General features: G+C 62.0%; 105 protein-coding genes and 2 pseudogenes (2 of these 107 cut by a window edge). 49 read left to right on the forward strand and 58 right to left on the reverse strand.

All coding sequences use genetic code 11. The features are described from left to right. On the forward strand, positions 1–490 hold the 3' portion of the coding sequence (locus tag HKK54_RS11100) for a M23 family metallopeptidase (RefSeq protein WP_169386808.1). It extends 161 nt beyond the left edge of the window; the window shows 490 of its 651 coding nt (coding positions 162–651); its start codon lies off the left edge, out of view; it ends in the stop codon at positions 488–490. A 116-nt stretch (positions 491–606) separates the two neighbouring features. Here HKK54_RS11100 and HKK54_RS11105 read toward each other — a convergent pair whose 3' ends face one another. The 3 genes from HKK54_RS11105 to phoB all read right to left on the reverse strand — a co-directional run bounded on the left by HKK54_RS11105 (position 607) and on the right by phoB (position 4,127). After that, the gene (locus tag HKK54_RS11105) at positions 607–1,947 is read right to left on the reverse strand and encodes a hemolysin family protein (RefSeq protein ID WP_003213385.1); all 1,341 of its coding nucleotides are present in this window, start codon (positions 1,945–1,947) and stop codon (positions 607–609) included. Between the two features lie 124 nt (positions 1,948–2,071). Next, positions 2,072–3,394: a phosphate regulon sensor histidine kinase PhoR gene (gene phoR / locus HKK54_RS11110; RefSeq protein WP_010168316.1), complete on the reverse strand. Its 1,323-nt coding sequence runs from the start codon at positions 3,392–3,394 to the stop codon at positions 2,072–2,074. 43 nt (positions 3,395–3,437) lie between these two features. Then, a complete protein-coding gene (gene phoB / locus HKK54_RS11115; protein ID WP_003176964.1) occupies positions 3,438–4,127 on the reverse strand; it encodes a phosphate regulon transcriptional regulator PhoB in 690 nt (229 codons plus the stop codon). Positions 4,128–4,279: 152 nt separating this feature from the next. On the opposite strand from phoB, the gene HKK54_RS11120 reads away from it, so the two are divergent. Then, complete coding sequence (locus HKK54_RS11120) at positions 4,280–4,660, forward strand: COG4315 family predicted lipoprotein (RefSeq protein WP_010168314.1); 381 nt, start codon at positions 4,280–4,282, stop codon at positions 4,658–4,660. Between the two features lie 38 nt (positions 4,661–4,698). Here HKK54_RS11120 and ubiA read toward each other — a convergent pair whose 3' ends face one another. Together ubiA and HKK54_RS11130 are read right to left on the reverse strand one after the other, a co-directional pair. Next, a complete protein-coding gene (gene ubiA / locus HKK54_RS11125) occupies positions 4,699–5,589 on the reverse strand; it encodes a 4-hydroxybenzoate octaprenyltransferase (RefSeq protein WP_010168311.1) in 891 nt (296 codons plus the stop codon). After that, entirely contained in the window at positions 5,589–6,152 is a 564-nt protein-coding gene (locus tag HKK54_RS11130; protein WP_169386809.1) for a chorismate--pyruvate lyase family protein, read from the reverse strand. Before HKK54_RS11130 ends, ubiA begins: the two co-directional genes overlap by 1 nt. A 195-nt stretch (positions 6,153–6,347) precedes the next feature. Between HKK54_RS11130 and HKK54_RS11135 the strand changes: the two genes are divergently transcribed. From HKK54_RS11135 to HKK54_RS11145, 3 genes are all read left to right on the forward strand, one after another. Continuing rightward, positions 6,348–6,515, forward strand: a complete 168-nt coding sequence (locus tag HKK54_RS11135; RefSeq protein ID WP_003213373.1) for a rubredoxin — start codon at positions 6,348–6,350, stop codon at positions 6,513–6,515. A gap of 29 nt (positions 6,516–6,544) precedes the next feature. Continuing rightward, positions 6,545–7,693 (forward strand): NAD(P)/FAD-dependent oxidoreductase, encoded by a 1,149-nt coding sequence (locus HKK54_RS11140; RefSeq protein WP_169386810.1) that lies wholly within the window; start codon positions 6,545–6,547, stop codon positions 7,691–7,693. Between the two features lie 191 nt (positions 7,694–7,884). After that, positions 7,885–8,160, forward strand: a complete 276-nt coding sequence (locus HKK54_RS11145; protein WP_003213368.1) for an HU family DNA-binding protein — start codon at positions 7,885–7,887, stop codon at positions 8,158–8,160. A gap of 182 nt (positions 8,161–8,342) precedes the next feature. Here HKK54_RS11145 and HKK54_RS11150 read toward each other — a convergent pair whose 3' ends face one another. The 12 genes from HKK54_RS11150 to tssA form a co-directional block, all read right to left on the reverse strand. Beyond that, on the reverse strand, positions 8,343–9,104 hold the full coding sequence (locus HKK54_RS11150) for a pentapeptide repeat-containing protein (protein WP_169386811.1): 762 nt from the start codon (positions 9,102–9,104) through the stop codon (positions 8,343–8,345). After that, on the reverse strand, positions 9,101–13,483 hold the full coding sequence (locus HKK54_RS11155) for an RHS repeat-associated core domain-containing protein (RefSeq protein WP_169386812.1): 4,383 nt from the start codon (positions 13,481–13,483) through the stop codon (positions 9,101–9,103). The genes HKK54_RS11150 and HKK54_RS11155 overlap by 4 nt, the downstream gene beginning before the upstream one ends. Positions 13,484–13,497: 14 nt before the next feature. Further along, entirely contained in the window at positions 13,498–13,932 is a 435-nt protein-coding gene (locus tag HKK54_RS11160) for a DcrB-related protein (RefSeq protein ID WP_169386813.1), read from the reverse strand. Positions 13,933–13,947: 15 nt separating this feature from the next. Continuing rightward, entirely contained in the window at positions 13,948–15,894 is a 1,947-nt protein-coding gene (locus HKK54_RS11165; RefSeq protein ID WP_010168280.1) for a type VI secretion system Vgr family protein, read from the reverse strand. A gap of 3 nt (positions 15,895–15,897) precedes the next feature. Continuing rightward, positions 15,898–18,576 (reverse strand): type VI secretion system ATPase TssH, encoded by a 2,679-nt coding sequence (gene tssH, locus HKK54_RS11170; RefSeq protein ID WP_169386814.1) that lies wholly within the window; start codon positions 18,574–18,576, stop codon positions 15,898–15,900. Next, positions 18,569–19,612, reverse strand: a complete 1,044-nt coding sequence (gene tssG / locus HKK54_RS11175) for a type VI secretion system baseplate subunit TssG (RefSeq protein ID WP_169386815.1) — start codon at positions 19,610–19,612, stop codon at positions 18,569–18,571. Before tssG ends, tssH begins: the two co-directional genes overlap by 8 nt. Continuing rightward, on the reverse strand, positions 19,576–21,435 hold the full coding sequence (gene tssF, locus HKK54_RS11180; RefSeq protein WP_010168274.1) for a type VI secretion system baseplate subunit TssF: 1,860 nt from the start codon (positions 21,433–21,435) through the stop codon (positions 19,576–19,578). Before tssF ends, tssG begins: the two co-directional genes overlap by 37 nt. Further along, positions 21,432–21,947, reverse strand: coding sequence for a type VI secretion system baseplate subunit TssE (tssE, locus tag HKK54_RS11185; protein ID WP_010168272.1), 516 nt, complete (start codon positions 21,945–21,947; stop codon positions 21,432–21,434). Before tssE ends, tssF begins: the two co-directional genes overlap by 4 nt. 78 nt (positions 21,948–22,025) lie before the next feature. After that, positions 22,026–22,514 (reverse strand): Hcp family type VI secretion system effector, encoded by a 489-nt coding sequence (locus HKK54_RS11190; RefSeq protein WP_003213345.1) that lies wholly within the window; start codon positions 22,512–22,514, stop codon positions 22,026–22,028. A 174-nt stretch (positions 22,515–22,688) separates the two neighbouring features. Then, on the reverse strand, positions 22,689–24,185 hold the full coding sequence (gene tssC, locus HKK54_RS11195; protein WP_017476732.1) for a type VI secretion system contractile sheath large subunit: 1,497 nt from the start codon (positions 24,183–24,185) through the stop codon (positions 22,689–22,691). Between the two features lie 2 nt (positions 24,186–24,187). Then, on the reverse strand, positions 24,188–24,694 hold the full coding sequence (gene tssB, locus HKK54_RS11200; RefSeq protein ID WP_010168268.1) for a type VI secretion system contractile sheath small subunit: 507 nt from the start codon (positions 24,692–24,694) through the stop codon (positions 24,188–24,190). 54 nt (positions 24,695–24,748) lie between these two features. Continuing rightward, positions 24,749–25,768, reverse strand: coding sequence for a type VI secretion system protein TssA (gene tssA / locus HKK54_RS11205; RefSeq protein ID WP_169386816.1), 1,020 nt, complete (start codon positions 25,766–25,768; stop codon positions 24,749–24,751). Between the two features lie 404 nt (positions 25,769–26,172). On the opposite strand from tssA, the gene tagH reads away from it, so the two are divergent. The 13 genes from tagH (at position 26,173) to HKK54_RS11270 (ending at position 43,676) form a co-directional block, all read left to right on the forward strand. Further along, complete coding sequence (tagH, locus tag HKK54_RS11210; RefSeq protein WP_169386817.1) at positions 26,173–27,489, forward strand: type VI secretion system-associated FHA domain protein TagH; 1,317 nt, start codon at positions 26,173–26,175, stop codon at positions 27,487–27,489. A gap of 62 nt (positions 27,490–27,551) precedes the next feature. Beyond that, complete coding sequence (tssJ, locus tag HKK54_RS11215) at positions 27,552–28,058, forward strand: type VI secretion system lipoprotein TssJ (protein WP_010168262.1); 507 nt, start codon at positions 27,552–27,554, stop codon at positions 28,056–28,058. 14 nt (positions 28,059–28,072) lie between these two features. Beyond that, positions 28,073–29,407, forward strand: coding sequence for a type VI secretion system baseplate subunit TssK (gene tssK, locus HKK54_RS11220; RefSeq protein WP_169386818.1), 1,335 nt, complete (start codon positions 28,073–28,075; stop codon positions 29,405–29,407). Positions 29,408–29,413: 6 nt separating this feature from the next. Beyond that, entirely contained in the window at positions 29,414–30,703 is a 1,290-nt protein-coding gene (locus HKK54_RS11225) for a DotU family type VI secretion system protein (RefSeq protein ID WP_010168244.1), read from the forward strand. Further along, complete coding sequence (gene tssM, locus HKK54_RS11230) at positions 30,700–34,200, forward strand: type VI secretion system membrane subunit TssM (protein WP_169386819.1); 3,501 nt, start codon at positions 30,700–30,702, stop codon at positions 34,198–34,200. Before HKK54_RS11225 ends, tssM begins: the two co-directional genes overlap by 4 nt. After that, entirely contained in the window at positions 34,197–34,850 is a 654-nt protein-coding gene (tagF, locus tag HKK54_RS11235; RefSeq protein WP_169386820.1) for a type VI secretion system-associated protein TagF, read from the forward strand. The genes tssM and tagF overlap by 4 nt, the downstream gene beginning before the upstream one ends. Further along, positions 34,851–35,570 (forward strand): PP2C family protein-serine/threonine phosphatase, encoded by a 720-nt coding sequence (locus HKK54_RS11240; RefSeq protein ID WP_010168239.1) that lies wholly within the window; start codon positions 34,851–34,853, stop codon positions 35,568–35,570. Next, a complete protein-coding gene (locus HKK54_RS11245; protein ID WP_169386821.1) occupies positions 35,567–38,569 on the forward strand; it encodes a serine/threonine-protein kinase in 3,003 nt (1,000 codons plus the stop codon). Before HKK54_RS11240 ends, HKK54_RS11245 begins: the two co-directional genes overlap by 4 nt. After that, entirely contained in the window at positions 38,569–39,273 is a 705-nt protein-coding gene (locus HKK54_RS11250; RefSeq protein ID WP_169386822.1) for an ABC transporter ATP-binding protein, read from the forward strand. The genes HKK54_RS11245 and HKK54_RS11250 overlap by 1 nt, the downstream gene beginning before the upstream one ends. Beyond that, positions 39,273–40,457, forward strand: coding sequence for an ABC transporter permease (locus HKK54_RS11255; RefSeq protein WP_169386823.1), 1,185 nt, complete (start codon positions 39,273–39,275; stop codon positions 40,455–40,457). Before HKK54_RS11250 ends, HKK54_RS11255 begins: the two co-directional genes overlap by 1 nt. After that, entirely contained in the window at positions 40,450–42,162 is a 1,713-nt protein-coding gene (locus HKK54_RS11260; RefSeq protein ID WP_169386824.1) for a formylglycine-generating enzyme family protein, read from the forward strand. Before HKK54_RS11255 ends, HKK54_RS11260 begins: the two co-directional genes overlap by 8 nt. 84 nt (positions 42,163–42,246) lie before the next feature. Continuing rightward, positions 42,247–43,170, forward strand: coding sequence for a type VI secretion system-associated lipoprotein TagQ (gene tagQ / locus HKK54_RS11265; RefSeq protein WP_010168230.1), 924 nt, complete (start codon positions 42,247–42,249; stop codon positions 43,168–43,170). Positions 43,171–43,295: 125 nt separating this feature from the next. Further along, a complete protein-coding gene (locus HKK54_RS11270; RefSeq protein WP_010168229.1) occupies positions 43,296–43,676 on the forward strand; it encodes a hypothetical protein in 381 nt (126 codons plus the stop codon). A gap of 118 nt (positions 43,677–43,794) precedes the next feature. Here the strand turns inward: HKK54_RS11270 and HKK54_RS11275 are convergent, their stop codons facing one another. The 9 genes from HKK54_RS11275 to exbB all read right to left on the reverse strand — a co-directional run bounded on the left by HKK54_RS11275 (position 43,795) and on the right by exbB (position 52,433). After that, positions 43,795–45,195: an aminoacyl-tRNA deacylase and HDOD domain-containing protein gene (locus HKK54_RS11275; protein WP_010168226.1), complete on the reverse strand. Its 1,401-nt coding sequence runs from the start codon at positions 45,193–45,195 to the stop codon at positions 43,795–43,797. Positions 45,196–45,273: 78 nt separating this feature from the next. Continuing rightward, the gene (recG, locus tag HKK54_RS11280) at positions 45,274–47,349 is read right to left on the reverse strand and encodes an ATP-dependent DNA helicase RecG (protein ID WP_169386825.1); all 2,076 of its coding nucleotides are present in this window, start codon (positions 47,347–47,349) and stop codon (positions 45,274–45,276) included. A gap of 8 nt (positions 47,350–47,357) precedes the next feature. Then, positions 47,358–48,278 carry a hydrogen peroxide-inducible genes activator gene (locus HKK54_RS11285; protein ID WP_003213305.1) on the reverse strand — a complete coding sequence of 307 codons (921 nt, stop codon included), beginning with the start codon at positions 48,276–48,278 and terminating at the stop codon, positions 47,358–47,360. A gap of 113 nt (positions 48,279–48,391) precedes the next feature. Beyond that, positions 48,392–48,922, reverse strand: a complete 531-nt coding sequence (locus tag HKK54_RS11290) for an iron transporter (protein ID WP_169386826.1) — start codon at positions 48,920–48,922, stop codon at positions 48,392–48,394. A gap of 20 nt (positions 48,923–48,942) precedes the next feature. Continuing rightward, positions 48,943–49,761, reverse strand: a complete 819-nt coding sequence (locus HKK54_RS11295) for an FTR1 family iron permease (RefSeq protein ID WP_169386827.1) — start codon at positions 49,759–49,761, stop codon at positions 48,943–48,945. Positions 49,762–49,764: 3 nt separating this feature from the next. After that, the gene (locus tag HKK54_RS11300) at positions 49,765–50,100 is read right to left on the reverse strand and encodes a cupredoxin domain-containing protein (protein WP_010168217.1); all 336 of its coding nucleotides are present in this window, start codon (positions 50,098–50,100) and stop codon (positions 49,765–49,767) included. Between the two features lie 168 nt (positions 50,101–50,268). Beyond that, complete coding sequence (locus tag HKK54_RS11305) at positions 50,269–51,018, reverse strand: TonB family protein (protein WP_003213297.1); 750 nt, start codon at positions 51,016–51,018, stop codon at positions 50,269–50,271. Beyond that, positions 51,015–51,440, reverse strand: coding sequence for a TonB system transport protein ExbD (gene exbD, locus HKK54_RS11310; RefSeq protein WP_003213296.1), 426 nt, complete (start codon positions 51,438–51,440; stop codon positions 51,015–51,017). Before exbD ends, HKK54_RS11305 begins: the two co-directional genes overlap by 4 nt. A gap of 6 nt (positions 51,441–51,446) precedes the next feature. Continuing rightward, on the reverse strand, positions 51,447–52,433 hold the full coding sequence (exbB, locus tag HKK54_RS11315) for a tonB-system energizer ExbB (RefSeq protein WP_169386828.1): 987 nt from the start codon (positions 52,431–52,433) through the stop codon (positions 51,447–51,449). 189 nt (positions 52,434–52,622) lie between these two features. Between exbB and HKK54_RS11320 the strand changes: the two genes are divergently transcribed. Then, complete coding sequence (locus tag HKK54_RS11320) at positions 52,623–53,474, forward strand: SDR family oxidoreductase (RefSeq protein ID WP_169386829.1); 852 nt, start codon at positions 52,623–52,625, stop codon at positions 53,472–53,474. Positions 53,475–53,479: 5 nt separating this feature from the next. On the opposite strand, the gene HKK54_RS11325 is transcribed toward HKK54_RS11320, so the two are convergent. The 7 genes from HKK54_RS11325 to HKK54_RS11355 all read right to left on the reverse strand — a co-directional run bounded on the left by HKK54_RS11325 (position 53,480) and on the right by HKK54_RS11355 (position 59,608). Further along, the gene (locus HKK54_RS11325; RefSeq protein ID WP_169386830.1) at positions 53,480–54,214 is read right to left on the reverse strand and encodes a hypothetical protein; all 735 of its coding nucleotides are present in this window, start codon (positions 54,212–54,214) and stop codon (positions 53,480–53,482) included. Positions 54,215–54,303: 89 nt separating this feature from the next. Further along, complete coding sequence (locus tag HKK54_RS11330; protein ID WP_169386831.1) at positions 54,304–55,047, reverse strand: hypothetical protein; 744 nt, start codon at positions 55,045–55,047, stop codon at positions 54,304–54,306. A gap of 63 nt (positions 55,048–55,110) precedes the next feature. Next, positions 55,111–55,491, reverse strand: a complete 381-nt coding sequence (locus HKK54_RS11335) for a RidA family protein (protein WP_003213288.1) — start codon at positions 55,489–55,491, stop codon at positions 55,111–55,113. Positions 55,492–55,515: 24 nt separating this feature from the next. Then, the gene (spoT, locus tag HKK54_RS11340) at positions 55,516–57,621 is read right to left on the reverse strand and encodes a bifunctional GTP diphosphokinase/guanosine-3',5'-bis pyrophosphate 3'-pyrophosphohydrolase (RefSeq protein ID WP_008439435.1); all 2,106 of its coding nucleotides are present in this window, start codon (positions 57,619–57,621) and stop codon (positions 55,516–55,518) included. A 60-nt stretch (positions 57,622–57,681) separates the two neighbouring features. Continuing rightward, positions 57,682–57,945 carry a DNA-directed RNA polymerase subunit omega gene (gene rpoZ / locus HKK54_RS11345; protein WP_003176920.1) on the reverse strand — a complete coding sequence of 88 codons (264 nt, stop codon included), beginning with the start codon at positions 57,943–57,945 and terminating at the stop codon, positions 57,682–57,684. A 167-nt stretch (positions 57,946–58,112) separates the two neighbouring features. Next, positions 58,113–58,733 (reverse strand): guanylate kinase, encoded by a 621-nt coding sequence (gene gmk / locus HKK54_RS11350; RefSeq protein WP_010168203.1) that lies wholly within the window; start codon positions 58,731–58,733, stop codon positions 58,113–58,115. Positions 58,734–58,744: 11 nt separating this feature from the next. Beyond that, the gene (locus HKK54_RS11355) at positions 58,745–59,608 is read right to left on the reverse strand and encodes a YicC/YloC family endoribonuclease (protein WP_169386832.1); all 864 of its coding nucleotides are present in this window, start codon (positions 59,606–59,608) and stop codon (positions 58,745–58,747) included. A 217-nt stretch (positions 59,609–59,825) separates the two neighbouring features. Between HKK54_RS11355 and rph the strand changes: the two genes are divergently transcribed. Both rph and HKK54_RS11365 read left to right on the forward strand, forming a co-directional pair. After that, positions 59,826–60,548 carry a ribonuclease PH gene (gene rph / locus HKK54_RS11360; RefSeq protein WP_003213280.1) on the forward strand — a complete coding sequence of 241 codons (723 nt, stop codon included), beginning with the start codon at positions 59,826–59,828 and terminating at the stop codon, positions 60,546–60,548. A 22-nt stretch (positions 60,549–60,570) separates the two neighbouring features. Beyond that, a complete protein-coding gene (locus HKK54_RS11365; protein ID WP_169386833.1) occupies positions 60,571–60,939 on the forward strand; it encodes a DUF4870 domain-containing protein in 369 nt (122 codons plus the stop codon). Between the two features lie 58 nt (positions 60,940–60,997). Here the strand turns inward: HKK54_RS11365 and HKK54_RS11370 are convergent, their stop codons facing one another. Next, entirely contained in the window at positions 60,998–61,777 is a 780-nt protein-coding gene (locus HKK54_RS11370) for an exodeoxyribonuclease III (protein ID WP_003195493.1), read from the reverse strand. Positions 61,778–61,859: 82 nt separating this feature from the next. Between HKK54_RS11370 and pyrE the strand changes: the two genes are divergently transcribed. Beyond that, the gene (gene pyrE / locus HKK54_RS11375) at positions 61,860–62,504 is read left to right on the forward strand and encodes an orotate phosphoribosyltransferase (protein WP_010168197.1); all 645 of its coding nucleotides are present in this window, start codon (positions 61,860–61,862) and stop codon (positions 62,502–62,504) included. A 143-nt stretch (positions 62,505–62,647) separates the two neighbouring features. Here pyrE and argB read toward each other — a convergent pair whose 3' ends face one another. The 4 genes and pseudogenes from argB to coaBC form a co-directional block, all read right to left on the reverse strand. Continuing rightward, complete coding sequence (gene argB, locus HKK54_RS11380; protein WP_003213275.1) at positions 62,648–63,553, reverse strand: acetylglutamate kinase; 906 nt, start codon at positions 63,551–63,553, stop codon at positions 62,648–62,650. Between the two features lie 21 nt (positions 63,554–63,574). Then, positions 63,575–64,990, reverse strand: a pseudogene (locus tag HKK54_RS11385) (phosphomannomutase/phosphoglucomutase); the annotation flags it as partial. Between the two features lie 259 nt (positions 64,991–65,249). Next, positions 65,250–65,705, reverse strand: coding sequence for a dUTP diphosphatase (dut, locus tag HKK54_RS11390; RefSeq protein ID WP_003213270.1), 456 nt, complete (start codon positions 65,703–65,705; stop codon positions 65,250–65,252). Between the two features lie 5 nt (positions 65,706–65,710). Then, on the reverse strand, positions 65,711–66,919 hold the full coding sequence (coaBC, locus tag HKK54_RS11395; RefSeq protein ID WP_010168193.1) for a bifunctional phosphopantothenoylcysteine decarboxylase/phosphopantothenate--cysteine ligase CoaBC: 1,209 nt from the start codon (positions 66,917–66,919) through the stop codon (positions 65,711–65,713). Positions 66,920–67,049: 130 nt separating this feature from the next. Between coaBC and radC the strand changes: the two genes are divergently transcribed. After that, the gene (radC, locus tag HKK54_RS11400; RefSeq protein ID WP_169386834.1) at positions 67,050–67,724 is read left to right on the forward strand and encodes a RadC family protein; all 675 of its coding nucleotides are present in this window, start codon (positions 67,050–67,052) and stop codon (positions 67,722–67,724) included. A 115-nt stretch (positions 67,725–67,839) separates the two neighbouring features. On the opposite strand, the gene HKK54_RS11405 is transcribed toward radC, so the two are convergent. Further along, complete coding sequence (locus tag HKK54_RS11405) at positions 67,840–69,432, reverse strand: ABC transporter substrate-binding protein (protein ID WP_169386835.1); 1,593 nt, start codon at positions 69,430–69,432, stop codon at positions 67,840–67,842. Between the two features lie 458 nt (positions 69,433–69,890). Here HKK54_RS11405 and rpmB point away from each other — a divergent pair, with 458 nt between their 5' ends. The 3 genes from rpmB (at position 69,891) to HKK54_RS11420 (ending at position 71,628) form a co-directional block, all read left to right on the forward strand. Further along, a complete protein-coding gene (gene rpmB / locus HKK54_RS11410; RefSeq protein WP_003213263.1) occupies positions 69,891–70,124 on the forward strand; it encodes a 50S ribosomal protein L28 in 234 nt (77 codons plus the stop codon). Positions 70,125–70,135: 11 nt separating this feature from the next. After that, positions 70,136–70,291 carry a 50S ribosomal protein L33 gene (gene rpmG, locus HKK54_RS11415; RefSeq protein WP_003176906.1) on the forward strand — a complete coding sequence of 52 codons (156 nt, stop codon included), beginning with the start codon at positions 70,136–70,138 and terminating at the stop codon, positions 70,289–70,291. A 114-nt stretch (positions 70,292–70,405) separates the two neighbouring features. Beyond that, positions 70,406–71,628, forward strand: a protein-coding gene (locus tag HKK54_RS11420) for an IS3 family transposase (protein ID WP_169386560.1) whose coding sequence is annotated in 2 segments (ribosomal slippage) — positions 70,406–70,757 and positions 70,757–71,628 — 1,224 coding nt in all. Because the reading frame shifts where the segments join, the coding sequence is not laid out codon by codon here. A 50-nt stretch (positions 71,629–71,678) separates the two neighbouring features. Here HKK54_RS11420 and HKK54_RS11425 read toward each other — a convergent pair. Then, a complete protein-coding gene (locus HKK54_RS11425; protein ID WP_003213261.1) occupies positions 71,679–72,041 on the reverse strand; it encodes a cupin domain-containing protein in 363 nt (120 codons plus the stop codon). A gap of 230 nt (positions 72,042–72,271) precedes the next feature. Between HKK54_RS11425 and HKK54_RS11430 the strand changes: the two genes are divergently transcribed. The 3 genes and pseudogenes from HKK54_RS11430 to HKK54_RS11435 all read left to right on the forward strand — a co-directional run bounded on the left by HKK54_RS11430 (position 72,272) and on the right by HKK54_RS11435 (position 75,071). Beyond that, positions 72,272–73,765 (forward strand): aldehyde dehydrogenase, encoded by a 1,494-nt coding sequence (locus tag HKK54_RS11430; protein WP_010168177.1) that lies wholly within the window; start codon positions 72,272–72,274, stop codon positions 73,763–73,765. A 31-nt stretch (positions 73,766–73,796) separates the two neighbouring features. Continuing rightward, positions 73,797–73,886: pseudogene (locus HKK54_RS33575) on the forward strand (outer membrane lipoprotein carrier protein LolA); the annotation flags it as partial. Between the two features lie 42 nt (positions 73,887–73,928). Beyond that, positions 73,929–75,071 carry an MFS transporter gene (locus HKK54_RS11435; protein WP_169386836.1) on the forward strand — a complete coding sequence of 381 codons (1,143 nt, stop codon included), beginning with the start codon at positions 73,929–73,931 and terminating at the stop codon, positions 75,069–75,071. Positions 75,072–75,196: 125 nt separating this feature from the next. Here the strand turns inward: HKK54_RS11435 and HKK54_RS11440 are convergent, their stop codons facing one another. Together HKK54_RS11440 and HKK54_RS11445 are read right to left on the reverse strand one after the other, a co-directional pair. Beyond that, entirely contained in the window at positions 75,197–76,759 is a 1,563-nt protein-coding gene (locus tag HKK54_RS11440) for a phospholipase D family protein (RefSeq protein ID WP_010168173.1), read from the reverse strand. Between the two features lie 62 nt (positions 76,760–76,821). Next, a complete protein-coding gene (locus HKK54_RS11445; RefSeq protein WP_010168170.1) occupies positions 76,822–78,246 on the reverse strand; it encodes an aminotransferase-like domain-containing protein in 1,425 nt (474 codons plus the stop codon). A gap of 165 nt (positions 78,247–78,411) precedes the next feature. Here HKK54_RS11445 and HKK54_RS11450 point away from each other — a divergent pair, with 165 nt between their 5' ends. After that, complete coding sequence (locus HKK54_RS11450; RefSeq protein WP_010168169.1) at positions 78,412–78,648, forward strand: DUF1127 domain-containing protein; 237 nt, start codon at positions 78,412–78,414, stop codon at positions 78,646–78,648. A gap of 1 nt (position 78,649) precedes the next feature. Here HKK54_RS11450 and HKK54_RS11455 read toward each other — a convergent pair whose 3' ends face one another. Then, a complete protein-coding gene (locus HKK54_RS11455) occupies positions 78,650–79,942 on the reverse strand; it encodes an NAD(P)/FAD-dependent oxidoreductase (RefSeq protein WP_010168168.1) in 1,293 nt (430 codons plus the stop codon). Between the two features lie 115 nt (positions 79,943–80,057). Between HKK54_RS11455 and HKK54_RS11460 the strand changes: the two genes are divergently transcribed. Beyond that, positions 80,058–80,411, forward strand: a complete 354-nt coding sequence (locus HKK54_RS11460; RefSeq protein WP_010168167.1) for a YkgJ family cysteine cluster protein — start codon at positions 80,058–80,060, stop codon at positions 80,409–80,411. Between the two features lie 3 nt (positions 80,412–80,414). On the opposite strand, the gene HKK54_RS11465 is transcribed toward HKK54_RS11460, so the two are convergent. Next, a complete protein-coding gene (locus HKK54_RS11465; protein ID WP_003206849.1) occupies positions 80,415–80,903 on the reverse strand; it encodes an Lrp/AsnC ligand binding domain-containing protein in 489 nt (162 codons plus the stop codon). Positions 80,904–81,059: 156 nt separating this feature from the next. Between HKK54_RS11465 and dadA the strand changes: the two genes are divergently transcribed. The 6 genes from dadA to HKK54_RS11495 all read left to right on the forward strand — a co-directional run bounded on the left by dadA (position 81,060) and on the right by HKK54_RS11495 (position 87,164). After that, on the forward strand, positions 81,060–82,361 hold the full coding sequence (dadA, locus tag HKK54_RS11470) for a D-amino acid dehydrogenase (protein WP_010168163.1): 1,302 nt from the start codon (positions 81,060–81,062) through the stop codon (positions 82,359–82,361). Next, positions 82,333–82,686: a RidA family protein gene (locus HKK54_RS11475; protein WP_003208752.1), complete on the forward strand. Its 354-nt coding sequence runs from the start codon at positions 82,333–82,335 to the stop codon at positions 82,684–82,686. The genes dadA and HKK54_RS11475 overlap by 29 nt, the downstream gene beginning before the upstream one ends. Positions 82,687–82,765: 79 nt before the next feature. Continuing rightward, positions 82,766–83,842 (forward strand): alanine racemase, encoded by a 1,077-nt coding sequence (alr, locus tag HKK54_RS11480; protein ID WP_169386837.1) that lies wholly within the window; start codon positions 82,766–82,768, stop codon positions 83,840–83,842. 116 nt (positions 83,843–83,958) lie between these two features. Further along, positions 83,959–84,507, forward strand: coding sequence for a cupin domain-containing protein (locus HKK54_RS11485; RefSeq protein WP_003208755.1), 549 nt, complete (start codon positions 83,959–83,961; stop codon positions 84,505–84,507). 182 nt (positions 84,508–84,689) lie between these two features. Then, positions 84,690–85,106: a c-type cytochrome gene (locus HKK54_RS11490; RefSeq protein ID WP_003208757.1), complete on the forward strand. Its 417-nt coding sequence runs from the start codon at positions 84,690–84,692 to the stop codon at positions 85,104–85,106. A 135-nt stretch (positions 85,107–85,241) separates the two neighbouring features. After that, positions 85,242–87,164: an acetyl-CoA hydrolase/transferase family protein gene (locus HKK54_RS11495; RefSeq protein ID WP_169386838.1), complete on the forward strand. Its 1,923-nt coding sequence runs from the start codon at positions 85,242–85,244 to the stop codon at positions 87,162–87,164. A gap of 86 nt (positions 87,165–87,250) precedes the next feature. Here HKK54_RS11495 and HKK54_RS11500 read toward each other — a convergent pair whose 3' ends face one another. Next, positions 87,251–87,823 (reverse strand): xanthine phosphoribosyltransferase, encoded by a 573-nt coding sequence (locus tag HKK54_RS11500; protein ID WP_169386839.1) that lies wholly within the window; start codon positions 87,821–87,823, stop codon positions 87,251–87,253. A 57-nt stretch (positions 87,824–87,880) separates the two neighbouring features. Further along, entirely contained in the window at positions 87,881–89,890 is a 2,010-nt protein-coding gene (rep, locus tag HKK54_RS11505) for a DNA helicase Rep (RefSeq protein ID WP_008439414.1), read from the reverse strand. A gap of 267 nt (positions 89,891–90,157) precedes the next feature. On the opposite strand from rep, the gene HKK54_RS11510 reads away from it, so the two are divergent. Next, positions 90,158–91,828 (forward strand): putative bifunctional diguanylate cyclase/phosphodiesterase, encoded by a 1,671-nt coding sequence (locus tag HKK54_RS11510; protein WP_010168151.1) that lies wholly within the window; start codon positions 90,158–90,160, stop codon positions 91,826–91,828. A 158-nt stretch (positions 91,829–91,986) separates the two neighbouring features. On the opposite strand, the gene HKK54_RS11515 is transcribed toward HKK54_RS11510, so the two are convergent. Continuing rightward, positions 91,987–93,390 (reverse strand): NorM family multidrug efflux MATE transporter, encoded by a 1,404-nt coding sequence (locus HKK54_RS11515; RefSeq protein WP_169386840.1) that lies wholly within the window; start codon positions 93,388–93,390, stop codon positions 91,987–91,989. 152 nt (positions 93,391–93,542) lie between these two features. On the opposite strand from HKK54_RS11515, the gene HKK54_RS11520 reads away from it, so the two are divergent. Continuing rightward, entirely contained in the window at positions 93,543–94,463 is a 921-nt protein-coding gene (locus tag HKK54_RS11520) for a LysR substrate-binding domain-containing protein (protein WP_010168147.1), read from the forward strand. 177 nt (positions 94,464–94,640) lie between these two features. Beyond that, positions 94,641–96,617 carry a methyl-accepting chemotaxis protein gene (locus HKK54_RS11525; RefSeq protein WP_169386841.1) on the forward strand — a complete coding sequence of 659 codons (1,977 nt, stop codon included), beginning with the start codon at positions 94,641–94,643 and terminating at the stop codon, positions 96,615–96,617. Between the two features lie 118 nt (positions 96,618–96,735). Here HKK54_RS11525 and HKK54_RS11530 read toward each other — a convergent pair whose 3' ends face one another. Then, positions 96,736–97,659 (reverse strand): ABC transporter six-transmembrane domain-containing protein, encoded by a 924-nt coding sequence (locus tag HKK54_RS11530; protein WP_178120977.1) that lies wholly within the window; start codon positions 97,657–97,659, stop codon positions 96,736–96,738. A gap of 92 nt (positions 97,660–97,751) precedes the next feature. Between HKK54_RS11530 and HKK54_RS11535 the strand changes: the two genes are divergently transcribed. Then, positions 97,752–98,336, forward strand: a complete 585-nt coding sequence (locus HKK54_RS11535; RefSeq protein WP_169386842.1) for a TetR/AcrR family transcriptional regulator — start codon at positions 97,752–97,754, stop codon at positions 98,334–98,336. Here the strand turns inward: HKK54_RS11535 and HKK54_RS11540 are convergent. Together HKK54_RS11540 and HKK54_RS11545 are read right to left on the reverse strand one after the other, a co-directional pair. Continuing rightward, positions 98,323–99,819 carry a YifB family Mg chelatase-like AAA ATPase gene (locus tag HKK54_RS11540; protein WP_169386843.1) on the reverse strand — a complete coding sequence of 499 codons (1,497 nt, stop codon included), beginning with the start codon at positions 99,817–99,819 and terminating at the stop codon, positions 98,323–98,325. The genes HKK54_RS11535 and HKK54_RS11540 overlap by 14 nt on opposite strands. Positions 99,820–99,916: 97 nt before the next feature. After that, positions 99,917–100,825 (reverse strand): LysR family transcriptional regulator, encoded by a 909-nt coding sequence (locus HKK54_RS11545; RefSeq protein WP_010168138.1) that lies wholly within the window; start codon positions 100,823–100,825, stop codon positions 99,917–99,919. Positions 100,826–101,059: 234 nt separating this feature from the next. Here HKK54_RS11545 and cfa point away from each other — a divergent pair, with 234 nt between their 5' ends. Then, the gene (gene cfa, locus HKK54_RS11550) at positions 101,060–102,172 is read left to right on the forward strand and encodes a cyclopropane fatty acyl phospholipid synthase (RefSeq protein ID WP_081480055.1); all 1,113 of its coding nucleotides are present in this window, start codon (positions 101,060–101,062) and stop codon (positions 102,170–102,172) included. 52 nt (positions 102,173–102,224) lie between these two features. Here the strand turns inward: cfa and HKK54_RS11555 are convergent, their stop codons facing one another. Beyond that, positions 102,225–102,485: an accessory factor UbiK family protein gene (locus tag HKK54_RS11555; RefSeq protein ID WP_010168136.1), complete on the reverse strand. Its 261-nt coding sequence runs from the start codon at positions 102,483–102,485 to the stop codon at positions 102,225–102,227. A gap of 422 nt (positions 102,486–102,907) precedes the next feature. On the opposite strand from HKK54_RS11555, the gene glnK reads away from it, so the two are divergent. From glnK to sutA, 4 genes are all read left to right on the forward strand, one after another. Then, positions 102,908–103,246 (forward strand): P-II family nitrogen regulator, encoded by a 339-nt coding sequence (gene glnK / locus HKK54_RS11560; RefSeq protein WP_002555808.1) that lies wholly within the window; start codon positions 102,908–102,910, stop codon positions 103,244–103,246. A gap of 34 nt (positions 103,247–103,280) precedes the next feature. Next, the gene (locus HKK54_RS11565; RefSeq protein ID WP_008439352.1) at positions 103,281–104,621 is read left to right on the forward strand and encodes an ammonium transporter; all 1,341 of its coding nucleotides are present in this window, start codon (positions 103,281–103,283) and stop codon (positions 104,619–104,621) included. A 209-nt stretch (positions 104,622–104,830) separates the two neighbouring features. Further along, positions 104,831–105,256, forward strand: a complete 426-nt coding sequence (locus HKK54_RS11570) for a secondary thiamine-phosphate synthase enzyme YjbQ (protein ID WP_003208787.1) — start codon at positions 104,831–104,833, stop codon at positions 105,254–105,256. A 103-nt stretch (positions 105,257–105,359) separates the two neighbouring features. Then, positions 105,360–105,686 carry a transcriptional regulator SutA gene (gene sutA, locus HKK54_RS11575; protein WP_003208791.1) on the forward strand — a complete coding sequence of 109 codons (327 nt, stop codon included), beginning with the start codon at positions 105,360–105,362 and terminating at the stop codon, positions 105,684–105,686. A 244-nt stretch (positions 105,687–105,930) separates the two neighbouring features. On the opposite strand, the gene HKK54_RS11580 is transcribed toward sutA, so the two are convergent. Genes HKK54_RS11580 through lptM form a run of 6 tightly spaced genes read right to left on the reverse strand, consistent with a single transcriptional unit; the run spans position 105,931 to position 110,511 of the window. Next, positions 105,931–106,629, reverse strand: a complete 699-nt coding sequence (locus tag HKK54_RS11580; protein ID WP_169386844.1) for an HAD family hydrolase — start codon at positions 106,627–106,629, stop codon at positions 105,931–105,933. Next, positions 106,626–107,525, reverse strand: a complete 900-nt coding sequence (xerC, locus tag HKK54_RS11585) for a tyrosine recombinase XerC (protein WP_010168027.1) — start codon at positions 107,523–107,525, stop codon at positions 106,626–106,628. The genes HKK54_RS11580 and xerC overlap by 4 nt, the downstream gene beginning before the upstream one ends. Before the next feature lie 2 nt (positions 107,526–107,527). Further along, positions 107,528–108,244, reverse strand: coding sequence for a DUF484 family protein (locus HKK54_RS11590; protein ID WP_010168025.1), 717 nt, complete (start codon positions 108,242–108,244; stop codon positions 107,528–107,530). A 13-nt stretch (positions 108,245–108,257) separates the two neighbouring features. Further along, the gene (gene dapF / locus HKK54_RS11595) at positions 108,258–109,088 is read right to left on the reverse strand and encodes a diaminopimelate epimerase (protein WP_169386845.1); all 831 of its coding nucleotides are present in this window, start codon (positions 109,086–109,088) and stop codon (positions 108,258–108,260) included. A 4-nt stretch (positions 109,089–109,092) separates the two neighbouring features. Continuing rightward, on the reverse strand, positions 109,093–110,340 hold the full coding sequence (lysA, locus tag HKK54_RS11600; RefSeq protein WP_169386846.1) for a diaminopimelate decarboxylase: 1,248 nt from the start codon (positions 110,338–110,340) through the stop codon (positions 109,093–109,095). Between the two features lie 9 nt (positions 110,341–110,349). Then, positions 110,350–110,511 (reverse strand): LPS translocon maturation chaperone LptM, encoded by a 162-nt coding sequence (lptM, locus tag HKK54_RS11605; RefSeq protein WP_003208801.1) that lies wholly within the window; start codon positions 110,509–110,511, stop codon positions 110,350–110,352. 239 nt (positions 110,512–110,750) lie between these two features. Here lptM and cyaY point away from each other — a divergent pair, with 239 nt between their 5' ends. The 3 genes from cyaY to rnk all read left to right on the forward strand — a co-directional run bounded on the left by cyaY (position 110,751) and on the right by rnk (position 111,846). Then, positions 110,751–111,083, forward strand: a complete 333-nt coding sequence (cyaY, locus tag HKK54_RS11610; protein WP_010168017.1) for an iron donor protein CyaY — start codon at positions 110,751–110,753, stop codon at positions 111,081–111,083. 2 nt (positions 111,084–111,085) lie between these two features. Then, positions 111,086–111,304, forward strand: coding sequence for a DUF1289 domain-containing protein (locus HKK54_RS11615; protein ID WP_169386847.1), 219 nt, complete (start codon positions 111,086–111,088; stop codon positions 111,302–111,304). 131 nt (positions 111,305–111,435) lie between these two features. Continuing rightward, a complete protein-coding gene (rnk, locus tag HKK54_RS11620) occupies positions 111,436–111,846 on the forward strand; it encodes a nucleoside diphosphate kinase regulator (protein WP_010168013.1) in 411 nt (136 codons plus the stop codon). An 11-nt stretch (positions 111,847–111,857) separates the two neighbouring features. On the opposite strand, the gene HKK54_RS11625 is transcribed toward rnk, so the two are convergent. After that, positions 111,858–112,528: the 3' end of a class I adenylate cyclase gene (locus tag HKK54_RS11625; RefSeq protein WP_169386848.1), read on the reverse strand. It continues 2,170 nt past the right edge of the window; 671 of the gene's 2,841 nt are visible here — the last part of the coding sequence; its start codon lies off the right edge, out of view — the gene reads right to left on this strand; the stop codon is at positions 111,858–111,860.

Below are 112,528 nucleotides of genomic sequence, written 5' to 3' on the forward strand. Positions count from 1 at the left end.
CAAGCCTGCATATCCTGCGCAACCTGTTTCCTATCGCTATCCATTGCCCTGGCGCGGCGGCCCGTTCCGACTCACTCAAGGCCCGAACGGCACCTTCAGCCACTCCGAGCTCAAAAGCCGCTATGCGATGGATATCGCCATGCCTGAAGGCACGCCGATCATCGCGGCGCGCGCAGGCGTGGTGCTGAAAACCGAGAACGCCCAGGCCGGGCGCGGCGGCGACCCATCGGGCAATTTCGTGCGGGTGCAGCACGATGACGGTACTCAAGGCGTGTACCTGCACCTCAAGCAAGGGTCGGTCAGCGTCAGGGAAGGGCAACGCGTGGCGGTGGGCAGCCCGTTGGCGCTGTCGGGCAATACCGGCAACAGCAGCGGGCCGCATCTGCATTTTGTGGTGCAGCGCACGACGGCGTTGGGGCTGGTGTCGATTCCGTACGAATTCAACCAGCCGGTGCAGGCGTTGCCCAACTTTGCGTTGGGCACGCGGTAAGGCTTTTTTAGGAGCGAGCTTGCTCGCGAAAAACCTGAGGGCGCTGCCGGGTGTCAGGATCCCAGCGTTATCGTTAAGTCCTTCGCGAGCAAGCTCGCTCCTGCAGGGGGCGTGCCCTAGTCGAGCAACAGCACCTTGGCCAACACGATCTTCGGCCCTTTCATCTTCTTGATGATGATCCGCAAGCCTTCGACTTCCAGCACTTCTTCCTCTTCCGGCACCCGTTTCAGGGTGTCGTAGATCAGCCCTGCCAGGGTCTCGGCTTCGATGTGGTCCAGGTCGACGCCCAGCAGGCGCTCCACCTTGAACAGCGGCGTGTCACCACGCACCAGCAGCTTGCCCGGCTGATAGGCCAGGATGCCGCGCTCGGCCTTGCGGTGTTCGTCCTGGATGTCGCCCACCAGCACTTCCAGCACGTCTTCCATGGTCAGGTAGCCGATGACCTTGCCGTCGGCTTCTTCCACCAGGGCAAAGTGCGCGCCGCCCTTGCGGAACTGCTCCAGCAGTTGTGACAGCGGCATGTGGCGCGATACGCGCTCCAGCGGGCGAGTCAGCTCGGCCAGGTTGAACGACTCGGGGATGTGGTCCAGGGCCGCCAGTTCCAGCAGCAGGTCCTTGATGTGCAGCAGGCCGACGAACTCGTTACGCACCGCGTCGTACACCGGGTAGCGGCTGAACTTGTGGCGGCGGAACAACGCCAGGATTTCCTTGAGCGGGGCGTTGAAGTCCAGGGTCACCAGGTCTTCCCGGGAGTTGGCCCAGTCCACCACTTCCAGCTCGCCCATTTCCACGGCGGAGGCCAGTACACGCATGCCCTGGTCGCTCGGGTCCTGGCCACGGCTGGAGTGCAGGATCAGTTTCAGTTCTTCACGGCTGTAATGGTGCTCGTGGTGCGGGCCGGGCTCGCCTTGGCCGGCGATGCGCAGGATGGCGTTGGCACTGGCGTTGAGCAGGTAGATCGCCGGGTACATGGCCCAGTAGAACAGGTACAGCGGCACGGCGGTCCACAGCGACAGCAGCTCGGGCTTGCGAATCGCCCAGGACTTGGGCGCCAGCTCACCGACCACGATGTGCAGGTACGAGATCACGAAGAAGGCGGCAAAGAACGACACGCCCTTGATCACTTCCGGCGATTGCACGCCGATCGCGCCCAGCAACGGTTCGAGGATGTGCGCAAAGGCCGGTTCACCGACCCAGCCCAGGCCCAGGGAGGCCAGGGTGATGCCCAACTGGCAGGCCGACAGGTAGGCGTCAAGCTGGCTGTGTACGGTGCGCAGGATCTGCCCGCGCCAGCCGTTTTTGTGGGCGATGGCCTCGACCCGGGTCGAGCGCAGTTTGACCATGGCAAATTCCGCCGCAACGAAGAAGCCGTTGAGCAGTACCAGGATCAGTGCAAAAAGAATCATGCCGAAGTCGGCGAAGAGTGTCGCGAGGGTGATGCCAGGGGAAGGGTCCATGATGGGGTTTTGCGGGTTCCGTCTAATCAAAAAGGGTGAGCAGGTGGGCCTGAAAGGCAGGCACAAGTCAGCCAATGTAGCGGCTGACGGGGCGCTTGCCTAGTGGCGGCTGCCGGGTGGAGGGTCACTCGTCCTGATGAGTAACCCGTGAACGCGTCATCTGGGTCGGCGGGAAATGACAGGTGAAGGTACTGCCATGGCCCAGCACGCTGCTGATTTCCAGCCGTGCGCGATGGCGCAGCAGCACATGTTTGACGATAGCCAGGCCGAGTCCCGTGCCGCCGGTGTTGGAGTTGCGGCTGGAGTCGACGCGGTAGAAGCGTTCGGTGAGGCGCGGCAAGTGCTTGGCGTCGATGCCCATCCCGGAGTCCTGCACGCTGAGGTGGGCGCCCTGGTCGTCGGCCCACCAGCGGATGCGGATATTGCCCTTGTCCTGGGTGTATTTGACGGCGTTGAACACCAGGTTGGAAAACGCGCTGCGTAGTTCGCCTTCACTGCCCTTGAGCAGGATCGAGGGGTCGGCTTCGAGGGTAATCTGCTGTTCCCGCTGCCCGGACAAGGCCTGGGCGTCGCTCTTGATGGTCTGCAACAGGCTTTGCACCGGTACCGGATGGTTGTCCGACGGGTAATCAGTGGCTTCCAGCTTGGCCAGCAACAGCAGGTCATTGAGCAGCGTTTGCATGCGCCCGCCTTGCTGCTGCATCTGCTGCAGGGCGCGGGTCCAGCGCGGGTTCACGTCTTCGACGTTGTCGAGCAGCGTCTCCAGGTAGCCGCAGATCACCGTCAGCGGGGTGCGCAGTTCATGGGAGACGTTGGCGACGAAGTCCTTGCGCATCTGTTCCAGCTGATGGATACGCGTGACATCGCGCACCAGCATCAAATGTTCGTTATTGCCGTAGCGCGTCAGGTACAGCTGGATGCGCACGCGGTCGTTGGTCGGTGACGGGATTTCCAGGGCTTCTTCGTAGTTGTCCTGCTCGAAGTATTCCTTGAAGCGCGGGTGACGCACCAGGTTGGTCACCGGCTGGCCGCTGTCCTGGGGCGTCTTGAGGCCCAGCAGGGTCTCTGCGGCGCGGTTCCACCATTCCAGGTTGCCGTCGCTGTCGAGCATGATCACCGCGTCTTTCAGCGCGGCCGTAGACTCCTGCACCCGGTCGATCACCGCTTGCAGGCGCCCGCGCACGCGTTGGTCGCGGCGTTGCAGGTGGTAGATGCTGTCGAACACCTCGCCCCACAGGCCGTAGCCGTCGGGTGGCGCTTCGTCGGGTTTGTGCTGGCGCAGCCACTCGTGAAGGCGCAGCAATTGCTTGAGGGTCCAGCCCAGGTAAAGGCCCAGGCCGACGGCCAGGCTCCAGCCGTAATAGCCGCTGACCAGGCCCACCAGCAGGCAGCCGGTGATCAACAGGAGCATGTGGCGGATCAGGGTGCCATGCCAGTTTTGGTTCACTTAAACACGCGTCCTTTCAGCTGTCTGGGCAGTTCGCTGCGGCTCAGCCTTTGGTTGAAAACCGGTAGCCGGTGCCGCGCACGGTTTGTACCAGATTCTCGTAAGCGTCGCCCAAGGCTTTGCGCAGGCGGCGGATATGCACGTCGACGGTACGCTCTTCCACATACACGTTGCCGCCCCAGACCTGGTCCAGCAATTGGCCGCGGGTGTAGGCGCGTTCCTGGTGGGTCATGAAAAATTGCAGCAGGCGGTATTCGGTGGGGCCCATCTCGGCAGGCTTGCCGTCGATGGTCACGCGGTGGCTGATAGGGTCCAGCAGCAGGCCGCCGACTTCGATAGGCGCTTCGCCATCGGTAGGGCCGGCGCGGCGCAGCACGGCTTTCAGACGGGCGACCAGTTCCCGTGGGGAAAAGGGCTTGGTGATGTAGTCATCGGCGCCGACTTCCAGGCCCTGGATCTTGTTGTCCTCTTCACCCTTGGCGGTGAGCATGATGATCGGGATATCCCCGGTCAGCTCATCGCGCTTCAGGCGACGGGCCAGCTCGATGCCGGAGGTGCCGGGCAGCATCCAGTCCAGCAGGATCAGGTCCGGCTTGCGGTCGACGATAATGGCATGGGCCTGCTGGGAGTTCTCCGCCTCCAGGCAGTCATAGCCGGCCATTTCCAACGCAACGGCGATCATCTCGCGAATGGGCGCTTCGTCGTCAACGATCAGAATGCTCCTGCCAACCATGCTAAATCCTCTTGTCATTTAACTGTCTTGCGCCGCATTAGATAACGGAATTATTGCAGTCGTGTGACAGTAATTTAGTCGCTCGGGCAATCGGCGCCTCTCTGGACTACGCTTTGGGTCCGAATCCTGACAACCACAAAAGGAAGGTCCCCATGACTCACAGTACTTTTTCCTGGAAAGCCCTGCTGGTAACGGCCGCGTTGACGCTGCCGGCACTGGCGGTTGCGGCGGAGCCCGGGATGGCGAAGGGCGGGATGCTGGTGGACCACAAGGGCATGACCCTTTACACCTTCGACAAAGACAAGGATGGCAAGTCCAACTGCAACGGAGACCCCTGCGAAACCAACTGGCCGCCCCTGAAGGCGGAATCCACGGATAAACCGGCCGGCAAATGGACGGTCATCACCCGTGAGGATCAGACCAGTCAGTGGGCGTATGAGGGCAAGCCGGTTTATACCTTTAAGAATGACAAAGCGGCAGGCGACAAGTCTGGAGACGGTAAAGGCGACGTCTGGCACGTCATCAAACCCTGATCACGGCTGTGGCGAGGGGACGTGCCCCTCGCCCTTGATCACTTGAAGGCGTAGTCCGCCACAATTCCGACAAAAATCGCCAACCCGGCCCAGTGGTTGTGCAAAAACGCCTTGAAGCATTTGAGCCGGTCCTTGTCCCGTGTGTACCAGAACTCCCAGGCAAAACACCCGGCCGCCGCCAGCAAGCCCAGGTGGAACCAGCCACCCAACTCAAAGCGCATCCCCGCCAGCCACAGGCAAGCCAGGGCCAGGCCCTGCAACGTCAGGATGATCACCCGGTCGGCCTCGCCAAACAGAATGGCGGTGGATTTGACCCCGATTTTCAGGTCGTCATCGCGATCGGTCATGGCGTAGTACGTGTCGTAGCCCACCGTCCACAACAGGTTGGCGATGTACAGCAGCCAGGCAGCGGCGGGCAGGCTGCCCGTCTCGGCGGTGAACGCCATCGGCATGCCCCAGGAAAACGCTGCGCCCAATACCACCTGCGGGTAATAGGTGTAGCGCTTCATGAACGGGTAGCTGGCCGCCAGCGCGAGGCCGCCCAGGGACAGCCAGATCGTCATGGAGTTGGTCAGCAGCACCAGCAGGAAACTGATGAACATCAGCACCGCGAAGAACACCAGTGCCTCTTTCGAGCTGATCTTGCCGCTCACCAGCGGGCGCTGTTCGGTGCGTTTCACATGGCCGTCGACTTTGCGGTCGGCCCAGTCATTAATCACGCAACCGCCGGCCCGGGTGAGTATCACGCCGAGCACAAAGATCAGGATATTGAGCAGCGATGGCGAACCCTTGCCGGCAATCCACAGCGCCCACAGCGTGGGCCACAGCAGCAGATAAATGCCGATGGGCTTGTCCATGCGGGTCAACTGAATGAAGTCCCAGGCCCTTGGGTTCAAGTGATTCAGGGATTTGAGCAGGCGCTGATACATCAGCAATTCTCCGGGTGGTCGTGCACGGCTTGCCACAAGGTCGGCAGGAAGATCTCGGCCACCAGCACGCTCAGCGGCCCGCGATCAAAACGCGAGCGGCGTGCCCACAGGTGATCGGCCTGGTCCGCCACGGGCAGCCATTCCCGTGGGTAACGGCATACCTCGATGGCCTGGCGCGTGAAGGCGTGGTCACAAAACAACAACTCCCCCAGCGACCGGCTACCCAACTCATCCATGTGCAAACCATCATCCTGCAACGCGCTGCGGGCCGCCACGCTGCGGGCAAACACCCAGGGCTGGCCGTGGCCGCGCAAATACACCTCGCGCACCCAGCCGATGCTGGCGGCGGGCAAGTCCAGGGTGGCGCATTCGTCGTCACGCAGTGGCTGCCAGCCTTCGAACAGCGGCGTCACGCTGAAACCATCGCTGGACAGGCGCGTCAGGCGCCGGGTCAGCGAACCTTCATCGAACAGCCAGTCGAGTGTCAGCGGCGCGGGCAGTGGGCTCAGAAGGCTCTGGGTCAGCCATCGGCAAGCATCGGGAAGGGCGTTTGAATGCGGCACGGAGGGTCATTATTGGCAGTTAATGAGGCGGCGAGCTTACCATGGCGCCCTGGACTTTTGCCGGAGCGCGCCAGGCTCATGCGTCGATCATGCTTGCATCTGCGGCTGCTGATCAGTACAAAACGCCCTGAGCCGCACGGCAAGGTTGCATCTATCGACCGTGGGCCAACGCGCCTGGACCTGAGGAAACAAGCAATGAAGAAGTGGCAATGTGTCGTCTGTGGCCTGATCTACGACGAAAAAGACGGATGGCCGGATGACGGCATCGCTCCGGGCACGCTGTGGCAGGACGTCCCGGAAGACTGGCTGTGCCCGGACTGCGGCGTGGGCAAAATGGATTTCGAAATGATCGAAATCGGCTGAAACCAGAATTTAACTACAAGGAGAAAGGAATGAACGCACCTGTCGTGATCGTCGGCACGGGCTTGGCCGGTTACAACCTGGCTCGGGAGTTTCGCAAGCTCGATAGCGAAACCCCGCTGTTGCTGATCACCGCAGATGACGGGCGCTCCTACTCCAAGCCCATGCTCTCCACGGGCTTTGGCAAGAACAAGGAAGCCGACGGCCTGAGCATGGCGGAACCGGGCGCCATGGCCGAGCAGTTGAAAGCCGAAGTGCGCACCCACACCCGCATCAGCGGCATTGACCCGGGCCACAAGCGCTTGTGGATCGGTGAGGAAGCGGTGGTCTACCGCGACCTGATCCTGGCCTGGGGCGCAGAAACCGTGCGGGTGCCGGTACAGGGTGACGCCGCTGACCTGATTTTCCCGATCAACGACCTTGAAGATTACGCGCGCTTCCGTGCGGCGGCGGCCGGTAAACGCCGGGTGCTGCTGCTGGGCGCCGGGCTGATCGGCTGCGAGTTCGCCAACGACCTGATCCTGGGCGGCTACGAGATCGACCTGGTGGCGCCGTGCGAGCAAGTCATGCCGACCCTGCTGCACCCGGCGGCGGCCGCAGCGGTGCAGGCCGGCCTGGAAGGCCTGGGAGCGCGCTTCCACCTGGGCCCGGTGCTCAATCGCCTGCAACGCAACGCTGACGGCCTGGAAGCCCATCTGTCTGACGGTGAAGTGATCCAGTGCGACCTGGTGGTGTCTGCCATCGGCCTGCGCCCGCGTGTCGACCTGGCCGCTGCGGCGGGCTTGCAGATCAACCGCGGGATCATGGTCGACCGCCACCTCAAGACCTCCCACGCCAACATCTACGCCCTGGGCGACTGTGCCGAGGTCGATGGCTTGAACCTGCTGTATATAATGCCGCTGATGAGCTGCGCCCGCGCCCTGGCCCAGACCCTCGCGGGCAACGCGACCGCCGTCAGCTACGGCCCGATGCCCGTCACGGTAAAAACCCCGATCTGCCCGCTGGTCGTCTCGCCACCGCCACGAGGCACCGAAGGCGTCTGGAGCGTCGAAGGGCAGGGCGCCGACATCAAGGCCCTGTGCCGCGACGCCAGCGGGCGCCTGCTGGGCTACGCACTGACAGGCACTGCCGTGATGGAAAAACTCGCCCTCAACAAAGAACTTCCACCGTTGCTGGCGTAAATAGCGGTCGTTCTGTCGGATTAAGCATCATTTTGACCGTAGAAAGGTCGCCGTGAGACTGGCGCAGGCCCCGATGGCATGCCATCCTCACTCCCGTCTGCCGCAGAGTAGAGCCTGCGGCGCCTTGGGCGCTGCTCCGATAGAGAGCAGCACGGACATAACAACAAAAAACCGTCAAAGAGGCTTCACTTATGCGTAAACCAGAACTCGCAGCCGCTATTGCAGAAAAAGCAGACCTGACCAAAGAACAGGCCAACCGCGTACTCAACGCCGTACTTGAAGAAATCACCGGCGCGCTGCATCGCAAGGACAGCGTCACCCTGGTGGGCTTCGGCACCTTCCTGCAGCGCCACCGCGGCGCCCGCACCGGCAAAAACCCGCAAACCGGCGAGCCGGTGAAAATCAAGGCGAGCAACACCGTTGCGTTCAAGCCAGGCAAGTCGCTTAAAGACAGCGTCAATCCGTAAGTCATGTAGAACGCGCTACGCACATGCGAGTGTGAGCGCGGGATGAAAAATGGGCACGCCGACTGGGTCGGGTGCCCATTTTTTGTTGGCGTCAAATGCCTTTTCTTACTTGGCCGGATGAGTCGTGGCTGAGTGATTGCAGCGCGTAGACGTCGATAACTTATCTTTCCCCTTTGTGTTGCCTAAGCATCCTGAAGAAGTGAAATAAATCGTGTGGTGAATTCCGCGCCTTCATAATCTTCTAGGTTGTCAGTGTTGAAAATGGCACCTCGTTGAGTTGTGAGCTTCAGCAGTCGTCGCTTTAATATTTTATTGATCTGGCTTTCAGGTTCAGAAGATATGACAGTGAGTGCTTTTTTTGCACGGGCTGCCACGTCCTTGAAAAAAATGTGCTTGGCCTCAGTGGGAGGAGTGATGTTTTCTAAGTTGCAGTTTTCAAAGGTTACATAATCGAGTTTGCAAAGTTCAAAGTCGGCAGAAAGTGGGGTGTGGGCCTGGTCTGATATGAAATTTACTTCCTGGAGTTTTCCAATGAATTTAATATTGGTGAGATTTTTTGCGTTAAACGAGTTATCAATGATTTTGCATTGAGAGAAGGTGCAGTTGGCAAAGGTGCAATCCTTCAATGACGCTTCTCGAAAGTTGCATTTCACAAACGTGCAGTTCTCAAATTTGCTATTGCTGAAACCTGACGCTTGAAAGTCCGTATTCTTGAACGAGCAATGGGTCAAGGATGTTTTATTGAAGAATCGCGAGCCGGAAAAGTCAGCTTTCTCAAAGTCGCAATTTTCCAGAACACATTGATCAAAAATCGGATCGCAGAGTTTCGCGTTTTTCAGTTTGCAACCACTGATGAGTTCGTTTTCAAAGCGTGTTTTTTTAGGCAAAACGAGTCCGTCCTGCTCAACACCGGACAGTACTTTTGATGGAATTTTTTCACTCACCATAATATTCCTTCATAACCATTGCCCCAGTCCCCGTAACGCCGCTGATGCGTGCCTCTTTTCCAGTCAGCCTTCGTCGTGAGATCCCACCAGGTTTTAGTTTTAGTTTCATACACATCGGGTAGACGTTGCCCTGATTTTGATACCTCCAAATGCCCCAATGATGGGTCATTTTTCACTCTGGTTTTGAAGTCTGCATCTATTCTCTGCCCTACATACCGACGATAGCGTGAACGTGCTTGTCCGAGATCACCTCTGTCATAGGCTCTTTTTACTGCTGCTCTTTGTTTCGGGGTCAAGGACCTTTGCGGGTTACTGTAAACGGCCTTTCTAGCGGCGTTGGCGTGTGCCTGAAGCTTGCTAGTGGTTGCGCCGCAAGGTGCCCACCCCAACGGATCGATCCATCCCGAAGGATTAGGAGAATACTGATAAAGGTTAAAACCTCCTGCCAGCCCGATAGGGTCAGGCGTTGTAAAACGCCCCACATCCGGATCATAAAACCGAAATGTATTGAAATGCAGCCCCGTCTCTCGGTCCAGGTACTGTCCCTGAAACCTTAGATTCTGCTCTTCAAGGTAGTAAGGCTCGCGAACCTCCTCCGACGTATTGCCCCACACTTGGTAGCTGGCCTGCCAGAGGGTGTGTCCATCGGTCTCTGTCAACTGCTCAGGGAGCCCGTTCAGATCATTGTGGTAGTAGCGAATTTTTTGCAGCGACCCGGTACCGTCTATTCGGGCCAGAGGCGCGTAGCTTTCCCCTTCATAAACATAAAGGCTGGTCTGGCTGTGTTTGTGTTCCTGCAATAGGCGTAAACCATCCCAGATGAAACGCGTCTGTCCCAGTGGATTGCCATTGTCGTCATGCTCTGTTTTTTCGACGCGTCGCCCCAGTGGGTCATAGCTCATCTTGACCACGCTGCCGCTCTCATTTCGCACTTCAACCAGGCGACTTTCAGCGTCGTAGGCAAAGCGCTGAAAACCCCGGATGCCACTGCGTTTTTCGATCATACGACCCAAGGTATCGTATCGATAACGCTTGTCCTGATAGGTGAGCAGCCGGTTATGCCGTACTAGGCCTCCCTGATGCGGGCTATCCAGCAGGTTGGCTGCGGCGTCATAGGCGTAGGTTTCGCTCCTTCCCACTTGGTGGCAGACAAGAATCCGGTCGGTACTGTCGTAACCCAAGTGCTCTTGACGATCATGAACACGGTCAACACGCCGACGCCCGATCAGGTTATCGCTGGGATCGTAGCTGTAGTCAGTTTCAACCAACGGCGGCAACTGCCACGGTTGATCAATACTGCGGCGCTGGCGCGAGCGAACCCTTCCACTGCGGTCATACGCGGTGTTCGTTCTGAGTTGACCTTGAGTGCGCTGCACTTCGCGATGCAGACGATCACGCTCAAAGTCGCTGATGACCTTCCCATCGAGATTCAACTGATGCAGGTGACCGCTGCCGTAGTAGAGGCGGTTCAGCCATCGACCGTCGGGCAACTGGGTCTGAATCAGGTTTCCCAATTCGTCGTAGTGATGCTGCAAGGAGCCCGCTGTGCTTTGCTCCTGCAGCAGTTGCCCCAGCGCGTCGTAGCTGAAACCCAGTCGCTGCTGCTGACCGTCAAGCGCGGTGAACGTGACGCCGAGCAGTTGATCGTTCAGATCATGTTCGTAGACGGTGGTGCCGTCGGCGGTGACTTTGCTGACCAGGCGTCCAACCGGATCTCGCTGAAACTGGTGTGACAACGGCGCTACCGGTTCGCCTTCGGTTCCCGGCAGGTAGTCGACGGCGACGACATCATCCAGCGGGTCATAGGTGTAGCAGCGCCGACTCTGGTCGAGGTCTTGCTGCTGAACCATGCGGTCGCACGCATCCCACTCAAAGCGATAGCTTTCGCCGTTCTCATTGGTAAGTTTGCGCAGTCGCCCATACGCGTCGTGATCGAACATGACTGTGCGGTTGTGCGCGTCCCAGCGTTGTTTGACCTGGCCACGCAGGTCATAGGCATAGCGCGTGGTGCTACCGGCCGGGTCGACATGGGCCGTGAGATAACCGCTGGCACTGCGTTGGAACTGCTCCACGCGACCATCCGGGAGCTGGCATTCCAGCAATAGCCCCTCGGGTCCGTACCGGTAGCGAACCGACTCACCTTCCGCATTGGTCTGCACCACCAGATTGCCGAAAGCGTCGTATTGATAACGGGTGGGATAACCCGAGCAATCCACCGCTTCGACCAGTTGGCTCCATTCGTTCCAATGCAGCGTTTTGGTTTTTTCGGTGGCATCGATGATGCGCACCGGCTGGCCGAACCCGTCATAGACATAGCGTGTGCTGTTGCCCAGTGGGTCGATTTCCTCGATACAGTTGCCACGCTGGTCGTAGCGATAATGCCAACTGTTGCCTGCCGGGTCGGTTTCCACCTGGGGCAATGCCCAATGTTCCAACCACTGTGTGCCGCTGGTTCTGGACAGTGGATCGATCACCGCGCTCAGGTTGCCGGACTCATCGTAATTGAAGCGCCACTGGCCGTTTTGTGGATCAATCGCGCCGAGCAACAGGCGATCTTCGTTCCATTCGAATTGCCAGGTATGGCCCAGGTTGTCGACGTAGCGGGTGATCTGGTACTGAGGGTTCCAATGCCGGGTGCTGACGCGCATCAGGCCGTCGGTCACCCGGGTAATGCCGGCGTCGAGATGGTAGTCGAAGCTGTATTCATCGCCTGCGTCTGTCCAGTGGCGACTCACGCGCCACTCTTCACCGTGGGGCCCGGACACTGCTGCCCATTGATAGAAGCAGCGCAGGCCACCCGGCAACTGGTGTTCGACCATTCGCCGGCCGTGGTCATAAGCAAAGCGTCGACGGGTTGTACCTTGCACGTCCAACACTTCAGCCAGGTCGCCGTTGCTGTCATAGCGGTAACTGACGAGCACATCGCTGCGCGCGTCGAAATGTTCCTGGCGCAGGTAACGCCGTTCGATGTGGCTCACGCGCCGTGGGTGTTCGGCCGAGTAGTTCAGCTCGACGTGCATCAAGTCATGGGTGTCGCGCAGGCGATGCAGCCGGCCCAGAGTGTCGTAGTCGAGAAAGATCCGCCCTTCATTGCGATCACCCAGCAGCTGCAGACGCATCTGCGCGCTGTTCAGCGGGTCGGGCTCGAACAGTCGATACAGGCCGTCGATGCTCTCGATCAATACCGCGCCGTCGGCACTGCGCCTGACCGCAAGGCCTTGGCCCGGGTCGAACGCTCCGCCGGACAACGGGATGTAGCCGATCTCCAGGCGGCGCCCTTGCTCATCGATGTAGGCCAGGTTTTCGTCTGCATCTACCTCGATCGACACTTCATACGCAACGCTCCAGCCCGCACCAAAGAGGCCGTCCTGGCGTGTGTCGAGGCTGCTGTAGAAGCGCTGCCAATCTATCGGGAGCAAGCCCGGCAGCACGAAATCCAGCTCTTCATCCCCGCCCAGAATCTTGGCCCCGGTGGCACTGTGAACCGGATTGGGCGAGCCATTCATGGCGCTCTTGAGAGCCGAAGTGACCTTGCTGGTTGCGTATGATATGGCGCCACCCACCAGCAAACCACCGACCAGGCACGGCAGCTTGGTCCAGAAGCATTTCAGGTTGCCCCGCAACGCCATCACCACGGCAATTGCCAGGCCTACGCCCGGCGTTTTTCCGCTGCGAATTTCCTGCACCACGATGGTCCCGCCGCCGATGCGCACATCCGGCGAGATCAGGCCCGGGGCTGTACCAATCTTGGCGTCGCACGTACTGCGATCGCCACTGCGCGCCGCAGGCTGGCCGTTGATGAACACCGAGCTGGAACCCTCCGCAATGAATTGCAGGGGCATCGGCGGGTGCTTGTTGCACGCCACGGTATCCAGCGGGCAAGGCTCGGTGCCGGGCGCGGGCGAGGCGACGGTCGGGCGCCACATTTGTGAGAAAAACTCCCCGGCCATGTCCAGGAAGCTGGGCGCCGGTGGCTCGCTGGGCGCGACCGGCACGGCCGTCATCTTGCCGGCGGCGCGGGCGGCCTTTTTGCCATTGATGAAGACGTCGTCCGAGCCGCTGGTGATGAAGGCGTCGATCACCGGCGGGAACACCCAGTTGGCGGCTGACTCGCACCAACTGGATATTTTCAGATCAGCCCCTGTGAGCCCCGCGGTAATGCCTACGACTGCACCCACGACCAACACCAGGGCAACGCCGCCGGTAGCGATAGTCGCACCGGTTGTGATGGCAACAGCCGCCGCCACCGCCAGGCAGCCCACAGTGGTGATCGCCGCATAGGCTGCCACTTCCAGTACACCGCCGAGAATATCGGCCATCACCGAGGTGTGCAGCAGTGCGTCGCCTTCGCGGGCAGCCCACAGGTCTTCACTCATTGCTCAGACTCGACTCAGGGCGTGGCGACGAAGTTGAGCGTGCTCTTGAGCGTCGCCCAATGTGCCGCCTCGGCAGGCCCCAGGGGCTGCGTCTTGACGTAGCTCAAGGCAATCAGGTTGCGTGTGCCGGGTATCTGCATCGCCAGCTGATATTGGTAAATAGTGTCGCTGCCTTTGTTGAAACGGTTCTGAACTTCAAAGGCGTCGATGTCCTGCGCCGTTCCTACTTTGACGGCTTGGGCCGTCGAGTAACGAAGGTCCTTGACCTGCTGTTCGAGCTTTTTCAGCTGGCCTTCGAAGTTGTCTTGCAAGGTCTCGCCATCGGCCAACGGGCTGCGGCTCACCACCAGCGTGGTGCCCAGCTTGGCGAACTTGAGAATGTTGATCGAGGTGTCCTGTACCTCTGCATCGGGCAGGGTGAATCGGGCTTCGTTGATCAGGTAATTCATGGTGGAGAAATCTCGTTATTGACCAGCACCGGGCTTGCCGGGAAATTTTGACTCGACGGCGGACTTGATCGTGCCTTGCACGCCCTGAGCGCCGGGGGAGGTGCCCTTGTCGCTGCCCAGGTTGATGTCCAGTTTGCCTTTTGTCTGGATCTTGCTGCTGCCCGAGGAAAACAGGTTGAACGAGCCACAGGTCAGATTGATGTCTCCACCGGCCTTGAGCTCAATCACACTGTCGCCACACACCAGGCGAATACTGTCGCCAGCCTCGATGGTGTAGGTCGTGGCGGCACTGTCAGACTTGGCCCCGCCCACCAGCACGGTGTCGTTGTTGCGCACGACCCGCAGGCGATTGGAGCCAATGGTCACCGTCTCGTTGTGGCCGATAGTCTTATTGCGGTCATGCCCCACCGAATGGCTTTCATCCACCTCCACCACGATGTCCTGATTCCGCTCGGCATGGATGTACAACTGTTCCAGCCCCTTCTTGTCCTCCATGCGGATTTCATTGAAGTTGGCCGGCGTACCGCCTTTGCTGGAGCGGCTTTTCATCCCGCTTTGGGTGGCATTTTCCGGCAAGTCGTAAGGCACGGTCTGCTCGGCGTTGTACACCCTCCCGGTGATGATCGGCCGGTCCGGATCGCCTTCCAGGAAGCTCACTATCACTTCCTGGCCGATCCGTGGAATCTGCATCGAGCCCCAGTTTTTCCCGGCCCAGGACTGCGACACGCGAATCCAGCACGAGCTGTTTTCGTTGGACTGGTCGTGGCGGTCCCAATAGAAGTGCACCTTCACCCGGCCATATTGGTCGGTCCAGATTTCCTCGCCCTTGGGGCCCACCACCAGTGCCGTTTGCGGGCCTTTGACGATGGGCCGGTAGGTGTTGGCCAGCGGTCGAAAGCTCTGCTGCGCATCGATGCAGGTGAGGGTGCTTTCGAACTGGGCCGAGGCCGCACCCGCGCCGCTTTCGAGGCTTTCCTGGGCGATGTAGTAGCGGGCGCCGACGATCAGGTATTCGCGGTTCTGGTCGCGGCGGCTGAAGCCGGTGAGGCTGAACAGATGGCCGGAACCCAGGCCCCGTGCGTTGCCGCTGAATTCGACTTGTTCGTGCAGGGTTTGCAGGGCTTCGATGCGGGTGCGTGCGTAGTGTTCGCCGTCTTCGCTTTTGACGTAGGTGCCGGGGTAGTCGTACAGCGGGTAGTCGCCGGCGGTGTGCGGTCGCGGCATGGCCGAGCGCACGTCGATGCTGGCGCTGGGGCGCTGGAAGTCGTAGTCGTTGAGCTCAAGGGAGCCGGGCTGTACTTCCTGCGCCAGGTGCCAGTTGTGCATATGGTCGCGCTCGCGCTGCTGCTCGTCCTTGGGGTAGTACGGCACCGAGGCGTAGCCGGGCACGTTGGCGTGGGCGCCGTAGGCGTCGGCCAGCACCAGCACGTGGCGGTCCTGCTCGTGGCGGAAGAAGTAGTAGATACCTTCCTGTTCCATCAGGCGGCTGACGAAATCGAAGCTGGTCTCGCGGTACTGCACGCAGTATTCCCACTCGCGGTACGGCCGGCTCAAGGCGTCTTCGAAGTCGGAAAAACCCAGGTCGCGAAACACCTGCTTGATGATCTGCGGGATGCTCAGGTTCTGGAAAATCCGGCAGTCGGACGTGCGGCTCAGCAGCCACAACCACGGGCGCAGGGTCACCTGGTAACTGGCGAACTGGCCCTGGTCGATGTTCTGGCTGCAGCGCGCCACGATACCGTGGAAGTGCCGCTCGCCACCGTCCGCCAGTTGCAGGTTCAGGCTCATCGGCTTGCCCAGCAACTGGTTGAGGTCGATGTTGGCGTCCAGCGAGGTCAGCTGCAATTCGAAGTTGAACAGCCGGCCCAACTCTTCGCCGCCGCCCATTTCATTGAGCAGCAGCACATCCGGCCCCAGTGGGCTGGTGATCTTGGCCAGGCGTGACGATTGGTTGAATAGCATTGTTTATGCCGCGTCGCTGAAGTCGTAGTGCAATTCGTTATCCCGTGTGCTGATGCGCACGCCTGCCAGTGCCTTGCCTTCGAGCATGCGGGTGAGGAATTCGCGGCTCATGTCCGGCAGCAGGCTGTTGGTCAGGAGGGTGTCGATCATCCGCCCGCCGCTCTCCGTCTCGGTGCAGCGGGACACGATCAGGTCTACCACATCGTCGTCGTAGTTGAAGTCGACCTTGTGGGTGTTCTCCACGCGCTTTTTGATGCGGTTGAGTTGCAGGCGGGTGATCGCTTTCAGCATCTCGTCGCTCAGCGGGTAGTACGGAATGGTCACCAGGCGGCCGAGCAGCGCCGGCGGAAAAATCTCCAGCAGCGGCTGGCGCAGGGCCTTGGCGATTTCCTCTGGCTCGGGGATGTTCGCCGGGTCCTTGCAGACCCGGGAAATCAGCTCGGTACCGGCGTTGGTGGTCAGCAGGATCAAGGTGTTCTTGAAGTCGATGACCCGGCCTTCGCCGTCTTCCATCACGCCCTTGTCGAATACCTGGAAGAAGATCTCGTGCACGTCCGGGTGGGCTTTTTCCACCTCGTCCAGCAGCACCACGCTGTAGGGTTTGCGCCGCACGGCTTCGGTCAGCACGCCGCCTTCGCCGTAGCCGATGTAACCCGGTGGCGCGCCCTTGAGGGTGGACACGGTGTGGGCTTCCTGGAACTCGCTCATGTTGATGGTGATCACGTTCTGCTCGCCGCCGTACATGGCTTCGGCCAGGGCCAGGGCGGTTTCGGTCTTGCCCACGCCGGAGGTGCCGGCGAGCATGAACACGCCAATCGGCTTGCTTGGGTTGTCGAGGCCGGCGCGGGAGGTCTGGATGCGCTTGGCGATCATCTGCAAGGCATGGTCCTGGCCGATGATGCGTTTCTTCAGGTGCTGGTCGAGGTTGAGCACCGTCTCCAATTCGTTGCGGGCCATGCGGCCCACCGGGATGCCGGTCCAGTCGGCGACCACCGAGGCCACGGCCTGGTAATCCACGGTGGGCAGGATCAGCGGGGTTTCACCTTGCAGGGTGCTGAGGCGCTGTTGCAGGTCCACCAGCTTGGCACGCAGTTCATCGCTTTCGTTGTTACCCGCATCGCTGTCCACGACACCGGCTTTTTCACGCAACGTCGCACGGGTGGCGAGCAGCTCGTCCACCAGGGTTTTCTCTTCGGCCCAGCGGGTTTCAAGCGTCGCCAGGCGCTCGCGTTCGGCGCTGAGCAGCGCTTCGCTGTTGGTCTGACGCGCACCGATGGCGATGCCGATTGCATGCTCGCGGGCGATGATTTGCAGCTCGGTCTCCAGCGCCTCGATACGCCGGCGGCTGTCGTCGACCTCCGCCGGCACCGCGTGCAGGCTGATGGCGACGCGGGCGCAGGCAGTGTCCAGCAGGCTGACGGATTTGTCCGGCAACTGGCGTGCCGGGATGTAGCGGTGGGACAGCTTCACCGAGGCTTCCAGGGCTTCATCGAGGATCTGCACCTGATGGTGTTTTTCCATGGTCGAGGCCACGCCGCGCATCATCAGCAGCGCCTTGTCTTCCGACGGCTCGGCCACTTGCACCACCTGGAAACGGCGGGTCAGGGCCGGGTCCTTTTCGATGTGCTTCTTGTACTCGGCCCAGGTGGTGGCGGCCACGGTACGCAAGGTGCCGCGGGCCAGTGCAGGCTTGAGCAGGTTGGCCGCGTCACCGGTGCCGGCGGCGCCACCGGCACCCACCAGGGTGTGGGCTTCGTCGATAAACAGGATGATCGGTTTCGGCGAGGCCTGGACGTCTTCGATGACCTGGCGCAGGCGCTGCTCGAACTCGCCTTTCATGCTGGCGCCGGCTTGCAGCAGGCCCACGTCCAGGCTGCGCAGTTCCACATCTTTCAGTGCCGGCGGTACGTCACCGGCGACGATGCGCAGGGCGAAACCTTCGACCACGGCGGTCTTGCCGACGCCGGCTTCACCGGTCAGGATCGGGTTGTTCTGGCGCCGACGCATCAGGATGTCCACCAGTTGGCGGATCTCTTCGTCACGCCCCACGATCGGGTCGAGCTTGCCGCTGCGGGCCTGTTCGGTCAGGTCGACGGTGAAGCGCTTGAGGGCTTCCTGCTTGCCCATGGCGCTGGGGGCCATGGCGCCGCTGGCTTCGCCGGGCACCGCGCCGGCGTTGAAACCGTCGCTGGCACTCAAGGCATTTTCGGGCGAGTCGCCGACGTATTCATCGAAGCGCTCGCTCAGGGCTTCGGCCTTGATCTTGTCGAACTCCCCCGACAACCCCAGGAGCGCGTGGCGCAGGCTCGGCGTCTTGAGAATCCCCAGCACCAGGTAACCGGTGCGCACCTGGCTTTCGCCAAACATCAGGCTGCCGTAGACCCAGCCACGTTCGACGGCTTCTTCCACGTGGGACGACAGGTCGGTGATCGACGTCGAGCCACGGGGCAGGCGGTCCAGGGCTTCGGTCAGGTCGCGGGCGAGGCGTGCCGGCTCGACGTTGAACTGACGAATGATGCGGTGCAGGTCCGAGTCCTGCAGTTGCAGCAACTGGTGAAACCAGTGGGCCAGTTCCACGTACGGGTTGCCCCGCAGCTTGCAGAACACGGTGGCGGCTTCGATGGCCTTGTAGGCCACGCTGTTGAGTTTGCCGAACAGTGCGGCGCGACTGATTTCACCCATGCTCTGGATTCCTTGAGGTGTTGGCGTGTTCGGCGTAATGCCGGGCCAGGATTAGGTCGTTGGCGTCGTGCCCGGGTTGGCCGAGCCAGGTGTTGAAGCCCAGACGGAACTGGCCATTGAGTTGCAGCGCCGGCACTTCGGGTTGTTGCAAAACCAGGTTCAGGTCCCAGTCCAGTTCATGGCCCAGGTATTCGGCGACCCAGGCCACCAGCTCGTTGAACGGCTGGCTGCCGGGCAACATGCCCATGTAGTCATCGAGCGTCAGTGGGCCGAGGCGGATACGGAATTTGTGCTGGCGGTCCCACACATGGCTGCCCAGGCAAAAGTCCACGCCCAACTGATTGGCGCTGACACTCACACGGCTGCGCTCGGGCAGTTCCAGCCATTGGCCGACGTACTCTTCGATCTCCACCGGCAGGCCGAAGTACTCACCGAGAATCGCCTTGAGGCCATCCGGGTAGCGGGTTTGCGCCGACAGATGGCCGCTGTAATGCAGTTTCGCCGTGTCGGGGATCAGGCCCTGGTTGAGCAGGCTCGGTGTACCGCGACCGCTCAAGGCGGCGAGGCGCGCCGACCAGTAATCATCGTCCGGGCGGTCATGGCTGACGGTGGGTCGCGCCTCGGCCCAAGCCCGATAAAACAGGGTCAGCAGACGGTGGTGGAACACATCCAGGAAGCGCTTGCTGGTGCTGTCGGCGTTGTTGCGCTGGCGCTCGCGCACGTACTCGGTAATGTGCAGCGGCAGCGGGCCGTTGGGGCCACCGAGGCCAAAAAAGAACTGCTCCAGCCGTGCCGGTTTGCCTTCAGCGCCGGGTTCGACCGACGCCAGTGTGGCCGGGGCAAAGGTGCAATCGGCCTGCTGCCCGAGGCGCAACGGATCATCTGCCAGGCGCAGGGAATGCCCCAGGCGCGGCAGGTCTTGCGATTCGCACTCGATACGGCGCAGCGCCTGGAAGAAGTCATATTCCCAGGGCTCCTGATGCATCGCATCCAGGGTACTCACAGGGTCGGACGGCGTCCGGGCTTGGCTTTCCATCGCATGATCTCGCCGCGTTCGGTGGTACGGATCACCGTCTCGGTAAAACTGTTGATCGACACGTAGCGTGCCAGGAACCGTTCAAACACCGCACCGAGCAGGAACACGCCGGTACCGCGGAACGCGTTTTCATCAAATTCCAACGTTATTTCCAGGCCCCGGCCAAACACGATCGGGCCGGGCATCGGCAGGCGGCGGGTCACCGCTTTGCTGCGGACCTCGCGCAGGCCTTCGATCTGCAGTTGCAGGGCGGCGTCGTTGCTGTCGCCATACAGGCGCAGCAGCTCGCGCAGTGCGGCGGCGCCCTGGCCTTGCTCGCTCAGCGACAAGTAGTTCAACGACAACTGGCTGATCAGGCGCCAGGCCTTGGCGTCATGGGCATGGCTGGCGCGCGGGCGGCTCGGCCCGGCGACGCAGCGCACCGCCAGCACCGGCGCGCTGTCGGCCAAGGTGAAGTCAGTTTTGCCATTGCCTACGCTCATGAACAGCGGCAAATCGCGGTTGGTGCACAGCGCAGTCACGCCGAGTTGGCGCAGGTCATGGCGGTATGGCGCTTGCTGGCTGTCCACCAGGCTGACGAAGGTTTCGCTGCCCACGTAGGTGGAGCGCGGCCCGTTGCGGCGTTGGTCGCTCGACAACACGCGGGGTTCGCGGCGTACCGTGTAGTAAGCCTGGTCACGACCGTAGCGCGACGGATCGCGCACGGCGTAGAACGGCAAAAATGGCTGCTCCGGGCCGGTGCCGTGGCCCGTGATACCGCTGAGGGAGTGAATCTCGAAATCCATCGGCCGGGTGCGGTCGGCAATCACGTGGTGTTCGTTGACCCGCTCGGACAAGTGAATCCGGTCCACCCGCTTGGGAAACAGGTTGATCGCCGGCGTGCAGAACGGCACGAATTGCGCCTTGCCGACGCTGCCTTCCAGGCTCGGATCGTGACGGTCGAACAGCACAATCAGTTCCAGCTCCTGGCCGTCGCAGCGTTTTACCGCGCGGCTCAGTTCCGCGAACTCGACGAACAAAAAACGGTGGGGCAGGGCGAAGTATTCCTGAAGCAGGCGATAGCCCTGAAAGGCGCGCGGCACCACCGGCATCGCGGCATCGGCGTCGTCAAAACCCCGGGAGCGCAAGGCATCCGGCGGCAGGCGTTCCACCCAATCACCGCCGGGCTTGCGCGCGAACACCGCACAGGCATTGCCCAGCAGTTGTTCGTAGAGGCGGAACGGTTGTTCGTCGGCACCGCTGAGGTACAGCGGCAAGTTATCCAGCGCGAGGCTGTTGAACGGTAACTCGGCGCCGGTACGCAGGGTCAGGCGCAGGCCGGCCTTGGCCTTGGGTTCACTGGCGGCCAGGCGCCCCAACACTGCGGACGGGTTGCCGAAGTATTCGGCCTGGGCGACTTGCAACGGCCATAACGTCACCGGGTGAGCGGTGCGGTACTCGCAGCAGGTCTGGGTTTCGCGGCCCAGTGCGGCGCGCAATACCGTATCGCGGGGCAGCGGAAAACCGCTGGCCAGGGAGCCTTCATCGGGATCGGCCTGCAACTGCACCACGGTCATCGACGGGGTCGGTGCCAGGTAGTGCGGGTAGGCGATTTCCAGCAGGTTGTGGGTGAAGGTCGGGTACTCGGCGTCGAGCTTGAGCTGTACCCGCGCCGTGAGATAAGCAAAACCTTCGAGCAAGCGTTCCACGTACGGGTCGGCGCAGTCCATGCCGGACAGGGTCAGCCGACTGGCGATCTTCGGGTATTCCTTGGCGAACTCTGCGGCGCTTTCGCGCACGTGGTGCAGTTCCTGGTTGTACAGCTCCAGCAGGCGCGGGTTCATGGGCGCCTCCGCTGGTCGGCGTTCACCACACGCACATGGCCGGACTCCAGGTCCAGGTCGGTTTGCAGCAACAGGCGCAACGGCACCGGCTGCGCCCACAGGTCGCCCTCTATCTCGAAACTCAGGGCGTTATGGTTCATTTCGCCATGGCCGACGCGTGCCTTGACCCGCAGGGTATGGCGCAGGATACGTGGCTCGAAGGTGGCGATAGCCTGTTGGATCAAGGCTTCCAGGGCACTCACATCGACACTGGAGACACTGTTGCCCGCCAGCGCCGGCAGCCCGTAATTGACCACCGACGTACCGGCGGGCGTGTGCAGCGTGGCATCGGCGTTGAGCAATGAAGTGGTGTTGAGCAGCCACGTCAGGTCACGCAGCACCGAGGCTTTCAATTGGCTCAGGGACAGCACGCGTTTGTCGGCGCTTTCCTTGGGATTGGTCGGGTCATCGTCGGTCAACCGGTCCAGCAGGGACGGTTGCAGGCGATCGCGGGAAGCAATTTCAGTTACCACCAAAGCAGCTCCACGGACGGGTTGCGAGAGGAACAGGGGGCTTGCAGCCGCCGCCTGGGGCGGCGGCTACAGGGGCAATCAGCGTTTGGTGTTGGAGCGAATGTTCCAGCCGAACTTGATCGCGCCGCCGTCTTTGGTGCCGTCGGCTTTCTGTGGCTGGTAGTCCACCATCACCTGGGCAAAGTTCAGGGTGACGTTTTCGGTCAGGCGATCATCGCTGCCCGAACCGCCGGTGCTCAGGGAAGTCACCAGCACTTCTTCCAGGTTGATGATCATGTACTCGACCTGGCTTTCACCGCCGGCCTTGCGCACGGTCAGGGTGACCTTGTCGATGTGCTTGCCGCTGGCGCAGTGCATCATCAGGTTCGGCGAGGCCTTGTCGACGTACTTGGTCAGCGACAGGTCCTGGATATTCACCTTGCCCGCGCCGCCGCCACCGCCCACGTGCATGTTGCCGGACTGGGCCATGCCCCAGCTCCAGTTCAGTACGTCGATTTCGTCCTTGTGGGCCTTGTCCATGGACTCGCCCTTGATGTCGCCGATCTTGATGAAAATATCAACAGCCATGTTTTCTCCCTGTGTGGTCTCAGCCACGATATTTGGTTAACCCAAGGGCGGTGCTTTTCTGTGGGAGCCGGGCTTGCCCGCGATGGCATCACTGCGGTCTGACTGACAGACCGCGTCGCCTGCATCGCGGGCAAGCCCGGCTCCCACAAAAAGCCCGATCCCGGCGGATCTTTATTACGCGCCTTTCGCCGAAGGCAGTTTCGATACCAGGCGCAGCGACACGGTCAGCCCTTCGAGCTGGTAGTGCGGGCGCAGGTAGAACCTGGAGTTGTAATACCCCGGGTTGCCTTCAACGTCTTCCACGATCACCTCGGCAGCGGCCAATGGATGCTGGGCCTTGGTGGTTTCGGTGGAGTGCGCCGGGTCGCCGTCGACGTAGTTGAGGATCCAGTCCTGCAACCAACGCTGCATCTCGTCCTTCTCTTTGAAGGAGCCGATCTTGTCGCGCACGATGCACTTCAAGTAGTGGGCGAAACGGCAGGTGGCGAACAGGTACGGCAGGCGTGCGGCCAGGTTGGCGTTGGCGGTGGCGTCCGGGTCATCGTATTCGGCCGGTTTCTGCAACGACTGGGCGCCGATGAAGGCAGCGAAGTCGGTGTTTTTCTTGTGCAGCAGCGGCATGAAGCCGTTCTTCGCCAGTTCCGCTTCACGGCGGTCGCTGATGGCGATTTCGGTCGGGCACTTCATGTCCACGCCGCCGTCATCGGTCGGGAAGGTGTGGGCTGGCAGGTTCTCGACTTCACCGCCCGACTCCACGCCACGGATGCGCGAGCACCAGCCGAAGTGTTTGAACGAACGGTTGATGTTCACCGCCATCGCGTAAGCGGCGTTGGCCCAGGTGTACTTGGAACTGTCCGCGCCGTCGGTGTTTTCTTCGAAGGCGAAGGCTTCCACCGGGTCGGTCTTGGCGCCGTACGGCAGGCGCGCCAGGAAGCGCGGCATGGTCAGGCCGATGTAGCGCGAGTCTTCCGATTCACGCAGGGAGCGCCAGCCGGCGTATTCCGGGGTGGTGAAGATCTTGGTCAGGTCGCGCGGGTTCGACAGTTCCTGCCACGAGCCCATGCCCATGACGGTGGGCGAGGCAGCGGCAATGAACGGCGCATGCATCGCGGCGCAGACTTTCGACAGTTCGCCCAGCAACTCCACGTCGGGAGGCGACTGGTCGAAGTAGTAATCGCCCACCAGGCAACCGTAAGGTTCGCCACCGAACTGGCCGTATTCTTCTTCGTACATCTTCTTGAAGATCGGGCTCTGGTCCCACGCGGTGCCCTTGAATTTCTTCAGGGTCTTGTGCAGGTCCGGCTTGGAGATATTGAGCACGCGAATCTTCAGTTGCTCATCGCTCTCGGTGTTGTTCACCAGGTAGTGCAGGCCACGCCAAGCGCTTTCCAGTTGCTGGAAATCCTGGTGATGGATGATCTGATTGACCTGGGCGGTGAGCTTGGCGTCGATGGCGGCGATGATCGACTCAATCGACTTGATGGCGTCGTTGGACACCAGGTCCGTCTGGGCCAGCGCCTGCTCGGCCAGGGTGCGCACGGCCGTTTCCACGGCTTCGCGAGCACGCTCGGTCTTGGGTTTGAATTCTTGCAGCAACAGCGAGGCGAACTCGCTGGTTTCTTCGGTAGCGCCCAGGTTCTGGGCGCCTTCGCGGGCGGTATTCTCGGTCATGATTACTGGTCCCCTGCCGGCTTCGGCGCGCTCGCAAGGGCCTGCAGCAATGCCGGGTCCTTGATTGCTTTCATGATGATTTCTTCAGCGCCGGTCTTGCCGTCCATGTAGGTCAGCAGGTTGGCCAGTTGCGTGCGGGCTTCGAGCAGCTTGTTCAGCGAGTCGACCTTGCGCGCCACGGCGGCGGGGCTGAAGTCGTCCATGCTTTCGAAGGTGATGTCCAGGCTCAGGTTGCCTTCGCCGGTCAGCTCGTTGGGCACGTGGAACGCGACGCGTGGCTGCATGGCCTTGAGGCGCGAGTCGAAGTTGTCGACGTCCACTTCAAGGAACTTGCGGTCGGCCACAGGCGCCAGAGGCTCGGCGGGCTTGCCGGCGAGGTCGGCCATCACGCCCATGACGAAGGGCAGCTGGACCTTTTTCTCGGCGCCGTAGAGCTCGACGTCGTACTCGATCTGCACCCGAGGCGCACGGTTGCGCGCGATGAATTTCTGAGAACTTTGCTTCGCCACGTTGCTGCTCCTGGTCGCTTGAGCGACGGTGTTGTAACTGCGCGATCCGTACGCTTACTCGCTGTCCGGCCCACGCAGATTTTCAAATTGGGACATGCCGTCCGGAATCAGGTTGCGCACGATGGCCGCAAAGTCGGCGTGCACCAGATTCTTCGCCCGGTTCAACAACACCGGCAGCGGGCTCGAAGGCTCATGCCGGGTGTAGTACGCAAGGATTTTGTCGAGGCTGCGCAGCACTTCATCGCGGCTGGCGATGTCGCCGCTGGGGCGTGCTGCAACGGGCGCGGCAGCGTATTCAACCGAGGGGGCATTGTCGTCACTGACAACCTCGGGCTCGCTGGCGGCGCCACTGTGCGGGGCGTATTGATTGAGTATCTGCACGGCCTGCTTGAGCAGTTGCTTCAAGGGGCCGAGGTCCACGCCCTGGGCGGAACCGACCTGGTCGCTGACGTGTTGTTCGATGGCTTCGCAGGCCGTACGGGCGGCGTTCAGCGCGTCGCGGGTGGCTTGCAGTTGCTCGGCGTCGCTGTCGAGGAAAGCCCCGTTGAGCTGTTCGGCACCGAGGTTTTCGCCGGGGAAAGGTTGCAGCCCGCTGGCATTCAGCGCGGCGCGCAGGCTGACGGGGCCGAAGGTGCGCGAGCGAGTGAGAATGGCTTCGCGCAGCAGGCGAATGTTCGCGTCGCTGGCCACGCCGCTGAGGGCGTTGATGCGCACGGTGGGGTCGTTGTCGTCATCGGCATCCAGGCGCGGATGCAGGTCGGCCCAGTATTCGCGCAGCAGCGCGTTGATCAGTGTGAGCGCGTCGGCAAGCCCCGCAATACCCTGGAGGGCGAGGGCGCTTTGCAACAGGAAATGGGTGATGCGCAGGTCTTTGCTGCGCTGCAGGAGGTCGAGGCTTTGCTGCTGGATGCTGCGCCATTCCGGAGGTTCGGCAGGCAGGATCGAGTCGCCCATGCTGCGCTCGGGTTGACCCTGTGCGGCACGCTCAAGATGCAAATAATCGGCGTCATATTCCAAGTCTTCGCCACAAGGCGAAGTCGCGGAAACGGCGGCGAGCAGCAGAGGCACATCCACTAAATTCGATCTCCCTATCAGCCCGTTAGATGGCGGGCAATTCATGCATTAGTTGCGCGAGGAACTTTGCATGTTTTCTTGGTCATATTAAGCGCTTTGACATCGTGCTGATTTCAAAGTGCCATCATTGGTGTTCAAGAAGTTGTGCATTTTTGGTGTAGTACTTATGCCTTGTCAAGGTAAGCTATTCGCCCTCTATGACAGATGTGCGGTGCTTAACATCTTGTGCGACTGATCAGTCGAAGCAGGTGCCGGGGCAGGATTTTTGTCATAGAGGCCGGTTAAGATCAGCAATTACGCGGGTTGAAGCAGGCTTTCAAGGTATTGGAAGGATCTGTCGTGGATCTCTCGGGAGCCGTTCTCCCTGGAGATGGCCGCGCGCGAAGTATCAGCAAGGAGGCAAGATGTCGCTGTGCTTGACTATCACTAGTTATCACAAGATTACCCCTGGCCAGTGCCCTGAAAAGTCCATGGAACAGGGAGTGATGGCTATTGGCCGCGGTTCCGAAAATGACTGGATACTGCCTGATCCCGAGCGCCTGGTTTCCACGCAACATTGCGTTATTCAGTACAAAGAGGGTCGTTATTATTTAACTGATAACAGCACTAATGGTGTTGAGTTAGTGCATGCCGGTATTCGTTTGCGCCGGGGAAACAGCGAGCCATTACACGACGGCGAACTGATCCGCATCGGTGATTACGAAATCCAGGCGCGCATCGATTTCAACCTGAAAGTGACAGACAACCCGGCGTTTGCCGGCGACTCATCCAACAGCTTCGAAGCCCTGATGGGCGCCGCCGTGAAGGCCCCGACGCCGCAACCGGTCATCGCGCCGCAGTTCCAGGGCGCCTCGTCGATGGACACCCTGCCGGACCTGTTCGATTTCCTCGCGCCCACCAGCGTCCCGCCGGCCACCGTGCACGATCACGTGCCGGCCGAACAACACGACTTCCGCCCACCGACGCCGCTGCCCGTGGCTGAGCCGCCGGCGCCCGTGGTCTCGGGCTCGGTGATTCCCGAAGACTGGGACCTGTTTGGCGATGCCCCGGCACCTAAGCCGGTTGCACCGCCGCCTCCACCGATCATCGAGCCCTCCAAGGTCGAGCAACCGCTCCCGGTGGCCGACGGCAACCCACCCGACTTACTGCAAGCCTTCCTGCGCGGCGCGGGCCTCGACGCATTGCGCCTGGACAAGGCTCAGGCTGAAGCCCAGATGGAAAGTATCGGTCGCAGCTACCGGCTGATGGTCGAAGGCCTGATTGACGTGTTGCGTGCTCGCGCGAGCCTCAAGGGCGAGTTCCGCATGCAGCAGACGGTGATTCAACCGGTGGAAAACAACCCGTTGAAATTCGCCCCGAATGCCGATGAAGCGTTACTGCTGCTGCTACGCCACAGCAACCAGGCGTTTATGGCGCCGGACGTGGCCGTGCGCGACAGTTTCGACGATCTGCGTGCTCACCAACTGGCCGTCATGGCCGGGGTCGAAGCCGCCATCAAACACCTGCTGACACGCTTCGAACCGGCGCAGCTCGAAGAGCGCATGGGCAAGCCCGGCGGGCTGTCGAGCCTCTTTAACGGTTCGCGCCAGGCCCAGTACTGGCAGCAGTTCACCGAGCTCTACAGCAATATTTCCCGCGAAGCCCAGGAAGATTTCCAGGACCTGTTCGGGCGTGAATTCAGCCGTGCCTACGAAGAGCACAGCACCCGACAGCGACGCTAAAAACACCGCCGCATCGCAACAATGGAATAACGGATAGCTAAGTACGTCATTGAGGACGCAGGATGATTCCCAGGTTTTTACTCGCAGTCGCCACCGCGCTTCTGCTGACGGCGTGTGCCAAGGATGCAGCCAAACCCGAGGCCCCCGAGGCTGAGGCAGACACCGCCGCCGTCGAGCTGCATTTTCACGCCATCTCCGGGCTCAACCCCGGTTCCAATGGCCAGGCAGCCCCGGTGCGGGTGCGGATTTTCGAACTGAAAAACGCCGCCACCTTCAGCCGTTCCGACTACTTCGCCCTGGCCGATCGCGCCCAGTCGACCCTCGGCCTCGACCTGCTCGACCAGGACGAAGTGGTGATCCAGCCCGGCCAGCAACTGAGCGTCCAGCGCGATCTCGACCCGTCCACGCGCCAGATCGGCCTGCTGGTGGGCTATCGCGAACTGGACCGCGCCGAGTGGCGCACCGTACTCAATGTGCCAGCGCGCCAGTACACCGAATACCAGATCAGCCTCGATGTGCATGCCGTGCGTGCCGACGTCGTGGTTCCCCCATCCAGCCCTGCCCAATAAGAATCGGAGCCCCCATGTCCTGGAACAATCGCGTGGTCTGGTCGGAAGGCATGTTCATCGGAACGCAGCACTTCCAGCAGCATGACCGTTACCTGGAAAACCTGATCGATGCGCGCAGCCGCCCGCTGTCGGCCGGGGCCTGGGGCTTCTCCGAATTGCTGATCGACCAGGGCCTGCTGGCCCAGGGCAAGCTGGCGATCGTCTCGGCGCGCGGTCTGTTGCCTGATGGCACGCCGTTCAATATCCCCCAGGATGACGTGGCGCCGAGCCCGCTGAACATCGACGACAGCCTGCGCGATGGCCTGGTGTACCTGGCGTTGCCCCTCAAGCGTGCCGGCGCCCGTGACACCGTCGACGAAGGCGAAGCCCTGGAAGCGGCGCGCTATGTCAGCCAGGTACGGGAAGTGCGCGACGACAATGCCCCCTTCGAAAACCGTGCCCCGGTGGCGGTCGGCGCCCGCGCCTTGCGCCTGTTGACCGCCCAGGATGGCATCAGCGATTACGCCGCCATCGGCCTGGTGCGCATCAAGGAAAAACGCGCCGACCGCGCCCTGGTGCTGGATGACAGCTACATCCCGCCGGTACTCGACGTGGCGGCCAGCAAACCACTGACCGCGTTTCGCAGCGAACTGCTGGGCCTGCTGCACCAGCGTGGCGAAGCGTTGGCCGGACGCGTGGTGGCCTCGGGCGCCGGTGGCGCTTCGGAGATTGCCGATTTCATGCTGCTGCAGCTGGTCAACCGCGCCCAGCCGCTGATCCAGCACCTGAGCCAGTTGAGCCCGCTGCACCCGGAGCGTTTTTTCAGCGAACTGGTGAGCCTGGCCGGCGAGTTCTCGACCTTCTCCACCACGGGCCGCCGCCCCCACGAATACCCGCACTACCAGCACGACGACCTGAGCCTGAGCTTCACCCCGGTGATGCAGGCCCTGCGCGAGGCGCTGTCGATGCTGATCGACAGCAAGGCCACGCCGATCCCGATTGTCGAGAAAGCCTACGGCGTGCACGTGGCGATGCTGGCCGACAAAACCCTGATCGACAGCGCCAGTTTCATCCTGGTGGTGCGCGCCGACGTGCCGGGCGAAACCCTGCGCGCGCGCTTCGGCCAGCAAAGCAAAGTCGGCTCGGTGGAACACATCCGCGACCTGGTCAACCTGCAACTGCCGGGCATCGGCCTGCTGCCGCTGCCGGTGGCGCCACGGCAGATTCCGTACCACGCAGGCTCCACCTATTACGAGCTGGACCGGGGCAGCGAGCACTGGCAGCAACTGAGTAATTCCGGTGGTTTTGCGTTTCACATCGCCGGCCAGTTCCCGGGGTTGAACCTGGCTTTCTGGGCCATCCGAGGGTAATCCGCGATGCATCCGAATGACGATGACCGCACCCAGTTCATGCCGCGCCCGGGTGGCCGTGCGCCGGAGCCGGTTCGTGCAGAGCCGGCGCCGCTGTCGATGCCGGCTGCGCCGATCCTGACGGGCAAGGCCCAAGGCCTGAACCCGCTGGAAAGCGCCGCCGGCCCGCTGCTGTCGCTGCTGACGCGCCTGCGCAACACGATTGCCCACCCGGCGCCGTCGAGCCTGCGCGCGCAGTTACTGGCCTACCTGCGCCAGTTCGAAGAGCGTGCCGAAGCCGCCGGTGTGGCGCGCAATGACGTGCTGCTGGCGCGTTACGCGCTGTGCACCGCCCTCGATGAAGCGGTGCTGAGCACGCCGTGGGGCAGCACCAGTGACTGGGGCAAACAGAGCCTGCTGATCACCGTGCACAACGAAGCCTGGGGCGGCGAAAAGGTTTTCCAACTGTTGGATCACTGCCTGCAAAGCCCGCGCGAACGCCTGTACCTGCTGGAGCTGTTGTACCTGTGCCTGTGCCTGGGGTTCGAAGGCCGCTACCGCGTGATGAATGACGGCCGCAGCCAGTTGGAAGCCCTGCGTGAGCGCACCGCGGCGGCGATTCGCAGTGCCCGTGGCGAGCATGAGCGCGAGCTGTCGCCCCACTGGCGTGGCGTGACCGTGGCCCGCGATCGCCTGGCGCAATTCATGCCGCCGTGGATCGCCGTGGCCATCGGCGTGGCGCTGCTGCTGGCGTTGCTGTTCGGGTTGCGGATGAAACTGGCGTCGGATGCGGAACCGGTGTTCAAGAATATTCACGCCTTGGGCGAGATCCCGGTACAAGCCATCGACCGTCCGGTAGCCCAGCCGAAAATCATCGAGCGGCCGCGCCTGGCGGGCTTCCTGGTGGAAGACATCAAGGCCGGTCGCGTCGCGGTAGAGGATGCCGTCGACCGTTCGGTGGTGACCATCCGTGGCGATGAGCTGTTCGCCTCGGCCAGCTCCAGCATCGTCGATGACTTCCAGCCGCTGATGCTGCGCATCGCCGACGCCATCCGCAAGGTCAAGGGTCAGGTGCGCGTCACCGGCCACAGCGATAACCGTCCGATTGCCACCCTGCGGTTCCCGTCCAACTGGGCGCTGTCCGAGGCGCGGGCCAAGTCGGTGCTGGAGATTCTCGCGGCCAAGACCGGCCAGCCGGAACGCTTCAGCGCCGAAGGCCGCAGCGACACCGAGCCGGTGGCGACCAACGCCACCGCCGAAGGCCGTGCGCGCAATCGCCGGGTAGAAATCACCGTATTGGCGGAGGGGGTCGAGTGAAGGCGTTTTTCAGTTTTGTGATTCGCTGGGTGATCCCGTTGCTGGGCCTGATCGCCCTGAGCCTGATCATCTGGTTTGTGGGCCCGTTGCTTGATGTGCTGGTGCCGGAAGGGCGCCGCTGGGCGCTGATCATCCTGGTGTTCGCGGTGTGGATTGCCTACCGCGTGTTCCGGATTATCCAGGCCCGCCGTCAGGCTGCTGAAGTGATGCGCAGCCTCGCCGCAGAAACCCCGCCGGACCCTGCCAGCGTCGCCACCGCCGAAGAGCTGGCGACCCTGCGCCAGCGCATGGACGAAGCCCTGGCCCTGTTGAAAAAGGCCAAGCTGGGCGGTGACGAGCGCCGCAACCTGTACGAGCTGCCGTGGTACGTGATCATCGGCCCGCCGGGTTCGGGCAAGACCACCGCGCTGGTCAATTCCGGGCTGCATTTTCCGCTGGCTGCGCAACTGGGTGCCGGTGCGGTGCGTGGCGTGGGCGGTACGCGCAATTGCGATTGGTGGTTTACCGACCAGGCCGTATTGCTCGACACCGCTGGCCGCTACACCACCCAGGACAGCAACTCCACGGTGGACAAAGCCGCCTGGCTGGGCTTCCTCGACCTGCTGAAAAAGCAGCGTTCCCGGCGCCCGATTGACGGTGCGTTTATTGCCATCAGCCTCTCGGACCTGCTGCTGGGCAGCGACGTCGAGCGCGCCGCCCATGCCGCCGCGATCCGCCTGCGTATCCAGGAGTTGTACACCCAACTGGGCGTGCGTTTCCCGATCTACCTGATGCTGACCAAGCTCGACCTGGTGCCGGGCTTCATGGAGTTCTTCGACAACCTGAGCAAGGAAGAGCGCGCCCAGGTGTGGGGCATGACGTTCGCCCTGGACGATGGCAAGAACACCGACAGCCCGCTGGCCCACCTGCAAAGCGAATTCGCCGGCCTGGAACAGCGCCTCAACGAGCGCCTGGTGGAACGCCTGCAACAGGAACGCGACCCGGCGCGCCGCGACCTGATCTACGGCTTTCCGCAGCAGTTCGGCGCGCTGAAGGATTGCCTGCAAGGTTTCCTCGAAGGAGTGTTCAAACCCAACGCCTTCGAAGAGCGCGTATTGCTGCGTGGCGTGTATTTCACCAGCGGCACCCAGGAAGGCAGCCCGATCGATCGCTTGATCGGCGCCATGGCCCAGAGCATGAACCTGGACCGCCAGCACCTGGCGCGCCAGACCGGCACCGGGCGCAGCTACTTCATCGAAAAACTGTTCACCGCCGTGGCCTTTGCCGAGCGTGGCCTGGTGGGCGTCAACCCGAAGGTGGAGCGCCGGCGCAAGTGGATTGCCCGTGGTGTGCTGGCCGCAACCGTAGCGTTGGTGCTGGTGGTGAGCACCCTGTGGTGGGTGAGTTATCGCGCCAATCAGGCCTATATCGCCCAGGTCGACCAGAAGGTCGCGCCGTTGGGCCAGACCGTACAGAACCTCAGCCCGGCACAGCGCGAAGTGCTCGCGGTATTGCCGTTGCTCAACGCCGTGAAGCACCTGGCGGGCGACTCGCCGAGCTGGTCCGAAGGCTTGGGCCTGTATCAGGGCGACATGCTCGAAGCCGAGTCCGCGAGTGTCTACCGCAAGCTGTTGATCGCCGTGTTCGCGCCCCGTTTGGTGACGCGCATCGAGGAGCAACTGCACGGCGGCGGCAATTCCGATTTCCTCTACGAAGGCTTGAAGGCCTATCTGATGCTCGCGGATAACGAGCATTACGACCCGGACTTCATCAAGGCCTGGATCGCCCTGGACTGGGACCGCAACCTGCCGCGCGACCTGCCGGCGGATCAGCGCCAGGCCTTGATCGGGCACTTGCAGGCCTTGTTCGAACGGCATCCGCCCAGCGCCCGTCTCGACCCACGCTTGATCGACGACCTGCGCCGGCAACTGCAACAACTGCCGGTGGCCCAACGTGTGTACGACCGGATCAAGCGCCAGAAACTGCCCGAAGGCGTGCCGGATTTTCGCATCAATGAGGCAGCGGGCCGCGATGCGGCGCTGGTGTTCAGTCGCAAAAGCGGCAAGCCGTTGGGCGAGCCCTTGAGCGGCTTCTTCACCGCCAAGGGCTATCGTCAGGGCTTCCTGCTGACCAGCCTGAACCAGGCCGGCACCCTCGCCGAAGAGCAATGGGTACTGGGCCACGAGCAGGCCGATCAACAGAACGTGGTCAGCCTCGCCGCCGACGTGCGTCGCCTGTATTTCCAGGACTATCAGCGCCAGTGGGACGCCTTGCTGGCGGATATCGACTTTGTGCCGATCACCAGCGTGGCCCAGGCGGCCGATGTTTTACGGGTGATCTCGGGGCCGACGTCGCCGCTGAAAAAGCTGCTGGTGGCGGTCTCCAAGGAAACCGATTTGCAGGCGGAAGAGCGTCTGCTGGCGGCCAAGGGCGCGCCGGTGGAAGGCGGCGTGGACAAGCTCAAGGAGCGCCTCGGCAGCCTGTTGGGTCAGGACCAGCCGAGCGCCAATGCACCGGCTGCCAGTGAAGACCCGGTGACGGCGCACTTCGCCGAACTCAACAGCATCGTCAGCAAGAGCGAAGGCGAACCCGCGGCCATCGACGGCCTGCTGGCGGACATGAACGCGCTGTATGTGCAGGTCAGCGCGATGGTCGGGGCCAGCGGCGATGCGCTGCTCGGCGAAGCGAAAAACCAGGCAGCGGCAGCGGCCACGCGGGTCAGCCTGAATGCCGAACGCCAGCCACCGCTGGTACAGGGCATGGTCAAGTCGGTGGTCAACTCCACCACCAACAGCATGATGGGCGGGGTGCGCAACCAACTGAATGCGGCGTGGGTCAGCGAAGTGGTGAACGTGTATCGCCAGTCCCTGGCCGGGCGTTATCCGATGTCGCCAGGCAGTGCGCGGGACGCGACCCTGGATGACTTCGGCCAGTTCTTTGGGGTGGGCGGGGTGATGGACAACTACTTCCGCAAGTACCTGCAACCTTACGTCGACACCTCCACGCAAACCTGGCGCTGGCAGCCGGGTGCGGCGCAGAAGCTCGGCATCGCGCCGGGTGTGCTGCAAACCTTCCAGCGGGCGGCGACCATTCGCGATGCGTTTTTCCGCGCCGGTGGCACTCAGCCGATCGTGCGCTTTGAACTCAAGCCGGTGGCGATGGACGCGACCATCACCCAGTTCCTGCTGGACCTCGACGGCCAACAATTGAGCTACGACCACGGCCCGAGCCGGCCGGTCGCGATGCAATGGCCCAACCCCGGCAGCATTGGCGTGGTGCGCATTTCCATCCTGCCACCCTCGGCCAGCGGGCGCTCCGGCGTGACGCTGGACGGGCCGTGGGCGTGGTTCCGGCTGCTTGAGCAGTCCGACCTGACGGCCGGCAATTCGCCGGACCGCTTCAACCTGCGGCTGCGGGTCGATGGCGCGAGCATCTCTTATGAGCTGCGGGCCAACAGCGCCTTTAACCCGTTCAAGAGTCGCGTGCTTAACGGCTTCAGCCTGCCGGAGCGGCTATGACCACGTTGGGTTTCTACGGCAAGTTGGCCAGCCGCGGCGACTTTGTCAGCCGCGCGCTGCCCCAGAGTTTTATCGGCCCTTGGGACAGTTGGCTGGCGTCCGGATTGCTTGCCAGCCAGAACCACCTTGGGGCTGGCTGGTTGAACGCTTACCTGGTCAGCCCGCTGTGGCGCTTCGTGTTGGCGCCGGGGGTGTGCGGGCCGGACGCGGCGGTGGGTGTGGTGATGCCGAGCATTGACCGGGTTGGGCGCTATTTCCCGCTGACCGTCGCTGCGCTGTTGGATCACGATACCGACCCGGCCTCCCTCGTCGCCGGCCCGGACGCCTGGTTTGAGCAGGTGGAAGAGCTGCTGCTGAGCACGCTGGATGCCGGCGCTACGTTCGAAGGGTTCAGCGAGGGCATCGACAGCCTCGGTGCGCCAGCCTTTCAGCCACGCCTGTCGGGCCGCCGTTTCGCCAGCTTGCAGCGCGTCGATGTCACTGACCCGCAAGGGCGGATGAGCGCACTCGCCGAGCTGGCCTGCGAAGGCGCGAGCCTGTGGTGGGGCCGTGGTTCGCAACAGATTTCCCCCGGTTTATTGCGGTGTCAGGGCCTGCCTGCCGCCGGCGATTTTGCGCAATTTTTGCTTGGCCAAGAAGGTGTTGTGTAGATGCGGTCCACGTTCAAATCCGCCAGCAAAAGCCACGTCGGCATGGTTCGCCAAGTCAATGAAGACGCCTGCCTCGACCTGCCGGAAAACGGCCTGTGGGTGGTGGCCGACGGCATGGGCGGGCACGCGGCGGGGGACTACGTCAGCAGCCTGATCGTCGACAGCCTGCGCAGCCTTCCCGTGGGCCGTTCCCTTGAGGAATACACGGCGGCGTTGCGCAGCGACCTGTTGCGGGTCAACGGCGCGGTGCGCGAAGAAACCGCCCACCGTGGCGTGACCCTGATGGGCAGCACCGTGGTGTTGCTCGCCACCCGGGGCTTGCGCGGCGTGTGCCTGTGGGCCGGTGACAGCCGCCTGTATCGCCTGCGGGACGGTGTGCTGGAAAGCATCTCCCGCGACCACAGCTACGTGCAGGATTTGCAGGACAGCGGCCTGCTCAGCGAAGCCGATGCCCGGGTGCATCCACGGGCGAATATCGTCACCCGCGCGATTGGCGTGGAAGCGCAGCTGGCGTTGTCGTCGGTCGACCTGTTGATCGCGCCGGGCGACAGTTACCTGCTGTGCAGCGACGGCCTGAACAAGACCGTCGAAGACCACGAGATTCGCGAAGTGCTGAGCCATGACGAGCCGGATGAAATCGTCCGCAGCCTGGTGCACCTGGGCCTCAATCGCGGCGCACCGGACAACATCACTGCCATCGTCGTGAAGGTGTCGACATGAACATCCTCATTCCCGGCTACGACATCGAAGGCGAGATTGGCGTTGGCGCCATGGCCAGCGTGTACCTGGCGACCCAGCGCTCCCTGGAGCGCAAGGTGGCGTTGAAGATCATGGCGGCGGCGCTGGCAGCCGACCCGAGCTTCTGCGAGCGCTTCCTGCGTGAAGGCAAGACCCTGGCGCGCTTGTCCCACCCGCACACCGTGACCATCCATGACATCGGCAATGTCGGTGAGCTGTACTACATGGCCATGGAATACCTGCCCAACGGCACGCTCAAGGAGCGCATTGCTGCGGGCCTGACGCCGGAGCAGGGGCTGACGTATATCCGCCAGATCGCTTCGGCGCTGGGGTATGCCCACGCCCAGGGTTTGGTACACCGCGATGTGAAACCGGCGAACATTCTGTTCCGCGCGGATGGCACGGCGGTGTTGTCGGACTTTGGTATCGCCAAGTCGCTGGATGATCGCACCCAGTTCACCCAGGCCGGGTTTGCCGTCGGCACACCGAGCTACATGAGCCCGGAACAGGCGCGGGGCCAGGAGATTGATGGCCGCGCCGACCTGTATGCGTTGGGCGTGGTGCTCTACGAAATCCTGGTGGGCAAGCTGCCGTACAACGGCACCGATGCGCTTTCCACAGCGCTGGCGCACCTGACTGAACCGCTGCCGGAATTGCCGGTGCACCACGGGCGCTATCAGGAGGTGTTGCGCAAGCTGCTGGCCAAGGACCCGGCGGGCCGCTTCCCGGATGCGGCGGCGTTGCTGACGGCACTGGACCAGCTGCCGAAAGAAACGCCGGTAGAGGCGACGTTGATTCGGCCTTTGCCGATTCCGGTCCCCGTCTCGAATGACCTGGCCGGGCTCACGCCGGTTTCCATCGAAATCCCGACCGACAAGCCGCAGCCGCAGCCGGTGCGCCAACCGGTGGTGACGCCGACGCAACACGCCGCCGTTTCCGAACAAAACCGTGGGCCGGTGCTGGCGTTGGCGGCGGTTGCCGTGGCGGTCGCGCTGGCGATTGGCGGTGCGAGTTACTGGTGGTTGAAAGATGACGCGCCAGCCGCCGCGCCGCCGGTTGTCGAGGCCGCCAAAACCGTTACGCCGCCCGCCGCGCAACCTGTGGTCGCGGAGGCCGACGGCGGTCAACGCCCGCTGCTGATGGCCGGCAAGAAAACCCTGTTCCAGCGTGTATTGAGCAAGCCTGGCGCCAAGCTTTCCCACGAAGCGGGCGGGGCGCCGGGCGAAGGCTTGCCGGCGTTTTCAGTGCTCTACGTGTATCAGCGCAAGGACATCGATGGCAGCCCGTGGCTGCGTGTTGGCGCCGCCACCGACGGGCGCAGCGACGGCTGGTTGCCGGCCACCCAAGTCAGCGACTGGAAGCAGAGCCTGGTGCTCAAGTTCACCGAGCGTTCGGGCCGGGCGCCGGTGATGTTCCTGCGCCAATCTGCGGAGGTGGAAAAGCTGCTGGCCGATCCGGCAGCGGCGAAAAACCTGCTGCTCAAGGTGCAGAAAAACAGTGAGGACAACCAGCAGGTGCTGGCGCTGGAACCGACCGCCAGCGCGGTCCCGCAGAACCAGTTTTACCTGCTGCCGATTTTTGATTCCAAAGAGAGCTTCGACGAAAACGGCCAGCCGGTGCAGTTGCTCAACGTCGCCTCCATCGACCCTGGCAGCACGCCGAACACCGTGGCCAAGGCCGTTGCGCGCGCACCCGTGGCGGATGCCGACGCCTTCCGCACTGCCGTGGTGCTGGTGGTCGACACCACCGTCTCGATGCAGCCCTATATCGACCAGGTGCGCGACGTGGTGCACGAACTGCAAACCCGCATCGCCGAACGTGGCGAGCTGGACAGCGTGAGCTTCGGCCTCGTGGGCTTTCGCAACAGCATCAAGAAAACCCCGGGCCTGGAATACGTGGCCAAGACCCTGATCACCCTCGACCAGGGCCGCGACCCGCAACGCTTCCTCGACATGGCGCGGCAGGTGAAGGCGTCCACCGTGTCCAGTCACTCGTTCAACGAGGACGCGTTCGCGGGTGTGATGCAGGCGGTGGAAGGCATGGACTGGTCGGGCTATGGCGGGCGCCTGATCCTGCTGGTGACCGACGCCGGTGCGCTGCGCAAGAATGACCCGTTCGCGGCCACCCAGATGAACGAAGCCGAAGTGCGCCAGGCGGCATTGGGCAAGCAGATCAAGATCTACGCCCTGCACTTGCGCACCGACGCCGGCAAGAAAACCCACAGCGGCGCCGAAACCCAATACCGCACCCTGACCGCCGACGCCAACCCGCAGATCGGCGATTTGTACACGCCGGTGCCCGGTGGTGATGTGCGCAAGTTCGGCGAGCGGGTCGACGAGATCGGTACGGTGTTCGCCAACCTGGTGCATCAGGTGCGCAGCAACACGCCGCAGCCGGTGCCGCTGCTCAGTACCGCGCCGACCCTGGCAGACAAGTCCGCCGCCGTCGGTTATGCGATGCACATGGATTTCCTCGGGCGCAAAAGCGCGAGCCAGGCGCCGCAACTGGTGAGTGCCTGGACCGCCGACCGCGACCTGACCAACACCGCGCTGCCGGCCTTCCAGGTGTGTGTGATGCTGACCAAGTTGCAGCTCAACGATTTGCAGCAGTCCTTGAAACTGATCGTCGACGCCGCGCGCAAAACCCAGACCTCGCCGAAGGATTTCTTCCAGGAAATTGCCAGCGCCTCGGCCTATATGAGCCGCGATCCACAGGCCTTGAAAAAAGGCGGCAACCTGGCGGACGGCGGCATCCTTGGCGAGTACCTGGAAGGCCTGCCGTACCGCAGCAAGTCGCTGAACATGACTCAGGATTTGTGGCTGTCGTTGAGCGTGGCCGAGCAGGAAGACTTTATCGACGAGCTGGATTCGAAGATCCGCCTCTACGAAACCTTTCACAACGATGTGGCCAACTGGGTCCGTTTCGGCGATGCCGAGCCGGGCGATGCGTTGTACCGCGTGCCGTTGTCGACGTTGCCGTAATGCTGAACTTGAGCGCAGTGCACAAGAGCCGGGGCGTCGGCGCCCAGCGCTACAGCCTGGTGATTCCGGGCCTGCAACTGCGTGCGGGTGAACAGTTGGCGGTGGTGGGGCCGAGTGGCTGTGGCAAGAGCACGTTGCTGGATTTGCTCGCGCTGGTGTTGGCGCCGGATCAGGTCGGGCAGTTCGACTTCAACGGTGTCGACATCGCCGGGCTTTGGCGTGGCGATCAGCAAAGTGAGCTGGCTCGATTGCGCAGCGGGCACCTGGGCTATGTGCTGCAAACCGGTGGCCTGCTGGGTTTTCTCGATGTACGCGGCAACATTGCGCTGTCGCGGCAACTGCTGGGCTTGAAGGACGACGGCAGCGTGGCGCGGCTGGCTGCGCAGTTGGAGATCACCGATCAGCTGGATAAGAAGCCGGCGGCGTTGTCCGTGGGCCAGCGTCAGCGGGTCAGTTGCGCGAGGGCTCTGGCCCATGGCCCGCAACTGTTGCTGGCGGATGAGCCCACCGCGGCGCTCGACCCGTTGAACGCCGAACGTGTGATGCAGGCGTTGCTGGCCCAGGCGCGGAACAACGGCGCGTGCTGCGTGATCGCCACCCATGACGAGCCCTTGGCCCGCGCCAGCGGCTTGCAGGTACGGCGCATCAGTTGCCGTCGCGATACCGACGGCGGCGTCACTGCGACCCTCGGGGAGGCGTGCTGATGCGTATCGCGTTGGTGGCTTCCCTGGCCTGGCAGGACTACCGCAACGACGCGTGGCTGTCGGTGTGTTCGGTGCTCGCGTTGGCGGCAGTGATCGCGCCGTTGCTGGTGTTGTTTGGCCTGAAATATGGACTGGTTGGCAGTTTGACCGAACGCTTGGAGAACGACCCCGCCACCCGGGAAATTATTCCGTTGGGCGGTGGTCGATTCAGCAGTGAATTTGTCGAGCAACTGCGCCAGCGCCGCGACGTGGCGTTTGCCTTGCCGCGAACCCGGCAGATCGCGGCGACGGCGCAGTTGGGCGCAGTGACGGTGGAGATGCTGCCGACCGCCGACAATGATCCGTTGCTGGCCGGACTGCCAATGCCCAAGGGCCTGGATCAAATCGTTTTGAGCCACACCGCTGCCGAGAAACTCGGGGCAAAGGCCGGGGATTGGCTGGAGGCGAGTTTTGGTCGCCAGGTGGCGGGTCGCGTCGAGTCGCAGCGCACGCGGGTGCACGTGCTGCAGGTGTTGCCGCTGGAAGCCTTCGCCCGGGATGGATTGTTCGCGCCCCTGGGGTTGCTGGAAGCGGCGGAAGATTATCGCGATGGCCGCGCCGTGCCGGCGTTTGGCTGGGACGGCGATGCGGTGGGCGTGAGTGAGCAGCGGGTTTACCCGGCGTTCCGTTTGTATGCGCGGCGCCTGGTGGATGTGGAGCCGCTGCGGGTGTATTTCGCGGGGCAGAACGTGTTGGTGTCGACCCAGGCACAGACCATCGCCCAGGTGCAGTCGCTGAGCCGCAACCTGTCGATCGTGTTCTGGATCATCGCCGGGCTGGCCCTGGCGGGCGCGTTTGCCGCGATCTTTGCCGGTGCGCTGGCGGCGGTTGCACGCAAGCGCCGGGAATTGTCGGTGCTGCGGCTGCTGGGGTTTTCCACGGCTGGGCTGTTGCTGTTCGTGGTGCTGCAGGCGCTGTACAGCGCCGGGTTTGCCGCGGTGTTGAGCGGGCTTTTATACGGGCTGGCAGAGTCAGGCCTGAACCAATTATTCGTGCAGGTCCCGGGCGAGTACGCCAGTCACCTGCTGGCGCGTCATTACGGCCTGGCCCTGGTTGCTGTCCTGGGCGTCAGCGCCGTGGCGGCGGCCTGTGGCGGTTGGCGTGTGGCGCGTATCCAGGCTTCTGAAGGAATCAGAGATGTATAAGTTACTGGGCGCCGCCGTGGCGCTGACCCTGGCTTCGATGGCCTGGGCCGACGAGACAAGCGACAAACTGGACAACCCCAAGCCGTTGCCGGACGACGTCAGCCTGCCGCTGCCCTGCGAAGGCGACATGGTATTCCGCTACGCCTATGTGCTGGCCCAGGGCACCCTGGATGACCGCGAGATCAGCCTCGGCTACCCGTTCAGCGAGGGCGAGGCGGGCTACCAGCAGTCGTTCATTTCCGGCTACCGCCGGGACTTTATCAACGGCCAGTTCACCCTCAAGGACCTGCCCAAGGACTGGAACAAAGTCATCGCGCCGCTGATGCCCAAGACCGACGCCAAGACCCCGCTCAAGCCGATGCTCTACTTCATCGGCAAGTACGAAGTCACCGCCCGGCAGTACGCGCAGGTCATGTCCCAGGCGCAATCCCTGGCCAGCGGCGAGCCGGCCCCGGCGTGCGACGTACCCACCGGCATGGCCGCGCGCTTGCCCAAGGTCAAGCTGTCGCGCTTTGAAGCCGAGCGTTTCTCGGCGGTGTACAGCGCCTGGCTGATGAAGTACCACCGTGAGCTGCTGCCCGTCAGTGGTCGCGGCGCTTCGGCAGACGACGGCGGCCTGGGCTTTGTGCGCCTGCCGACGGAAGTGGAGTGGGAGTTTGCCGCACGCGGTGGCCAGGCGGTCAGCCGTCAGGACCTGGAAGGCCGGCTGTTCCCACGGCGCGCCGAGGGCAGCGAAAGCGACGGCCCCCTCGCCGATTATGCGGTGTTCAACCAGGTCGCCGGCGGTACCGGCCAGGCCGCACGCTTGATGCCCATCGGCACCAAGTTGCCCAACCCGATCGGCATGTTCGATGTGATCGGCAACGCGGCGGAAATGGTTCAGGAGTCGTTCCAGCTGGTGCACGCCGGGCGTCGCCAGGGCACCTACGGCGGCTTTGTGGTCAAGGGCGGCAACTACCTGGAAGGCGAGGGCACGCTGTTCACCGGCATGCGCCGCGAGTACCCCTTGTTCGCCGCTGATGGCACCGAACAAAGCAACGAGACCACCGGCTTTCGCGTGGCGATTGGTGCGTTGTCGGCACCGCGCTCGCGCTACAAGGAGCTGTTCGCTCAATGGCAGAAAGAAGGCCGCCTGGCCTCGCTGACCGACGCCATCGACGACGCCCAGGACCCGACCAAGCGCCTGGACAGCATCATCGCCGCCAGCGTCGACCCGCGCCTGCAAGCCGAACTTGGACTGGTCAACGAAGAGCTCAAGCGCAACGTCTCGCTGATCGCCCAGCAGCGTGAAGAGGCGGCCGGCAACCTGATTCAGTCTGCGGCCCTGGTGGCCGAGACCATCAACAACTACAACATCCGCCTGATCAATTTGCAGAAGAGCCGCCAGCAGGCTATCGACGCGAAGGACGAGGCCAGTGCGCAGTTGTTCGCCACGGCGATCACCAATGGGCGCAGTGCGCTGGACGGCGCGGTGGCGATCTATATCGACAACCTGGCCACCGGCACGCGCTACACCGATGCGGTGATCCAGGCGCAGTTTCAACGGATCAAGGAAGAGTTGGATCGCAAGCCAGTGCTGGGCAAGAGCCTGGTGACGCGCGCGACGTTATTCGTTCGCCATGTGGGCAACTACCGCAAGCAACAGCGGGCCGACCCGGCGACGATTTTGAAGGAATTGCTCGCAGCGAGCGGTCAGCGGTCTTGACCGCTGGTTGTATGGCGAGCTTGGAAGGGACTCAGGCGGCGGTGGGCCGTGCTGGGCAAGTCAAACTTAACAGAGAACACACCTATGCTTTTTTCCCGTAAGGCGGTTTCCAAGCGTCATCTGCTGTTGATCGCTGCCGGTTTCAGCACTGTGCTGACCGGTTGCGCAACGTCGCCGACCTCCAAGGTCGCCTCGACCACCAAGGTCGAGTACTACCCGAACTGCTACGAGCCGGTACAACACCTGCGCGCCACCGATTCGGACCTGACCAAGTCGGTCGTCACCGGTGCTGCCATCGGCGCGGCCGGTGGTGCACTGCTGGGCGCCTTGACCGGTGACTCCGACAAGCGTGGCCGCAATGCCGCCATCGGCGCAGCGGGCGGCGCCCTGGCCGGCGGTGCAGCGGGTTACTACACCGAGCGCCAGAAGCAGATCACCGATGACAACCAGCGCATCGCTTCCTACGCCACTGACGTCAACAAGCGTGCCTCCGACATCGACCGCAGCACCGCGTACGCCAAGGCGTCCCAGCAGTGCTACCAGAGTGCGTTCACCAAGCTGGTGGCCGACCGCAAGGCCAAGACCGTCAATGACGTCGAAGGCCGCAAGCGCCTGGCAGAAATCGTCTCCGGCCTGAAAGAGTCCAATGACCTGATCGTTGCGGTCAACGGTAAAGCCAGTGAAGACCTGAACAACTACACCCAGGCGTACGAGCAGGACCTGCAACAAGTCGGCGTACAACGTGCCGACGTGGTGACCGTGGCCACCGCTGACACCACCCCGGTGGTGACGCCCGCCAAAGGCAAGAAGCCGGTAAAAGTGGCGAAAAAGCCGGTGCTGCCAACCGTGCCGAAAGAAGCGGTAGCCACCGAGAAAACCATCCAGACCGCGCAGACCAAGCAAGCTGAAAGCAAGCAGGTCGCCAGCGCCGGTAAAGCGCAGATCGAAGGCACGTGCCGTGATCCAAACCTGGCCGACTGGGCACCGGTTCCTTGCCCTAACGTCTAAGCCAAGTTGTTGCTATAAGCGTTAAACGCCAGCCGATCTCCTGCTAAAACGGGAGATCGGTAGCGTTATTTGCACAAATCGTTAAACTGCTGCGGCCACCCAATAATTACACTGAGGCCGTGTGCATGAAATTTCGTTTTCTTCTCTGGATGCTTGGCCTGTTGATGGGCAAAGCCAGCCGCACCAACCCTGCGTTCCAGCAGCAGTTGGGTGACAAGGACCTGGCGTTCCAGCTGCAGACCCTCGACGGCAAGGTTGCCCGTCACTTCATCGTCAAAGACCAGCGCATCACCAGCCGTTCGGGTGTTCATCCCGCGCCTGCGTTTGCTATTGCCTTCAAGGATGCGGCCTACGGCTTCGCCACGATGCAGGCGAAGAACAAGCAACTGGCGTTCATGACGGGGATTCAGGACAAGTCGATCCAGATCAAGGGCAACCCGGCGCTGGTGATCTGGTTCCAGGGGTTGACCAAGTATTTGAAGCCGAAGAAAAAGCCGAAGGCTTAAGACCGAGTTGAATTCATCGCAGGCAAGCCAGCTCCCACATGTACCGCGTTTCTACAGGTAGACCCCGGTCAAATGTGGGAGCTGGCTTGCCTGCGATAGCGGTATCACAGGCGCAGATTTATCCTTGGCTGAACTGCGACGCCAACTCCCGCAGCAACGTTTCCGCATCCAGCACTTTAGCCACCACATCCTCCGCCTTGTCCCGGGTCAGACCCAGGCGTTCCAGCAGTTCGTCCGGGATGTCTTCATCCGGCCCGGAACCGATGCCGCGGCTGCGCAGCAAGCGCACGGCCAGGCACACCAGGTTCGGGTATTCGGCGTATTGGCCGTCGTAGGTCGGGTCGTGCTGGAAGCGCAGGGCGGTGGACAGTTCGTCCGGCATGTCCCAATAGCGCATCAACCATGCACCAATCTGCTCACGGCTGATGCCCAGCAGGTGCTGCTCGATATAGCTGTGGCACAGGTGCGGGTTGACCTCCAGGTGCCGGCAGATCAGCGAGAAATGCGGCGGGAACACGTGGGCCAGCAACAGGTAGCCAAAGTTATGCAGCAGGCCGGCGAGGTACGTCAGGCCGGCTTCCGGGCGCTGGGCGCGGGGCATGGCACGGGTCAGGCCTTCGATCACGGCGGCGGTGTAGATCGACTGGTGCCAGTACGGCGTGGCCTGTTGCGGCTGGTCCTTGGGCAGGCTCAAGGTCTTGCCCAGGGCCAGGCCCAGCGCGAGGTTGATCACCAAATCAAAGCCCAGTACGCGGACGATGGCGTCTTCCACCGAGCGGATCTTGCCCGGCGAGGCGTAGTAGGGCGACGCCGCCCAGCTCACCACTTGGGCAGCCAGGGCCGGGTCGGTTTCCACCACGCCGGTGATGTCGTCGATGGTGGCGTTGGGGTCGACCCGCAGCTTGATAATCTTTTGTGCCGTGTCGGCCAGCGGTGGAATCTCGATGGTCGCTTCCAGACGCTGCTGGATGCGGCGGGCAGTGAACGCCTGCATCGCCTGGGTGATTTCCTCGCGGTCGTCGTTGGGGCGGTCGAGGTTCGGCCGGATGCTGCTCAACGGCTCGCCGAAATGCGCGGCGCTGGCCTTGGTCAGCATGCTCTTGAAGGCGTCGCTGGAAATCTCCAGCAGCAGCCCGGCCTCGCCCGAGTGAACCAGTACGGTGGGTTCACGCAGCAGGCTTTCTTCGTACAGGCACGGGGAACTGGTCAGCGGCGGCAGGCCGGGCAGCAGGCTCAGGCTGTGCTTGCCGAGCATGCGTTCGAGGCGCTCGGGGGACACGGCCGTGAGGCGCCGACCGGTCAGTTCGGCCAGGCGATTGAGGTCCAGCAACTGGTTCTGTGGAAACAGCACCATGAGTGCACCCACGGCATCATCGAGCAGTACTGCCTGAACCTTTTGCGCCGGGTTCAGGCCAGGACGTTCGGCAACTTCCGTGTAGCTGATGGCGAGCTTTGCAAGCAGCGTCCGAATCACCGAGGGTGCGGTCGGTGGGGCTGTGGCGAGGGCAACTTCTGACATGGCCTGAATCCAATTTCCTACAGTCATTGGAGTATAACCAGCTTGATACATCTGATGGTCGACTAAGTGAGTCAGCCGTCACACTTGGCCGTATTGCTGCCCGTGTCGAAGCCAGCGGTCCAGCAGTGGGCTGACATGTTCCGGCCAGCGCTCAATCAACGCCTGGGCCGCATCGCGCACGGCGGGCAGCAGGTCGGCGTCGCGCATCAGGTCAGCCACCTTGAATTGCAGCAAGCCGGTCTGACGGGTGCCGAGCATTTCGCCGGGGCCGCGCAGTTCGAGGTCTTTTTCGGCGATCACGAAACCGTCGTTGGTTTCGCGCATGATCCCCAGGCGCTGGCGGCCGATTTGTGACAGCGGCGGGTGGTACAGCAGCACGCAATGACTGGCGGCGCTGCCCCGGCCCACGCGGCCGCGTAACTGGTGCAGTTGCGCCAGGCCCAGGCGCTCGGGGTTTTCGATGATCATCAGGCTGGCGTTCGGTACGTCGACGCCGACTTCGATCACCGTGGTTGCCACCAGCAATTGCAAATTGCCGGCCTTGAACTCGGCCATCACCGCGGCCTTTTCCACCGGCTTCATGCGGCCGTGGATCAGCCCGACCTTGAGCTCGCCCAAGGCGCTGGTGAGGTCTTCGTAGGTGGTTTCGGCGGCCTGGCAGGTCAGCTCTTCCGACTCTTCGATCAGCGTGCACACCCAATACGCCTGGCGGCCTTCGGCGCAGGCGCCTCGTACCCGTTCGATCACTTCTACCCTGCGGGTGTCGGTGACCAGCACGGTGTTGACCGGCGTTCGGCCCGGCGGCAGTTCGTCGAGGATCGAGGTGTCGAGGTCGGCGTAGGCGCTCATGGCCAGGGTGCGCGGGATCGGCGTGGCGGTCATGATCAACTGGTGCGGGCTCATGCGCCCGCCCACGCCTTTCTGGCGCAGGGCCAGGCGCTGTTGCACGCCGAAGCGGTGCTGCTCGTCGATGATCACCAGTGCCAGGTTCTTGAATTTCACTTCGTCCTGGAACAGCGCGTGGGTGCCCACCACCATCGGGGCGCCGGCGGCGATCTGCTCCAGGGCGGCTACGCGGTTCTTGCCCTTGAGCTTGCCGGCCAGCCATGCGACTTCCAGGCCCAGTGGTTCGAGCCAGCGCTTGAAGGTTATGAAGTGTTGTTCGGCGAGAATCTCGGTGGGCGCCATCAGCGCCACCTGATAGCCGGCTTCGAGGGCTTGCAGTGCGGCGAGGGCGGCGACCACGGTTTTACCCGCGCCTACGTCGCCCTGGATCAGCCGCAGCATCGGTTCTTTCTGGCTCAGGTCGTAGGCGATTTCATTGCCGACCCGCTGCTGGGCGCCGGTCGGTGCAAACCCCAGGTTGGCCAGGTATTGCGCAGGCAGGTGCTTGGCCTTGGGCATGGCCGGCGCACGCAGCGAACGCATGCTCTCGCGCAGGCGTTGCTGGGACAGTTGGTGGGTCAGCAGTTCTTCGAACGCCAGGCGATGTTGGGCCCAGTGATGACCGAGGGCCAACTCGTCGACGTCGGCGTCGGCCGGTGGGTGATGCAGGTAGCGGATCGCATCATCCAGCGGCGCCAGTTGGTAGTCGCGCGCCAACTCCTGCGGCAGCCAGTCGGGCAGGCTTTTCGGCCCGAGCATCGTCAGGGTTTGCATGCACAGCTGGCGCAGGCGCTGCTGGGTCAGGCCTTCGGTGAGCGGGTAGATCGGTGTGAAGGTGGTGTCGACCGGTGGCGGTTCGTCGCCGGTAATCGCGCGGTATTCCGGGTGGTAGATTTCCAGCCCCGAAGCGCCGGGCCGGGCTTCGCCATAGCAGCGCACGCGGGTGCCTCGCTTGAGGCCTTCCTTCTGAGCGTTGCTGAAATGGTAGAAGCGCAGGCTCAGGCCGCCGGTGCCGTCTTGCAGGCGCACGACCAAGCTGCGGCGCTTGCCCATCACCACGTCGGCGCCGCTGACGGTGCCTTCGACCACCGCGTCCTGCCCGGGGCGCAGCTGGCCGATGGGCACCACGCGGGTGCGGTCCTGATAACGCAGGGGCAGGTGGAACAATACGTCCTGGAGATTTTCCAGGCCGACCTTGGCCAATTTCTCGGCCATGGCCTCCCCGACACCCTTGAGTGCCGTCACCGACACCTGCGACAGCTCAGTCATACCGTTACTTAGCTCGCAGCAGGCGGCTTGGCCACCGAACACAGGCGGATCGAGTCGGCGAGGATTTCAATCGCTTTCGGACGCGGGAAGCTCGCGCGCCAGGCAATCGCCACTGTCCGGAACGGCACCGGCGGCGTCAGTGGGCGCACGGCGATCACGCCCGGGGCGTAGTGATGGCTGTCGACCGCCGACAGCGGCAGGATCGAGATGCCCAGGCCGGAAGCGACCATATGGCGAATGGTTTCCAGGGAGCTGGATTCCACGGTGGTGTGCTTGGCGCCGTCGTTGCCCTTGGTCAGGGTCGGGCAGGCTTCCAGCACCTGGTCGCGGAAGCAGTGGCCTTCGCCCAGCAGCAGCAGGCTCTTGTCGTTGAGCAGGCCGGCGTCGATGGTGTCTTTCTGCGTCCATGGGTGGGATGCCGGCATCAGCACGTAGAACGGCTCATCGTAGAGCGGCAGGGTCAGCACGTCGGCCTCGTTGAACGGCAGGGCGATGATGATCGCGTCCAGCTCGCCGTTGCGCAGTTTGTCGCGCAGCACGTGGGTGAAGTTTTCTTCGATATACAGGGGCATCTGCGGCGCGACGCGGTGCAGTTGCGGAATCAAGTGCGGGAACAGGTACGGGCCGACGGTGTAGATGGCGCCGACTTTCAGCGGTGCGGTCAGCTGGTTCTTGCCGGCCTGGGCCAGCTCGCGAATGCTTTGGGCCTGTTCCAGGACCTTCTGGGCCTGGGCGACGATGCCTTCGCCGACGGGGGTGAGGCGCACGGCGCTTTTGCTGCGCTCGAAAATCAGCACACCGAGTTCGTCTTCAAGCTTCTTCACACCCACCGACAGCGTCGGCTGGCTGACGTGGCAACGCTCGGCCGCGTGGCCGAAGTGCTGCTCTTGGGCGAGGGTAACGATGTAGCGTAATTCTGTAAGAGTCATAGCGGGCGTCCATGAGGTTGCGGGCCAAGCATACCGGCTGCAATCGATAGACGCACGTTATCAGACAGCATGGGGTTTACGACACCTGGTAATCAGGTGTCGCGTTCATGCTTTCAGCTTTGCGGGTATTTGAAGGTGAAGGTCTTGGTGAAGGGGCCCCACCATTCCGGTACGCCGGTTTCCTTGTCCACATGGTGAAAGAAGCCTTTGATTTGCGGGCTTTCATAGCGCAGTACCACGGTGTAGGTGCCGGGGCCGTCCATTTTCACGTTGTTGGCGTAGTGGGCGCCGTCTTTGGCCACCATCGGCAGCAGCGTGCCGATTTCCTTGTAGTCGGGCGAACCTTGCTTGACCAGGGAGTAGGTGATGGTCAGGTAGGGCACCCACTCGCCATTGGACAGGCCGTACTTGTTGTCGGCGGTGGCATGCACATCCGTCTCGAGGTGCACCGAATCCTTGCTCATCACCATGCCCGGTGGCATGGGGGCCATTTCGATGCCCACCAGGTAGGAGGAGGCGATTTCCATGTCGTTGACCTGGACGGGCCCGCCAATCGGGTACTCGCGGGCTTGGGTCAGGGTGGAAGCGGCCAGGGCGCTGACAAGTACCAGTGCGGTGGCCAAGGGTTTGCGCAGGTGTTTCATGGTGGGGCTCCTTGGGACAGTTAACGTGATTGCGTCGGGCGTGAATGCAGCAAGCGGTTACCCAGCACCAGGAGCGCAAGGGTGACGGACCAGGCGGCCAGTTGGACGCCCAGCGGCCGGTCGGTGTAGCCCACCAGCGCGGTCAGGGCGCGGCCGGTGAGGCTGGCGTCGGAGACCAGCCAGGAGGTGTCCCAGAGTTGGTAGCCCCAGGCGGGGATCAGGTCGATACCGGCGAGGATCGCGGCCGCCCGGCCCGCCATGCCGGCGGCGAGCAAGGCGATCATCCAGCCGGTGATCGAAAACAGGCGCTTGAGGCTGATGGCGACCAGGCCGCGGTACATCAGCCAGGACAGCGCGGCGCCGGCGGCGATGCCGAGCACGCCACCCGCCAGCATCGACAGTGGGTCTGCCTGGCTCGACGCGGCGATGCCATAGAGGAACAGCACGATTTCCGAGCCTTCGCGCAGCACCGCCACGGTGATCACCACGGCCAGCGCCCAGAGTGATTTTTCGCCGCTGAGTACCGCATTGCCGGCGCTGCGCAGTTGGGTGGCCAGTTCGCGTCCGTGGCTGGCCATCCACAGGTTGTGCCAGCCCAGCATGACCACGGCGACCACCAGAATGGCCGCGTTGAAAATCTCCTGGCCAAAGCCCTGGAGTGCCTGGGTGATTGCGCCGGTAAAGAGCGCGAGGATTCCGGCACCCAGTACGCCGGCTGCGATCCCGCCGCCGATAAACAGCCCGCGCCGTGCCAGGCCCTGGGTGGCGGCCATCACGATGCCGACCACAATCCCGGCTTCCAGCACTTCTCGAAACACGATCAACAGACAGGCCAGCATGGCTTACTCCTTGGCCGCGACGGCAGTGACCGTGCCTTTGGCCTGGTCCGGGTGGTAGTCATCGAAGAAGGTGTAGGTGCCGGGATGCAGCGGGCCCGCAAACACCGTGACGGTGTTGCCGGGGACGATGATTTTTTCGAATTTCATGTCATAGCTTTCGAACTCATCGACGCTTTCGTCGTGGCTGGTGAGTTGAATACGAAAGCGCTCACCGGCCGGCACCTCGAAACTTGAGGGGCTGAAGGTGTGGTTTTGAATGACCAGGGTGACCAGCTGATCCGCCTGTGCAACGACGGGAAAAGCCAGCAGGACGAGAGCCAGCCGGGCAGGAGTGGGCATGCCGAATGTCCGCTAATGAGAACGATTCGCGGATGATTGGCTTTGTCTTTAAGTGTTACAAGTGAAGATCGAGTTAGATGGCGACCCGTTCAACCCTGGTTCAGGTTGCGACAATGCGCGAGGGAGGGAGCAGCAGCCGTGGGCACCCGAGAGTGCCCACGGTGAGGGTTACCGACGACGTTTTTCGATGTTGTAAACGAACGGCGCAACGATCTCGATGCTGCCGCCTTTCAACATGTCGGCCGGCGGCTTGGGCAGCGGCTGGGCACGACGGATCATGTCGAGGGTGGCGCGGTCCAGGTCGGCGTTGCCGGAGCGGCCCACCAACTCATAGGACAGCACGTTGCCATCGGCATCCACCACGAAACGCAAGCGGTTCAGGCCTTCCTTGCCACGGGCCTGGGCGCCTGGCGGGTACTTCTTGTACTTCTGCAGGTGGCCCAGCAGGGTACTTTCCCAGGTGGCCTTGGCCGCGATCTGCTGCGGTGAAGGGCCCGGCTGTGGCTGGGCGGATTTCTCCGTAGGCGCGTTGTTCTGCGGAGTTTCGCTCGGCGGCTCTTCGGAAGGTTTTTCCTTGGGCGGATCGGGCTTCTTCTCTACAGGCTTGGGCGGCTGTGGTTTTGGCTTGGGCTTGACCGGCTTTGGCACCTGGATCGTCGGCTTGGGTGCCTCAGCCAGCTTCGGCAATGGCAACTCTTCCACCGGCGCTGGCGGCTGTGGCGGCGTGATCACCTTCGGCGGGGCCGGAGGTGGCGGCGCCGGCATCGGTGCCAGGTCGATGACCATGGCGGCCGGTGGCAGTTGGACCATGTGTGGCGCCGACCACTGGAGCGCGATGATGATCGCGACGGCGTGGACGCCCAGCACGACGGCGAGGCTGGTGCCATAACGCGTCAGTTTGTGGCGCGTCGTGATCATTTCTTGGCTGCCGTCTCAAGTCCGACCAGGCCTACCTTGAGGTAGCCGGCTGCCCGCAGGGCATCCATCACGCTCATCAGGTCGCCGTAGTCCACGCCCTTGTCGGCCTGGAAGAAGATCGTCGTGTCTTTCTTGCCCTGGGTCTTGGCGTCGAGCACCGCGCCCAGGGTGTCGGATTTGACTTCTTCTTCGCCCAGGAACAGACGCTGGTCCGCCTTGACGCTGAGGAATATCGGTTTCTCTGGCCGTGGTGCCGGTTTCGCGCTGGAAGCGGGCAGGTCGACCTTGATGTCTACAGTGGCCAGGGGTGCAGCCACCATGAAGATGATCAGCAGCACCAGCATCACGTCGATAAACGGCGTGACGTTGATTTCGTGGTTCTCGACGAGCTCGTCGTCGCCTTGATTCAAATGCAGGCCCATGGCCGATTACCCCACTTTCACCATATGCGGTTGCGAGCTGCGCTCGGAAGGCAGGTGATCGAGGTCACGGCTGACCAGCAACAGGACTTCTGCCGAAGCGTCCGACACCTGAGCCTTGTAGCCGGCGATCGAACGGGCGAAGACGTTGTAGATGACCACCGCAGGAATCGCGGCAACCAGGCCCAGTGCGGTCGCCAGCAGGGCTTCGGCAATGCCGGGCGCCACGACGGCGAGGTTGGTGGTCTGGGTTTTGGCGATGCCGATGAAGCTGTTCATGATGCCCCATACGGTACCGAACAGGCCGACGAAGGGCGCGGTGGAACCAATGGTCGCCAGCACGCCGGTGCCGTTGCTCATGTTGCGACCGCAGGCTGCAACCAGGCGCTCCAGACGGAAGCTGACACGTTCCTTGATGCCTTCTTTTTCACGGCTGTTGGCCGACAGGCGCATTTCTTCAAGGGCGTCGTGGACCAGCAGGTTCGCCAGGGTGCCCTTCTTCGCCGCGCTTTCGCTGGCTTCTTTCAGGGTGGTGGCTTTTTTCAGGTGGACGATTTCAGTGCGCAGGCGACGCTTGGCACCCAGCAGCTCGAAGCCCTTGGCGATCCAGATGGTCCAGGTGATGATCGAGGCGATGGCCAGGCCGATCATCACGATCTTCACGATGATGTCAGCGTTCTGGTACATGCCCCAGGGCGACAGGTCGTGGGCCATGCCCAGGCTGTTGTCTTCTTCCAGCACCACGCCGGACTCGTCAGCCGGAGCGCCTTCGGCGGCCAGGGCTGGGTCGGTGGCAGCCGGTGCAGCAGCAGGCGCCGCAGCGTTTTGCTCGTGGGCTGGAGCGGTCGCAGCAGGCTGTGTAGCCGGGGCGGTGTTATCGGCGAACGCGGCGGTCGGTGCCAGCAGAACGCTGAACAGCACTGCAGCAATCGCACGCCAGGCGCGGGATGGGCTGTGAGGCTTGGTTGGCGAAGCGGGGGATGTATTGCGTGTCATGCTGGCCGGACCTGAGAGAAAAAAATGAGTGATCGTCCTTCCAGACCGTAACGGGTCGAGGACAAATGGGCGGTTATTATTGCAAGTAATTCTTGTTAACAGAAGTAATACAGTTACTTTATTTGTCGTTTTGCTGGCCGCTGGTCATGTGCGGGGGCTAATCTTGACCTTTAAGAACGGAGTTTTGTGATGTCTGCGCCTTCTGTGGTGATTGCCGGTTGCGGCGATGTCGGTAGCCGTCTGGCCACCCAATTGCTGGCCCAGGGCTGGGACGTTCATGGTCTGCGCCGGGATATCTCGCGCCTTCCCAAGGGTGTTATCGGGATTGCCGGCGACCTGTTCAATGAAAACTGCCCCGATACCTGGCCGGTGGGCGGGGTGGATTACCTGGTGTATTGCGCGGCGGCCACCGATCACGACGAAGCCGGCTATCGCGCAGCGTACGTGCAAGGGTTGCAGCATGTGCTGGAGTGGCTGAACGACTACGGCCAGGCGCCCAGGCATTTGCTGTTTGTATCCAGCAGCAGTGTGTACGGGCAGCAGAACGGTGAGTGGGTCGACGAAAACTCCGAGACCCAGGCGGGCGGTTATTCCGGACAAGTCATGCTGGAAGCCGAGCAAGTGGCATTGAACAGCGGCATTCCCGCGAGCGTCGTGCGCCTGACCGGCATCTATGGCCCCGGCCGCGAGTGGCTGCTGAGCCAGGTGCGCCAGGGCTATCGCGTGGCGATTGACCCACCTTTATATGGCAACCGCATTCACGCGGATGACGCTGCGGGTTTGCTGGCGTTTTTGCTGCAGCACGTGGAGCAGGGCGGTGTGCTGGATAAATGCTACATCGGCGTCGATGACGCTCCGGCACCGCTGGCCGACGTGGTGGGCTGGTTGCGCGAGTACCTTGGCGTGACCGAATGGGCCGAGAACGCCAGCGTACGCCGGGCGGGCAGCAAGCAGTGCAGTAATGCCCGGGCCAAGGCGCTGGGTTGGGTGCCACGTTATCCAAGTTATCGCGAAGGGTATGCGGCCATTCTCGAGGGTTGATGGCGTTACTGTTTTTCCAGCAGCCACTGGCGTGGGCCTGGAGTGAGCTGGGGGATTTCGTCGGGCCGGGACAGGTTGATCGCCTTGAGAATCTCGAGTCGTTTGCCGTAGCGGGAGAAAATCCAGCCGTCGCCGACATCGCCCTTGCCCAGGTAGAGGGTGTCATTGCCAGCGCCCTGGGTGGCGCAATCGCCGCCCAGGCACAGCTCGTACCGGTCGTTTTGCGCCAGGCCTGACACGGTGCCATCCGCCGTGAACATTACGATGTTGCCGATGCCTTGGCCTTCAATGATTTTCCATTGGCCGCCCATATAGGCCGAGTTCAGCGCCTGCCGGAAGGTTGTGCCCCACTTCGCTCCCGCGGGAGCCGGCGGGTCAGGGCGTATAAACACTTGCCCGGCGTAACGTTCTGTGGGGAGCTGGATCAACTGCTTGCCATCCGATCGAAGCTCGTCGGCGCCATGGCCGTTGTAGTCGACGGTCCATGCGCCCGGCGCCTTCGGCAGCAACTGACCTTCGCCCAGCTCGAACGCATTGCTGACTTGTGCCTTGCCGTTGCGGGTGTCGATGTTCCATTCCAGGTTCATGCCGTGAGCATCAAGGGCTCGCAGCAAGGGCCTGCCTTGGGCGGCTGAGTCGATGGCTGCCTGGTTGATCCACAGCCCGCTGATGTCGGGCGTTTGCGGCGGGTGAGTGCAGCCGCCCAGCAGGATCAGGCTAAGGACAAGTAATGTGCGCATGGGGGCAGTCTGCATAAGGTGGAAAGCGAGGCAGCAGACTAAAGAAAAAGGAGCCCGTGGGCTCCTTTGTTCTGTATCACTGTTCTGTATCACTGTTTTTCCAGCAACCACTGCCGCGGTCCCGGGGTAAACGAGGGCACCTCGTCGGCCTGGGCGGTATTGATCGCCTGGAAGATTTCCAGTTGCTTGCCCTTGCGCGCAAAGATCCACGGGTTGCCCTGGCCGTTCAGTTGCAGCCAGATGCTGTCGTAGCCGCCGCTCATGGAGGCGCAATCACCTGCCAGGCACAGCGAGTACTGATCGGCACCCGGCAGGCCGGTTACCTGGCCATTGGGCTGGAACTGCACCGTCGCGCCTTCGCCATTGCCGCTGCTGATCCTCCAGGTGCCGCCCATATAGGCGGCGTACAGGGTACGCTCGAAGTTGGCGCCCAGCGGCGCGCCTTCGGGGGCAGGGTCCTTGGCACGGGCGAACAGTTGCTCGGGCTCGTTATCATTGGCCCCTTGCAGCAGTTGTTTGCCTTTACGCTTGAGTTCGGTGGCGGAGCCGCCGTAGAAATCGACGCTCCAGGCGCCGGATTTTTCACCCAGCAACTTGCCTTCAGCTACTTCAAAACCGTTGTAGTAGCGGGCCTGGGATGCTTTGGTGTTCACCTCCCATTCGAGGTTCGGACCATAGCTCTGCAGGGCTTCACGCAAAGGGCCGCCCTTGGCTGCCGCATCGATGGCGGCCTGGTTGATCCAGGTGCCGCTCACATCCAGGTCGGCGGGATTGCTGGCGCAGCCGCCGAGCAGCAGGGCGAGCAACGAAGAGGCAACGAGCGCTTTGCGCATTACGAAATCCTTCCAAGAACCAATTCGGCGCAGCCTTCCCGAGGAAGCGCTGCGCCGGATGTTTTACTCGATGACCAGAATGGCGTCCATCTCAACCTGCGCGCCCTTTGGCAGGGCGGCAACGCCGATGGCGGCGCGGGCTGGGTACGGTTGTTCGAAGTACTTGCCCATGATCTCGTTGACCTTGGCGAAGTGGCTCAGGTCGGTGAGGAAGATGTTCAGTTTGACGATGTCCTTGAACGAACCGCCTGCGGCTTCGGCCACCGACTTCAGGTTTTCGAAGACCTGGATGGTTTGGGCTTCAAAGCCTTCAACCAGCTCCATGGTTTTTGGGTCCAGTGGAATCTGGCCGGACATGTAGACGGTATTGCCCGCCTTGATCGCCTGGGAATAAGTACCGATTGCTGCTGGTGCCTTGTCGCTGGTGATAACAGTCTTGGTCATGAATGACTCCTTGTAATGGATGGGCTAGGCGCGCATGCGGGTGATGCGGATGACCCCGGTCAGGGCGCGCAGTTTCTTGATCACGCGGGCCAGGTGCACGCGGTCGTGCACGCTGACCACCAGTTGGACCACGCTGATGCGGCCATCGCGTTCGTCCATGCTGATTTTCTCGATATTGCCGTCGGCCGCATTGACGCTGCTGGCCAGCAGGGCGATCAGGCCGCGCTGGTGTTCCAGTTCGACCCGCAGCTCGACGTTGAATTCGCCGGTGACATCCTTGGCCCACGAAAGCTGGATGCATTTCTCGGGGTTGTGGCGGATTTCACTGATATTGCGGCAGTTGTCCAGGTGCACCACCATGCCTTTGCCCGCAGACAGGTGGCCGACAATCGGGTCGCCGGGGATCGGCGTGCAGCACTTGGCGTAGCTGAGCACCAAACCTTCGGTGCCGCGAATCGCCAGCGGGCCTTCGGGGCTTGGCAATTGTTCGCCTTCGCCCAGCAGGCGGCGGGCGACCACATAGGCCATGCGGTTGCCCAGGCCGATGTCTTCCAGCAAGTCTTCGATCAGTTCCTGGCGGTACTCGTGGAGCATCGCCTGCACGCGCTCGGCCGGAATCTTGTCCAGGGAGCTGTCGAAGCCGTTGAGCACCTTGTTCAGCAGGCGTTCGCCCAGGCTGATGGACTCGGAGCGGCGCTGCAGTTTCAGGGCGTGACGGATGTGGGTGCGGGCCTTGCCGGTGACCACAAAGTTGAGCCAGGCCGGGTTCGGGCGTGCGCCCGGTGCGCTGACGATCTCCACCGTGGAACCGCTTTGCAGCGGTTCCGACAGCGGGGCCAGTCGACGATTGATCCGACAGGCTATGCAGCTGTTGCCCACGTCGGTGTGCACCGCGTAGGCAAAGTCGACCGCCGTGGAGCCTTTGGGCAGCTCCATGATCCGGCCTTTGGGCGTGAATACGTAGACCTCGTCCGGGAACAGGTCGATCTTCACACTTTCGATAAATTCGAGGGAGTTGCCGGCACGTTGCTGCATTTCCAGCACGCCCTTGACCCACTGGCGGGCGCGGGCATGGGTGCCTTTGGGCTGCTCGTCGCCGGTGGACTTGTACAGCCAATGGGCGGCGATACCGTTGTTGGCCATCTCTTCCATTTCGCGGGTGCGGATCTGGATCTCGATCGGCACCCCGTGCATGCCAAACAGCGTGGTATGCAGCGACTGATAGCCGTTGGCCTTGGGAATCGCGATGTAGTCCTTGAAGCGTCCCGGCAGGGGTTTGTACAAATTATGTACAGCGCCCAGCACGCGGTAGCAGGTATCGACCTTGTCGACGATGATCCGGAACGCATACACGTCCATGATTTCGTTGAAGGCCCGACGCTTGCCGCGCATCTTCTTGTAGATGCCGTAGATGTGTTTCTGCCGGCCGCTGACTTCGCCCTCGATCTCATCGATCGCCAGGCAATGGCTCAGGGACTCTTCGATTTTGTTGACGATTTCCTTGCGATTGCCCCGGGCGCGTTTGACCGCCTGGTAGATGCGTGCGGAACGCATCGGGTGCATGGCTTTGAAGCCGAGGTCTTCGAACTCGATACGAATGGCGTGCATGCCCAGCCGGTTGGCGATGGGCGCGTAGATTTCCAGGGTTTCCTTGGCGATGCGCCGGCGTTTTTCGCCGGACAGCACTTCCAGCGTGCGCATGTTGTGCAGCCGGTCGGCCAGCTTGACCAGGATCACCCGGATGTCCCGGGCCATGGCCATGGCCATCTTCTGGAAGTTTTCCGCCTGGGCTTCGGCCTTGGTCTCGAAGTTCATCTGGGTCAGTTTGCTGACCCCGTCGACCAGTTCGGCCACGGTTTCGCCAAATTGCGCACTGAGCGCTTCCTTGGCGATGCCGGTGTCTTCGATCACGTCATGCAGCATCGCAGCCATCAGGCTCTGATGGTCCATGTGCATGTCGGCAAGAATATTTGCCACCGCAAGAGGATGGGTGACATACGCCTCGCCACTGCGGCGGCGTTGGCCGTCGTGGGCTTGTTCGGCGTAGAAATACGCTCGGCGGACCAGGTTGACCTGGTCTGGGCCGAGGTAGGTCGATAAGCGATCGGCGAGGGCGTCTATGCTCGGCAAAGTATTAACTCCTGCCGTTGGCTGTGACCCCGCGCCGTGCTACGTCGACCAGGCATAGGCTTAGACGGCCTCGTTGGACTCGTCCTCGAACGCTGCAAACAGCGGTTCGTCTTCAACGATTTCGGCGTTGGCGATGAACTCGTAGCTCATCAGGCCTTCAGCGATTTCACGCAGGGCTACAACGGTAGGCTTGTCGTTTTCCCACTGGACCAGGGGCTCTTTGCCGCCAGTGGCCAGTTGACGGGCACGCTTGGTAGAGAGCATGACCAGCTCAAAGCGGTTATCCACGTGTTCTAGGCAGTCTTCAACGGTTACGCGGGCCATGGTATTCCTCGGAGCGAATGCAATATGCGCGCTGCCCGGTTGGGCGAGCGGACTGAACAGTTTAAAAAATCACCAGCGTTTAGGGAAGCGCTGATTTTTCGCAGGCCATCGCAAACGCGCTACAAGTGCCAATGTAAAGCCCTTGCAGCGGTTTTGGGAAGAGCCAATCAGCCGAGCAGTTCGGCCAATAATTTACCGAAACGCTGCTGCTGACGCTTTTGCTGGAGCTGGTTGGTGCGGAAAATCGCCTTCAAATCGTCCAGGGCGTGGGCGAAATCGTCGTTGATGATCAGGTAGTCGTAGTCGACGTAGTGGCTCATTTCACTGACGGCCTCGCGCATGCGGCCTTCGATGATCTCGTCGCTGTCCTGGCCACGGTTGGTCAGGCGCTGGTGCAACGCTTCCAGCGACGGCGGCAGGATGAAGATCGAGCGGGCTTTGGGCATCAGTTGGCGCACTTGCTCGGCGCCCTGCCAGTCGATTTCCAGGATCAGGTCGTGGCCTTCGTCCAGGGTCTGCTGCAGATGGCTTTGGGAGGTGCCGTAGAGGTTGCCGAACACTTCGGCGCGCTCGAGGAAATCACCGTGCTCGATCATCTTCACGAACTCGGTGCGCTCGACGAAATGGTAGTGCACGCCGTTCACTTCACCCGGGCGCATGGCGCGAGTGGTGTGCGACACCGAGATGCGGATCTGCTCGTCAGCATCGGTCAGGGCTTTGACCAGGCTGCTTTTGCCCGCGCCCGATGGGGCGGAAATGATGTAGAGGGTGCCGGTGCTGTGGGTCATGTCAGGGTGCCTTACTCGATATTCTGTACTTGTTCGCGCATTTGCTCGATCAACACTTTGAGGTTGACCGCAGCCTGTGTGCTGCGCGGATCAAAGGCTTTGGAGCCCAGTGTATTGGCTTCGCGGTTGAGTTCCTGCATCAGGAAGTCCAGGCGCCGACCAGCGGCACCGGCTGATTTGAGCACGCGGCGCACTTCCAGGATGTGGGTGCTCAGGCGGTCGAGTTCTTCGGCGACGTCGCTCTTTTGGGCCAGCAGGACCATCTCTTGCTCAAGGCGCACCGGATCCAGATCGGCCTGCATGTCGGTGAAGCGGTCCAGGACCTTCTGGCGCTGGGTGGCAAGCATCTGCGGCACCAGTTCGCGCAGGGTCACCACGTCTTCTTCGATGGACGTCAGGCGGTCGCTGATCAGGCGGGCCAGTTCGGCGCCTTCGCGCTCACGGCCGGCCTTGAGTTCCTTCAGGCCCTGGTTGAACAGCGCCAGGGCTTCGGCATTCAGGGCTTGCGGGTCGGTGGCGTCGGCCACCAGCACGCCGGGCCAGGCCAGCACTTCCAGGGGGTTGATGGCGGCAGGCTGCTTGATCAGGCCGGCGATGGTTTCGGCGGCGGCGACCAGTTGAGCGGCGCGCTCGCGATCGACCTGCAGCGGCTTGCCGGTGGTTTCCTCGGTAAAACGCAGGGTGCATTCCAGCTTGCCGCGGGAGATGCCCTGGCGCAGCGCTTCACGGACCGCGCCTTCAAGGTCGCGAAACGACTCCGGCAGGCGCAGGTGCGGCTCCAGGTAGCGGCTGTTGACCGAGCGCAATTCCCAGCTCAGGGTGCCTTGGACGCCTGCTTTTTCGACGCGGGCGAAGGCGGTCATGCTGTGCACCATGGAGGTACCTCGCGATGCAGTCCCGCAAACGGGCGGGCTGATGGGTAGATTGAAGCCGACAGGCTGCGAAGGCGCAGGATTGTAGCTCAACGGGAAGGGTGGCCCCAAACAGTGGCTTCGCTGCCCCGGTTTGTAACAGGATTTTTTAGCCGTGCCGATCAGGGCTGGCGGCTCTATAATGCTCGGCAGTTTTTCGTCCTCCGTACAGGTATCCCCTATGAAACGTCCAAGTGGTCGCGCTGCCGATCAGCTCCGCTCGATCCGCATCACCCGCAACTACACCAAACACGCCGAGGGATCTGTACTGGTCGAGTTTGGCGATACCAAGGTTATCTGCACCGTCAGCGTCGAAAATGGCGTGCCGCGTTTCCTTAAAGGCCAGGGCCAGGGTTGGTTGACCGCCGAGTACGGCATGCTGCCGCGGGCCACCGGCGAGCGTAACCAGCGTGAAGCCAGCCGTGGCAAGCAAGGCGGCCGCACCCTCGAAATCCAGCGCCTGATCGGCCGTTCCCTGCGCGCTGCGCTGGACATGTCCAAGCTGGGCGACGTGACCCTGTACGTCGACTGCGACGTGATCCAGGCCGACGGCGGCACCCGCACCGCGTCCATCACCGGCGCCATGGTTGCCTTGGTCGATGCGCTCAAGGTCATCAAGAAACGTGGCGGCCTGAAAGGTGGCGATCCGCTCAAGCAGATGATCGCTGCGGTGTCGGTTGGCATGTATCAGGGCGAGCCTGTGCTGGATCTGGACTATCTTGAAGATTCGGCTGCCGAGACCGACCTGAACGTGGTGATGACCAGCACCGGTGGTTTCATCGAAGTGCAGGGCACCGCCGAAGGCGCGCCATTCCAGCCGGCGGACCTGAATGCCATGCTGGCACTGGCCCAGAAAGGCATGACCGAGATCTTCGAACTGCAGAACGCCGCATTGGCCGACTGATTCAACCCCAAGGAGCTACGCCATGAGTGACAGTCAACTTCCACTGCCGACACCGTCCAAGGAAGTTCGCCAGTGGGCGATGCTCTGTCACTTCGCGGCGTTCTTCGGGTTGATGTTCCCGTTCGGCAGCCTGCTGGGGCCTTTGATCCTGTGGCAGGTGAAGAAGGACGCGGACCCGTTCATCGATGACCAGGGCAAGGAAGCGCTGAACTTCCAGATCACCGTGGGCATTGCCTGGGCGATCTGCTTCCTGCTGGGCTTCATCGTGATCGGCTTCGTGTTGATGACCGTCCTGGTGATCGGCGCGGTGGTGATGACGATCATTGCGGGCATCAAGGCCAACAAAGGCGTGGCTTATCGTTATCCGTGGACGTTGCGGTTGATCAAATAACCACCGCCCACAAAAAAACCGACAGCAATGTCGGTTTTTTTGTGCCTGGAAAAAGACCTTAGATGGTCAGTGTCCAGTCGTAGTCCACGATCAGCGGCGCGTGCTGCGAGAAGCGCGGCTGGCGTGGCAGGCGTGCACTGCGCACAAAGCGGCGCAGGCCCGGGGTCAGCAGCTGGTAGTCAAAACGCCAGCCCAGGTTGAGCATCTCGGCCTGTTCGTTATCCGGCCACCAGCTGTACTGGTCGCCTTCGCGGCTGACTTCCCGCAGGGCATCGACATAGCCCATGTTGCCGACAATCTCGTCCATCCAGGCCCGTTCCGGCGCCAGGAAACCCGGAGATTGCTGGCTGTCGCGCCAGTTCTTGATATCCAGCTTCTGTTGCGCCACGTACAGCGAGCCACAGTAAATGTACTCGCGACGTTTGCGCCGCTGTTTATCCAGATAACGGGCGAAATCGTCCATTAGCTTGAACTTCTGGTTCAAGTCTTCATCGCCATTCTGCCCTGATGGAAGCAGCAAGGTCGCGATGCTGACCTTATCGAAATCGGCTTGCAGGTAGCGCCCGTAGCGGTCGGCTGTCTCGAAGCCGAGGCCGCTGATGACCGCCTTGGGTTGCAACCGCGAATACAAAGCCACGCCACCTTGGGTGGGAACTTCGGCATCACAGGCATAAAGGAAGTAGCCATCCAGTTGGAAGGCTGGGTCGTCCAGTTCAAAGGCGGAGGCGCGGGTGTCCTGCAGGCAGATGACGTCGGCATTCTGGGCTTGCAGCCAACTGAGCAAACCACGCTCGACTGCAGCCTGAATACCATTGACGTTCACACTGATGATCCGCATAAATGGCCCCAAAAATCGCGTGCGTGTATGATACACGCCGTCTACCTAATTAGCTAAATCCGTGGTATCTGAGGCTTTTTTCATGCAGGCGTATCAACGCGATTTCATTCGTTTTGCCATCGATCGCGGCGTATTGCGCTTCGGTGAGTTCACCCTGAAGTCCGGGCGCACCAGCCCTTACTTCTTCAATGCCGGCCTTTTCAACTCGGGTTCTGCCCTGGCGCAGCTGGGTCGTTTCTATGCGGCCGCCATCGTTGAAAGCGGTATTTCCTTCGACGTGCTGTTCGGCCCGGCCTACAAAGGCATTCCCCTGGCCGCCGCGACTGCCGTGGCGTTGGCTGAACATCACGGGCAGGATCTGCCATGGTGTTTCAACCGCAAGGAAGCCAAGGCCCACGGCGAAGGCGGCAGCCTGGTGGGCGCACCGCTCAAGGGCGACGTGCTGATCATCGACGACGTCATCACCGCCGGCACGGCGATTCGCGAAGTGATGCAAATCATCGCTTCCCAGGACGGCGCCAAGGCAGCCGGCGTGTTGATCGCGCTGAACCGTCAGGAGCGCGGCAACGGTGAATTGTCGGCGATCCAGGAAGTGGAACGTGATTTTGGCATTCCTGTCGTGAGCATCGTGTCCCTGAACCAGGTGCTGCAGTTCCTGGAAGATGACCCGCAGCTCAAGCAGCATCTGCCGGCGGTTAAGGCCTATCGCGAGCAGTTCGGCGTTTGATGTTTCTGTAGGAGTCGGGCTTGCCCGCGATGGCATCACCTCGGTACAACTGATTTACCGAGGTGCTTGCATCGCAGGCAAGCCAGCTCCCACAAAAAAGGCCCCGTTCAATCTGGTTGAACGGGGCCTTTTGTTTTCTGCGTTTAAGGGCGCTTGCGATTGCTGATCAGGGTACCCACACCGGTGTCGGTGAAGATTTCCAGCAGGATCGCATTCGGAACCCGGCCGTCCAGGATCAACGAACTGCCGACGCCGCCTTGTACCGCTTCCAGTGCGCAGCGGATCTTCGGCAGCATGCCGCCGTAGATGGTGCCGTCGGCGATCAGGTCGTCCACTTGCTGGGTCGTCAGGCCGGTCAATACCTTGCCTTCCTTGTCCATCAAGCCGGCGATGTTGGTGAGCAGCATCAGCTTCTCGGCCTTCAACGCCTCGGCCACCTTGCCGGCCACCAGGTCGGCGTTGATGTTGTAGGACTCACCGTTGGCACCGACGCCGATTGGCGCAATCACCGGAATGAAATCGCCTTTCACCAGCAGGTTCAGCAGGTCGGTGTTGATGCCGATCACTTCGCCCACCTGGCCGATGTCGATGATTTCCGGCTGGGTCATCTCCGGGGTCTTGCGGGTTACGGTGAGCTTCTTCGCCCGGATCAGCTCGGCGTCCTTGCCGGTCAGGCCGATGGCGCTGCCGCCGTGGCGGTTGATCAGGTTGACGATGTCTTTGTTCACCTGGCCGCCGAGGACCATCTCCACCACGTCCATGGTCTGGGCGTCGGTTACGCGCATGCCGTCGATGAAGTGACTCTCGATGGACAGGCGCTTGAGCAGGTCACCGATTTGCGGGCCGCCACCGTGCACCACCACCGGGTTTATCCCGACGGCTTTCATCAACACGATGTCGCGGGCAAAGCCGGTTTTCAGCTCGTCGCTTTCCATGGCATTGCCGCCGTACTTGATCACCAGCGTCTTGCCGACGTAGCGTCGAATGTAAGGCAACGCTTCGGAAAGGACCTTGGCGGTGTTGGCGGCGGCTTCGCGTTCGAGGGTCATTCAGGGCTCCGGTACAAAAAATCAGAACGGTAATTGGAGATCAGGGGCAACACGTTTCAACTGGGCGTGGAACACGTCCTTGATGCGCTGCAACTCAGCCTCGGAATCCGCCTCGAAACGCAGCACCAGCACCGGTGTGGTGTTGGATGCGCGAACCAGGCCCCAGCCTTTGGCGTAATCGACCCGCACGCCGTCAATGGTGGTCAGGTTGGCGCCTTCGCCCCATTGCGCATCGTGCAGTGCGTCAATGATGCTGAATTTGCTCTCTTCGGTCACATGGATATTGATCTCAGGCGTAGAAATATCATCCGGGAAGGTTGCAAACAGGTCTTCCGCGGTGGATTTTTCCTTGCTGAGGATCTCCAGCAGACGAGCGGCGCTGTAAATACCGTCGTCAAAACCGAACCAGCGCTCCTTGAAGAACACGTGGCCGCTCATTTCGCCGGCCAACAGCGCGCCGGTTTCCTTCATTTTCTTTTTGATCAACGAGTGGCCGGTCTTCCACATTAGCGGGCGACCACCGTATTCCTTGATCAGCGGCGTCAGGCGGCGGGTGCATTTGACGTCGAAGATGATCTCGGCGCCCGGGTTGCGCGCCACGACGTCGCGGGCAAACAGCATCAGCAGGCGGTCAGGGAACACGATATTGCCGGTGTTGGTCACCACGCCGACGCGGTCGCCGTCGCCGTCGAACGCCAGGCCCAGGTCGGCGCCGGTTTCCTTGACCTTGGCGATCAGGTCTACCAGGTTTTCAGGCTTGCCCGGGTCCGGGTGGTGGTTGGGGAAGTTGCCGTCGACCTCGCAAAACAGCGGGATCACTTCGCAATTCAGCGCTTCGATCAGCTGCGGGGCGATCACGCCGGCCGCGCCGTTGCCGCAATCGACCACCACTTTCAGGCGGCGGGCGAGTTTGACGTCGCGGGTGATCTCGTCCGAGTAACGATCGAGAATCTCAACCTTGGTGATGGTGCCGGCACCGCTGGTCAGGTCGTTGGTCTTCAGGCGCGTGTGCAGGGCCTGGATCTGTTCGTTGGCGAGGGTATCGCCGGCGATGACGATCTTGAAACCGTTGTAGTCCGACGGGTTGTGGCTGCCGGTGAGCATCACGCCCGACTTGCCGGCCAGTACGTTGGCCGCGTAGTACAGCGCAGGCGTCGGCACCAGGCCCACGTCGCTGACATGGCAGCCGCTGTCGGCCAGGCCCTGAATCAGTTGCTCGACCAGCTCGGGGCCGGACAGGCGGCCGTCACGGCCCACGGAAACGTCAGGCTCGCCCTGCGCCAGGCTCTGGGAGCCAATGGCGCGGCCGATCCAGTAGGCGGTCTCGGCGGTCAGGGTCTTGGGGACCACGCCACGGATGTCATAGGCGCGGAAAATGCTGTCGGGAAATGTCGGGGCGACTCGGGCTGCATTGCTCATTGCGGGGGGGAACTCCATCTGAAAAGGGCGGGGCTGGCCTCAGGGGTGCTGACCGGCAGGCTCAAACTGAAGGGTAAGACGGCGTTTTTGGCATAGAGTTCGTGGTGCAAAAGTGCCATCGGCGCCGAAGCACCGCCCTTTCGCCCGCTTAATGCCCTGATTTCACTGGGGAAATCTTGCTGATAAGTTCCGCGCATTCTTCATCCTGAAAGGCCATGCGTTGGCGTCAGGCCGGGTGAGGCACCCGGCTTGGTTCTGCTAAGTCAGTTCAGCTTAGTCAGTGGCTGCCGGAATGCCCGAAGCCACCTGCACCGCGCTGGGTTTCGTCGAACTCTTCGACCAGTTCGAAATGCGCCTGCACCACGGGTACCAGCACCAGTTGGGCAATTCGCTCGCCGACGGCGATGTTGAACGCGGTCTGGCCACGGTTCCAGCACGACACCATCAACTCGCCCTGGTAGTCCGAATCGATCAGGCCGACCAGGTTGCCGAGGACGATGCCGTGTTTGTGGCCCAGGCCGGAGCGCGGCAGGATCAGCGCCGCCAGGCCCGGGTCGCCCACGTAGATCGACAGGCCGGTGGGAATCAGAATGGTCTGGCCCGGCTCAAGCACGGTGTCCTGCTTGAGCATGGCGCGCAGGTCGAGGCCGGCGGAGCCCGGAGTGGCGTAGGCCGGCAGCGGGAATTCGTTGCCGATGCGGGGGTCGAGGATCTTGGCTTGCAAAGCGTGCATGGAAATTAAACCTGGTTCAGCCGTAGGGCGATAAATGAGATCAGTTGGCGGGCAATCTTGCCCTTGCTGGTCTGGGCGAAAACGGTGGCGTGCAACTCGCGGTCGATCACACTGATGGCATTTTCCTCGCTGTTGAAGCCGATGCTCGGGTTGGCGACATCGTTGGCGACAATCAGGTCGAGGTTTTTGTCTTTCAATTTGCGTGCGGCGTAGTCCAGCAAATGCTCGGTTTCGGCGGCGAAACCGACGCTGAACGGACGGTCCTCACGGGTGGCGATGGTGGCCAGAATGTCCGGGTTGCGGACCATTTGCAGGAGCAGGCCGTCACCGCTTGTAGGGTCTTTCTTGAGTTTCTGCGGCGCAACCACTTCGGGGCGGTAGTCCGCTACCGCTGCCGAGGCGATAAACAGGTCGCAGGGAATCGCCGCTTCACAGGCCGCCAGCATGTCGCGGGCGCTGACTACGTCGATTCGGGTGACGCGATCCGGCGTTGGCAGATGCACCGGGCCGGTGATCAGGGTTACCCGGGCGCCTGCCTCGACCGCCGCTTCAGCCAGGGCAAAGCCCATTTTTCCTGAGCTATGGTTGGTGATGTAGCGCACCGGGTCGATGTTTTCCTGGGTCGGACCGGCGGTGATCAGCACGTGCTTGCCGGTCAGCGCCAGGTGCTGGAAGCAGTCGGCGGCGCATTGGGCGAGATCGGTGGCTTCGAGCATGCGGCCCATGCCCACGTCGCCGCAGGCCTGGCTGCCGGAGGCCGGGCCGAAGACCTTGAGGCCGCGGCTTTGCAGGAGCTGGGTGTTGGCCTGGGTGGCCGGGTCGCGCCACATGGCCTGGTTCATGGCCGGGGCGATGGCGACGGTGGCGTCGGTGGCCAGCACCAGGGTCGTCAGCAGGTCGTCGGCAATGCCTTGGGCCAGGCGGGCGATCAGGTCGGCGGTGGCCGGGGCGATCAGCACCAGGTCGGCCCACTTGGCCAGCTCGATGTGGCCCATGGCGGCTTCGGCCGCAGGGTCCAGCAAGTCGAGGTGAACCGGGTGGCCGGACAGGGCTTGCATGGTCAGCGGGGTAATGAATTCACTGCCGCCACGGGTCATGACCACGCGCACTTCGGCGCCTTGGTCCAGGAGCCTGCGAACCAGCTCTGCGCTCTTGTAGGCGGCAATGCCGCCGCCGACGCCGAGAACGATGCGTTTCCGATACAGACGCTGCATTGGCTTGCCTTTCCAGTTCAGTGATGGCGTTGCGATGCCCCCTCCCCAGGTGAAATCGCACGCAAAAAGATGGCCTAAGATACCACAGCGTCCGCCATGCAACAGCGGCGCACATGCACACGGAGGTGCCATGAGTATTCGTGATTGGCCTGCGGCCGAGCGCCCGCGGGAGAAGCTGTTGGAGCTGGGGGCGGCGAGTCTTTCCGACGCCGAATTGCTGGCGATTTTCCTGCGCACCGGGGTGGCCGGTAAAAGTGCCGTCGACCTGGCGCGGCACCTGCTGGCGCAATTTGGCAGCCTGCGGGCACTGATGGAGGCCCGGCAGTTGGTGTTCAGCCAGCACCTGGGGTTGGGGCCGGCGAAGTTCGCCCAGCTCCAGGCCGTGCTGGAAATGGCCCGTCGCCATCTGGCTGAGCGCCTGCGCTGCGATTCGGTGCTGGAAAGCCCGGAGGCGGTGCGCGACTACCTGAAGGCGCTGTTACGCCATGAGCCTCACGAGATATTTGGCTGCCTGTTTCTCGACTCCAAACATCGGGTGCTGGGGTTCGAGAAGTTGTTTCAAGGCACCATCGACACCGCCACGGTCTACCCCCGGCAAGTGGTCAAGCGCGCCCTGGACTACAACGCCGCCGCCCTGATCCTGTGCCACAACCATCCTTCCGGCAGCGCCGAGCCCAGCATCGCTGATCGAAAAATGACCAGGGTGCTGCAAAAGGCTCTGGAGATGGTGGACGTGCGCGTGCTGGACCACATCATTGTGGGGGAGGGTGACCCGCTGTCGATGGCGGAATATGGGTGGATGTAGGGCCTGTAGGAGCGAGCTTGCCCGCGAAAAACCTGAGGGCACCGTTGGGCCTCGGGTTTCCCGCGTTATCGTTGACGGCCTTCGCGAGCAAGCTCGCTCCTACAGGGGGCCAGGATTATGGCTTGACGCTGACTTTCGAGTAATCCTGACGCCCGAACGGGCTCACCTGGTACCCCTCGACATTCTTGCGAGTCAGGGCGAACGCGGTCGGATGCGCCAGTGGCAGCCACAGTGCCTGTTGCTGGATCTGCGCCTGGGCCTGCTGATACAGCTTGCTGCGCACCCCCTGTTCGCTGGTGGTCTTGCCGGCGCTGATCAGCTTGTCCAGCGCCGGGTCGCAGTAGCGGGCGAAGTTGGTGCCGGACTTCACTGCCGCGCAGGAGAACTGCGGCGTGAGGAAGTTATCCGGGTCGCCGTTGTCGCCGGCCCAGCCCATGAACAACAGGTCGTGCTCACCCGCCTTGGCGCGGCGGATCAGTTCGCCCCACTCGATCACGCGGATTTCAGCCTGGATGCCGACCTTGGCCAGGTCCGCTTGCAGCAACTGCGCGCCGAGGCTCGGGTTGGGGTTCAGCAGGCTGCCCGACGGCCGGGTCCAAATGGTGGTCTTGAAGCCGTCCTTGAGTCCGGCGCGGTCCAGTAGCTGCTTGGCCTTGGCGATGTCTTGCGGGTAGCCCGGCAAGTCCTTGGCGTAGCTCCAGGTGTTGGGCGGGTAGGGGCCGTTGGCGGCTTCGGCGGTGCCTTCAAATACGGCCTTGAGGTAGCTGGCCTTGTCGAAGGCGAGGTTGATCGCCTGGCGAACTTCCGGCTTGTCCAGCGGCGGGTGCTGGCTGTTAATGGCGACAAACGCAGTCATGAAGGCCGCGGTTTTCTCGATCTTCAGGTCAGCGTCTTTCTTGGCGGCGTCAATGTCCAGTGGCTTGGGCGACAAGGCGATCTGGCACTCGTCGCGACGTAATCTCTGCAGGCGCACGTTGGCATCCGGGGTGATCGCGAAGATCAGGTTATCCACCGCAGGTTTGCCGGCGAAGTAGTCCGGGTTGGCCTTGTAGCGAATCGTCGCGTCCTTCTGGAAGCGCCCGAAAATGAACGGCCCGGTGCCGATAGGCTGGCTGTTGAGCTTCTCGGGTGTGCCGGCCTTGAGCAGTTTGTCGGCGTATTCCGCCGGGTAGATCGAGGCAAAGCCCATGCTCAAGGCGGCGAGGAAGGTCGAATCGGCGTGGTCCAGGGTAAAACGCACGGTCAGCGGGTCGAGAGCGTCAATCTTCTTGATCAGCGTCGGCAGTTGCAGCGACTGGGCGTGTGGGAAGCCGCTCTGGGCGACCTTGTGCCACGGGTTGGCCGGGTCGAGCATGCGTTCGAAGCTGAAGCGCACGTCTTCGGCGGTCAGGGTGCGGCTTGGGGTGAAGTAGTCGGTGCGATGGAATTTAACGTCCGGGTGCAGCTTGAAGGTGTACGTCAGGCCGTCCGGCGACACTTCCCAGCTGTCCGCCAGGCTGGGGACCAGCTTGCCACTGGTGGCGTCGAAGTCCACCAGGCGGTTCATCAATACGTCTGCCGAGGCGTTGGTGGTGGTCAGCGAGTTGTATTGCACCACGTCGAAGCCTTCGGGGCTGGCTTCGGTGCAGACGCTCAAGGTGGTAGCCGCCTGGGCGTGTGCAGCAATAAAAAGAGGGGCTAGCAATAGCGGTAGGGCAGCGAGGCGCATATTCGGTTTCCTTTGCAGATCGAAGGCCCATCTGCGAGTGCAGTCTGGAAAAGTCCTACCGTAGTGGGCTGATTGACAAATGACTAGCCCATTTTTGCCTGTGCTTTTGCCTAAAATACTGTTTTGATGGCGCCTCAGATCGTTTTGCCGGGCACTTTGCAGTGCGCGCAGGCGCTGTAAATCATTCTGTGCGACGAGCGGTTAGCTTCTATAGCGGCCCACCCTGGCAACGGTTCAGGCGTCCATGGCCTGGATTTACGCGTGGAAAAACACACGGCCTGTTGTTGCACTGGGGTCTTTCTGGTATAAAGCAGCGCTCTTTTCTAGGGGCCCGGTTCCTTCGCTAGTAGGTGTAGCCGGTAAGACCCTAAAGAAACGCGGCGCCTGGCGCCAAATGACTGAGAGATTAAGCGGCCAACCCATGCCGGGTTGGGCATGTGGTTTTAGAGGGCTGAGGCATGTCGAGAGTCTGTCAAGTTACCGGTAAGGGTCCGGTGACTGGGAATAACATTTCCCACGCAAACAACAAAACCCGTCGTCGTTTCCTGCCAAACCTGCAGCATCACCGCTTTTGGGTTGAAGAAGAGAAACGTTTTGTCCGTCTGCGCGTATCTGCCAAAGGCATGCGTGTTATCGACAAGCGTGGCATCACTGTCGTGCTGGCCGAACTGCGCCGCGACGGCAAAATCTAAGGAGCTAAATCATGCGTGAATTGATTCGAATGATCTCTAGCGCCGGTACTGGTCACTTCTACACTACCGACAAGAACAAGCGTACTACCCCGGACAAGCTCGAAAAGAAAATGTTCGACCCGCGCGTTCGCAAGCACGTGATCTACAAAGAAGGCAAAATCAAGTAATTGGTTTTCTTTCTTGTGAAAAAAAGCCCGTATCTCACGATGCGGGCTTTTTTTTGTGCCTTGTCCCGTCCTGAATAAGGTTTACACCTTCTGACCGATCTTCAGGAGGATTCAATGGATACGGGAAAAAGGCGGAGCCAGCGCGATTACACGCTAGCTTTTAAATTGTCAGTCGTAGATCAAGTCGAAAAAGGCGAGTTGAGTTATAAAGAGGCTCAACGGCGCTTTGGCATTCAAGGCCGGTCCACGGTACTGGTTTGGTTACGCAAGCATGGCCGACAGAACTGGAGCCAAGGCGCCTCAATCCGAGCGCCGCGGAGCAGGCCGATGACCGACCCCAACCTCCCGCTGACACCCGAACAGCGGATCAAAGAGCTTGAAGAACAGTTGGCGCTGAGCAATCAGAAGGCCCAGTTCTTTGAAGCTGTCGTGAACGTCTTGAAAAATGATTACGGTGTGTCCATCGTAAAAAAGCGACCCGGCAAGTCCTCTCGCAAGGGCAAATCCAAGACCTGAGCATTAGCAGGGCTTGCCTGTTTATGGGCATTTCGCGCCAAGCGTATTACAAGCGCAACCGAGCCTTTGACGCGAGAGTTTGCCAAGACCAGCAAGTCGTGGAATTCGTTCTGGAAAAGCGTCGCCGCCAGCCGAGGCTTGGGACGCGCAAACTGCACCATCTGATGGTAATTGAAGCCACAGCGGCGCTACGTGTCGGTCGAGACCGCCTGTTTTCCATCTTGCGAGAGGCGCGAGAGCTGGTCCCTCGCAAACGTGCTTATCATAAAACCACGCATAGCCATCATCGCTTCCGCCGTCACCCCAACCTACTCAAAGCTGGCCCGGAACAAGTTGTAGCCAGCAGACCTGAGCAGGTTTGGGTCGCAGACATTACCTATCTCCCAACGCGGGAAAGTGTCGCTTACGTTAGCCTGATAACAGACGCGTACTCACGCAAAATCGTGGGTCATCATGTGCACGGCAGCCTGCATACGGAGTCGGTGGTCAAGGCGCTGCAGAAGGCTGTTAGTCAGCGAAAATCCAATCAACCGCTCATTCATCATTCAGATCGCGGAGCCCAGTACTGCTCCGATTTATACCAACGGATGCATACCCGGCATGGAATCAGATGCTCAATGACTGACGGTTATGATTGCTATCAGAACGCGATGGCGGAGCGGATAAATGGGATTTTGAAGACTGAGTTTTTGCTGCATCGTCCTAAAGACCTGGCGGATGCAGTGAAAATGGTGGATGAGTCGGTGCAAATCTACAACCGGGAGCGGCCGCACTTATCCCTGAAATACAAAACGCCCGATGCGGTGCATCGGGCGTTTTGAGACTGAAACAGGTGTAAACCTATTTCAGGACTAGACACCTGAAGAATTGATCAGGCCTTTTCTTCGAACACCACGTAGATCTTGCGGCAGGGTTCCAGCACTTCCCAGGTGCCACTGAAACCGGCCGGGATGACGAAGCGGTCGCCGGCCCGCAAGGTCTTGGCGTTGCCGTCGGCGTCACGCAATACAGAGACGCCCTGCACGATCTCGCAGTATTCATGCTCGGTGTAGTTGACCTTCCACTGCCCGACCTCACCTTCCCAGACTCCGGCGCTCATTTGGCCGCACGGACTGTTGTAGTGGTTGTAGACGGTTTGCTCGGGATCACCCTTGAGGATTTTCTCCGCGGCCGGACGGTAGCGGTCAGGTTCGGTCCTGGCCTGGCTGAAGTCGACGATATTCTGGATGTTCATGGGCGTGTCCCGTCTGGCCTGCGGTTGGAGAGCCCAAAGTCTATGTTTATTAAAATGAACATCGCAAGGGCGTTTGCTGGCGTTATGTCAAATATATTGAAACATCCATCGTCGCTGGTTTAGGGTGGCAGCTGCCTTGAGCCGAACAGCTGGCTGGCCGGGCAAGAATTCTTCGAAGGTGCCTGGGTACATCGCCCGGCCCTTGTATTCAATAAGAGGAGGACACTCGCATGACCACCCTGACCCGTGCCGACTGGGAACAACGCGCCAAGGATCTGAAGATCGAAGGCCGTGCCTACATCAATGGCGAATACACCGCCGCCGTTTCCGGCGACACGTTCGAATGCCTCAGCCCGGTCGATGGCCGCCTGCTGACAACCGTTGCCAGCTGTGACGTCGCCGACGCCCAGCGCGCTGTTGAAAACGCCCGCGCCACCTTCAATTCCGGTGCGTGGTCGCGCCTGGCGCCAGCCAAACGCAAAGCCACCATGATCCGTTTTGCCGGCTTGCTCAAGGCCAACGCCGAAGAGCTGGCCCTGCTTGAAACCCTGGACATGGGCAAGCCGATCAGCGACTCCCTGTACATCGACGTTCCCGGCGCGGCGCAAGCCCTGAGCTGGAGCGGCGAGGCCATCGACAAGATCTACGACGAAGTCGCCGCCACACCCCACGACCAACTGGGCCTGGTGACCCGCGAGCCCGTCGGCGTTGTCGCGGCCATCGTGCCGTGGAACTTCCCGCTGATGATGGCCTGCTGGAAGCTCGGGCCGGCGCTGTCCACCGGTAACTCGGTGATCCTCAAGCCGTCTGAAAAGTCGCCGCTGACTGCCATCCGCATCGCGGCCCTGGCCGTTGAAGCCGGGATCCCGAAAGGCGTGTTCAACGTGCTGCCGGGTTATGGTCACACTGTGGGCAACGCCTTGGCGCTGCACATGGACGTCGACACCCTGGTGTTCACCGGTTCCACCAAGATCGCCAAGCAACTGCTGATTCGCTCCGGCGAGTCGAACATGAAGCGCGTCTGGCTGGAAGCCGGCGGCAAGAGCCCGAACATCGTGTTCGCCGATGCCCCGGACCTGCAAGCCGCCGCTGAATCCGCCGCCAGCGCCATCGCCTTCAACCAGGGCGAAGTGTGCACCGCCGGGTCGCGCCTGCTGGTAGAGCGTTCCATCAAGGATAAATTCCTGCCGCTGGTGATCGAGGCCCTCAAGGCCTGGAAGCCGGGCAACCCGCTGGACCCGGCCACCACGGTCGGTGCTCTGGTGGATACTCAGCAGATGAACACCGTGCTGTCGTACATCGAGGCCGGGCATGCCGATGGCGCCAAGCTGGTGGCCGGTGGCAAGCGCACGTTGCAGGAAAGCGGCGGCACTTATGTCGAACCGACGATTTTCGACGGTGTGACCAACGCCATGAAGATCGCCCAGGAAGAAATCTTCGGCCCGGTGCTGTCGGTGATTGCCTTCGACAGCGTGGAAGAAGCCATTGCGATCGCCAACGACACCCAATACGGCCTGGCCGCTGCGGTGTGGACGTCGAATATCTCCAAGGCGCACCTCACCGCCAAGGCACTGCGTGCCGGCAGCGTGTGGGTCAACCAGTACGATGGCGGCGACATGACCGCACCGTTTGGTGGTTTCAAGCAGTCGGGTAACGGCCGCGACAAGTCGCTGCACGCGTTCGACAAGTACACCGAGCTGAAGGCGACCTGGATCAAGTTGTAAGTAATCCCGGCGACTCCCTGTAGGAGCGAGCTTGCTCGCGAAGGACTTGAACGATGACGCGGGCATTCTGGATGCACGCGGTGCTCTCAAGTTTTTCGCGAGCAAGCTCGCTCCTACAGTTCGTTTGCAGCCCTGAAAAATAATAATCCACAGGAGCGTGGAAATGCGTTGGGCGACCTATTTCGCCGTGTTGGCGTCGGTCTTGAGCGTGGGCCTGGCCCTGGGCGTGAGCATGCCGCTGGTGTCCCTGCGCCTGGAAAGCTGGGGTTACGGCAGTTTTGCCATCGGCGTAATGGCCGCCATGCCTGCCTTCGGTGTACTGCTCGGTGCCAAGGTTTCCAGCGGCCTGGCCTCGCGCCTGGGCACGGCGAACCTGATGCGCCTGTGCCTGTGGGGCGGGGCGGTTTCCATCGGCTTGCTGGCGGTATTGCCCAGCTACCCGGTGTGGCTGGTGCTGCGGCTGATGATCGGGGTGATCCTGACCATCGTGTTTATTCTCGGCGAAAGCTGGATCAACCAACTGGTGATCGAGCGCTGGCGCGGCCGTCTGGTGGCGCTGTATGGCTGCAGCTATGCCTTGAGCCAACTGTCGGGCCCGTTGCTGCTGGGCGCGCTGGGTACGGATAACGACATTGGCTTCTGGGTAGGCGTTGGCCTGCTGACGTTCTCGCCGATCCTGCTGCTGGGCCGATCCGGCGCACCGACTGCCGAGTCCTTCAGCGTGACCTTCGGCGACTTGCTGCGTTTCTGTCGGGGCTTGCCGGCGATTGCCTGGGCGGTGGCGTTATTCGCCGCATTCGAGGCGATGATTCTTACGCTGTTGCCGGTGTATTGCCTGCAGCAGGGCTTCACCGCCGAGATCGCCCTGGCGATGGTCAGCACCGTGGTGGTCGGTGACGCATTGCTGCAACTGCCGATTGGTGCACTGGCGGACTACCTGCCTCGGCGCACGCTGTTTCTCGGCTGTGCACTGATGCTGCTGGCGACGAGTCTGGCGATCCCGCTGTTGCTGGATACGCTGATGATCTGGCCCGTATGGGTGCTGTTTGGCGCCAGTGCCGGTGGCTTGTTCACCTTGTCGCTGATCCTGATTGGCGAGCGCTACCGTGACGACGCGCTGGTGCGCGCCAATGCGCACATCGCGCAGCTGTGGGGCATTGGCTGCCTGATCGGGCCGTTGGTGGCGGGTGCTGGCAGTCAGTGGATCAGCGGGCATGCCTTGCCGCTGTTGATGGCGGCGGGGGCGTTGGGGCTGGTGATTCTGCTGCTGCGCCAAGGCGCGTTCGGCGCTACACAGCCGGCCTGAACTTGAAATGCGAATAACTGTGGGAGCTGGCTTGCCTGCGATAGCGAAGTGTCAGCTTGCGCATCCTGTGCCTGACACTCCGCAATCGCGGGCAAGCCCTGCTCCCCCAAGGCTCTGCGCTGTTCTTAAAGCATGCGTTCCAGCCCGACGGATGTGGCGAACCAGGCATTGAACCGGCGCCACCAGTTACCCGGTTCGCGGGTCAGGGTGTGCAGTTGGCCATTGTCTTCGGTCACCCAGACCACCTGGCCATCCTGCAGTTTCGCCTGATAGCTCAATGGCGGCGCCATGCCTTCCAGTGCAAGGTTGCGCACGTGCTCTGCCAGCTCCGGGCTGTCTACCAGCACCCCGACTTCGGTGTTCCACAGCACCGAGCGCGGGTCGAAGTTGAAGGAGCCGATGAAGGATTTCTCCCGGTCAAAGATGATCGCCTTGCTGTGCAGGCTGGAATCCGAGCCGTGGAAGGTGCCTTTGCGGAACAGATGAGGGCCGCTGCCGCCGCCATCTCCCGGCTGCCGGCGCAATTCGTACAGCTTTACCCCGTGTTCCAGCAACGCCTTGCGATAGGGCGCATAACCGCCGTGCACCGCTGGCACGTCGGTGGCTTCCAGGGAATTGGTCAACAGGCTCACCGAGACGCCGGCGTCCGCACGGCCGGTCAGGTACACGAGGCCAGGTTGCCCTGGTACGAAGTACGCCGAAATCATCATCAGCTCATGGCTGACCCCTTCCAGCTCCGGTGCCAGCTGAGTGGTGAGCAGCAGCCGGGGATCCGGATCGGCCTTGGCCAGCACTTTGCTCGGCGCATCCCACAGCGCCTGGTTCCAGGCCCAGATCAGCTCACGGCGCCAGATGTCCATGCGCGGCTGGGTCTTGTAGGTGCGCAGGCGGTTGTACAGGGCATGGTTTTGTTGGCGCGATTCGGCCAGGGAGTCTTCCAGGCGTACGCGGGCGCTGGCCAGGTCGCCTTTGGAGGCGCTGCTGACGAAGTCACCGATGGGTTTGCTCAGGGCACTGTTCCAGTACTGATCGAAACTGTGGCCCAGTTGCTCGGCCACCGGGCCCACGCTGAGCATGTCGATATCGGTGAAGTTGAGGTTGGGTTCGGCGTCGAAATACTCATCCCCCAGGTTGCGCCCGCCAACGATGGCCACGCTGTTGTCTGCCAGCCACAGCTTGTTGTGCATGCGCCGGTGTTGCAGCGAGAGGTCGAACAGCCGTGCCATGGCCCGCGTTACGCCGGTGCTGCGGCCCAGGTGCAGCGGGTTGAACAGGCGGATCTGGATGTGCGGGTGGGCGGCGAGGGTGGCGATGATCTGGTCCAGGCCGTCGCTGGTGGTGTCGTCCAGCAGGATGCGCACGCGCACGCCACGGTCGGCGGCCTTGAGCAGCTCATCCACGAGCATGCGGGTGCTGATGCCGTCGTGGACGATGTAGTACTGCAGGTCGAGGCTGGTCTGGGCGTTGCGGATCAGTTCGGCGCGAGCCATGAAGGCTTCGCTGCTGTTGGGCAGCAGGCGGAACCCGGAGCGGCCTTTGTAGGGCGCGGCCTGGGCCTGGATCGAGCGGCCGAATGACGACTCACTGGCCGGCAAGGCCTCGCTGGGCGTACGCGGCGAGTCGAGGGTGGCGCAGCCGCCCAGGGCCAGGATGCCCAGCAGGAAAAACGGTAATAGCCGTTGGGTCATCAATGACATGGGTTCCGAATCAGGGCGGTTGTCGGCATATGACGGCTATTTCCCGGGAAAGGTCAGTCCGCTGCTTCGGCCAGCAACTTGATGGCGGTGGCGCCGACCTTGCGCACGGCCTCTTCAATCTGCGGCGTTGGTTTGGCAGCGTAGTTCATGCGCAGGCAGTTCCTGTACTTGCCGGAGGCGGAAAAGATACTTCCCACAGCAATCTGTACACCTTCATCCACCAGCAGCCGGTTGAGCTTCAACGTGTCGAAGCCTTCCGGCAGTTCCACCCACAGCATGAAGCTGCCCTGTGGGCGGCTGGCGCGGGTGCCTGCGGGGAAATAACGGCTGACCCAATCGAGCATCAAGTCGCGATTGCGCTGGTATTGGGTACGCATCCGGCGCAAATGCGGTTCGAAATGACCGTTTTTCAGAAATTCGGCAATCGCGATCTGTGGCTGGGTCGCGGTGGCGCCGGTGCTGATGTATTTCATGTGCAGCACACGTTCCAGGTAACGACCGGGTGCAACCCAGCCGATCCGCAGGCCGGGCGCCAGGGTTTTCGAGAAGGAGCTGCACAGTACGACGCGGCCATCTTCGTCGAAGGATTTTATGGTGCGTGGACGCGGGTAGCTGTAGGCCAATTCTCCATACACATCGTCTTCGATGATTGCCACGTCGAAGCGCTGTGCCAGGGTCAGCAGTGCGCGTTTGCGCGATTCCGGCATGATGTAGCCGAGCGGGTTGTTGCAGTTGGGGGTCAGCTGGATGACCTTGATCGGCCACTGTTCCAGCGCCAGCTCCAGCGCTTCCAGGCTGATGCCGGTGAGGGGGTCGGTGGGGATTTCCAGGGCCTTCATGCCCAGGCCCTTCAGGGTTTGCATGGCGCCGTGGAAGCTTGGCGAGTCGACGGCAACGATGTCGCCCGGCTCACAAATGGCGTGGATGCTCGCGGACAGCGCTTCGTGGCAGCCGGTGGTGATCACCAGGTCCTGGGGCGTCAGTTGGCAGCCAGAGTCGAGCATCTGGCGGGCAATCTGTTCGCGCAGGTCCAGGTTGCCGTGGATGGTGTCGTAATACAGCCCCGGCATGTCCTGGCGTCGACTGATCCGCGCCAGGCTGCGTAACAAGGGTTTCATGGTTGGCGACAATACATCCGGCATGCCGCGGCCCAACTGTATGGTGTCTTTGCGTGGCACTGCGCGGATCAGCTCCAGTACCTGGTCCCACTGGGAAATTTCCACCGGGCGCTGGGCCGGGCGGCCTATGGCGGGCAGCGCCGGCAAGTCGCGGCTCACCGGCACGAAGTAGCCGGATTTTGGCTTGGGCATCGCCAGACCGTTGTCTTCCAGCACGCGATAGGCCTGCTGCACGGTGCTCAGGCTGACCCCATGCTCCACGCTCAAGGCCCGCACTGACGGCAATCGATCGCCCGGGCGGTAGAAGCCCTGCTCGATGCGCGTGCCCAACAGTTCGGCGAGGTTGACGTATAGCGTCATGGCGAGGCTTCCCGATTACCAGTACAGATCAGCCGAAAATACAGGATTCAGCGGCAGATAGGCAGTATCTGTATGGATTTAATACCGGGTGGTTGAATCTGTCATGGTTTCGCGTGCCGGCTCATCCTGTGTACTCATGGCAATACGTAAATGAGGGGCAGGAAAATGAGCGGTCTGAGCGATGTGCGGTTGGCGTTACACAGTCAGGAACTCGAAGCTGGGCAGGAGCGGCGCATGGCGACGCGTACCACGGCCCCGGCACTCAGTGCATGGGCGTTGTTCTGGCACCGCATGCACACCCGCAAGACCTTGCTGGAGCTGACCCCGGAGCAACTGCGTGACGTGGGCCTGAGCGCCGAGCAGGCGCGCCGGGAAGGCTTGAAACCCTTCTGGCGCGGTTGATTCAGACCAGTTCTTTCAATCGGTGCCAGAGCATTCCCAGCGCCAACAGCGGCGAGCGCAAGTGCTTGCCGCCCGGGAAGGTGATGTGCGGCACCTTGGCAAACAGATCAAACCGCCCGCTTTGCTGGCCGCTGATGGCTTCACCCAGCAGTTTGCCTGCCAGGTGAGTGGCATTGAGACCGTGACCCGCGTAGGCCTGGGCGAAATACACATTGGGGTGTTCGGCCAGGCGGCCAATCTGCGGCAGGCGGTTGGCGCCGATGCCGATCATGCCGCCCCACTGGTAATCGATGTTCACGTCGGCCAGTTGCGGGAACACCTGCAGCATTTTCGGACGCATATAGGCGCCGATGTCCTTCGGATCCCGTCCGGAATAATGGCAGGCACCCCCGAACAACAAGCGTCGGTCGGCTGACAGCCGGAAGTAGTCCACGGTCACCCGCTGGTCACACACCGCCATGTTTTGCGGCAGCAGCTCGGCTGCCTGGGCTTCGCTCAAGGGCTCGGTGGCGATGATGTAGCTGCCGGCGGGCAGCACCTTGCCACTCAAATGCGGGTTGAGGCCGTTCAGATAGGCGTTGCAGCCCAGTACCAGGGTCTTGGCGCGCACGTTGCCTTGGGCGGTGTGCACGTTGACCTCCGGGCCGTAGTCGATGCGCACCGCTTCGGAATGCTCGAACAATTGCACGCCCAACTGCTGTGCGGCAGCCGCCTCGCCGAGGGCCAGGTTCAGCGGGTGCAGGTGGCCGGAACCCATGTCGATCATGCCGCCCACATAGCGGTGGGAGCCGATCACGCTGGGCATTTCGCTGGCTTGCAGCAGGCGCACTTCATGGCGATAACCGAGGCTTCGCAGTTCTTCGGCGTCGGCGGCCAGGTGTTCCAGGTCGCGGGGTTTGTTGGCCAGGTCGCAGTAGCCCCAGGTCAGGTCGCAGGCGATCTGCGAACGTTCGACCCGCTGGCGCACGATTTCCACGGCTTCCAGGCCCATCAGTTTCATCTGGCGCACGCCATCGGCGCCGATGACGTGGGTGAACTGATCCAGGCCATGACCGACGCCGCGAATCAACTGCCCGCCGTTGCGCCCGCTGGCGCCCCAGGCGATTTTGCGGGCCTCCAGCAGGACCACGCTGAAACCACGCTCGGCCAGTTCCAGGGCGGTGTTCAGCCCCGAAAAGCCGCCGCCGACCACGCACACATCGGCCACGACTTCACCTGTCAGCACCGGATAATCGGGCTGCGGGAAACTGCTGGCGGCGTAGTAGGAATTGGCGTGCCGGGCGCTGGCGGTCATGGGGGGCCTCCCTGTTTGGAAAATTTGACGCAGGATACAGCGGTCAGGCGAAGCTGTCTCACCGGGGGCTTTTAGGGCAAAATCCACGTCTATTCGCCATTCGGTCCCTGTGTCGATGAGTTGCAACAGTCAGAAAGTCAACGCGCTGCGCCGGCAGATTCCCTCGTTCGAGTGCGTCCCGGGTTGCCATGACTGCTGTGGGCCGGTGACCACCTCCACCGAGGAAATGTCGCGCCTGCCGCGCAAGACCGCTGCCGAGCAGGACGCGGCGATGGACGAACTCAATTGCGTGCACCTGGGCCCCAACGGCTGCACGGTGTACGACGAGCGCCCGCTGATTTGCCGCCTGTTCGGCACCACGCCGACCTTGCCATGCCCCAACGGCCGCCGCCCGGTGGAGTTGATCCATCCGCGGGTGGAAAAGCAGATTCACGAGTACATGGCGAGCACGCGGCAAGTGCTGGTCTAGCGCTTAATCCGGGATGGGCAGGTTCAAGCTCTCCTTCACCTCTTCCATCACGATGTAGCTCTTGGACTCCCGTACGTGGGGCAGCTTGAGCAGGATATCGCCGAGTAACTTTCGGTACGACGCCATCTCCGAGATGCGTGCCTTCACCAGGTAGTCGAAATCCCCGGAGACCAAGTGGCACTCCAGCACGTGGGGCAGTTTCAGCACAGCGCGTCGGAATTCTTCAAAGGTGTCGCCGGACTTGTAGTCGAGGCTGATCTCGACAAACACCAGCAAACTGCCCTTCAAATGCTGCGGATTGAGCCGGGCGTTGTAGCCCATGATGATCCCTTCGCGCTCCAGGCGCCGGACCCGCTCGGTGCACGGCGTGGTCGACAGGCCAACCTTTTCCCCCAGCTCAGTAAACGAAATTCGTCCGTCTGCCTGCAGGATGCGCAGGATGTTGCGGTCGATCTTGTCCAGTTCCCGCTTGGTCTGAGTGTTGGTCCGCATAGGGGATGCTCCTCCGTGAAAAGGGTTTTTGCCGAGAATTGTCGCCAAATATAGGCAGTTATATAGTGAAATGCACTGGCGATTGCTTTTTATACTGCCCACATCTTTGTGCTGAACAACAAACGTCAGCGGTCAAGCCGTGATGAGGGAATAAAAATGCGCGTTCTGGTCTTGGGTAGCGGTGTCATTGGCGTGGCCAGTGCCTACTATTTGGCACGAGCTGGTTTTGAAGTGGTCGTGGTCGACCGTCAACCGGCTGTGGCCATGGAGACCAGTTTCGCCAACGCCGGGCAGATCTCGCCGGGCTACGCCTCGCCATGGGCCGCACCGGGTGTGCCGCTCAAGGCTATCAAGTGGCTGCTGGAGCGCCATGCGCCTCTGGCGATCAAGGCCACCGCCGACATCGACCAATACCTGTGGATGGCGCAGATGCTGCGCAACTGCACCGCCAGCCGGTATGCGGTGAACAAGGAGCGCATGGTGCGCCTGTCCGAGTACAGCCGCGATTGCATCGACGAACTGCGCGCCGAGACCGGTATTGCCTACGAAGGCCGCACTCTGGGGACTACGCAACTGTTCCGCACCCAGGCCCAGTTGGATGGTGCTGCCAAGGACATCGCGGTATTGAAAGAGTCTGGCGTGCCTTACGAGCTGCTGGATCGCGCCGGCATTGCCCGCGTCGAGCCGGCCCTGGCCAGCGTTACCGATATCCTCGCCGGTGCCCTGCGTCTGCCGAATGACCAGACCGGCGACTGTCAGATGTTTACCACCCGCCTTGCCGACATGTGCAAGCAACTGGGTGTCGAATTCCGCTTTGAGCAAGATATCCAGCGCCTGGACTACGCCGGTGATCGGGTGAACGGCGTGTGGATCGACGGCAAGCTGGAAACCGCCGACCGCTACGTGCTGGCCCTCGGCAGCTACTCGCCGAAACTGCTCAAGCCGCTGGGGATCAAGGCGCCGGTGTACCCGCTCAAGGGCTACTCGATGACCGTGCCGATCACCAACCCGGCGATGGCCCCGACCTCGACCATTCTCGACGAGACCTACAAGGTCGCGATCACCCGTTTCGACAACCGCATTCGCGTCGGTGGCATGGCTGAAATAGCCGGTTTTGACCTGTCGCTGAACCCGCGTCGGCGGGAAACCCTGGAGATGATCGTCAACGACCTTTATCCTCAGGGCGGTGATTTGAGCCAGGCCAGTTTCTGGACCGGCCTGCGGCCGACCACCCCGGACGGCACGCCTATTGTCGGTGCTACCCCGTTCAAAAACCTGTTCCTGAACACCGGCCACGGCACCCTCGGCTGGACCATGGCCTGTGGCTCTGGTCGTTTGCTGGCGGACCTGATGGCGAAGAAAACCCCGCAGATCAGTGCCGAAGGCCTCGATATTTCCCGTTACGGCAACCACCAGGAGTCCGCAAAACATGTCAATCCAGCGCCAGCTCACCAATGAGCGCATGAGTCAGATCGTTGTTCACAGCGGTACCGTGTATCTGGCAGGGCAAGTCGGCGACGACATGAGCGCCGGGATTGAACAACAGACCCGTGAAACCCTCGTCAATATCGAGCGTTTGCTGGACCTGGCCGGCACCGACAAGACCAAGTTGCTGTCGGTGACCATCTACCTGAAAGACATCGACGCGGACTTCGCCGGGATGAACGCGGTATGGGACAAGTGGCTGCCAAAAGGCGTCGCGCCGGCCCGTGCCACGGTTGAAGCGAAACTTTGCGAACCGGAAATCCTGGTTGAGCTGTCGGTTGTGGCCGCTCTGCCTTAAGCCAAACTCCTCTCCCGGCGCCTGCGTTGTCAGCGGGTGCCGGTTTTTTCTTCTCACTGCCGCCTAGAAGCCTGCCGCCATGCGTCCTGCCCGTGCCCTGATCGACCTCCAAGCCCTGCGCCATAACTACCAACTGGCCCGTGAAGTCACGGCTGGAGCGAAAGCCCTTGCCGTGATCAAGGCGGATGCCTACGGCCACGGTGCCGTGCGCGTTGCCCAGGCGCTGGAAGCCGAGGCGGACGGGTTTGCGGTGGCGTGCATCGAAGAAGCGCTGGAACTGCGGGCCGCCGGGATTCGCGGGCCGGTGCTGTTGCTCGAAGGGTTTTTCGAGGCCGACGAACTGCCGCTGATCATCGAGCATGACTTGTGGTGCGTGGTGCATTCGCTGTGGCAGCTGGACGCGATTGAACAGGCGCAGCTCAGCAAACCGCTGACCGTCTGGCTCAAGCTCGACTCGGGCATGCACCGTGTTGGCTTGCACCCCAAGGATTATCACGACGCCTACCAGCGTCTGCTGGCCTGCGGCAAGGTCGCGAAGATCGTGTTGATGAGCCACTTCGCCCGTGCCGATGAGCTGGACAGCACCAGCAGCGAAGAGCAAGTGGCGGTGTTTGAAGCAGCGCGCCAGGGCTTGTCGGCCCAGGTCAGCCTGCGCAATTCGCCGTCGGTGCTGGGCTGGCCGAATGTGTCCAGCGACTGGGTACGCCCGGGCATCATGCTCTACGGCGCCACCCCATTTGGTGAAGACCAGGCCATCGCCGCGCGTTTGCAGCCGGTGATGACCCTCGAATCGAAAGTCATCTGCGTACGTGAACTGCCGGCCGGCGAGCCGGTGGGTTACGGCGCGAAATTCATCACCCCGAAACCGATGCGCATCGGCGTGGTGGCCATGGGTTATGCCGACGGTTACCCGCGTCACGCACCCACCGGCACGCCAGTGCTGGTGGCTGGCCAGCGCAGCCAGTTGCTGGGCCGGGTGTCGATGGACATGCTGTGTATCGACCTGACGGACGTGCCCCAGGCCGGGCTCGGCTCCACGGTCGAATTGTGGGGCAAAAACATCCTCGCCAGTGACGTCGCCACCGCTGCCGACACCATTCCCTACCAGATCTTCTGCAACCTGCGCCGGGTGCCACGGCTCTATTCCGGCGCTTGAGCGGCACCCACGAATGGCAGATTCCGGGATTTAGGCCAAAGTGTTGTAAATACTGAACGCTGTCGCCATGATAACGCTCAATTACAACAACGCCTGAATCCTAGGAGGCTCCTGCATTGGACGTCGGCGAACGACTGCAATCCATCCGTAAACTGAAAGGTCTTTCCCAGCGTGAGCTTGCCAAGCGCGCGGGCGTCACCAACAGCACCATTTCGATGATCGAAAAAAACAGTGTCAGCCCCTCCATCAGCTCCTTGCGCAAGGTGCTGGGCGGCATTCCCATGTCGATGGTGGAGTTCTTTTCCGAGGAGATCCTCCAGGAAAAACCGACCCAGATCGTCTATAAAGCCAATGAGCTGATCGACATCTCCGACGGCGCCGTCACCATGAAACTGGTGGGCCGCGCGCACCCGAGCCGGGCGATTGCGTTCCTCAACGAGATCTACCCGCCAGGTGCTGATACCGGCGAAGAGATGCTCACCCATGAGGGCGAGGAAACCGGAATCCTGGTGGAAGGCCGCCTGGAACTGGTAGTGGGCCTTGAAACTTTTGTGCTCGAAGCCGGCGATAGCTACTACTTTGAAAGCACCAAGCCGCACCGTTTTCGCAATCCGTTCGAAGTGCCGGCGCGACTAATCAGCGCAGCCACACCCGCGAACTTTTAAGAAAAGAGGCGTCCTGCCTATGTCGCAGAGACGCCCGTAGCAGTATTCCGCCCGACTGAATCTCCCCTTGGTTAATAGGGTTGTTTCGGCGGGGCGGGCTAACCGTTATACTTTCGCCGCCTGCGAAACCGTGGCCGCAGGCGTGAATAGCCACCATTGAGGGTGAACGCGTGAACCTAATTATGAAAATGCTGGCTGCACCAGCAACCGTACTGGCCCTATGGGCTGTCAGCGCTCAAGCTGCGACCAATGATGAGATCGCCAAGCGCCTGGAGCCGGTCGGCCAGGTGTGTGTCCAGGGGCAAGAGTGCAAGGGGATGGAAGTCGCCGTGGCTGCGGGCGGCGGCGGTGGCGCGAAATCGCCGGATGACGTGATCGCCAAACACTGCAACGCTTGCCACGGTACCGGCCTGTTGGGCGCACCGAAAATCGGTGACACCGCCGCCTGGAAAGACCGCGCGGATCACCAGGGCGGCCTCGACGGCCTGCTGGCCAAGGCCATCACCGGCCTGAACGCCATGCCGCCCAAAGGCACCTGTGCCGATTGCTCGGATGCCGAGCTTAAAGGTGCGATCGAGAAGATGTCGGGTCTGAAATAAACCGATCTTCGTCAAAAAAGCCGCTGACCAGCGGCTTTTTTGTGCCCGCGATTTACCTTTTGAGGCTGTTCTTTGCAGCAAAGACCCGGCAAGCTCGGTCCAACCCCAATTCATGGAATGTTCGGGAGAAGTCGGATGGTGCAGTTGTGTTCAATCGAGCAAGCGGTCGACGACGTACTGGAACGGTTGCCGGCGCATATTCACATGGGCATGCCCCTGGGCCTGGGCAAACCCAACCTGTTCGTCAATGCGCTGTACCGGCGCATCGCCAAGCTGCCGGACCGGGCGCTGACCATCTACACCGCCCTGGCCCTGGGTCGTCCGACCTTGGGCGATGGTTTGCAGAAGCGCTTTCTGGAACCCTTTATCGAGCGGGTTTTTGGTGATTATCCCGAGCTGGAATTCCTCGCCGCCCTGCGCAAGGACAACCTGCCATCCAACATTCACGTGCAGCAGTTCTTCATGCAGCCCGGCAGTTTGCTCCACAGCCTTTCGGCCCAGCAGGATTATGTCAGCAGCAACTACAGCCATGCTGCCCGTGATATCAACGCCGCCGGCCTCAACCTTGTGGCGCAACTGGTGGCCAGCAGCGCCGAACACCCGGACCGCCTGAGCCTCAGCTGCAACGCCGACATCACCCTCGACCTGTTGCCGATGATCGCCAAGCGCCGCGAGGCCGGTGAGACCATTTTGGTGGTGGGCCAGGTCCACAGTGATTTGCCCTACATGCCCGGCGACGCCGAATTGGGCATGGACGCATTCGACTTCCTGATCGACGAGAAGGACAGCACCACGCTGTTCTCCACCCCGAATATGCCGGTGGGCTTCCAGGACCACTTTATCGGTTTGCACGCCAGCACCCTGGTGCGCGACGGCGGCACCTTGCAGATCGGTATCGGCTCCATGGGCGACGCACTGACCGCCGCCTTGCTGGCGCGCCAGGCGGACAACGAGGCGTATCGCCTGTTGCTCACCGACCTGGATGTGTACCAATGGGCGCCGCTGATCAGCCATGAAGGCGGCGTCTCGCCCTTTGCCCGTGGCCTGTACGGTTGCAGTGAAATGTTCGTCAACGGCCTGCTGGTGCTGGCCGATGCCGGGATTGTGCGGCGCAAGGTGTACCCGGATGTCGCGACCCAGCAGCGGGCCAACGCCGGCACCCTGGACGAAGCGGCGCAGACCGACGGGATCTCGGTGCACGGTGGCTTCTTCCTCGGGCCGCGCAGTTTCTACGAGCGCCTGCGTGATTTGCCACAGAGCAAGCGCCTGGAATTCAACATGACCCGCATCAGCTACATCAACGAGCTGTACGGGCAAGAAGAGCTCAAGCGTTTGCAGCGTGTGGATGCGCGTTTTATCAACAGCGCGTTTACCGTGACCCTGATGGGCGCGGGCGTGGCCGACCAGTTGGAAGACGGTCGGGTGCTCAGCGGTGTTGGCGGGCAATACAACTTCGTTGCCCAGGGCCATGCGCTGGAAGGCGCGCGCTCGATCCTGATCCTGCGCAGTTGGCGCGAATCGGGTGGTGACGTCAGCTCCAATATCGTCTGGGAGTACGGCCACTGCACCATTCCCCGGCACCTGCGGGACATCGTCATCACCGAATACGGGATCGCGGATTTGCGCGGGCAGACCGATGCCAAAGTGATTGAAAGGCTGCTGAACATCACTGACTCGCGCTTCCAGGATGACTTGATCGAACAGGCGCAAAAGGCCGGGAAGTTGCCGAAGGATTTCCAGCTGGATCCGCGTTTTGCCGATAACACGCCGGAGCGTTTGCAGGGGATTCAGGCGCGGCATCCGCGGTTGTTCCCGGAGTATCCGCTGGGGAGTGATTTCACCGAGGAAGAGCGGGATTTGTTGCGGGCGTTGAACTGGCTCAAGAGCAAATTCAAGCTGACGGAGATTCTGGAGCTGGGCAAAGCGGCGCTGGATGCACCGGAACCGGAGGCGTTTCCCGAGCACCTGGTGCGGATGCGGCTGGATAAGCCCGAGGGGTTGAAAGAAGACTTGTATCAGCGCCTATTGCTCGCCGGCCTGCAGGCCACCGCCCACTAACCAGGCACCACACATCAAATGTGGGAGCTGGCAAGCCAGCTCCCACATTTTGAGTGGTGTTCACTCGGGATTTGCAGAGCTGCAAGTCACTTGATGAAGGTCACCACGCCACCCGCCAACGACTGCACGCGCGCCAGCGACTCAACCCGGTAACCCTGCGCATCCAGCTCCGCACGGCCGCCCTGGAACGACTTCTCGATCACGATCCCCAGGCCGGCAACGGTCGCGCCGGCCTGTTTGATGATCGAGATCAGCGCCTGGGACGCCTTACCATTGGCCAGGAAGTCATCGATGATCAGCACGCGGTCGCTGCTGGTCAGGTGGCGCGGGGAAATCGCCACGGTGCTTTCGGTTTTCTTGGTGAAGGAATACACCGTCGCCGACAGCAGGTTTTCGGTCAGGGTCAGGGACTGCTGCTTGCGCGCGAAAATCACCGGCACGCCCAGGTTCAGGCCGGTCATGATCGCCGGCGCAATGCCCGAGGCTTCGATGGTGACGATCTTGGTGATCCCCGAATCCTTGAACAACGCAGCGAATTCGTCACCGATCAGTTTCATCAGCGCCGGGTCGATCTGGTGGTTCAGAAAGGCGTCGACCTTGAGTACCTGATCGGAAAGCACGATGCCTTCTTCGCGAATTTTCTTGTGCAGTGCTTCCACGAAAGCTTCCTCTGTTGGCGCAACACGCGCCGAAAGTAGATTAAAAAGTAGTCGATTCTAGCGCTTTAACATCGCGCGTATATCCGCCAGGGCGGTGTTGCCGCGAACGGCTTTGACTTCGGTCGGTGTGTCGTCGTTGCCTTCCCACGCCAGGTCGTCCGGCGGCAGTTCGTCGAGGAACCGGCTCGGGGCACAATCGATGATCTCGCCGTACTGCTTGCGCTTGGCGGCAAAGGTAAAGGCCAGTGTCTGACGCGCGCGGGTAATGCCCACGTAGGCCAGGCGCCGTTCTTCCTCGATGGTGTCGGCTTCGATGCTGGAGCGGTGCGGGAGGATTTCCTCTTCCATGCCCATGATGAACACGTAGGGGAATTCCAGGCCCTTGGACGCGTGCAAGGTCATCATCTGCACGCCCTCGGCACCGTCTTCCTCTTCCTGCTGGCGTTCAAGCATGTCCCGCAGGACCAGCTTGCCGATGGCGTCTTCGACGGTCATCTCGCCTTCTTCGTCCTTCTCCAGGGTGTTTTTCAACGCCTCGATCAGGAACCACACGTTGCCCATGCGGTAATCGGCGGCCTTGTCGCTGGAGCTGTTGGTGCGCAGCCAGTTCTCGTAGTCGATGTCCATGACCATGCTGCGCAGGGCGCTGATCGGGTCTTCGCCGGCGCACTGTTCGCGCACCTTGTCCATGAAGCGCTTGAAGCGCGCCAGGCGATCGGTGAAACGGGTGTCCAGGTGCTCGCCCAGGCCGATTTCGTCGGTGGCGGCGTACATCGAGATCTTGCGTTCGGTGGCGTAGTTGCCGAGCTTTTCCAGGGTGGTCGAACCGATTTCCCGGCGTGGGACGTTGATCACCCGCAAGAAGGCGTTGTCGTCGTCCGGGTTTACGATCAGCCGGAAGTAGGCCATCAGGTCTTTCACTTCCTGGCGTCCGAAGAAGCTGTTGCCGCCCGACAGACGATAGGGAATCTGGTGGTGTTGCAGCTTCAGCTCGATCAGCTTGGCCTGGTAGTTGCCGCGGTACAGGATCGCAAAGTCGCTGTAGGGCCGGTCGGTGCGCAGGTGCAGCGTGAGCAGTTCGACGGCCACGCGCTCGGCTTCGGCGTCTTCGTTGCGGCAGCGAATCACGCGGATCTCGTCGCCGTGGCCCATCTCGCTCCACAGTTGTTTTTCAAACTCGTGGGGGTTGTTGGAGATCAGCACGTTGGCACACCGCAGGATGCGGCTGGTGGAGCGGTAGTTCTGCTCCAGCATCACCACTTTCAGGGACGGGTAATCGTCCTTGAGCAGCATCAGGTTTTCCGGGCGAGCGCCGCGCCAGGCGTAGATCGACTGGTCATCGTCGCCTACCACGGTGAACTGGTTACGCTTGCCGATCAGCAGCTTCACCAGCAGGTATTGGCTGGCGTTGGTGTCCTGGTATTCGTCCACCAGCAGGTAGCGGACCTTGTTCTGCCACTTTTCGAGGATGTCGGCGTGTTCCTGGAACAGCTTCACCGGCAGCAGGATCAGGTCGTCGAAGTCCACCGCGTTGAACGCCTTGAGCGTGCGCTGGTAGTGGGTGTAGACGATGGCGGCAGTCTGTTCCTTGGGGTTGCGCGCGGCTTCCAGGGCTTCGGCGGGCAGGATCAGGTCGTTTTTCCACGAGCCGATCATGTTCTTGATCTCGTCGACGCCGTCGTCGCCCGCGTATTCCTTCTGCATGATGTCGGTCATCAGCGCCTTGACGTCAGTTTCGTCAAAGATCGAGAAGCCCGGCTTGTAGCCCAGACGCACATGCTCCTTGCGGATGATGTTCAGCCCCAGGTTGTGGAAGGTACACACGGTGAGGCCACGGCCTTCGCCACCCTTGAGCAGGGTGCCGACGCGCTCTTTCATTTCCCGCGCCGCCTTGTTGGTAAAGGTCATGGCGACGATGTACTGGGCACGGATGCCACAGCTCTGGATCAGGTGCGCGATCTTGCGGGTGATCACGCTGGTCTTGCCGGAACCGGCACCGGCGAGCACCAATAGAGGGCCGCCGACGTAGTTCACGGCTTCTTGCTGCCGGGGATTGAGTCGGGACATACGAAATTCAGGAGGTCATTGATCAAAAGGGCGGGCATTTTAACAGGCTGGCAAGATTCTGCTGCCTCTGAACGACAGTGTGACGTACCACTCGATCTAAATTTGCCGGTTTTGTTACTTTGCCGCAGGATGTGCAGGGTATTTAGGACTATTGTTCGGTCTAGAGCTGCACAGTGCGCATTTGATAACCCATATCATTGGTCATTATCGGGGCGCACGTCATAATGCCCGCCGCCAACGAAATTTTGCAGAGTCTAGGGAGCTAGCTTGTCTACGCCTGTCGAACCCTTGCGTTTGCTGCTACTGGCCGATGAGCCAGCGTGGGCAGCGTTATTGCGCGAGTGCCTGGCGCCGATGGGCGATGGGGCTGTGCTGATCAGCGCACCAAACTGGGAGTCTGTGAGCAATCTGTTCGACGACGATCACAGTGCAGTGTTACTGACCACGGCCAACCTTCAGCCCGGCCCCGGTCGTTGCAGCTTGCCAACGGTACTGTTGTTGGAGGAGGAACCTCTGGTTTCGCCCCTCGGCGTCAGCGACTGGCTGATCCTGAATGCATTGGATGTCGATACATTGCGCCGTTGCCTGCGGCATGTGCGCGAGCGCGGTGTGCTGGAAAATACCCTGCAACGCCTGGCCGAGCAGGACCCGCTGACCGGCATCGCCAACCGCCAGGGTTTCCAGACCCTGCTGACCGCCCGCCTGGCGGAAAATGAAGGCCGTGGCGTCGCCCTCGGTCACCTCGACCTTGACAACTTTCGCCACGCCAACGACGCCCTCGGCCATCAGGCCGGCGACCGGCTGATTCTGCAAGTGGTCTCGCGGCTCAAGAGCCAGCTGGAGGCCGGTGATCAACTGGCACGCCTGGGCAGCGATGAGTTCGCCCTGCTGATCGACACCCGCCGTGCGCCCCAGCGCGCCGAATGGATGGCCGAGCGCATCATCGAAGCCATGGCCGAGCCGTATTGGGTGGATGGCGAAAGCCTGCTGATCGGCTGCAGCCTCGGTGTGGCCCATGCCCGCGCCAAGGCCGGCGCCGACCCGCTGATGTGGCACGCCCACATCGCCATGCAGCAAGCCAAGAGCACCCAGGGCTGCACCTTTCATATCTTCAACGAACGCATCAACCGCAACGCCCGCAGCCTCGCCGACCTCGAAAGCGAACTGCGCCGGGCGTTGCGCCGTGACGAACTGGAGCTGCACTACCAACCCCGCCTGGACCTCGACGACGGGCATATCGTCGGCCTCGAAGCGCTGGTGCGCTGGCGCCACGGTGAGCGCGGCCTGCTGCCGCCGAGCGAGTTCGTGCCGCTGGCCGAGCAAAGCGGCCTGATCGTGCCGCTGGGTTACTGGGTGATCTCCCGGGCCCTGCGCGACATGCAAGACCTGCGCGAACGCGGGATTGCGCCGTTGCACATGGCGGTCAACCTGTCGTTCCGCCAGTTCCAGGACAGCCAATTGCTCAGCACCCTCAGCCGGCTGATTGCCGAGCGCGGCGTGGAGGCCCAGTGGCTGGAGTTTGAGCTGACGGAAACCGCTGTGATGCGCCGCAGTGACCTGGTCAAGCAGACCATGGACGCCCTCGGCCGGCTGGGCGTGCGCTTTTCGCTGGATGACTTTGGCACTGGTTTTTCGTCGTTCGTGCACCTCAACAGCCTGCCGATTGCCTTGCTCAAGATCGACAAGAGCTTTGTCGGCGGCATGGAAGAGCGCGAAGAGAACCGCAAGCTGGTCCACGCCATGATCAACCTGGCCCACAACCTGAATCTGGAAGTGGTGGCCGAGGGCGTTGAAACGGCAGAACAACTGGCGTTGCTGCGGTTGTTCGGCTGCGACCAGGCCCAGGGTTACCTGATCAGCAAGCCGCTACCGTTGGCGGAACTGGTGGACTACCTGACGTTTGGTGACAGCCAGGAGTTGGTGGGCGGTGTGATCTGACGTTGTAAACCCGATCAAAACTGTGGGAGCCAGCTTTTGTGGGAGCTGGCTTGCCTGCGATAGCATCACCGCGGTGTGTCTGACACACCCAGGTGCCTGTATCGCGGGCAAGCCCGGCTCCCACATAAGCCAACTCCTACACTGACCGAGTACAGTCGTTACTCAGGCTGTGCGGCTTGAAACCCGCGGTGGGTTTCAGGCTCCTGGCGAATCATCCGCTTCATCTTCCGTTCAAACGCCCAGGTCAGGCTGACTGCCGCGCACGCCAGGCCCAAGGCCAGGCCCCACCACACGCCCGTCGGCCCCCAGCCGAGGTTAAACGCCATCAGCCACGCGGCCGGTGCGCCGATCAGCCAGTAGCAACCCAGCCCGACCAGGAACGTGGTCTTGGCATCCTTGAGCCCGCGAATGCAGCCCATTGCGATGGTCTGCACACCGTCGAACAGCTCAAACCACGCGGCCACGGCCAGCAGGCTGACGGCGAGGTTGATCACATCGCGAAAGGCCGGGTCGTTCTGGTCGAGGAACAGGCTGATCAGTTGTTGCGAGAACAGCCACAGCACTGCTGCAAAGCCCAGCATCACCAGCGCGCCAAAGCCGATACCGACCCGCCCGGCGAGCCGCGCTTCCAGCAGGTTCCCGGCCCCGTAGTGCTGGCCGATGCGCATGGTGATTGCGTAGGACATGCCTGCCGGCACCATGAACGCCACCGACACAATCTGCAGGGCAATCTGGTGCGCAGCCAATTGGGTGCTGCCCATGGTGCCCATGCACAGCGCCGCGAAGGCAAACAGCCCGACTTCCACCGCGTAGGTGCCGCCAATTGGCAGGCCCAGGCGCCACAGTTCCCGCAGGTAATGCAGGTTGGGCCGCAGCAGGCCCTTGCGCAGCGGATAAGCGTCGTAGGCGCGGTTGTATTTGATGTACCAGATCAGCGCCAGGGCCATGCAGTTGGCAACGATGGCCGTGACCAGGCCAATGCCCACCAGCCCGAGTTTCGGCAGGCCGAACATACCTTCGATCAAGGCATGGTTGAGCAGGTAGTTGATCACCGTGCCGCCCAGGCTGATGACCATCACCGGCGTGGCCTTGCCGATGGCGCTGGTGAAGCCGCGCAACGCCATGAACGTCAGGTAGCCGGGCAGGGCGAACGGCAGGATGGTCAGGAACTGGCCGGCGGACGCGACGTTGGTTTCGGTCTGGCCGAACATCAGCAGCACTGGCTTGAGGTTCCACAGCAGCAAGCCGGCCACCAGCGCCATCAACCAGGCCAGCCATAGCCCGGCCTGGGTCAGCCGGGTGGCGCCTTCGATGTCGCCCGCGCCTTGGCGGATGGCGACCAGCGTGCCCACGGCCGCGATCACGCCGATGCAGAAAATCGACACGAACGAGTAGCTCGCCGCGCCCAGGCCGCCGCCGGCCAGGGCCTCGGGGCTCAGGCGGGCCATCATCAGGGTGTCGGTCAGCACCATCAGCATGTGGGCCAACTGTGAGGCAATCAACGGCCCTGACAGCCGCAGAATGGCCCAGAGTTCGGTACGCGCCGGATGCTGCATGATCATCACGCTCAAAAAGTCAGGTAAGAGTGGAAGGGTTGATTCTCGGCGCTCTCAGCGCATTGCACAAAGGGATAAATCCGATGGTTCGCATGATTAAAACTCATGCCTAAATGATTCTGGTAGGGTTTCGATATTGCGCCGTCGGAGCTTTCCCCATGTCTCGTCGTCTCCCTCCTCTTTACGCGTTACGCGCCTTTGAAGCGGCGTCCCGTTACAACTCGTTCACCCGGGCGGCGGAGGAGTTGTCGATCACCCAAAGTGCGGTGAGCCGGCACATTCGTACCCTGGAGGAACATTTCGCCTGCCGCCTGTTCCAGCGCAGCGGCCGTACCTTGCAACTCACCGAGGCCGCGCGCCTGCTGCTGCCGGGCGTGCGCGAAGGCTTTGCGGCCCTGGAGCGCGCCTGCCATACGTTGAACGCGGAGGACGACATCCTGCGCATGAAGGCACCGTCCACCCTGACCATGCGCTGGCTGCTGGCGCGCCTCAGTCGCTTCCGGCACTTGCAGCCGGGCAATGAAGTGCAACTGACCAGCGCCTGGATGAGCGTCGATGAGGTGGACTTCAACCAGGAGCCGTTTGATTGCGCGGTGTTGCTGAGCAATGGCCATTTCCCGCCGGATTGGGAGGCCAGCTACCTGTTTCCTGAACTGCTGATTCCGGTGGGCGCGCCGAACCTGTTGAGCGACGGCCCCTGGGATGTCACACGGCTGGCCACTGCCGAATTGCTGCACCCGACGCCCGACCGGCGCGACTGGCGCTACTGGCTGGAGCGCATGGGGCTGTCATCCCAGGTGTCGCTCAAGGGCGGGCAAGTGTTCGACACCCTGGAGTTGGGCATGATCGCCGCCGCCCGGGGTTATGGCGTGTCCATGGGGGACTTGCTGATGGTGGCCGAAGACGTCGCCCAGGGCCGCTTGAGTTTGCCGTGGCCCACCGCCGTGGCCAGCGGGGAAAATTACTATTTGGTGTGGCCGAAAACCCGGCCCGGTGGCGAGCGTTTGCGACGGTTGGCGGACTTTCTGCAGGGCGAGGTACAGGCGATGGAATTGCCCCGGGTGGAGCGCCTCGATTGAGCTGATTGTGCGCCTGGGAGCAATCGTTTGCGTGATACCCCTGCGAATTGCTCAAGTATTGAGCTTGCCCGCCGAAGTAGGGTTGTTGGAACCACCGTTCTACAACGTTTCCCTATTAGAATTTTGCCGAGCAGCGCTAAGAGATCAGGATGATCCTGGCCTCGGCCAGGAGCCTTCATGTCTCAACCTCGCGCCCGGATCGCCTCCCAACTGGGTCTTGCACTCGCCGTGATACTGGCTGTCGTTATCAGCGGCAGCACGGTGTTCGCCTTGCGTTCGCTGGACTCCGCCAACCTCGACACCCGCGAGGAACACCTGGCCAGCGAGGCCCGGTTGCTGGCTGACCAACTCAATACGTTCCACAGCACCTTGCGCGAAAGTACCCAGCGCTTGAGCGGGCTGTTTGAAAAGCGCTTCAGCGCGGGCCTGAGTGTGCGTCCGGGGCAACCGGTGACGGTGGCGGGCGTGCAGACCCCGGGCCTGTACCTGGGCGAGGAAGTGCTGAACAACAACTTCGCTGAAGTCGACGAGTTCAAGCAGATGTCCGGCGGCGTGGCGACCTTGTTCGTACGCAGTGGCGAGGACTTTATCCGCGTCAGCACCTCCCTGACCAAACAGGACGGCAGCCGCGCCATCGGCACGGCGCTGGATCACCAGCACCCGGCCTATCAACGCTTGCTCGGCGGGCAGGGTTACGTGGGCCGTGCGGTGTTGTTCGATCGCTCCTACATGACCCAATACAGCCCGGTGCGGGACGCCAGCGGCAAGGTGATTGCGGTGCTGTTCGTCGGCTTCGATTACACCGATGCGCAGAACGCCCAGTTCGAGAACCTCAAGCGCTTCCGCATCGGCCAGACCGGTTCCCTGGCGTTGCTGGATGAACAGAAGCACTGGCTGGTGCCGCCGGCGGGCGTGCACGCGTTGGATCAGGCGATTCCGGTGATGCTCGATTTGGCCGCCAAACCTGGCAAGGGCCGCTTCTGGAGCGACAAGAACGAAGACTTCTACAGCGTCGCAGTGCCGTTTGAAGGCGGCCCGTGGTCGGTGGTGGCGAGCATGCCGAAAGCCGAAATTCGTGCGGTGACCTGGTCGGTGGGCATTCGCCTGGTGATCGGCAGCGTGCTGGCGATGTTGCTGGCGGTAGGCGCGGCGGTCTGGTTGCTGCGCAGCAAGTTGCAGCCATTGGGCGACCTGGTGCGTCAGGCGGAAGCCCTGGGCGCGGGCGATTTGAGTGCGCGGCTGAACGTTTCCAGCCATGACGAGATTGGCCAGTTGGCCCGCAGTTTCAACCAGATGGGCGAAGCGCTGTCGACCATGGTGTCGCACATCCGCAAGGCGGCTGAAGACGTAAACAGTCGTGCCCAGGCGTTGTCGGGGTTGTCTGGCGGTGCCTACGAAGGCATGGAGCAACAGTCCGGAGAAATCACCAGCATGGCCGGCGCGGTGGAAGAGTTCAGCGCCACCTCGCTGAACATCGCCGACAACATGGGCAACACCGAGCGCCTGGCCCAGGACAACGCCCAGCAGACCAAGATCGGCCGCACCTCGATGCAAGAGGCGTCCTCGTCCCTGGAACATATCGCCACCGCGCTGAACAGCACGGCCACAGTGATCAACACCCTGGGCCAGCGCTCCCAGGAAATCGGCGGGATTGTCGGGGTGATCACCGCGATTGCCGAACAGACCAACCTGCTGGCGCTCAACGCTGCCATCGAAGCGGCGCGGGCCGGTGAGCAGGGGCGCGGGTTTGCGGTGGTCGCTGATGAAGTGCGCAACCTTGCGTCGCGCACGCGTCAGGCCACGGACGAGATTTCCGGGATGATTCAGAGCATCCAGCAGGAAACCGGCAACGCCATCAGCACCATGGAGCAAGGCAACGTGCTGATGCAGGAAGGCCTGGCGCGCAATGCTGACGTGGCATCGGCCCTGGCGCGGATCGACGAGCAAAGCCGCTCGGCCGGCCAGCAGTTTGCGGCGATTACCACCGCGACCCAGGAGCAGAGCAGCACGGCGACCCTGCTGAGCAGCAACTTGCAAAGCATTGCCCTGGCCAACAGCGAGCAGCGTGAAGTGGTGTCGAACCTGGCGATCACCGCCAAGGAACTGGAGACCCTGGCGGCGGGCTTGCGGCATGAGGTTGACCGGTTTCGTTGATTGACTGTTCGGGCCCCATCGCGGGCAAGCCCGGCTCCCACAGTTGACCGTGTTGTTCTGGAGTACGCGGTCCACTGTGGGAGCCGGGCTTGCCCGCGATGACGGCCGACCCGACGCCTCAAACGTCGGATCGGTCGCCCAATCCCGGGTCCACACGCTTGCCAATGTCCTTGAGCCGCGCCAGTTGATCGACCATCCCTGGCGCTTCATCCAGGCTGCTGACAAAGGTCCACAGGTAAGTCATCACCGCATACACGTGGCCGGCCTTGACCGCCGGCGACAGCGCCAATTGGCTGATGGCGACCACAAACAGCAGCGCCGCCAGCGTGCCGATAAACAGGAACGCTGCGGCCTCGCGGTCCGACAGCCAGATGCGCAGGCGCGACAGCACCTGGTAGTGACGCTGCAAGGTCTGCGCGCCGACCTTTTCCACCAGGCCGATTTCCTTTTCCAGGCGGTCATTCAAGCGTTCGTGCAGTTCCTGATTGCGTCGGGCAAAGCGTGGCAGCAGGGTGGTGCACAGCACCAGCGCGGTCAGGCACGCCAGGCCGATCCACGGCTCAATCACCAACAACATCACTGCCGCACCGACGATCGACACCAGCGCCGTCGCGATGATCGGCACGTGCTTTTCGAAGAAGTCGACAAAGTCCCGCGCCAACACCACCCGTGCCGCCGCCCGCGAGGTGCTGTGCTTTTGCAGGCGCTGGTTGAGAATCACCGGCACCGCGAGGTCCGCGTAAATGCGGGTAAACGTGCGCGTATCCAACGCCCGTCGCGCCGCGCCGACCACCCAGAACGCCAGCACCACGGCGGCGTAGAACAGCGCGCTACCGGCGTCGCCGCGGATGATCGAGTCCACCGCAAACCCGGCAAACAGTGGGTAGGCCAGCAGCAATGCGTTCTCCAGCGCCACCAGCGACAAGGTGCAGAACAGCTTGCCGGGATAAGCCTTGGCGATCGCCTTGAGCGTTTGGCTGGCGGATTGTTGCCCGATCTTTTTGCTTTCTTCGATCAGGATCTGGGGTGTTACGGATGACATGGGGTGCACCGAGAGTGAGATAAACGCTATTATTGAGCGACCGCTCAAAAAGCAAGCGCCGTCGATCTGCCGGTGCCTGAAGGAAAAGCCTCATGTCGCGTATCGACCGTAAAGACCAGATCATCGCCGCCGCCCTGGAGCTGTTTCGCAGCAAGGGCTTCGCCGATGTTTCCACCCGCGACCTGGCGGAGCATGCCGGGCTGTCCCGCAGCCACGTCTATCACTACTTCAGCGACTGGAAAGACCTGCGCCGCGAAGCGTTTGTGCGATTTGCCAACGAGCAACTGGACGAGGTGCGGGCGCCACTGGAAGGCCTGCCACCGCTGCAAGCCCTCGAAGGTTTCCTGCGTGACTGCCTGCCCTCCACGGCAGAGGCCGGGTGGGCGTTGTGGCTGGATGCCTGGGACGAAGCCATGCACGACGAGCCACTGGCCCAGGCTTACCTGGTGATCAACGCCCAGTGGCAAGCCATGCTCGCGCAGATCATCGAGCAAGGTGTGGCGGCCAAGGTGTTCCGCTGTGAGTCGCCCAAACGCGCCGCGCGGCAGCTGTTCGCCGTGGCCATGGGTTATGCCGATGACTTGATGCTCAAGCCCTCCGTTGAGTCGGCTGAAGCGGTGATGGATGAAGTGATGGAAGTGGCGGCCTTGCTCCTGGCGTTGCCTAAGACGCGCTAGCGGGCCGGTATTGCAAGGCTTCTGCCAGATGATGACGGGCGATGGCCTCCACCTGTTCGAGGTCGGCGAGGGTACGGGCAACCTTGAGCAAGCGATGAGCCGCCCGCAGCGACAGCGTCAGCCGTTCGCACGCGCTCTCCAGCCAGCCTTCATCAGCCTTTTTCAGTTTGCAGTGCTGGCGTAGCCCCGGCAGGTCGAGAAAGGCGTTGGCGCAGCCCTGGCGCCGTTGCTGGCGCTCCCGGGCCTCGGCGACGAGCACGGACGCGCTGGCGGTGTCATCACCGGACTGTGTGCCCGGGTTCAGCGCGGTGCTTTCCCGGGCGACGGTCACGTGCAAGTCAATCCGGTCCAGCAGCGGCCCCGAGAGTTTGTTGCGATAGCGCTGGATCTGCTCCGGCGTGCAGCGGCAGCGCCCGCTCGGCTCGCCCACGTAGCCGCAAGGGCAGGGGTTCATCGCCGCTACCAACTGAAAGCGCGCCGGGAAACTCACCCGGTCGCGGGCGCGGGAAATCACGATATGCCCGGATTCCAGTGGTTCACGCAGCACTTCCAAAACCTTGCGATCAAACTCCGGCAGCTCATCAAGAAACAGCACGCCGTGATGGGCAAGGGTGATTTCCCCCGGCTGCGGTTTCGAACCACCGCCCACCAGCGCAGGGCCGGATGCCGAATGGTGCGGCTGACGAAACGGCCGGTGCGGCCAATGGCTCAGCGGCGCCAGGCTGATCACCGACTGAATCGCCGCCACCTCCAGCGCTTCCTGTTCGCTCAAGGGTGGCAACAACCCCGGCAGACGGCTGGCGAGCAAGGTCTTGCCGGTGCCCGGCGGCCCGCTGAGCAACAGGTTGTGGGCGCCCGCCGCAGCGATCAACAGCGCACGCTTGGCCGCCAGTTGGCCCTGCACTTCACTCAGGTCGGGGTAGGGTTTGTTCAAATACATCAGGCCACTGGAAACAAAGGGCTCGATCGGCACGTGACCGTTCAAGTGCGTTACCACTTGCAGCAGATGGTCCACGGCAATCACCTTCAACCCCGAGGCAAGGCAGGCTTCCTCGGCATTGGCCCGGGGCACGATCAAGGTGCGCCCGGCCTTGCGCGCCGCCAGGGCTGCCGGCAACACACCTTTCACCGCACGCACCTCGCCGGACAGCGCCAGCTCGCCCAGGCATTCCACGTTATCGAGGGTCAATGTCGGCACCTGCACGCTGGCGGCGAGAATCCCCAGGGCAATCGCCAAATCAAAACGCCCGCCGTCCTTGGGCAGGTCGGCGGGCGCGAGGTTGAGGGTGATGCGGCGGGACGGGTATTGCAGCGCAGAATTGAGAATGGCGCTGCGCACGCGGTCCTTGCTTTCCTTGACCGCGGTTTCCGGCAGGCCCACCAGCGTCAGCGATGGCAAGCCGTTGGCCATGTGCACCTCGACAGTGACGGCGGGGGCTTCAACGCCAATCTGGGCGCGGCTGTGGACGATGGCGAGGGACATGCTCGATCCTTGAAATGAGTGGCCGCTTCCTGCGGTTTTTCAAGGGTAGTTCAGCGCTGGCGGAGCGCGGCGGGGAGGTTTTACAGAACGTATCGGGCTACTGGTCCGTCGGCGGCACACACAGAAACTCTTTCGCCAACGTCAGCCACGCCTGCGCCGCAAACGACAGCTTGCACTGCCGACGCCACGCCAGCATCAGCCTCCAGTTCAGGGCCGGCGACTGTATTTCCGCGATGCTGAACTGGCTGGCGTCGAGGGTTTCGCAGAACGCCCGGGGCAGCAGGGTGATGCCCACGCCCAACCGTACCAGGGAGGCGATAAAGTCCCATTGGCTGCTACGGCCGCTGATGCGCGGCTCAAAACCGGCTTGGGCACAGGCATCGAGAACAAACTGGTTCAGGGTGAAGGTGTCATCGTAAAAGATGAATTCGCAGGCGTGCAGCTCGCTCAGTTCCACCGAGCTGCGGCCTTGCCAGGGCGAGTCGTGGGGCGCGAGCAGGCACAGTGGTGATTCGAACAAGGGCATGGATTCGAATTCGGACCAGATATCCGCCACGCGCGGTGAGTCCAGAATGGTGCCGAACTCCAGGGTGCCTTGGCGCAGGTCCTGAATGGTGATGTTGCCGCCGCTCTCGAACAGTTTCAGTTCGATCTTCGGGTAGCGGGCGTGGTATTCCGCAAAGATCGGCGCCAGGGCGAGGTGGGTGGAAGGCGAAAGCCCCATGCGCAGGGCCCCGCGCCCGACCTGCTGCAGGTCTTGCAGCTCCACGGTCATCTCATCGTGCAGCGCGATCATTTCCTTGGCGCGCTTGAGCACAATCTCCCCGGCGTCCGTCAGGGTGAAACGTTTGCCCATACGGTCCAGCAGTTTCAGGCCAAGGCTCGACTCCAGTTGCTGCACCATTTTGCTGACCGTTGGCTGGGTCAGGTGCAGTTTGGTGGCGGCCTTGGTGAAGCTCTGCTGGTCTACGACTTCTACAAAATAACGGAGCGCCCGGATGTCCATCTTGCATTCCAATTTTGCATGGTTTTCATAATATTAATTCATTATATCTTTAAAAATTGGCTGGATAAGATTTGTTACATCTGTTCCCAGCCAGCGTTCCCGGTGAGGCCCGAAGGGCCTTTCCAGACGCTTCCATGGCCAGATTTCTCGCAGTGTATGAATCAAAGGCAACGCTATTTCTGGAGAGCAATTGTGCTTAACAAAACGCGTCATTCTTTTTCCGGTTCTGATGAGATGTCTCAGGGAGCGCGCTTCGTTAAGGAGTTGCTGGCGCAGGCGCAGATCGAGGTCAACGGACCGTCGGCTGCGGATATGCAGCTGCACCACAGTGCCACGTTCGACCTGGCCCTGGCCAAGGGAAACCTGGGGCTTGGCGAAGATTATATGGACGGCGGCTGGGACGCCGAGGCGCTGGATGAGTTTTTCTACCGGCTCATGCGCTCCGGCGTGATTGACCAGGCCAACCCGGCCACCTTGTTGTTTCACGCGTTCAGCTCCCGATGGCTGAACCTGCAAAACAAGAAGCGTGCCTGGCAAGTCGGCGAAGCGCACTACGACCTCGGCAATGACTTTTACGCGCGCATGCTCGACTCGCGCATGACCTACACCTGCGGCTACTGGAAAGACGCCACCACCCTGGAACAGGCGCAGTTCGCCAAGCTGGACCTGATCTGTAAAAAGCTGGGGCTCAAGCCGGGCATGCGCGTGCTGGATATCGGCTGTGGCTGGGGCAGTTTCATGAGCCATGCCGCCGAGCACTACGGTGTGGAGTGTGTCGGTGTGACCATCTCCAAGGAGCAGGCGGAGTGGGGCCGCGCCAAGTACGCCCATCTGCCGATCGAGTTTCGGCTCCAGGATTATCGGGATATCGACGAGCAATTCGACCATATCGCCAGCGTCGGCATGTTCGAGCACGTGGGTCGCAAGAATCATCGGGCGTATATGGAGGTTGCCAACCGCTGCCTGAAAGACGAGGGGCTGTTCCTGCTGCACACCATCGGCAAGAACCAGCGCAACAGCACGCCGGACCCGTGGATCGACAAATACATCTTTCCAAACGGTGATTTGCCCTCGATCGGGCAGATCGGCGACGCCATGGACGGATTATTTGTTGCCGAGGATTTGCACAACTTTGGCGCCGACTATGACAAGACGCTGATGGCCTGGTGCGAAAACTTCGAACTGGCGTGGCCGGATTTCGCCGACACCTTTGGCCAGCGCTTCTACCGGATGTGGCGCTATTACCTGCTGTCGTGTGCAGGAGCGTTTCGCGCGCGGGATATCCAGCTGTGGCAGTGGGTGTTGTCGAAGAAGGGGGTTGTTGGCGGGTATCAGCGGGTGAGCTGATGGCTGCAACGGTTTAACGGGGACAGGCGAAACCTGCCCCGGTTGGGCCTGTTTATTCGGCGGCCGGCGCCAATCGCGCTTCCAGCTCCGCCACCTTGGCCTCAAGGCTTTCCAACCGCGCCCGAGTGCGCGCCAGCACCACCATCTGGCTATCAAACTCTTCCCGGCTTACCAGGTCCAGCTTGCTGAAACCGCTCTGCAGCAGAGCCTTGAACTGGCTTTCAATTTCGTTGCGCGGCAGCGGTGTGTCGCTGCTGAACAGGCGGGAGGCGTGGCCGCTCAGGGCGTCGAGGAGGTCTTTGGGCGCGAGCATGGGAAATAGTCCGGAAAATCTGTTGGCCGGCAGTGTATCACGCAGCGTCTATAGTCTTTTTCGCCACCACAGGCGCACGCTTTTCGCGCATGGGGCCGGGCGGTCGCGCACCGTTTTCGTGCGTATCTTCGCGGCAATGGCGCCCGGTGGGTGGCCGCAAGCGAACAAAGGACTGATTTCAGTGATTTTTACGGAGCTGGCAAGCTTTCTGCTTAGACGTTCATGACCCATGCACTGATGCAGTCGCTGTGACGATGCAGTGCGCCGACGGACCAGCGGTACATGTTTCGTCACCAGTGGTTAGCGAGCGTCGCAATGGCAAATGCCAAGGCGACGAAGCGTTACAAAGCCAGGCACTGCGCTTAGACTTGAGACGGGTTTGTTTTCCTGGGGCAAGTCCACCAATTCGGGAGAGAGTTTTCATGAAGCTAGTCACTGCCATCATCAAGCCGTTCAAGTTGGACGATGTACGCGAGTCACTGTCCGAGATCGGCGTGCAGGGCATTACCGTCACTGAGGTCAAAGGCTTCGGTCGGCAGAAGGGTCACACCGAGCTGTATCGCGGCGCGGAATACGTGGTCGATTTCCTGCCAAAGGTGAAGATTGATGTCGCCATTGACGACAAGGATCTTGACCGGGTTATCGAGGCGATAACCAAGGCCGCCAACACCGGCAAAATCGGTGACGGCAAGATCTTCGTGGTCAATCTGGAACAGGCTATTCGCATCCGTACCGGCGAAACCGATACCGACGCAATCTAAGCCGCCAAACCCCAACGCCCCAGGAGAAAACAATATGACTCTGCGTAAATTCGCAGGGCTAGGAGCCCTGTTGTCCCTCGTAATGCCGGCCCTGGCCATGGCGGCGGACCCAGTACCTGCTCCAGTCCTCAATTCCGGCGACACCGCGTGGATGCTCACGTCGACCGCGCTGGTGCTGTTCATGACCATTCCAGGCCTCGCGCTGTTCTACGGCGGCATGGTTCGTTCCAAAAACATTCTTTCCGTGATGATGCAGTGCTTCGCCATCACCGGCCTGATCACCATCCTGTGGTTCGTCTACGGCTACAGTATGGCGTTCGACACCACCGGTATGGAAGCAGGCGTCGTCAACCTCAACTCGTTTGTGGGTGGCTTGTCCAAACTGTTCCTCTCGGGTGTGACCCCGGCCAGCATCACCGGCCCGGCGGCGTTGTTCCCTGAGGCGGTGTTCGTGACCTTCCAGATGACCTTCGCGATCATCACCCCGGCGCTGATCGTCGGTGCGTTCGCCGAGCGTATGAAGTTCTCCGCGATGCTGATCTTCATGGGCGTCTGGTTCACCCTGGTCTACGCACCGATTGCCCACATGGTATGGGGCGGTCCGGGTTCGTTGCTGGGCGACTGGGGCGTACTGGACTTCGCAGGCGGCACCGTGGTGCACATCAACGCCGGTGTGGCCGGCCTGGTAGCGTGCCTGGTACTCGGCAAGCGTAAAGGCTTCCCAACCACCCCAATGGCACCGCATAACCTCGGTTACACCCTGGTGGGCGCGGCCATGCTGTGGGTCGGCTGGTTCGGCTTCAACGCCGGTTCCGCTGCTGCGGCCAACGGCACTGCCGGCATGGCGATGCTGGTGACCCAGATCGCTACCGCTGCGGCGGCGCTGGGCTGGATGTTCGCCGAGTGGGTCACCCACGGTAAGCCAAGCGCTCTGGGCATCGCCTCGGGTGTGGTTGCGGGCCTGGTGGCAATCACTCCAGCCGCTGGCACCGTGGGCCCGATGGGCGCCCTGGTGATCGGCCTGGCTGCCGGTGTGGTGTGCTTCTTCTGCGCCACTACCCTGAAACGCAAACTGGGCTACGACGACTCCCTGGACGCCTTCGGCGTGCACGGTATCGGCGGTATCCTCGGCGCGATCCTGACTGGCGTGTTCGCTGCACCGTCGATGGGTGGCTTCAACGCCGCGACCACCGATATCGCCGCACAGGTCTGGGTTCAGGCCAAAGGCGTCGGCTTCACCGTCATCTACACCGCTATCGTGACGTACATCATCCTCAAGGTGCTGGACGTGGTGATGGGCCTGCGGGTGACCGAAGAGGAAGAGGCTGTCGGCCTCGACCTGGCGCAACACAACGAACGCGGCTACAACTTGTAAGTACGCGAAAAAAAGATGCCCGGCTTGCCGGGCATTTTTTTGCCTGGGGTTTGTCTGTGGCTAAAGGTGTATGGGTTTTTTGGCGACTTTGTGATGGGATCCACACCGCACTTTTCTGTGTGCGAATGTCTTACAGGCATGTAGGCGTATTCGGCACTTTGTTTTTTCCCTGAGCGCGCTAGAATGCGCGCCGATGGGCGGAGAACTGTATGTGGCAACAGACCCTGATAACCCTGCGGGCCAAGCCCCGGGGCTTTCATCTGGTAACGGACGAGTTGCTCGCCGGCCTGCCTGAATTGAAGGCCTGTCGGGTGGGCCTGTTGCATTTGTGGCTGCAGCACACCTCGGCCTCGTTGACGGTCAACGAGAATGCCGACCCGGCGGTTCGCCGTGACTTCGAGCGTTTTTTCAATGCGCTGGTGCCGCAAGGCACGGCGGGATATGAACACAACGACGAAGGTCCGGATGATCTGCCGGCGCACTTCAAGGCCAGTCTCCTGGGCTGCCAGCTGAGTTTGCCGGTAAGGGCCGGCCGCTTGGCGATGGGAACCTGGCAAGGTGTTTATCTGGGCGAGCACCGTGATCATGGCGGTGCTCGTAAAGTCCTCGCCACCTTGCACGGTGATGGGGCATAAGCCACTGGTTAACCGGTGGATGTTGATTTTTTTCCGGCCGCCGTCGACAGGTGGCGAAGCTGGGCTATAACTAATCTGCTTTTCGCAAGTCATGAGGTAGAACATGAGCGACGATGATCTGGAAAACGACGACCTCGAAGTAGGCGACGACGACGAAACCGAAGAAGGTCTTGAGGCGGCTGCCGAAGACGTGGCTGACGACGACGGTGGCGACGATGCACCGGTCCCGGCAGCCAAGGGCAAGGCCAAGGCTGCGGTGTCGGTTGACGAACTGCCGAGCGTAGAAGCCAAGAACAAAGAGCGCGATGCGCTGGCCCGTGCGATGGAAGAGTTCCTCGCTAAAGGCGGCAAAGTGCAGGAAGTCGAGGCTAACGTGGTGGCAGATCCACCGAAGAAGCCTGATAACAAGTACGGCAGCCGGCCTATCTAAGGCCTGCTGTTTGCTTGCTGAAAAAGCCCGCCGTCGCTGCGGGCTTTTTCATGGGTGAAACAAAAGCGTTGGGGCTGATACTGAAGAGTGTGTGTGGCGAGGGAGCTTGCTCCCGTTGGGGCGCGAAGCGCCTCCTGGTTGGGTCGACGCGGTCTTTCAGAAAGGCCGTCGTGGCTGGTTCAGGGGCCGCTTCGCAGCCCAACGGGAGCAAGCTCCCTCGCCACAAAAGCCCTTCATCATCAGGTTATGCGTTCCAGCGGGCGAGGAGAGCTGGCAATTCAGTCAGGCTGCGAATCTCGGCGTCCGGGCGCTTTTGCGCTTCCCAGGCCTTGCCCGCTGGGTTGAACCACACCGCCCGCAGCCCCGCCTGCTGCGCACCGGCAATGTCATCCCCGGGATGATCCCCGACGTGCACTGCCGCGCCCGGCTCTACGCCACCGCGCTGCAAGGCTTCCTGGAACAACCGTGCATCCGGCTTGGCGATACCGATGTCTTCAGCCCGCAGTGCAAAGTGGAAGTAGTCCGCCAGCCCCACACGCTGCACATCGGCGTTGCCGTTGGTGATCACGCCCAGCAGATAGTCGCGGCGCAACGCTTGCAACATCGGCTCGGCCTCGGGAAACACCGTGAGCTGGTGGCGCGCGTGGATGAACGCTTCAAAGCACACATCCGCCATCTGCGCCGCTTCCGGCAACGGGTATCCGGCCTCCTCGAAGGCGTGCTGCAGCACCTTGTGGCGCAACACGCTGATGCGATATTTGAGTTCGGGATGCCGCTCCAGAACCTGCTGGCGAAGGCTGGCGAATTTCTCCAGGGGCAAGTCGCCCACCTTGGTGGCATGGGTCGCCAGCCACTCGCGCATCGACGCCTCGGCGCTGATGATGACTGGCACGTTATCCCAGAGCGTGTCGTCCAGGTCGAAGGTGATCAGCTTGATGCTCATGAGTCACTGCCCTTAATGCGTTTGGCCCGTGGATGGGCGCTGTCGTACACCGTTGCCAGGTGCTGGAAGTCCAGGTGGGTGTAGATCTGGGTGGTCTTGATGTCCGAGTGACCCAGCAACTCCTGCACCGCGCGCAGGTCCTGGGACGACTCCAGCAAGTGGCTGGCAAAAGAGTGCCGCAGCATGTGCGGGTGCAGGTTTTGCCCCAGTTCGCGCTCGCCGGCGGCCTTGACCCGTACCTGAATGGCCCGTGGCCCGAGCCGCCGGCCTTGCTGGCTGATAAACACGGCGTCATCCGCCGGGTTGGCCAGGGCGCGCAGGGGCAGCCACAGCAGCAGGGCTTCGCGGGCCTTCCTGCCCACCGGCAATACGCGGGTCTTGCTGCCTTTGCCGAGCACCTGCACCAGGCCATCCGCCAGGTCCAGTTGATCGAGGTTTAGCCCGGTCAGCTCCGACAGGCGCAGGCCCGAGGAATAGAACAGTTCGAGAATCGCCTGGTCGCGATGGGCCAGGAAGTCATCTTCCACGGCGCCATCGAGCAATTGCAGGGCGCGATCCGTGTCGAGGGTCTTGGGCAGGCGGCGTTCGCCCTTGGGCGGCGCCAGGCCGTTGGCCGGGTCGTGGTCGCACAGGCCTTCGCGGTTCAGGTAGTGATAGAGGCCGCGCACCGCCGACAGCAGGCGTGCCAGGCTGCGGGAGGATTGGCCTTGCTGGTGCAGTCGGGCGATCAGGCTGCGCAAGCCCTGGATGTCCAGGGCCTTCCAGCTGCTGATGTGATGTTTCTCGCAGAACGCCAGGACCTTGTTCAAGTCCCGTCGGTAGGCTTCCAGGGTATGCGGCGACACCTGGCGCTCGCTGCGCAGGTGAGCGCAGTAGGCGTCCAGTTGTCGTTCCATGGCTAGCGCACCGCGCGCAGGGCGGTGGTGAAGCGTGGCAGGACGCGGCCCAGCACTTCGGCGATATAGCTCAGGAACAGCGTGCCCACCGAACTTTTGTAGTGCTGTGGATCGCGGCTGGCGATGGCCAACACGCCATGCAAGCCTTGATGACTGAGGGCGACCACGGCGGTAGAGCCGATCTGCTGGCGCTGCTCGGCGCCAAACAGGAAGTCCAGCTCGTGCTCACGCAGGGTGCCGCTGATGGTCTTGCCTTCGGACAGCAGCCCGCCAATGGCAGTCTGGGCGTCGCTGCCACTGACCCAGCGACCCACCGGCATCGGGTTGTCGCTGAACAGGATCAGGCTGACAAAGGGCACCTGGAAGTCCTGGCGCAGGCTGTCTTCCACGGCAATCACCGCTTCTTCCAGGCTGGCGGCGTCCATCAGGGTCAGGACCAGGCGGCGGGTCTTGTCGAACAGGCGGTCATTGTCGCGAGCCACGTCCATCAGCTGCGAGAGCCGATGGCGCATTTCGATATTGCGCTCGCGCAGGATCTTCATCTGCCGCTCCACCAGCGACACGGTGTCGCCGCGCTGGTGGGGAATGCGCAGGGCCGGCAGCAGTTCTTCGTGTTCGACGAAGAAGTCCGGATTAGCCTCCAGATACGCCGCAACGGCTGCGGCCTCCAGACTTTCGCTTGGGGATGCTTTCGCGGGTACTTGAGGCTTATCAGTCATTAGATTTGCTCACTCATAGACGGACCTGTCCTTCGTAGACGCGGGTGGCCGGGCCGGTCATTTTCACCGGATGGCCGGGGCCTGCCCATTCGATGGACAAACGTCCGCCGGGCAGGTCGATCAGCAGTGGCGAATCCATCCACCCCTGGCTGATCGCGGCTACGGCAGCGGCGCAAGCACCGGTGCCGCAGGCCTGGGTTTCACCGGCACCGCGTTCCCAGACGCGCAACTGCGCACGGGAACGGTCGATGACCTGCAGGAAACCCACATTAACCCGCGCCGGAAAGCGCGGGTGGTTTTCGATCTTCGGCCCCAGTTCATGAACCGGTGCGCTGTTGATGTCATCCACCCGCAGCACGGCGTGGGGGTTGCCCATGGACACGGCGGCCAGGTTGACGGTCTTGCCGTCCACGTCCACCGGGTAGCTCAGCGCCTGCTCGGTGGCCTGGAACGGAATGTCCGCCGGCACCAGCCGTGGGGCGCCCATGTTGACGCCGATCTGGCCGTCGCTGCGAATATCCAGCTCGATGATGCCGCTTTTGGTCTCGACGCGAATCTGCCGCTTGGCGGTCAGGCGCTTGTCCAGCACGAAGCGGGCGAAACAGCGGGCACCGTTGCCGCACTGTTCCACTTCGGAGCCGTCGGAGTTGAAGATCCGGTAACGGAAATCCACTTCCGGGTTGCTCGGTGCTTCCACCAGCAGCAACTGGTCGAAGCCGACGCCGGTGTGACGGTCGCCCCACAGCTTGGCGTGCTTGGGCAGGATGTGCGCGTGCTGGCTGACCAGGTCGAGGACCATGAAGTCGTTGCCCAGCCCGTGCATCTTGGTAAAACGCAGCAGCATGACCTTACTCCGGCAGCAGGCTTTCGCCAGCAAACAACTCGGCTACCGTCTCGCGGCGACGCACTTCAAACGCTTGATCACCGTCCACCAGCACCTCGGCGGTACGCCCGCGGGTGTTGTAGTTGGAACTCATGACAAACCCGTAGGCACCGGCCGAGTGCACGGCCAGCAGGTCGCCTTCTTCCAGGGCCAGCTGACGTTCCTTGGCCAGGAAGTCGCCGGTTTCGCAGATCGGGCCGACGACGTCGTACGTGCGGCCTTCACCAGCACGTGGCTTGACGGCCGTCACGTCCATCCAGGCCTGGTACAGCGCCGGGCGGATCAGGTCGTTCATCGCCGCGTCGACGATGGCGAAATCCTTGTGCTCGGTGTGCTTGAGGTACTCGACCTGGGTCAGCAACAGGCCGGCGTTGGCGACGATGTAGCGGCCCGGCTCGAACATCAGCGTCAGGTCGCGGCCTTCGGTGCGCTCGCGCACGGCCTTGATGTAATCGGAAACCAGCGGCGGCTCTTCATCGCGATAGCGCACGCCCACGCCACCACCGAGGTCGATGTGGTGCAGGTAGATGCCGCATTCGCCGAGGCGGTCGATCAGCGCCAGCAGGCGGTCGAGGGCATCGAGAAACGGTGGCAGGCTGGTGAGTTGCGAGCCGATATGGCAGTCGACGCCCAAGACTTCCAGGTTCGGCAACTGGGCGGCGCGGATGTACACGTCCTCGGCGTCGGCAATGGCGATGCCGAACTTGTTCTCTTTGAGACCGGTGGAAATGTACGGGTGAGTGCCGGCGTCCACGTCCGGGTTGACCCGCAGGGAGATCGGCGCGCGAACGCCCATCTCGGCGGCCACCACTTGCAGGCGCTCCAGCTCGTCGGTGGATTCGACGTTGAAGCAGTGCACGCCCACTTCCAGTGCGCGGCGCATGTCTTCGCGACTCTTGCCGACGCCGGAGAACACGATCTTGTCAGCCTTGCCGCCGGCGGCCAGTACACGCTCAAGCTCGCCCCGGGACACAATGTCGAAACCGGCGCCAAGGCGCGCCAGGACATTGAGCACGCCCAGGTTGGAGTTGGCTTTTACGGCGAAGCACACCAGGCTCGGCGTGCCTTCCAGCGCATCGGCAAAGGAGCGGTATTGCGCTTCGATGTGGGCACGGGAATACACGTAGGTCGGGGTACCAAAGCGCTCGGCAATGGCGGACAGCGCGACACCTTCCGCGAACAGCTCGCCGTCCCGGTAGTTAAAAGCGTCCATGGTGTTCCCTTAGTAAGTGTCGTGCTTGTGCGCTTTGGTCTGCGACGATTGCGCCTGTTCATTCGGGTCTTTGCTGTCATCGGGCAGGTACAGCGGGCCTTTTTGACCACAGGCACTAACGAGGCAAGCGACCGCGACGAGCGCAGCAAGGGAAGAGATCAGGCGCTTCATGGCGAAATCCTTGAATATGCATTAATTGCGCCCGAGTATACCGACGACCCACCAGATTGCCTATGCGCCGCAATACCCGTCCGGCGGGGCTTTGCCGAGTGTGTCGCGATTGCGCTTACATCAATCGAGGATAATTCACACGGCTTCGGGTAATGAAATCGGTATCCTTTGCAATCATGATGGTGCGTCCGTATTGTGCGGCGCTTGAGCGAGACCAGACACTTTTCGAGGTTCCCACAATGAGTTTGACCGAAGCCCGTTTTCACGACCTGGTGGATTCGACCCAGCAAGCGCTGGAGGATATTTTCGACGACAGCGGTCTGGATGTGGACCTGGAGAACTCGGCCGGTGTGCTGACCGTCAAGTTTGAAAATGGCACCCAGCTGATTTTCAGCCGCCAGGAGCCTCTGCGTCAGCTCTGGCTGGCGGCGCGTTCCGGTGGTTTTCACTTCGATTACGATGAGGAAGAAAATCGCTGGACCCACGACACCACCGATGAGCTGCTGAGCGAAATGCTCGCGCGCCTCACCCAGGAACAAGCCGGCGTCGAGCTGGACTTCGACGAGATCTGATCGTGACGCAGCCCGCACCCATACGCCCGCCCAAGCCGCTGTTCAGCAATGTCAGCCCGGCGGTGCCGTCACCTTGTATCAGTTTATGTCGGCTGGATGAGCACAAAGTCTGCCTCGGTTGCTTCCGCCACGTGGAAGACATCCGTGAATGGCGCTCTGCCGATGATGCGCGGCGCCGCGTGATCGTCGCCCAGGCCGAGCAGCGCAAGGCCTGCGCCTGAGGCCGTCTTGTTTATTTATTGTGCTGTGGTAGTGTCCGGGTACACCTCAACTCATCGAGGTCCGTGAGAACCCCGCCTTTTCCTGGCGGGGTTTTGCTTTTTTGTGCAGAAAAAAGGAGTCTGCCTGAATCATGACCGCACCTTCCATCATCCTCACCCGTCTTGACGTGCAGCGTCTTGAGCAACTGATCGACCGTGTCGGCGAGGCATCGCCGGGCGTTGAAGCCCTGCAACACGAACTCGATCGCGCCGAAGAAGTGGTTGGCCACGATGAAGTGCCTGCAACTGTCGTGACCATGAACTCCAGCGTGCATTGCCGTGAGCAAGGCAGCGGCAAGGACTATCACCTGACCCTGGTCTACCCCAAGGACGCGAACGCCGACGAAGGCAAAATCTCGATCCTGGCGCCGGTGGGCAGCGCGTTGCTGGGCCTGCAAGTCGGCCAGCACATCGACTGGCCCGCACCGGGTGGCAAGACCCTCAAGCTTGAATTGCTCAGTGTTGAAGGCCAGCCAAAAGACGGCGGCGCGTTCTCTCTTTAAGCCGGGCCGCTTTAAACCTGGTTCAGCGCCTCATTGAGCGCCAGTTCCAGATCAGCCTTGTAGCGCAGGTACAGATTGCTCGGGCTTTGAACATCACCGAGCAGGCCGGACAGGTCCAGATCGGTGATGTAGCAGCGGTAGCGCTCGGCCTCCTGGCGCTGCCCGACGATTTCCTGGGCGACCACCGCAAACAGTTGGTCGCCAAATTCCAGCTCGGAAAACTCCCGTTGATTGCAGTACAAGGTGATACCCACCTGGCCCGGTGCTGCCTTGCCGATAATCGCCTGCACGTCGTAGAACGGCTTGTTGGCCGGGGTTTGCGGCGCAGGGCGCGGTTCGGCCCGGCGTGCGCGGCCGCTGCCGGACGGCAATAGCTGGTAATACAGGAGTTGCACCGCGCCGAGCGGCTGGTGCGGGTCCAGCGGCATTAGCGCGTCGCGGCGATAAATGATCGATTGCAGGAAACGCTGCAAAGGCACCAACAGGCTTTGCTCGTCGTGAAACGGCAGGCGCTGCTGCCAGAGCGCGTTGAATTCATCCAGCACGTACAGCTCGGCAACCCCGTCGTTGATCCGGTAGAACACCTGCACGCAATCGGGCAGGCCCATGGGCAGCAGCAGCGCCAGGTCATGGTCTTCCAGGGCCATGCTGTCCAGGTGCAGCGGGCTGTAGCCGGCCTGTT

It is taken from the genome of Pseudomonas sp. ADAK13, assembly GCF_012935715.1.
In the GTDB taxonomy this organism is placed as follows: Bacteria; Pseudomonadota; Gammaproteobacteria; order Pseudomonadales; family Pseudomonadaceae; genus Aquipseudomonas.

What these genes read in the sequence shown, in the direction of transcription:
- HKK54_RS11105 (WP_003213385.1), bottom strand. Translation starts at nt 1,947, where the DNA reads ATGGACCCTTCCCCTGGCATCACCCTCGCGACACTCTTCGCCGACTTC.
- phoB (WP_003176964.1), bottom strand. Translation starts at nt 4,127, where the DNA reads ATGGTTGGCAGGAGCATTCTGATCGTTGACGACGAAGCGCCCATTCGC.
- HKK54_RS11120 (WP_010168314.1), top strand. Translation starts at nt 4,280, where the DNA reads ATGACTCACAGTACTTTTTCCTGGAAAGCCCTGCTGGTAACGGCCGCG.
- ubiA (WP_010168311.1), bottom strand. Translation starts at nt 5,589, where the DNA reads ATGTATCAGCGCCTGCTCAAATCCCTGAATCACTTGAACCCAAGGGCC.
- HKK54_RS11135 (WP_003213373.1), top strand. Translation starts at nt 6,348, where the DNA reads ATGAAGAAGTGGCAATGTGTCGTCTGTGGCCTGATCTACGACGAAAAA.
- HKK54_RS11140 (WP_169386810.1), top strand. Translation starts at nt 6,545, where the DNA reads ATGAACGCACCTGTCGTGATCGTCGGCACGGGCTTGGCCGGTTACAAC.
- HKK54_RS11145 (WP_003213368.1), top strand. Translation starts at nt 7,885, where the DNA reads ATGCGTAAACCAGAACTCGCAGCCGCTATTGCAGAAAAAGCAGACCTG.
- HKK54_RS11155 (WP_169386812.1), bottom strand. Translation starts at nt 13,483, where the DNA reads ATGAGTGAAGACCTGTGGGCTGCCCGCGAAGGCGACGCACTGCTGCAC.
- HKK54_RS11160 (WP_169386813.1), bottom strand. Translation starts at nt 13,932, where the DNA reads ATGAATTACCTGATCAACGAAGCCCGATTCACCCTGCCCGATGCAGAG.
- HKK54_RS11165 (WP_010168280.1), bottom strand. Translation starts at nt 15,894, where the DNA reads ATGCTATTCAACCAATCGTCACGCCTGGCCAAGATCACCAGCCCACTG.
- tssH (WP_169386814.1), bottom strand. Translation starts at nt 18,576, where the DNA reads ATGGGTGAAATCAGTCGCGCCGCACTGTTCGGCAAACTCAACAGCGTG.
- tssG (WP_169386815.1), bottom strand. Translation starts at nt 19,612, where the DNA reads ATGGAAAGCCAAGCCCGGACGCCGTCCGACCCTGTGAGTACCCTGGAT.
- tssF (WP_010168274.1), bottom strand. Translation starts at nt 21,435, where the DNA reads ATGAACCCGCGCCTGCTGGAGCTGTACAACCAGGAACTGCACCACGTG.
- HKK54_RS11190 (WP_003213345.1), bottom strand. Translation starts at nt 22,514, where the DNA reads ATGGCTGTTGATATTTTCATCAAGATCGGCGACATCAAGGGCGAGTCC.
- tssC (WP_017476732.1), bottom strand. Translation starts at nt 24,185, where the DNA reads ATGACCGAGAATACCGCCCGCGAAGGCGCCCAGAACCTGGGCGCTACC.
- tagH (WP_169386817.1), top strand. Translation starts at nt 26,173, where the DNA reads ATGTCGCTGTGCTTGACTATCACTAGTTATCACAAGATTACCCCTGGC.
- tssJ (WP_010168262.1), top strand. Translation starts at nt 27,552, where the DNA reads ATGATTCCCAGGTTTTTACTCGCAGTCGCCACCGCGCTTCTGCTGACG.
- tssK (WP_169386818.1), top strand. Translation starts at nt 28,073, where the DNA reads ATGTCCTGGAACAATCGCGTGGTCTGGTCGGAAGGCATGTTCATCGGA.
- HKK54_RS11225 (WP_010168244.1), top strand. Translation starts at nt 29,414, where the DNA reads ATGCATCCGAATGACGATGACCGCACCCAGTTCATGCCGCGCCCGGGT.
- tagF (WP_169386820.1), top strand. Translation starts at nt 34,197, where the DNA reads ATGACCACGTTGGGTTTCTACGGCAAGTTGGCCAGCCGCGGCGACTTT.
- HKK54_RS11240 (WP_010168239.1), top strand. Translation starts at nt 34,851, where the DNA reads ATGCGGTCCACGTTCAAATCCGCCAGCAAAAGCCACGTCGGCATGGTT.
- HKK54_RS11245 (WP_169386821.1), top strand. Translation starts at nt 35,567, where the DNA reads ATGAACATCCTCATTCCCGGCTACGACATCGAAGGCGAGATTGGCGTT.
- HKK54_RS11250 (WP_169386822.1), top strand. Translation starts at nt 38,569, where the DNA reads ATGCTGAACTTGAGCGCAGTGCACAAGAGCCGGGGCGTCGGCGCCCAG.
- HKK54_RS11255 (WP_169386823.1), top strand. Translation starts at nt 39,273, where the DNA reads ATGCGTATCGCGTTGGTGGCTTCCCTGGCCTGGCAGGACTACCGCAAC.
- HKK54_RS11260 (WP_169386824.1), top strand. Translation starts at nt 40,450, where the DNA reads ATGTATAAGTTACTGGGCGCCGCCGTGGCGCTGACCCTGGCTTCGATG.
- tagQ (WP_010168230.1), top strand. Translation starts at nt 42,247, where the DNA reads ATGCTTTTTTCCCGTAAGGCGGTTTCCAAGCGTCATCTGCTGTTGATC.
- HKK54_RS11270 (WP_010168229.1), top strand. Translation starts at nt 43,296, where the DNA reads ATGAAATTTCGTTTTCTTCTCTGGATGCTTGGCCTGTTGATGGGCAAA.
- HKK54_RS11275 (WP_010168226.1), bottom strand. Translation starts at nt 45,195, where the DNA reads ATGTCAGAAGTTGCCCTCGCCACAGCCCCACCGACCGCACCCTCGGTG.
- recG (WP_169386825.1), bottom strand. Translation starts at nt 47,349, where the DNA reads ATGACTGAGCTGTCGCAGGTGTCGGTGACGGCACTCAAGGGTGTCGGG.
- HKK54_RS11285 (WP_003213305.1), bottom strand. Translation starts at nt 48,278, where the DNA reads ATGACTCTTACAGAATTACGCTACATCGTTACCCTCGCCCAAGAGCAG.
- HKK54_RS11290 (WP_169386826.1), bottom strand. Translation starts at nt 48,922, where the DNA reads ATGAAACACCTGCGCAAACCCTTGGCCACCGCACTGGTACTTGTCAGC.
- HKK54_RS11295 (WP_169386827.1), bottom strand. Translation starts at nt 49,761, where the DNA reads ATGCTGGCCTGTCTGTTGATCGTGTTTCGAGAAGTGCTGGAAGCCGGG.
- HKK54_RS11300 (WP_010168217.1), bottom strand. Translation starts at nt 50,100, where the DNA reads ATGCCCACTCCTGCCCGGCTGGCTCTCGTCCTGCTGGCTTTTCCCGTC.
- HKK54_RS11305 (WP_003213297.1), bottom strand. Translation starts at nt 51,018, where the DNA reads ATGATCACGACGCGCCACAAACTGACGCGTTATGGCACCAGCCTCGCC.
- exbD (WP_003213296.1), bottom strand. Translation starts at nt 51,440, where the DNA reads ATGGGCCTGCATTTGAATCAAGGCGACGACGAGCTCGTCGAGAACCAC.
- exbB (WP_169386828.1), bottom strand. Translation starts at nt 52,433, where the DNA reads ATGACACGCAATACATCCCCCGCTTCGCCAACCAAGCCTCACAGCCCA.
- HKK54_RS11320 (WP_169386829.1), top strand. Translation starts at nt 52,623, where the DNA reads ATGTCTGCGCCTTCTGTGGTGATTGCCGGTTGCGGCGATGTCGGTAGC.
- HKK54_RS11325 (WP_169386830.1), bottom strand. Translation starts at nt 54,214, where the DNA reads ATGCGCACATTACTTGTCCTTAGCCTGATCCTGCTGGGCGGCTGCACT.
- HKK54_RS11330 (WP_169386831.1), bottom strand. Translation starts at nt 55,047, where the DNA reads ATGCGCAAAGCGCTCGTTGCCTCTTCGTTGCTCGCCCTGCTGCTCGGC.
- HKK54_RS11335 (WP_003213288.1), bottom strand. Translation starts at nt 55,491, where the DNA reads ATGACCAAGACTGTTATCACCAGCGACAAGGCACCAGCAGCAATCGGT.
- rpoZ (WP_003176920.1), bottom strand. Translation starts at nt 57,945, where the DNA reads ATGGCCCGCGTAACCGTTGAAGACTGCCTAGAACACGTGGATAACCGC.
- gmk (WP_010168203.1), bottom strand. Translation starts at nt 58,733, where the DNA reads ATGACCCACAGCACCGGCACCCTCTACATCATTTCCGCCCCATCGGGC.
- HKK54_RS11355 (WP_169386832.1), bottom strand. Translation starts at nt 59,608, where the DNA reads ATGGTGCACAGCATGACCGCCTTCGCCCGCGTCGAAAAAGCAGGCGTC.
- rph (WP_003213280.1), top strand. Translation starts at nt 59,826, where the DNA reads ATGAAACGTCCAAGTGGTCGCGCTGCCGATCAGCTCCGCTCGATCCGC.
- HKK54_RS11365 (WP_169386833.1), top strand. Translation starts at nt 60,571, where the DNA reads ATGAGTGACAGTCAACTTCCACTGCCGACACCGTCCAAGGAAGTTCGC.
- HKK54_RS11370 (WP_003195493.1), bottom strand. Translation starts at nt 61,777, where the DNA reads ATGCGGATCATCAGTGTGAACGTCAATGGTATTCAGGCTGCAGTCGAG.
- pyrE (WP_010168197.1), top strand. Translation starts at nt 61,860, where the DNA reads ATGCAGGCGTATCAACGCGATTTCATTCGTTTTGCCATCGATCGCGGC.
- argB (WP_003213275.1), bottom strand. Translation starts at nt 63,553, where the DNA reads ATGACCCTCGAACGCGAAGCCGCCGCCAACACCGCCAAGGTCCTTTCC.
- dut (WP_003213270.1), bottom strand. Translation starts at nt 65,705, where the DNA reads ATGCACGCTTTGCAAGCCAAGATCCTCGACCCCCGCATCGGCAACGAA.
- coaBC (WP_010168193.1), bottom strand. Translation starts at nt 66,919, where the DNA reads ATGCAGCGTCTGTATCGGAAACGCATCGTTCTCGGCGTCGGCGGCGGC.
- radC (WP_169386834.1), top strand. Translation starts at nt 67,050, where the DNA reads ATGAGTATTCGTGATTGGCCTGCGGCCGAGCGCCCGCGGGAGAAGCTG.
- HKK54_RS11405 (WP_169386835.1), bottom strand. Translation starts at nt 69,432, where the DNA reads ATGCGCCTCGCTGCCCTACCGCTATTGCTAGCCCCTCTTTTTATTGCT.
- rpmB (WP_003213263.1), top strand. Translation starts at nt 69,891, where the DNA reads ATGTCGAGAGTCTGTCAAGTTACCGGTAAGGGTCCGGTGACTGGGAAT.
- rpmG (WP_003176906.1), top strand. Translation starts at nt 70,136, where the DNA reads ATGCGTGAATTGATTCGAATGATCTCTAGCGCCGGTACTGGTCACTTC.
- HKK54_RS11425 (WP_003213261.1), bottom strand. Translation starts at nt 72,041, where the DNA reads ATGAACATCCAGAATATCGTCGACTTCAGCCAGGCCAGGACCGAACCT.
- HKK54_RS11430 (WP_010168177.1), top strand. Translation starts at nt 72,272, where the DNA reads ATGACCACCCTGACCCGTGCCGACTGGGAACAACGCGCCAAGGATCTG.
- HKK54_RS11435 (WP_169386836.1), top strand. Translation starts at nt 73,929, where the DNA reads ATGCGTTGGGCGACCTATTTCGCCGTGTTGGCGTCGGTCTTGAGCGTG.
- HKK54_RS11440 (WP_010168173.1), bottom strand. Translation starts at nt 76,759, where the DNA reads ATGACCCAACGGCTATTACCGTTTTTCCTGCTGGGCATCCTGGCCCTG.
- HKK54_RS11445 (WP_010168170.1), bottom strand. Translation starts at nt 78,246, where the DNA reads ATGACGCTATACGTCAACCTCGCCGAACTGTTGGGCACGCGCATCGAG.
- HKK54_RS11450 (WP_010168169.1), top strand. Translation starts at nt 78,412, where the DNA reads ATGAGCGGTCTGAGCGATGTGCGGTTGGCGTTACACAGTCAGGAACTC.
- HKK54_RS11455 (WP_010168168.1), bottom strand. Translation starts at nt 79,942, where the DNA reads ATGACCGCCAGCGCCCGGCACGCCAATTCCTACTACGCCGCCAGCAGT.
- HKK54_RS11460 (WP_010168167.1), top strand. Translation starts at nt 80,058, where the DNA reads ATGAGTTGCAACAGTCAGAAAGTCAACGCGCTGCGCCGGCAGATTCCC.
- HKK54_RS11465 (WP_003206849.1), bottom strand. Translation starts at nt 80,903, where the DNA reads ATGCGGACCAACACTCAGACCAAGCGGGAACTGGACAAGATCGACCGC.
- dadA (WP_010168163.1), top strand. Translation starts at nt 81,060, where the DNA reads ATGCGCGTTCTGGTCTTGGGTAGCGGTGTCATTGGCGTGGCCAGTGCC.
- HKK54_RS11475 (WP_003208752.1), top strand. Translation starts at nt 82,333, where the DNA reads ATGTCAATCCAGCGCCAGCTCACCAATGAGCGCATGAGTCAGATCGTT.
- alr (WP_169386837.1), top strand. Translation starts at nt 82,766, where the DNA reads ATGCGTCCTGCCCGTGCCCTGATCGACCTCCAAGCCCTGCGCCATAAC.
- HKK54_RS11490 (WP_003208757.1), top strand. Translation starts at nt 84,690, where the DNA reads ATGAAAATGCTGGCTGCACCAGCAACCGTACTGGCCCTATGGGCTGTC.
- HKK54_RS11495 (WP_169386838.1), top strand. Translation starts at nt 85,242, where the DNA reads ATGGTGCAGTTGTGTTCAATCGAGCAAGCGGTCGACGACGTACTGGAA.
- rep (WP_008439414.1), bottom strand. Translation starts at nt 89,890, where the DNA reads ATGTCCCGACTCAATCCCCGGCAGCAAGAAGCCGTGAACTACGTCGGC.
- HKK54_RS11515 (WP_169386840.1), bottom strand. Translation starts at nt 93,390, where the DNA reads ATGATCATGCAGCATCCGGCGCGTACCGAACTCTGGGCCATTCTGCGG.
- HKK54_RS11520 (WP_010168147.1), top strand. Translation starts at nt 93,543, where the DNA reads ATGTCTCGTCGTCTCCCTCCTCTTTACGCGTTACGCGCCTTTGAAGCG.
- HKK54_RS11525 (WP_169386841.1), top strand. Translation starts at nt 94,641, where the DNA reads ATGTCTCAACCTCGCGCCCGGATCGCCTCCCAACTGGGTCTTGCACTC.
- HKK54_RS11530 (WP_178120977.1), bottom strand. Translation starts at nt 97,659, where the DNA reads ATGTCATCCGTAACACCCCAGATCCTGATCGAAGAAAGCAAAAAGATC.
- HKK54_RS11535 (WP_169386842.1), top strand. Translation starts at nt 97,752, where the DNA reads ATGTCGCGTATCGACCGTAAAGACCAGATCATCGCCGCCGCCCTGGAG.
- HKK54_RS11540 (WP_169386843.1), bottom strand. Translation starts at nt 99,819, where the DNA reads ATGTCCCTCGCCATCGTCCACAGCCGCGCCCAGATTGGCGTTGAAGCC.
- HKK54_RS11545 (WP_010168138.1), bottom strand. Translation starts at nt 100,825, where the DNA reads ATGGACATCCGGGCGCTCCGTTATTTTGTAGAAGTCGTAGACCAGCAG.
- cfa (WP_081480055.1), top strand. Translation starts at nt 101,060, where the DNA reads ATGTCTCAGGGAGCGCGCTTCGTTAAGGAGTTGCTGGCGCAGGCGCAG.
- HKK54_RS11555 (WP_010168136.1), bottom strand. Translation starts at nt 102,485, where the DNA reads ATGCTCGCGCCCAAAGACCTCCTCGACGCCCTGAGCGGCCACGCCTCC.
- glnK (WP_002555808.1), top strand. Translation starts at nt 102,908, where the DNA reads ATGAAGCTAGTCACTGCCATCATCAAGCCGTTCAAGTTGGACGATGTA.
- HKK54_RS11565 (WP_008439352.1), top strand. Translation starts at nt 103,281, where the DNA reads ATGACTCTGCGTAAATTCGCAGGGCTAGGAGCCCTGTTGTCCCTCGTA.
- HKK54_RS11570 (WP_003208787.1), top strand. Translation starts at nt 104,831, where the DNA reads ATGTGGCAACAGACCCTGATAACCCTGCGGGCCAAGCCCCGGGGCTTT.
- sutA (WP_003208791.1), top strand. Translation starts at nt 105,360, where the DNA reads ATGAGCGACGATGATCTGGAAAACGACGACCTCGAAGTAGGCGACGAC.
- HKK54_RS11580 (WP_169386844.1), bottom strand. Translation starts at nt 106,629, where the DNA reads ATGAGCATCAAGCTGATCACCTTCGACCTGGACGACACGCTCTGGGAT.
- xerC (WP_010168027.1), bottom strand. Translation starts at nt 107,525, where the DNA reads ATGGAACGACAACTGGACGCCTACTGCGCTCACCTGCGCAGCGAGCGC.
- HKK54_RS11590 (WP_010168025.1), bottom strand. Translation starts at nt 108,244, where the DNA reads ATGACTGATAAGCCTCAAGTACCCGCGAAAGCATCCCCAAGCGAAAGT.
- dapF (WP_169386845.1), bottom strand. Translation starts at nt 109,088, where the DNA reads ATGCTGCTGCGTTTTACCAAGATGCACGGGCTGGGCAACGACTTCATG.
- lysA (WP_169386846.1), bottom strand. Translation starts at nt 110,340, where the DNA reads ATGGACGCTTTTAACTACCGGGACGGCGAGCTGTTCGCGGAAGGTGTC.
- lptM (WP_003208801.1), bottom strand. Translation starts at nt 110,511, where the DNA reads ATGAAGCGCCTGATCTCTTCCCTTGCTGCGCTCGTCGCGGTCGCTTGC.
- cyaY (WP_010168017.1), top strand. Translation starts at nt 110,751, where the DNA reads ATGAGTTTGACCGAAGCCCGTTTTCACGACCTGGTGGATTCGACCCAG.
- rnk (WP_010168013.1), top strand. Translation starts at nt 111,436, where the DNA reads ATGACCGCACCTTCCATCATCCTCACCCGTCTTGACGTGCAGCGTCTT.